The sequence below is a fragment of the Glycomyces sp. NPDC047010 genome (assembly GCF_040644205.1).
GTDB lineage: Bacteria > Actinomycetota > Actinomycetes > Mycobacteriales > Micromonosporaceae > Glycomyces.
The window spans coordinates 54,031-167,103 of record NZ_JBEYVY010000004.1 but is presented as its reverse complement, the minus strand read 5'-3'; the positions used below and the strand labels follow the sequence as shown (position 1 = coordinate 167,103).

Genomic DNA, 113,073 nt, shown 5'->3' with positions numbered 1-113,073 from the left:
CCGGGACTGGGCGGCGCGGACCGCGGGCGGCGCTGGCCTCCGACGCCGCCGCGATCAGCCTCGACGGCGACTGGCGGTTCCGGCTCGGCGCCGGACTGCACGACCTCGCCGAGGGGTTCGAGGACCCCGCGTTCGACGCGGGCGCGTGGGACGTGCTCGCGGTGCCGTCGATGTGGCAGATGCACGACCTCGACGGCGAGGCGCCCTACGGGAAGCCCGCGTACACCAACGTCATCTACCCGTTCCCCGTCGACCCGCCGCGGGTCCCGGACGCCAACCCCACCGGCGAGTACCGCCGCACCTTCACCCTCCCCGCCGGGTGGCCCGCCACCGGCCGCACCGTGCTCCGCTTCGAGGGCGTCGACTCCGCGTTCGCCGTATGGGTCAACGGGGTCCGCCTCGGCGACGGCAAGGGCTCGCGCCTGCCCACCGAGTTCGACGCCACCGATCACGTCCATGAGGGCGAGAACACCGTCGCCGTCCGCGTCCACCAGTGGTCGGCCGCCTCCTACCTGGAGGACCAGGACATGTGGTGGCTCTCGGGGATCTTCCGGCCCGTGTCGGTGATCCACCGGCCCGAGGGCGGGATCGAGGACGTGTTCGCGCACGCCGACTACGACCACCGCACCGGCAAGGGGACCCTCCGCGTCGAGGCCCCCGAAGGCGCCCGGGTCACCGTGCCCGAGCTGGGGATCGACATCGCCGCGGGCGAGTCCGTCTCGCTGGCGGTGGAGCCGTGGACGGCCGAGACGCCCCGCCTGTACGACGCCGAGGTCGCCACCGGGAGCGAGCGCGTCTCGCTGCGGATCGGCTTCCGCACCGTCGCTATCGAGGACGGCCTGCTCAAGGTCAACGGCAAGCGCATCCTCCTGCGCGGCGTCAACCGCCACGAGTGGGACCCCGACCACGGCCGCACCCTCTCCGTCGCCACCATGCGCCGCGACCTGGAGGTCATGAAGCGGCACAACGTGAACGCCGTGCGCACCAGCCACTACCCGCCGGACCGCCGCTTCCTCGACCTGTGCGACGAGATCGGCGTCTGGGTCGTGGACGAGTGCGACCTGGAGACCCACGGCTTCGTCTTCTACGAGTGGCGGAACAACCCCAGCGACGAGCCCATGTGGCGCGAGGCGTACCTCGACCGCATGGCCCGCATGGTGGAGCGCGACAAGAACCACGCGTCCGTCATCATGTGGTCCCTCGGCAACGAGTCCCACACCGGGCAGAACCTCGCCGCCATGTCCGCGTGGGCCAAGGACCGCGACCCGGGCCGCCCCATTCACTACGAGGGCGACTGGGACTCCGGGTACGTGGACGTCTACTCCCGCATGTACGCCGACCACGCCGAGACCGACCGCATCGGCCACAAGACCGAGGAGTCCACGAAGGACCCCGCGCTCGACGCGCACCGCCGGAACATCCCGTTCATCCTCTGCGAGTACGCCCACGCCATGGGCAACGGCCCCGGCGGCATGAGCGAGTACCAGCGCCTCTTCGAGCAGCACGAGCGCTGCCAGGGCGGGTTCATCTGGGAGTGGATCGACCACGGCGTGCGCCGCCGCACCGAGGACGGGCGCGAGTGGTTCGCGTACGGCGGGGACTTCGGCGAACCGCTCCACGACGGGAACTTCGTCGTGGACGGCCTCGTGTTCCCCGACCGCGAGCCCTCCCCCGGCCTCGTCGAGTTCAAGAAGGTCGTCGAGCCGCTCCGCATCACCGTCGACGCCGGGTCGCGGCGCATCACCGTCGAGAACCTCCGCGACTTCGCCGACACCGGCGACCTGGAGTTCACATGGGCCGTCGAGGACGGCGGGGAGCCCGAGCACCAGGGCCGCCTCGACCTGCCCGCGCTGGCCCCCGGGAACGCCGCGATCGTCCCGTTCCCGGCAGGGATCGGCGAACTCGCCGACCCGCGCGGGGAGCGGTGGCTGACCGTGCGGGCCGTCCTCGCGAAGGACGAGTCCTGGGCCGAGGCCGGGCACGAGATCGCCTGGGGCCAAGGGCAGTTGGCGAGTACTGCGGCTCCTTCGCCTGCGGCCTCGTCCGGTGCAGCCGGCGCCGCCGACGGCGGGTACCGGCTCGGGGACGCCGTGTTCGACGCGTACGGGCGCCTCACCGCGCTCGGCGGCCTGGAGCTCGAAGGGCCGCGCCTGGACCTGTGGCGCGCGCCCACCGACAACGACCTCCGCAGCTGGCACGCACCCCTCGCCGACAAGTGGCGCGACCGGGCCGCGGGCCTGTACCGCCTGGAGCACAAGGTCCTCGGGATCGACGCCGGGGACGACGGCCTCGCCGTCACCACCCGCGTCGCCGCCGCGGGCGCCGAGATCGCCATGGCGACCGTGTACCGGTGGCGGCACGAGGACGGCGTCCTGTGGCTCACCGTCGAGGTGAGTCCCGAGGGCGAGTGGGACTTCCCGCTGCCGCGCCTGGGCGTGCGCGCCTCCCTGCCGCGGGCGTTCGACGACGTCACGTGGTTCGGCGGCGGGCCCGGCGAGGCGTACGCCGACACGCGCGACGCCGCCAGGGTCGGCCGGTTCCGCTCCACTGTGGCCGGACTCCAGACGCCGTACGTGTTCCCGCAGGAGAACGGGTCCCGCATCGACGTGCGCTGGGCGCGCCTGGCCGCCCCGGAGGGCCCCGCGCTCACCGTCCACGGCGGACCGCTGTTCGCACTCACGGTGCGGCCGTGGACGAGCGAGGACCTGGAGGCGGCGCGGCACCGCACCGACCTGGTCGAACGCGACCGCGTCTACGTGAACCTGGACGCGGACCTCCAGGGCATGGGCTCGGCCGCGTGCGGCCCCGGGGTGCTCCCCGAGCACCGCCTGCTGCCGCGCGCCACCGCGTTCACGCTGGGCTTCCGAGTGAGCGAGTAATGCCATGCGGCGGGTCCGTCCCCAGTGTGAACTACCCTGAGTGCGGACCCGTCGCATCCCAACCGGTGAGAGAAGGACCCCTGTGCCCAAGAAGTCGAATGCCGACACCGCGAAGCGCCCCACCATCAGGGACGTGGCCGCGCGCGCGGGCGTGTCGGTGCCGACGGTCTCGCGGGTCCTCGCCGGGAACTACCCGGTGGCGCCCGCGACCCGCTCGAAGGTGCTGCGCGCCATGCGCGACCTCGACTACGTGGTGAACGCCCACGCCAGGGCGCTCGCGGGCGCGACCACCAAGACCGTCGCGTTCGTCGTGGACGACGTGACCGGGCCCTTCTACGCGTACATCGCGCGCGGCGTCGAGCAGCAGGCCGCCTCCGAAGGGCGCCTGTGCCTCCTGTGCACCACGCACGGCGACCCCGAGCGGGAGCTCGCGGTCGTGGAGCTCATGCGCGAGCAGCACGCCGAGGCCGTGATCGTCGTCGGCGGCGCCTGGGACAACGAGCACTACCAGGAGCGCATGCGCTACTTCGCGACCGCGCTCGACCGCTCCGGCTCGCGGCTGGTCCTGTGCGGGCGGCCCTCCCCCGGCGACGACGTCCCCGCCACGGTCGTCCACTACGACAACGAGGGCGGCGCGTACGCGATGGCCTCACACCTGTTGTCGGCCGGGCACCGCCGCATCAGCTACATGGGCTTCGGCGAGGGCCTGACCACCACCGACGAGCGCATCCGCGGGTTCAAGCGCGCCCACGCCGACCACGGCGTGGAAGTCGACGAGTCGCTGATCCTGCCCGGGTCGTTCTCCAAGGCCAGCGGCCACGAGCTGACGCGGAAGCTCATCGCCGAACGCGACGACGTCACCGCGGTCTTCGCCGCCACCGACATGGTCGCCGCCGGGGTCCTCAAGGCCCTGCGCGAAGCGGGCGTGAGCGTCCCCGACGACATGTCCGTGGTCGGCTTCGACGACATCCCCCTCGCCTCGGACCTCACCCCCGCGCTGACGACCGTGCACGTCCCGCACGAGCAGCTCGGCCGCGAGGCCGTGCGCCTCGCGCTCCACCGCGGCCCCGAAGTTGAGGACCGAGTCGTGCTCGGCACCCACATCGTGGTCCGCGAGACCGTGGCGCCGCCGCGCCGCAAGTAGACGGACGCGAGGGGCCGGGACGATCACGTCCCGGCCCCTTCCGCGTCTGGGTCAGCGCTCGTCCCGGTCCTTGCCGGTCATGCGCTCCTTGGCGTCGTGGAGCTTGTCGCCGGCCTTCTCCTTGAGGTCGTACCACTCCTCCTTCGCCTTGCCCTTGAGCTCGTCCGCGCGACCCTCGTTCGCGAGGCTCTCGTTGTCGGTGGCGTCACCGACCTTCTCCTTGGCGCGGCCCTTCATCTGCTCGGCCTGGTCCTTCGCTTTGTCGAAAGCGCCCATGGTCTCCGTACCCCCTTCGGTGCGGTCATACCTGGGGTTACCCGTCCGGGCGCCGATCATGCATCGCCGCTCTGACCTGGGGTCCTGTACGCGGCGTAGTCGAAATCGGCGAAGGCGCCCTCGGCGGCGCGGTCCTGCACCCACAGGCCCGCGAACGCGCCGGTGAACCCGAACGCGTGGAGGAGCCCGTCCGCGCTCCACGTCGCGTACTCGTCGGACAGGACCGTGGCGTCCCGTTCGAGGCCCGTGCCGGTCCACCCGCCGGTGCCGTAGCCGAACCGGACCGTGGGGCCGTCGAACTCGATGCGCAGGTCGAGGCGGGCGGGCGCGGGCGCGATGCGGACCAGTTCGCGGTGGCCGCGGTCGGAGGAGTCGAGGGACAGCCACGGCTCCCCGTCGTCAAGGGCCACTTGGAGGAAGTACCAGTTGTAGGCGTTGTAGTAGGCGCAGATCCCGGCCGCCTGATGGACCGAGGTGGGCGTGAACTCGATACCGGCCTCGAAGACGCCGCGCTTGTGGGTGAGCGGCTGCGCGACCAGGCTCGGGGTGCGCTTCCCGAACGGCGACTGGCCGCCGGTGATCCGCAGGTGGGAGGGCCGCTCGGCGGGGCGCAGCCACGACGGGTCGGCGTGGCGGCGCAAGGTGCTCCAGCGCGGGTCCAGGGCCGGGCCGTCGAAGTCGTCGCGGGGGTCCGCGGCGGGCCACGGATGCGCGGGGAGGTCCGGGGCCGGGACCTCCAGTGCCGGTGCGGCACCGTCGATCCGGGGCCAGCCGTCGACCCACTCGACCGGGGCGACCGCGGTCTCGCGGCCGAGGACGCACCGGCCCGTCGCGTCCCGCGCCCGCGGGTCGTCCGGGACCGACGCCTCGACCTCCGTATACGGGCGCGAGACCAGGTAGGTCATGAACCACTCCCCCGCCGGGGTCGCCACGAGGCAGCCGTGCCCGGCCTTCTGGAGCGGCGAGTGCGGCTTGTCCCGCGCCGTGATGAGCGGCCCGTTCGGGTCGATCTCATAGGGCCCCAGCAGGTCCCGCGAGCGCGCGACGATCGCGCCGTGGTTGAACCCGGTCCCGCCCTCCGCGCACAGCAGCACGTACCAGCCGTCCACTCTGTAGAGGTGCGGGCCCTCGGTGAGCCCGGCCGGGCTGCCCTCCAGGAGCAGGACCGGCTCACCCACGGCCTTCCCGTCCACGAGCCGCTGGATCTCCACACCCTGGAAGCCGGTGATCATGTTGAGCAGCCACGTCGAGCCGTCCTCGTCGTGGAACAGCGCCGCGTCGAACCCGCGGCCGGGCAGCCGCACCGGCTCGCTCCACGGTCCTTCGATCCTCTCGGCGGTGACCAGGTAGTTCGCGCAGTCCTTGTAGCCGTACGCGTAGTTGTCGACCACCGAGAACAGCAGGTGGAACCGGCCGTGCGCGTACGTGAGGTCCGGCGCCCACACCCCGCCCGAGTCCGGGGCGCCCGCGAGGTCGAGATGCTCCGGCCCGAGGACCCCGCCGAGGTCCCGCCAGTGCCGCAGGTCCTTCGACCGGTGCAGCCGCACGCCCGGCGCCCACTCGAACGTCGAGGTCGCCACGAAGTAGTCCTCCCCCACCCGCACGACCGACGGGTCGGGGTGGAAGCCGGGCAGGATCGGGTTGCGGATCACGTCAGTCATAGAAACCGATTCAACCTGGCAATCCTTTGCTTTGCAAGCGCTGTCCCACGCCTGCCGGGGCCCGACGAACCCCGTCGCTTTCCCGATGGCGGATACCGGCCCGGCGGGGCAGAATCTTGTGGTGACTTCTGACAGCGCGATCCAGATCCGCGAGGTGCTCCCGAGCGAGCACGCACTGCTCGGCGACCTCACCGTCGACTCGTACCTCAAGGGCGGCTTCCTCATCGGGGGCCTCGAAGACGGGTACACGCCGCACCTGCGCGACGTCGCGCACCGCGCCGCCCACGCCACCGTGCTCGTCGCGGTCGACGGGGAGCGGCTGCTCGGCGGCGTCACCATCGCGTTCCCCGGGAGCCCGCTCATGGAGCTGGGCGGGGACGGCGACGCCGAGATCCGGATGCTCGCGGTCGACCCGGCCGCGCACGGGCGCGGCGCCGGGTCGGCGCTCGCCGCGGCGTGCGTCGAGACGGCGAAGGCGGCGGGGACGAAGCGGATCGTGCTGTGCTCGCAGCAGGAGATGACCGCGGCGCACCGGATCTACCGGCGGCTCGGGTTCGAGCGCGAGCCCGCGCTCGACTGGGAGCCGCTGCCCGACGTCATGCTCTGGGCGTTCGCCCTGCGGCTCTAGAGGCCCTGCTGCTAGAGGAACGCGCCGTAGATGCGCTTGTAGTCCGCCAGCGCGTAGTCGACCTCCGCCTGCCCGAGGCCGTAGCGGGCGAGGTCGTAGCGGTGGCCGCGGGGGCGGGTGGCGAGGGCCGCGTCGAGGGCGGCCTGCTCGGCGAGCCCCCAGGGGAGTCCGAGGCGCTGGAAGAGCGCGGGGACCTCGCGGGGCGCCTCGGTGGTGAGGTGGCGGTAGGGCACGTCGTGGACGGCGTAGGCGGGGATGCGGGCGCGTTCGGTGCGGGCGCGGTCGGTGCCGGTGGCGATGAGGCCGAGCCACAGGCGGCCGATCTCGACGGGGTCGGCCTCGGTGGTGTTGACGGCCATGGCGGTCTCGGTCATGGAGCACAGTGACGCGAGGGCGTCGGCGGGTTCGCGGTGGGGCCAGACGATCTGGGCGTCGGGGAAGGTCTTCATGAGGGGCCCGAGGCTCCAGAGGTGGGCGGGGGCGCGCAGGACCCAGCGCTGGCGGGGGCTGCCGTGCTGGAGGACCTGGAGGGTCTGCTTGAGGTAGCGGTAGTCGGGGGCGGCGTCGCGGTCGAGCATCCACTGGACGTAGCCGGGCGGGTGGATGCGCACGAGGTGGCCGATGCCGTGCGGGAGGACCCAGACGCAGGAGTCGGGCTTGTCGGGGTGCATGTCGTAGAGGGCGCCGAAGGTGGGGACGGCCTTGTGCATGGCGTCGACGGTGCGTTCGGTGCGGCGGCGGTGGTCGGGGGCGCCCGGGAGGTCGGGGTGCATGAGCTGGTGGAGCAGGGGCGCGCGGTGGGCGGCGGGGGCGGCGAGGAGCCGCTGGAGCAGGGTGGTGCCGGTGCGGGGGACGCCGGTGACGACGATGGGGCGGTCGATGCGCTCGTCGGCGATCTCGGGGTTGAGGGCGTGGAGCTTGCGGATGCGCAGGCGGTTCTCCAGGCGGTCGGTGACCTCCTGGATCGCGCCGAGCCAGCCGACGGGGGTGAGTCCGGGGACTTCGGCGTAGGCGTGGAGGAGGGTGCGCATGTCGTCGGTGAACTCGTCGTCGCCGCGGGCGGTGGAGCCGGTGCGGTGCTCGGCGTCGCGGACGGCGCGTTCGATGAGGCGGTCGACCTTCTTGCGGCGTCCCGCGATGGCGGGGGTGAGGACCGTGTTGACGGCCCTGAGCCAGGGCGCGACGCGCTCCATCCGGGTTCACTCCTTTTGTGCCGCTTGTGAATTGAGGTGAGCCTACCGTCGGGTGGCGGTAGGCCCGCCCCGGGTCCTGCCTGTGCAGGTTGTCGCTGCGGTTCCTATTGCGACTCGGCCGGCTCCAGCGGGATCGCGGCGGCGAGCTGCGGCGCGAGCTCGGCGACGAAGCGGGCCGCGAGGTGGTTGGAGTCGCGGTAGACCAGGAGGTTGCCGACGACGACGGGGCAGGTGCCCTCGTCCACGTCGCACATCCACGGGATCGGGTCCACGACGCGGGCGCCCGTATCGGCTACGGCCGCTTCGGTGTCCTCGCGGCGGTCGGGTTCGATGACGGCGTCGTCCAGGTCGCCGACGCAGGTGCTGGCGTCCTGCGGGTTCTCGGCGAGGCAGTCGGGGACGTCCTCGCCGAGGTCGGGCGAGTCGGCGAGGTAGTAGACCTCGCCCGCGGACTCCTCCAGGCGCTCGACGCTGTCGACCCACCCGTCGGTCCACGCCTCGTCGGGGTCGTCGGCCATGACCTCCTTGTCGTCGTAGGTCGCGGCGACGACGGCGTCGGGCTTGACGTCGTCGAGGAGGTCGTAGACGCCGTCCTTCCACTCGGGGCACTCGGTGTACTCGCGTTCGAGCTTCGGGTCGTACTCGCGCACGTCGGGGACGGAGCAGTTGGCCTTGGTCATGGCGAGGAGCCGCCACCCGGCGGCCTCGGCGAGCTGGTTGACGGCCGGGAACCACTGGGCGGCATGGGAGTCGCCGAAGAGGACGAGGGTCTTGTCGCCGTCGGGGTCGCCGTACCAGCAGTCCTCGTCCACGTCCGGGTCGTCGCGCTCGACCACGCAGCCGTCGTCGTAGAGGGCGGGCTCGTCGAGCTTCGCGTCCTCCAGTGCGGGCGTGAGGTTCGCGGGGACGGTGTCCACGTCGGAGGACTCGTCCAGGAGGTCCCAGACGGTGGCGTCGTCGCCGGTGATCTCGGCGGCCTCCTCGTTGGAGGCCGCGGGCATCGGCTGGAGCGAGGCGAGGATCGACAGCGCGAGCGCGCCGGTGATGAGCCCGCCGCCCATGGCGAGGGCGCGCGAGGGCACCTGCACGAGGTTCTTGCGGGTGCGGATCGGGTGCTCCACGATGTGGAACGTGGCGACGGCGAGGAGGAACGCGGCGGCCATGAGCACCAGGTAGTGGCGCAGGCGCGGCTCCTCGACGCCGAGCATCGCGGGCCCGATCATGACCAGGGGCCAGTGCCACAGGTACAGGCCGTAGGAGATCTTCCCGACGTACTGCGCGGGCGCGATGCCCAGGATCATGGTGGCGCCGAAGCGGTGCGGGGCGCAGCCCGCGGCGATGACGAGGGCGGTGCCCGCGACGGGGAGGGCCGCGGCGGTGCCGGGGAACGTGGTGCGCTCGTCGATGAGGAACACGGAGGCGACGATGAGGCCCAGGCCCGCCCAGGAGCCGACGGCGGCGGCCCATGCGGGCAGGCGCTTCAGGTGCGCGGCCGCGACGGCGACTCCTCCGCCCGCGGCGAGTTCCCATGCGCGCGTGTGGATGCCGAAGTACGACCAGACCGGGTCGGGCCCGGACTGCGTGGCGCTCAGGTAGAGCGAGGCGGCGCCGATCGCGGTGAGCACCACGGCGATCGCGGCGGTGCGGCGGCGGCGCAGTTGGTCGCCGGGGGCGAAGCGCCCGCCCCAGACGCGGCGCGCGACGAGCGCGACGGCCAGGAGCAGCAGCGGCCAGAAGATGTAGAACTGCTCCTCGACGGCGAGGGACCAGAAGTGCTGCAACGGGGACGGCACCGCGTCGGCGTTGAGGTACTCGGTGCCCTCGCGGGCGAGGCGGATGTTGATGACGTTGAGCGCGGCGGCCGCGGCGTCCGTCGCGATGCCGGGGAGCCTGGTGCGCGGCAGCCAGATCCAGGCGGCCGCGAGGGTCGCGGCGAGCACGACGGCGGCGGCGGGCAGGAGGCGCACGGCGCGGCGGGCGTAGAACCCGGTGATGGAGACGCGGCCGGTGCGGTCGATCTCGCGCAGCAGCAGCGAGGTGATGAGGAAGCCGGAGATGACGAAGAAGACGTCGACGCCGACGAATCCGCCCTCCGAGTAGAAGAACCCGATGTGGGACGCGATCACCGCGCCCACGGCCAGGGCTCTCAGTCCTTCGATGTCGGGCCGCCAGTGGCTCGGCCGCGACGTGGTCGGTATGGGGGCGCCGCTTCGGGGCGTCGCCTGTTGTTCAGCGTTGGTCAGACGCATAGATCGGGTCTCCGCAATGGTTCACCGGGCAGGACGGGCCGGTCGGGCAGGACCGGCCGATGACGATGGGGGTCGGTACCGGGGACGAACGCCGACCATAGCATTCGGCCCTTACCGGTACCGACCCCCTCGAAATCGGTGAAATCAGCCTCAATCAGCTGCTCACCGTCCGTCAGATCGCTCCCGCACTGCGGGACCGCGCCTAGGGGACCCCGGGCGCTTCGGGGGTCTGCCGGAGCAGGCCCTCCTGCGTCGCGGAGGCGATGTGCAGCCCCGCGGCGTCGTAGAAGCGGCCCTGGGCCAGGCCGCGGCCGTCGGCCGCGGTCGGGGAGACCGCGTCGTACAGGGTCCACTCGTCGAAGCGGAACGGGTGGTGGAACCACAGGGCGTGGTCCAGGCTCGTCCCGAGGTACCCGCCGGGGCCCCAGACCGCGCCGTGGCGCGACAGGACCGAGTCCAGGAGCGTCAGGTCCGAGGCGTACGTCAGGACGCACACGTGGATGAGCGGGTCGTCGGGGAGCTTCCCGTCGGCCTTCATCCACACCCGCTGGTGCTCCAGGGCCGGGCGCTCTCCGGACGCGGAGAAGCCCGAGCCGCCGATGTACCGCACGTCGATCGGGCGCGGCTTGCGCGCCCAGATCCCGAGCCGCTCGGGGTGGGTCTTCAGCTGCTCGCTCAGCGGCGGGACCGAGTCCGGCCCCGGCACGTCCGCCGGGGCGTGCCCGGAGTGCTCCAGGCCCTGCTCGCCGGTGTGGAACGAGGCCGACATGAAGAAGATCGTCTGCCCGCCCTGGAGCGCCACCGTGCGGCGCACCGAGAACGAGCGGCCGTCGCGGATGTTCTCCACCTGGTAGATGATCGGCTTGGTCGAGTCGCCCGGCCGCACGAAGTACCCGTGCAGCGAGTGGACCCGCCGGTCGGCCGGGACGGTGCGCCCGGCGGCGACGAGCGCCTGCCCGGCGACCTGCCCGCCGAAGACGCGCTGGAGCCCGCCCTCGGTGCGGGGGCCGCGGAACAGGCCCGCGTCGATCGGCTCCAGGTCGAGGACGCCGAGGAGCGAGTCCACGGCGTCCTGTCCCACGAGGACTTCGACCATCTACGAGCCGATCTGGTGGACCCGGACCGTGTTGGTCGAGCCCGGCGTGCCCGCCGGGGTGCCCGCCACGATCACGACGAGGTCGCCGGGGGCGGCCAGGTGGTGCTCCTGCAGCGTCTTGTCGACGAGCTGGAACATCGCGTCGGTGTGGTCCACGTGCTCCACGAGGTACGAGTCGGTGCCCCACGAGAGCGCCATCTGGTTGCGGACCGACTCGATCGGCGTGAGGCCGTAGATCGGGCGGTTCGGCTTCAGGCGGGCGAGGCGCTTGACGGTGTCACCGGTCTGGGTGAACGCGACGAGGGCCTTCGCGCCGATCGCGTCGGCGATGTCGGCGGCGGCGTGCGTGACGGCGCCGGACTTGGTGCGCGGGTCGTGGAGCAGCTCGCGCAGGCCGATCGGGCCGCACTCGGTGGTCTCCACGATCTTCGCCATGGTGCGGACGGTGCCGATCGGGTACTTGCCGACCGAGGTCTCGCCGGAGAGCATCACGGCGTCGGTGCCGTCGAGGACGGCGTTGGCGACGTCGGAGACCTCGGCGCGGGTCGGGCGGGCGTTCTCGATCATCGAGTCGAGCATCTGCGTGGCGACGATGACCGGCTTCGCGTTCTCGCGGCAGAGGCGCACGATCTCCTTCTGCACGATCGGGACCTCGTCGAGGGGCATCTCGACGCCCAGGTCGCCGCGGGCGACCATGACGCCGTCGAAGGCCAGGACGATCTCTTCGAGGCGCGCGACGGCCTCGGGCTTCTCGACCTTCGCGATGATCGGGCGGCGCACGCCGACCTCGTCCATCACCTTGTGGCCCAGGCGGGCGTCGTCGGGCGTGCGCACGAACGACATGGCGATGAGGTCCACGCCCAGGTTCAACGCGAACTTCATGTCCGAGATGTCCTTCTCGGAGAGTGCCGGGACGCTGATGTTCACGTTCGGGAGCGACAGGCCCTTGTTGTTGGAGACCGGGCCGCCCTCGACGACCAGGCACTCGACGTCGGTGTCGTCGGCGCCGAGCACTTCGAGCGCCAGCTTGCCGTCGTCCACCAGGAGGCGGTCGCCCTTGGTGACCTCGGCCGGCAGCTTCTTGTAGGTGCAGGACACGCGGTCGTGGGTGCCGTCGACGTCGTCGGAGGTGATCTTGATGCGGTCGCCCGCGTTCCACTGCTCCGAGCCGTTGGCGAAGGTGCCCAGGCGGATCTTGGGGCCCTGCATGTCGGCGAGGATCGCGACGGGCTTCCCGGCGGCCGCGGCGGCGTCGCGGACCATCTGGTACACGGCCTCGTGGTCGGACTGGGCGCCGTGCGAGAAGTTCATGCGGGCGACGTTCATCCCCGCGTCGATCAGGCCGGCCATGCGCTCGGGCGTGGCGGTCGCAGGCCCGATGGTGCAGACGATTTTTGCTCTACGAGTCACCCTGCGATGTTATATCGGACGCTCACTCGCACTCAGGGGGTCACCGCAGTTGAGAGCTGTGATTCACCGTATGTGAATACGAAAAAAGCGTAGGCGGAATTGAGCGCAGTGCGTCAGGGGCGATTGTGCCCGAGCATATTTACTGCGCTCAATTCCGCCTATTGCACGTTATGCGGCGAGCGGTTGTGCGGAGGCCGCGACCGGCGCGGGGAGCGCCGTCTGGCCGCCGAGGTACCGGTGCGCGGCGGCGGCCGCGGCGCGGCCCTCCGCGATCGCCCACACGATGAGCGAGGCGCCGCGGTGGGCGTCCCCGGCGACGAACACGCCGGGCGCGTCCGTCTGCCAGTCCTCGCCGCAGTCGATCACGTTGCGGCGGGTGCGCTCGATGCCGAGCTGGCGCAGCAGCGGCTGCTCCTCGGTCCCGGCGAAGCCGATCGCGAGGAGCACCAGGTCCGCGGGGACGAGCCGCTCGGTGCCGGGCACCGGGACGACGTCGCGGCGGCCCTGGGACTTGTCGACGGTGACCTCCGAGAGGCGCATCTGCCGGACGTGCCCGTGCTCGTCGCCGACGAACTCGGCGGCCGCGGAGCCGTAGTTGCGCTCGCCGCCCTCCTCGTGCGCAGGGTAGTTGCGGACGATGACCGGCCAGGTCGGCCACGGGTCCTTGCCGTCGTCGCGGTCCGAGGGCGGCATCGGGTACAGGTCGAGCTGGCGGACCGAGGCCGCGCCCTGCCGGTGGGCCACGCCCAGGCAGTCCGCGCCGGTGTCGCCGCCGCCGATGATGACCACGTGCTTGCCCTTGGCGTCGATCGGCGCGAACGGGGCCTTGCCCGCCGCGACCTGGTTGGCGCCGACGAGGTGCTCCATCGCCTGGTGGATGCCCGCGAGCTCCCGGCCGGGCTGGTCGGTCTCGCGGCCTTCGAGTGCGCCGACGGCGAGCACGACCGCGTCGTGGCGCTCGCGCAGGTCCTCGGAGGTGATGTCGACGCCGACGTTCACGTCGCAGAGGAACTCCACGCCCTCCGCGCGCATCTGGGCGACGCGGCGGTCGATGTGGCGCTTCTCCAGCTTGAAGTCGGGGATGCCGTAGCGCAGGAGCCCGCCGGGGGCGTCGTCGCGCTCGTACACCGTGACCGAGTGGCCCGCGCGGGCGAGCTGCTGGGCGGCGGCCAGGCCCGCGGGGCCCGAGCCGACCACGGCCACCGACTTGCCGGTCGCGAACGCGGCCGGGCGGGGCTCGACGTTGCCGTCGTCGAAGGCCCGGTCGATGATCTCGACCTCGATGTTCTTGATGGTCACCGGGTCGTCGCCGATGCCGAGGACGCACGCGGCCTCGCACGGCGCCGGGCACAGCCGCCCGGTGAACTCCGGGAAGTTGTTCGTGGCGTGGAGCTGCTCGATCGCGGCGCCCCACCGGTCGGTGCGGGCCAGGTCGTTCCACTCGGGGATGCGGTTCCCGAGCGGGCAGCCGTTGTGGCAGAACGGGATGCCGCAGTCCATGCAGCGCGCGGCCTGGGCCGTCACGAGGTCGCCGGACGTGCGGGTGTACACCTCGCGGTTGTCGAGGATGCGCACCGGGATCGGGCGCTTCTTGGGGACCTCGCGCTGGTGCTGGAGGAATCCGCTGGGGTCAGGCATTGCCGGCCTCCGTCTGGGCTTGCTGGAGGGCGAGAACGGCCTTGTACTCGCGCGGGATGACCTTCGTAAAGCCGCTGGCGGCCTTGGGCCAGTTGCCGAGCAGCTCGGACGCGACCGCCGAGCCGGTGGCCCGGCCGTGGCGCAGCAGGAGCGAGTGGACCAGGTCGATGTCGGAGGCCGACAGCGGGTCGAGGTCCGCCAGCGCGGTGTTGGTGCGGGACTCGTCCAGGCGCCACACGTAGGCGGTGCCGCCGGACATGCCGGCCGCGAAGTTGCGGCCGGTGGGCCCGAGGACGAGGACGGTGCCGGCGGTCATGTACTCGCAGCCGTGGTCGCCCACGCCTTCGACGACGGCGACGGCGCCGGAGTTGCGGACGGCGAAGCGCTCGCCGACCTTCCCGCGGATGTACGCCTCGCCGGAGGTCGCCCCGTAGAGGAGCGTGTTCCCGGCGATGACGTTCTCCTCGGCGGCGAAGGGGGCCCCGGCGTCGGGGGTGAGCACGAGGCGCCCGCCCGAGAGGCCCTTGCCGACGTAGTCGTTGGCGTCGCCGACGAGCTTGAACGTGGCGCCGCGGGTGAGAAACGCGCCGAAGGACTGCCCGGCGGTGCCGCGGAAGGTGAGCTTCACGGTGTCGTCGGGGAGGCCCTCGCGGTGGGCGCGGGAGACGGCCGCGCCGAGGAGCGCGCCCACGGACCGGTCGGTGTTGCGGATCGGCAGGTCGGCCTCGACGCGCTCGCCCCGCTCGATCGCGGGGCGGGCGAGGTCCACGAGGGCCGCGCCGAGGGTGGCGTGGACGCCGTGGTCCTGGACGGTGGCCTGGACTCGGGGGCCCTCGACGGGCGCGGCGATGACCTTCGCGAGGTCCACGCGGGCGGCCTTGCGGCCGGGCGCGGGGAGCTGCTTGAGGCGCTCGACGTCGCCGATGGCCTCGTCCAGCGAGCGGTAGCCGAGGTCAGCGAGGATCTCGCGGACCTCTTCGGCGATGTAGCGGAAGAAGTTCTCCACGAACTCCGGCTCGCCGGTGTACCGCTTGCGCAGGACGGGGTCCTGGGTGGCGACGCCGACGGGACACGTGTCGAGGTGGCAGACGCGCATCATGACGCAGCCGGTGACGACGAGCGGGGCGGTGGCGAAGCCGAAGCCCTCGGCGCCGAGGAGCGCGGCGACGACGACGTCGCGGCCGGTCTTCATGGCGCCGTCGACTTCGAGGCGGATGCGGTCGCGCAGGCCGTTGCGGACGAGGGTCTGCTGGGCCTCGGCGAGGCCGATCTCCCACGGGGTGCCCGCGTGCTTGATCGAGTTCGCCGGGGACGCGCCGGTGCCGCCGTCGTAGCCGGAGATGAGGATGGTGTCGGCCTTGGCCTTGGAGACGCCCGCGGCGACGGTGCCGACGCCGACCTCGGACACGAGCTTCACGTGGACCTCGGCGTCGCCGCCTCCGGCGTGCTTGAGGTCGTGGATGAGCTGCGCGAGGTCCTCGATGGAGTAGATGTCGTGGTGCGGGGGCGGGCTGATGAGGCCCACGCCGGGGGTCGAGTTGCGGGTCTTGGCGATCCACGGGTGGACCTTGTTGCCCTGGAGCTGGCCGCCCTCGCCGGGCTTGGCGCCCTGGGCCATCTTGATCTGGATGGCGTCGGCGGTGGCGAGGTACTCGGAGGTGACGCCGAAGCGGCCGGAGGCGACCTGCTTGATCGCGGAGCGCCGCTCGGGGTCGTAGAGGCGGTCGACGTCCTCGCCGCCCTCGCCGGAGTTGGAGCGGCCGCCGAGGCGGTTCATGGCGATCGCGAGGGTCTCGTGCGACTCGATGGAGAGCGCGCCGTAGGACATCGCGCCGGTGTGGAACCGCTTGACGATGGTCTCGACGGGCTCGACCTCGTCGAGCGGGACGGCTTCTCGCGTGTCGTGGAAGCCGAGCATCCCGCGCAGGAGCCCGGAGTCGGCGGCGATGGCGTTGACCTTGTCGGTGTAGCGCTTGAACACCTCGTACTGGCCCGAGCGGGTGGCGTGCTGGAGCAGGAACACCGTCTCGGGGTTGAACAGGTGCACCTCGCCTTCGCGGCGCCACTGGTAGTCGCCGCCCGGGGGCAGCGGCTCGGAGATCTCGATCTTGCGCTCGTAGGCGGCGCGGTGGCGCTCGGCGACCTCTTTGGCGAGGGTCTGGAGGCCGATGCCGCCGATGGAGGAGTCGGTGCCGGTGAAGTAGCGGTCCACGAAGTCGGTGTCGAGGCCGACCGCCTCGAAGATCTGCGCGCCGGTGTAGGACGCGATCGTGGAGATGCCGATCTTGGACATCACCTTGAGCACGCCGTTGCACAGGCCGTTGATGTAGTTCTCGACGGCCTGGGCGGGTTCGACGTCGACGACGCCCTGGGCGGCCAGTTCCTGGACGGAGTCGAAGGCCAGGTACGGGTTGATCGCGGCGGCGCCGTAGCCGAGGAGGACCGCGGCGTGGTGGACCTCGCGGCAGTCGCCGGTCTCGACCAGGAGCGCGACCTTGGTGCGGGTCTGCTCGCGGACGAGGTGCTGGTGCACGGCGGCGGTGAGCAGGAGCGAGGGGATCGGGGCGAGGTCGGCGGTGGAGTCGCGGTCGGAGAGCACGAGGATGCGCACGCCGTCCTCGATGGCCTCGGAGACGTGGCGGCAGATCTCGACCAGGCGGTCCTTCATGCCGCGGGCGCCGTGGCGGGCCTTGTAGAGCCCGGAGACGCGCACGGCCTGGAAGCCGGGCATGTCGCCGTCCTCGTCGATGTGGAGGATCTTCGAGAGCTCCTCGTTGGAGAGGATCGGGCGCGCGAGCTCGATCTGGCGGCACGAGTGCGGGCCGGGTTCGAGCAGGTTCCCCTCGGGGCCGACCGTGGTGCCGAGCGCGGTGACGAGCTTTTCGCGGATGGCGTCGAGCGGCGGGTTGGTGACCTGCGCGAACAGCTGCGTGAAGTAGTCGAACAGGAGCTTGGAGCGCTTGGAGAGCCCGGCGATGGGCGTGTCGGAGCCCATCGACACCAGCGGCTCGGCGCCGGTGGCCGCCATGGGGGCGATGAGGAGGCGGAGCTCTTCGTCGGTGTAGCCGAAGGTCAACTGGCGGCGGCGCACGGTCTCGCGGTCGTAGGTGCGCGGCTTGCGCTCGGGCAGCTCTTCGAGGCGGATGAGCCCGGCGTGGAGCCAGTCCCCGTAGGGGTGCTCCTTCGCGAGCGAGTCCTTGACCTCTTCGTCGTCGACGATGCGGCCGGCCTCGGTGTCCACGAGGAACATGCGGCCCGGCTCCAGGCGGCCCTTGGCGGCGACCTTCGCGGGGTCGATGTCGACGACCCCGGACTCGGAGGCGAGGACGACGAGGTCGTCGGTGGTGCGCCACCAGCGGGCGGGGCGCAGGCCGTTGCGGTCGAGCACCGCGCCGATCTGCACGCCGTCGGTGAAGCAGACCGCGGCCGGGCCGTCCCACGGCTCCATGATGGACGCGTGGTAGCGGTAGAAGTCGCGGCGCTTGGGGTCCATGGTGGCGTTGTGCTCCCACGCCTCCGGGACCATCATGAGCATCGCGTGCGGCAGGCTGCGCCCGCCGAGGTGCAGCAGCTCCACGACCTCGTCGAAGTTGAGGGAGTCGGAGCCGCCGGGCGTGTTGATCGGGAACAGGCGGCGCAGGCGGCCGGGCAGCGCCGCGGTCGCGAGGTCGGCCTGGCGGGCGGTCATCCAGTTGCGGTTGCCGCGGATCGTGTTGATCTCGCCGTTGTGGGCGACCATCCGGAACGGGTGGGCGAGCGGCCACGACGGGAACGTGTTCGTGGAGAACCGGGAGTGGACGAGCACGATCGCGGAGGTCAGGCGCTCGTCGGCGAGCTCGGGGTAGAACTGCGGGACCTGCGCGGGGGTGAGCATCCCCTTGTACACGACGGTGCGGCCGGAGAGGCTGACGATCGCGGCGCCGTCGAGCTGGCGCTCGCGCATCTCGCGCTCGGCCTGCTTGCGGACGCAGAACGCGAGCCGGTCCAGCTCGATCCCGGAGGCGGCGGCGTCCTCGGCGGCGAGGAACACCTGGGAGACGCGGGGCTTGGAGGCGAGGGCGGCGGCGCCCAGGCCGGAGCCGTCGGTGGGCACGTCGCGCCAGCCGAGGACGCGGCAGCCCTCGGCCACGGCGTACTTCTCGACGATCGCGCGGGCGCGGAGGGTGGCGTCGTCGTCCTCGGGGGTGAAGACGAGCCCGGCGGCGTAGTGGCCGGCCTCGGGGAGGGGGAAGTCGACCGTGTCGCGGTAGAAGGCGTCCGGGATCTGGAGCATGATGCCCGCGCCGTCGCCCGAGTCCGGGTCGGGGGCGGTGGCACCGCGGTGCTCCATGCGCACGAGCGCGGAGAGCCCGCGCTCGATGACGTCGTGCGCGGCCCTGCCTTGCATGTCCGCGACGAAGGCGACGCCGCAGGCGTCGTGTTCCCAGGCGGGGCGGTAAAGACCGGGCTCAGAGTTCAGGGCAGAACGCAACCTTGGCCTCCTTCGTCGTCGAGCGCTCGCAGCAGGTGGGGGCGCTGGAGCACAGCGGTGTTTCATACGGGACGACGTCGGCCCGAGAGAATGCAAAGTGTCAGACGAGTGTAATGCATCGCTCATCTGTCAGACACCATCGTCCTACGATCCGAGCAGGTCGGGCCGTTTTTCTGAACGAACCCTCAGGCGGGCTCCCGAGTAGTGCGCAACCTTCGCGTAATGGGGGTGTAACAGCACCTCCACCCGAGGCCGGGCCGTGCGGACCGGTGGACGCGGGTGGTTAGAGTGATCCCATATCGCACGGTGCCCATCCCGTGCAGCCACCCCCTCGACCAGAGTACGTTCGCAAGGAGTCTTCTTCCAATGACCTATCCCCCGCCCCCTGGCTACGGACAGCAGCCGCAGCAGCCGGGCTACCCGCAGCAGCAGCCGGGCGGGTACGCCCCTCAGCCGCAGCAGCCCGGCTACGGGCAGCCGTCCCAGCCCCAGTACGGGCAGACCCAGCCTCCCGGCTTCGGCCAGCAGCCCGGCTACCCGCCGCCTCCCGGAACGCCCGGCGGCCCCTACGGCGCCCCGCCGCCCATGCCGCCGTCCGGCGGCGGCGGTGGCGGCGGCCTCGTGTGGAAGATCCTGGCGCCCATCGCGGTCGTCCTCATCATCGGCGTGATCTTCATCGTCCGGCTGGTCGCGAACGACGGCGACGCGGGCAACGCGCTCGACGACCTGACCGACTCCGACTCCTCGACGTCGGTCGCCGAAGGCGACTGCCTCATCGAGGACCTCAACGCGTCCACCACCTCCGAGGACCCGACCGCGGAGCTCACCGCCGAGTGCGACGCGGCCGAGTCGTACTGGACCGTCAACAAGGTCGTGGACGACCCCGACCTGCGCGCCGACTCCCTCGGCGAGCTGGAGGACTACGCGGGCGTCGAGGCCGAGTGCGGCGCCGTGGCGCTGCGCGGCGCCTTCGGCGAGGTCTGGCAGTCGTACTTCTACGTGTACGACTGGGACGGCGGCAAGGTCGACTACCTGCTGTGCCTGACCGCGATCGAGAAGGAGAACGCCGACGGCGCCCTCCCGGTCACCCCGAACACCGGCGACTGCACCGACGGCAGCGGACTGAAGATCGACTGCTCGGCGCCCGGCGCGCTGTACACCGTCGAAGAGGTCGAGGCGTACGACCCGCCGCTGGAGGAGTCCGCGTTCGACTCCACCACCGCGCTGGGCGGCTGTCCGAACTCGGGCTACTACGCCGCCGCCCTGTACGGCGGCGACGGGCTCATCTGGGGCGCCTACTGCTCCAGCGACAACCTGTAGCACCGCAACGACACCGAGGGCCGTCCCCGCACCGCGGGGGCGGCCCTCGCCGTTCCAGGACAGGGGCGCGCTCGCCGGGTCCGCCTATGATGGAGGGGAACCGCCCCGAGTACGGCCACCCGACGGAGAGCCGCCATGACCTACCCGCCCCCGAACCCCTACGACCCCTCGCAGCAGCAGCCGGGCTACGGCCAGCCCTCGGCGCCCCAGCACTACACGACCGACGCCGACCCGTACTCCCGCCCCGACGTGTACGGCCCCGGCACCGGCTACGGCAACCCGCCGCTCAACGTCCAGCCCGGCAGCGCCCCGCCCGGCCTCCCGTACTCCCCCGCCGCCCCCGGCTACGTCCCCGGCCAGCCCGCCGGGTACCAGCAGCCGCCCCCGCCGCCGCCCGGCCCGCCCGGCGGCGCGTTCATGGCCGGGCAGGCCGCGCCCCCGCCGCCCCGCACCGGCGGCAACACCAGGCTCATCGTCACCCTCGTCGTCGTGGTCCTCGCCGTCGCCGTCGGCGGCACCGTCCTCGCCATGAACCTCGGCAAGGACGACGGCGACCCCGTCGCCGAGGAGTCCACGAGCCAAGCGGCCGAGGAGACCACCGGCGCCGCCGTCGAGGAGACCAGCGAGGAGCCCACCGACGCCGCGACCAGCGCGGGCGAGTCCGACTACCGCGTGCCCGTCGAAGGCGAGTGCATCGAGAACGTCACCACCGGGTTCTACGTCGTCGACTGCGAGGGCGAGACCGCCTACTGGTACGTCGTGCACATCGTCCAGGCCCCCGCCGACGCCGACCCGAGCGACCCGACCCACGCCGTGGCCGCCGCCGACGCCTGCGAGGGCTACGAGTGGACCCAGTACTACTACACGGACACCGCGATCGCCGCGGGCCGCGACTGGGACCCCGACATCGACTCGATCACCGCGCTCTACTGCGTCCGCGAGGTCGGATAGCCCACGGCCCCAACGAGGCCGCCGCACCGCGCGGGCGGAGCTAGGATCGGGCCATGACCCTGACCCTGGACGACGTCGACCGCTTCGAGGCCGCCAGGCCGCGCCTGGCGGCCATCGCCTACCGGATGCTCGGCTCCGCCGCCGAGGCCGAGGACGCCGTCCAGGAGGCGTTCCTGCGCTGGCAGGGCGCCGAGGTCGCATCTATCGAGGTCCCCGAGGCGTGGCTGACGAAGGTCCTCACGAACCTGTGCCTGAACCAGCTCACCTCGGCGCGGGCGCGGCGCGAGACGTACGTCGGCGAGTGGCTGCCCGAGCCGGTCCTCGGCGGCGACCCGATACTGGGCCCGGCCGACACGGCCGAGCAGCGCGAGTCCGTCTCGTACGCGGTCATGACGCTCATGGAGCGCCTGTCCCCCAACGAGCGCGCCGTCTACGTGCTGCGCGAGGCGTTCGACTACCCGCACCGCGAGATCGCCGCGATCCTCGACATCACCGAGGCGGGCAGCCAGCAGATCTTCCACCGCGCCAAGAAGCACGTCGCCGACGGGCGCGCCCGCACCGAGATCGACCGGGCGGCCGCGCGCCGCATCGTGGAGGAGTTCCTCGCGGCGGCCACCGGCGGCTCGGTCGAGCCGCTGCTGGAGCTGCTCACCGACGACTCGATCGCGATCGGCGACGGCGGCGGGAAGGTCCCGGCCCGCGCGAAGGCGTTCGAGGGCGCGACCGCGGTCGCGAAGTTCCTGTGGGGCATGTTCCGGCCCGCCGCGGTCAAGCGCGACATGATCGGCGGCACCGCCGACCTGTACTCGTGGCCCGTCAACGGAGAACCGGGCCTCGTCGCGGTCGTCGGCGACAAGGTCGTCGGGATCATGGCGGTCGAGATCTCGGCGGACGGCGTCGCCGCGTGCCGCACCCAGGTCAACCCCGACAAGCTCGAACGCGCGACGGCGCTGTGGGCGACGCTCGACCACGGGGAGCCCCTGGTCGAGCAGGCGTTCTGACCTGCCCTCACGTCATGTGACGTGCTTCACTCCTCGTTCCTGTCAGCAATCGCGGGCCCGTCCGGTTCAGGTCGCGAACACGAAGCAGACAGGAGCAAGCCCATGCAGCACCGCATCATCGTCCTCGGCGCCGGATACACCGGCGCGTTCGCCGCCGGCCGCCTCGCGCGGCGGCTGCACGCCGACGACGTCGCCGTCACGCTCGTCAACGCCGAGCCCGACTTCGTCGAGCGCGTCCGCAACCACCAGCTGGCCGCGGGCCAGGACCTCAAGCCGCGCCCGTTCGCGGAGATGTTCGCCGGGACCGGCGTCGAACTCAAGCTCGCGAAGGTCACCGCGGTGGACGCCGACGCGAAGACCGTCGCGGTCACCGGCGCGGACGGCGCCGAGACCCTCGCCTACGACACGCTCGTCTACGCCCTCGGCAGCGGCTGGACCGACCACGGCGTCACCGGCGCCGCCGAGCACGCCCACGAGATCGCGAGCCGCCCCGGCGCGCTCAAGCTGCGGGACCGCCTGGCCCGCATGGACGCCGGGCAGACGGTCACGATCGTCGGCGGCGGCCTCACCGGGATCGAGGCGGCCACCGAGTTCGCCGAGGCGCGCCCCGACCTGGATGTCGCGATCATCGCCCGCCGCGATCTCGGCGACTGGGTCTCCCCCAAGGCCCAGGCGCACCTGCGGAAGGTCTTCGCGAAGCTCGGCATCCGCGTCCACGAGCACACCGACGTCGCCGAAGTGCGCGACGGCGAGATCGTCACCGCCGACGGGACGCGGATCGCCAGCGCGGCGACCGTGTGGACCACCGGGTTCGCGGTCCACCCGATCGCGGCCGCCACGACCATGGAGACCACCGACCGCGGCCAGATCGTCGTGGACGGCGACATGGCCTCCGTGTCGCACCCGGACGTGTTCGCCGTCGGCGACGCGGGCTACGCGATCGGCGACGCCGGGAAGCCGCTGCGCATGTCGTGCGCCTCGGGCATCCCGATGGCCCAGACCGCGGCCGACGCGATCACGACCCGCCTCACCGGCGCGAAGGCCGGGAAGGTGCCGCTGGGGTACTTCAACCAGTGCATCAGCCTGGGCCGCAGCGAGGGCCTGATCCAGTACGTGCACGCCGACGACCGCACCCGCACGGTCTCCCTCCGCGGCCGGTTCGCCGCCCGCTACAAGGAGATCATCTGCAAAGGCGCCGCCTGGGGCGTCGCCAACCCGACCTACGGGATGCCCGTGCGCCGCCGCCGCGTCGCGAAGGCCGCCGAGCACACCGGTACCGCCGTCAAAGCCCTCGCTTAAGTCCCTCCCCAAGGGCCCGGGCGACACCCCGTCCGGGCCCGCTCCCCCACGCGCACAATGCAAAGGAAGATCGTCATGAGCAAGGTCTGGTTCATCACCGGTTCGTCCCGCGGCCTCGGCCGGGAGTTCGCCGAAGCCGCCCTGGGCCGCGGGGACCGCGTCGCGGCCACCGCGCGGAGCACTGAGGGCTTCGGCGAGCTGGCCGAGAAGTACGGCGACGCGGTCCTGCCGCTCGCCGTGGACGTCACCGACAAGGCCGCGGTGGACGCGGCCGTCGAAGCGGCAGTCGCGCACTTCGGCCGCATCGACGTGGTCGTCAACAACGCCGGGTACGCGCAGGTCGGCGCCGTCGAGGAGCTGTCCGAGTCGGAGCTGCGCGGCGAGATGGAGACCAACTTCTACGGCGCCGTGTGGGTCGTCCAGGCGGTCCTCCCCCACCTGCGGGCGCAGGGCTCGGGCCACATCGTGCAGCTCTCTTCGGCGGCGGGCCTCATCGCGATGCCGCTCGGCGGCGCCTACCACGCGTCCAAGTGGGCATTGGAGGGTCTGAACGAGGCGCTCGCGGGCGAGGTCGCACCGTTCGGGATCAAGGTGACCATCGTCGAGCCCGGCGGGTTCGCCACCCGCAAGGGCAAGAACCCGGACCCGCTCGACAACGGCCACATGGCCGCCGCGCACCCCGCGTACGTGCCGCTGCGCGAGCGGCTCGCCGAGGCGGTCAAGGGCCAGCCCGCGGGCGACCCGGCCGCGTCGGCGCGGGCGATGCTGAAACTGGTCGACCTGGAGCGGCCGCCGCTGCGCGTCCTGTGGGGCCTGGGCTTCCACCCGATGCTCAAGCAGGCGTACGCGGCCCGGCTCCAGGGCTGGGAGGAGTGGCAGGAGTTGTCGCTGGAGGCACAGGGCGAGCTGTCGGTCTGAGGGCGTTGAAAAGCGGGCGCCCCGAGGGGCGCCCGCTTTCGCGTGCTTATTCGGCGGTGATCCGCGGGTGGAGGTCCTCCGCCGGGGGGTTCCAGGTGTCGAGGTCGACGGTGGCCTGGTCGCCGGAGCGGATGTCCTTGATCTGGGTGCCCTCGTCGTTGGTGAAGAGCACGAACGGGATGCCGCGCTTGTCGGCGAACTTGATCTGCTTGCCGAACTTCGCGGCCGAGGGCGAGACCTGCACGGGGATGCCGCGGGCGCGGAGGCGCTGGGCGATCGCGTTCGAGGCGGGCCGGTCGTCCTCGTGGTTGAGGGCGACGAGGACGCATGTGGGGACCTCGCGGGTCGCGTCGATCTTCCCGGCCTGGAGCAGGGGCACCAGGAGGCGGGAGACGCCGATCGACAGGCCCACGCCGGGGTACGTGTTCTTGCCGTCGGAGGCGAGCTTGTCGTAGCGGCCGCCGGAGCAGACCGAGCCGAGGTGCTCCTCCCCTTCGATGAAGACCTCGTAGACCGTGCCGGTGTAGTAGTCGAGGCCGCGGGCGATCTTCATGTCGGCGACGACGAAGCCGGGGGCCGCGGCCGCCGCGGCGTCGACCACCGCGGCCAGCTCGGTGAGGCCCTCCTCCAGGAGCGGGTCGGTGACGCCGAGCGCGCGGATCTCGTCCACGAACGAGGAGTCCTCGGCGCTGATCGAGGCGAGCTTCAGGCACGCCTCGGCCTGCTCGGGAGTCGCGTCGACGCCGTCGATGAGGAGCTTCGCGGTCGCGTCGCGCCCGATCTTGTCGAGCTTGTCGATGATCCGCAGCGCCTCCTCGGTGTCGGCGATGCCGAGGCCCTGGTAGAAGCCCTGCGAGAGCTTGCGGTTGTTGACGTGCATGCGGACCTTGGGCAGCGGGAGGCCCTTGAGGGCGTCGGCGACGACGAGCGCCACCTCCACCTCGTAGTGGGCCGGGAGCTCGCCGAGGTCCACGATGTCGATGTCGGCCTGCCAGAACTCGCGGTACCGGCCGCCCTGCGGGCGCTCGCCGCGCCAGACCGGCTGGATCTGGTAGCGGCGGAACGGGAAGTTCAGCTTCCCGGCGTTCTCCAGCACGTACCGAGCGAACGGCACGGTCAGGTCGAAGTGCAGGCCCAGCTCGGCGTCGGAGGCGTCGCGGTCGTCGGCCTGGAGGCGGCGCAGCACGTAGACCTCCTTCGAGGTCTCGCCCTTGCGGAGCAGCTGGTCCATGGGCTCGACGGCGCGGGTCTGGAGGTTCGCGAAGCCGTGCAGCTCGAAGGCGCGGCGGAGATGGTCCACGACCTGCTGCTCGACGATCCGCTGCCGGGGCAGCAGTTCGGGGAAGCCCGAGAGCGGCTGGGGTCGTGACATGGGAGTCTCCTAGCGCGTAGTTCGATCGGAAAAGGAAGCGGGCCGTCCCTAATGGGCGGTCAGGCGCTTCAGGTACGGGTTGCGGGCGCGCTCGGCCGCGATCGTGGTGGCCGGGCCGTGCCCGGGGAGGACGACGACGCCGTCGTCGAGCGGGAGGACCTTCGTCCGCAGCGTCTCCTGCATGGCCGCGTCGGAGCCGCCGGGCAGGTCGGTGCGGCCGATCGCGCCGCGGAACAGCACGTCGCCGGTCAGCGTGTACGCGGCCTCGTCGCCGGTGGTGTGGAACATGGCCGACCCGGCGGTGTGCCCGGGCGCGTGGTCCACGGAGAACCGCATCCCCGCGAGCTCGACGGCGCCGCCGTCGGCGAGGACCTGCACGTCGTCGGGCTCGGTCCAGTCGAGGCCGGTGCCCACGAGGGCCATCATGTTCGCGCTGAAGCCCTGGGCGGGGTCGGCGAGCAGGTGGGCGTCGTCGGTGTGGATGTACGCGGGGACGTCGTTCGCGCCGCACACGGGCGTCACGGAGAACGTGTGGTCCAAGTGCCCGTGCGAGATCAGGACTGCAACCGGCTTCAGATTATCTCGCTTGAACACATCGTCGAGCCTGGCTGCGACACCGATGCCGGGGTCGACCACAACGCACTCGGAGCCGCGGCCTGAGGAGAGCACATAACAGTTCGTACCGAACGCATCGGCTACGACTGTTTCGACGAGCACTTGGCTTCCCCTTTGATAACCCCGCGTCAGCGGGGAACACGTCGTTCTGACCCATGGCCAACTGGACCACACGGGCTCATCCCCGCGCGAGCGGGGAGCGCGGCTCTCCTAGCCGACCCCGGCAGGCACGATTTTACATGCGGCATCCTGCGGTGACGCGTCTGACTTGACCCGGTTAGACTGCGGAACTCGTAACCCCCAACACAAGCGAACGTCATGAGGAGTCCAGGTGCCCGCGAAGTCCAAGCACATGGAGCAGCGCAAGCAGCGCATCGCGAACGCGAAGAAGAACGCGCGACTCGCGGGCAAGCTGCGCAGGCGGCGCCAGCTCCAGGCGCTGGGAGGGCTCCTCGCCGTCGCCGCCGTGCTGACCCTGGTGTACCTCTGGCAGGACGGGTTCTTCAAGGACGAGGAGCCCGCGGCCGAGGAGCCGACGTCCGAGATCACCGAGGACCCGCTGGCGACCGAGGTGCCGACCGACGGCACCGAGGAGACGGCCACGGCCGACCCGACGGCGGAGTCCTCCGAGACCCCGACCGACACCGAGACCGAGTAAGACCCCTAACCGCGCGAAGGAGATCCGACGGTGGCGTCGAAACAGGCTCAGCGACTGGCGGCCCGCCAGCACTTGCAGCAGCGCATGGCCGTCAAGGCCGAGGAGGAGCGCCGCAGGCGCACCGTCGCGTGGAGCGTCGGCGGCGTGGGCGCGCTCGCGGCCCTCGTGCTCCTGGCCTGGGGCGCGTTCGCGTGGCTCGGCCCCGACGACGACAAGTCCGGCGGCGACCCCGACGTGCAGCAGCTCGTGAGCGACGCGCAGGCCGCGGCCGACCGCTGCGGCGACGTCGAGCCCAGCGGCGAGGGCGCCACGGGCACCGCCACCGAGGGCCTCACCGACGGCCGCCCCGTGCAGGACGTCTACCTCGAATGCCTCCAGATGACGGCCCCGGACGCCTCCGAGACCGCCTCGTGCATGTACACCTCGATGGACGGGACCAGCCCGGTCCCGCTCGCGACCCAGCCCGCCGCCGGGTCGCAGGAGATGACCATCGTGACCAACCTCGGCGTGATCACCGCCGACATTGAGACCGCCCAGGCCCCGTGCACCGCCGGGTCCTTCACGTTCCTCGCGAAGGACGGGTACTTCGACGGCCAGCAGTGCCACCGCCTGACCACCGACGGCATCTGGGTCCTCCAGTGCGGCGACCCCGACGCGCGCGCCGCGATCGAGGCCGGCACGCCCGAGATGGCCGGCGCGGGCTCCCCCGGCTACCAGTACGGCGAGGAGAACACCCCGGTCGAGGACGAGGCGAACTACCCGGCCGGGACCATCGCGATGGCCAACGCGGGCGCCGGGACCACCGGCAGCCAGTTCTTCATCGTCTACGAGGACACGACCCTGGGCGCGGACTACACGATCCTCGGCCAGATCACCTCGGGTCTGGACATCGTCGAGCAGGTCGCGGCCGCGGGCGTCATGTAAGGGCGTTCAGGACGCGACGGCGTCCTCGACGTGACAGCGTTTTCGATGTGATCCAGTCGCGGGCGCGGTCGGGGCAGCGCAAGCCGCCCGGGCTGCGCCCCGCGGCTAGGATTAATGCGTATCGGAGCCTTGTTGAGGCTTTGAGAAGCTGAAGTGCCGTGCGATACCGAGGAGGCGTGCGTGGTGACCGAGCGAGCCGCGTCCGGCAATCCCGCTGACGCCGCGCCCACCTCGGGCGGCCCCATGGGCCCGCCGACGGGGCGCCGCATGCGGGCCCGGCTGGCGCGCTTCAACGCGCCGTGGCAGTCCTCGACCCTCCCCGAAGTCCTGGAGCCGCTCGTGGCGGCCCACCGGGCCGCGCACCCCCGCGCCGACGTGCGGCTCCTCCAGCAGGCGTACACGCGCGCCGAGCAGCTGCACAACGGGCAGTTCCGCAAGTCCGGCGACCCGTACATCACGCACCCGCTCGCGGTCGCGTCGATCCTCGCCGAGCTCGGCATGGACACGAACACGCTGGTCGCGGCCCTCCTCCACGACACCGTCGAGGACACGGACTACCAGCTTGACGAGCTCGGCGACGAGTTCGGCGGCGAGGTCGCGCTCCTGGTCGACGGCGTCACGAAGCTCGACAAGGTGAAGCTCGGCGACGCCGCGAAGGCCGAGACGATCCGCAAGATGGTCGTCGCCATGGCGAAGGACCCTCGCGTCCTCGTCATCAAGCTCGCCGACCGGCTCCACAACATGCGCACGCTGACGTTCCTGCCGCCCGAGAAGCAGGAGCAGAAAGCCCGGGAGACGCTGGAGATCCTCGCTCCCCTGGCCCACCGGCTCGGCATGAACACGATCAAGTGGGAGCTCGAAGACCTCTCGTTCGCCACGCTCTACAAGAAGCGGTACGCCGAGATCGCGCGCCTGGTCTCCGAGCACTCCCCGCAGCGGGAGATGCTCCTCCAGCAGGTCGTGGCCCAGGTCAAGGACCACCTGAAGGGCTCGCGCATCAAGGCCGAGGTCTCCGGGCGGCCGAAGCACCTGTACTCGATCTACCAGAAGATGATCGTGCGCGGCCGCGACTTCAACGACATCTACGACCTGGTGGGCCTGCGCATCCTCGTCGAGGACGAGCGGGACTGCTACGCGGCGCTCGGGGTGATCCACGCGAACTGGCAGCCGGTGCCGGGGCGCTTCAAGGACTACATCGCGATGCCCAAGTTCAACATGTACCAGTCGCTGCACACCACGGTGATCGGCCCGAACGGCAAGCCCGTCGAGATGCAGATCCGCACGTGGGCGATGCACCGCACCGCCGAGTACGGCATCGCCGCGCACTGGAAGTACAAGGAGACCAAGAACTCCACGGTCGCCGGGCCCCCCGCGCACATCGACGACATGGCGTGGCTGCGCCAGCTCCTCGACTGGCAGCGCGAGGCCGCCGACCCCTCGGAGTTCCTCGACGCGCTCCGCTTCGACCTCGCCTCCTCCGAGGCGTACGTGTTCACGCCCAAGGGCGACGTCATCGCCCTCCCCGCGGGCTCGACGCCCGTGGACTTCGCGTACGCCGTCCACACCGAGGTTGGCAACCGCTGCATCGGCGCGCAGGTCAACGGCAAGATCGTGCCGCTGGAGTCGACGCTGTCGAACGGCGACGTGGTCGAGGTGTTCACCTCGAACTCCGAGAACGCGACCCCCAGCGAGGACTGGCTCGCGTTCGTCAAGAGCCCGCGCGCGCGCACCAAGATCAAGCAGCACTTCAAGCGCGAGCGGCGCGAAGAGGCCATCGAGCTGGGCAAGGACGAGCTGACCCGCGCGATGCGCAAGCGGCGCCTGCCGCTCCAGCGGATGCTCTCGCACGACAACCTGACGTCCCTCGCGAAGGACCTCAACCTCAAGGACGTCGAGGCCCTGTACGCGGCCCTCGGCGAGCACCACATCTCCGCTTCCGGCGTCGTCCAGAAGCTCCTGGAGGTCCAGGGCGGGGCCGAGGGCGCCGCCGAGGACATGGCCGAGGCCACCGCCCCCACGCAGCCCGCGCGCATCGTCCCCGAGGCGCACGGCGACATCCACGCCGCGGTGACCGTGGCGGGGATGGAGGAGGGCGAGATGCCGGTGCGCCTCGCCCACTGCTGCAACCCGATCCCGGGCGACTCGATCATCGGCTTCGCCACCCGCTACCACGTGATCTCCGTGCACCGCAGGGACTGCGAGAACGCCGAGGAGCGCATCGAGCTTCAGCCGGACCGGGTCCTGGAGGTCCACTGGTCCCACGAGGACGACCAGGCGACGTTCGTCGCCACGGTCCAGGTCGAGGCCCTCGACCGGCACCGCCTCCTCGCGGACGTCACGCAGGTCCTGTCCGGCGAGCGGGTCTCGATCCTCTCCGCCACGGTGACCACGACCCGCGACCGGGTCGCCCTGTCGCGCTTCACGTTCGAGATGGCGAACCCGGAGCACCTCGACCACATCATCAAGGTGATCCGCAAGGTCGACGGCGTCTACGACGCCTACCGCCTCACCGGGGCCGAACGCACCTAGTCCTCGCGATATATGGTGGGCCGGTCGCCAACCCGCCCACCAGAAAGCAAGGTCATGACGGAGCTGTCCCAGTTCGACGACGACGAGCGCGCCCTGATCCTGAACACGCCCGGGGTCGTCCTCAAGGGGACCGTGGTCTCCGACGGGTCCAAGAACGCCCTGGTGTTCCTCAAGGAGGTCACCGCTGGCGCGAAGGTCTTCAAAGAGGCCCGCAGGCACGAGAACCCCTTCGTGAAGTCCGTGGCCCAGACCCTCCGCGAACGCGACCCCGAGTCCTCCGAGGGCGAGCTCCCCGTGGACGACGTCGCCATGTCCGAGGCCCTCAAACTCGCCGCCGAGGTCGCCGACCTCCTCCGCCGCAAAGCGACCCCCGACGACACCGCGGCCTACACCGCCTGGCTCCTCCACCTCGCCACCGAGGTCGCAAGCGCCGTCAAGACCCGCAAGGGCGGCCTCTTCTCCAAGAAAGTCGCCGTCAACGACGGCGAGCAGATGTTCCTCGACGACCTGAAGCAGGCCCTCAACCCGTAGACCGACCCTGAAGGCCCGCACCTCGACAGGTGCGGGCCTTCGGCGTGTCACCACTCGATCGTGTGCGCATACTGCCAGGCGGTTTTCTCCGGGGTGGTGAAGCGGGACATGAAGAAGGGCATGAGGGCGTCTCGGAAGCGGGCGGCGAGGGGGCCCGCGGCCTTGGACTGGTTGGTGCGAGCGGCGGCGGCGATGACGCGTTCGACGCGGGCGCGGCGGCGGTGCTCGTACGCCTTGAACGCCTGGTCGACGGGGAGGTCGCGGAGGCAGCGGGCGAGTTCCACGGCGGACTCGGCGGCGAGGCTGGCGCCCTGGCCGGAGCTCGGGGAGGTGGCGTGGGCGGCGTCGCCGAGGAGGACGATGCGGCCCTTGGACCAGACGGGGACGTGCGGGAGGTCCTCCAGCGGCGAGGGCGGGATGAACCCGTCGGGCGTCACGTGGTCGAGGATGGTCATGGCGGGTCCGGCGTCGTCGGCGAAGGCGCCCCTCAGGCGGGCCATCCACTGGTTGAAGTCGGTGCCGCGGAGGTCGGCGTCGGCGAGGCGCTTGTAGGGCAGGTTCGCGAACCAGCCGGTGCTCTTGCCGTCCGAGAGGTACCCGAAGAAGGCGCGGCGGCCGAAGATCATGCGGAAGTCGCCGCCGGTGGGCTGGATGCCCGCGGGGCCGTCGATGTAGCCGCCGAGGCCGACCAGGCCGGTGTAGCGGGGCTTGACCGCGGGGTCGACGATGCCGCGGACGGCGGAGCGGATGCCGTCGGAGCCGATGAGGATGTCCGCTTCGGCGGTGGTGTGGTCGTCGAAGCGGGCGATGACGCTGTGACCGGTGTCCACGGCGCCCTCGAAGCGCTTGCCGTAGGTGATGGGGACGCCGTCCGCTTCGGCGCGGGCCTGGAGGATCTCGGAGAGGCGGCCGCGCGGGAGCGTCACGTGGCGGGGCAGGTCCGGGTCGGTGCCGATCTCGCCGAGCACCTTGCCCGAGCCTGAGGAGATGACCATGCGGGGGGTGGGGACGCCCGCGGCGGCGAGGTCGGCGTCCGCGCCGACGACGCTGAGGGCGTTCAGGCCGTTCGCGGCGAGGCCGAGGGGGCCGCCCCTGGAGCCGGTGCCGGGTCGGTACGCCTCGAAGACCTGGGCGTCGATCCCGGCCTTGCGCAGGGCCAGGGCGGCGACGGGGCCGCCGACGCCGCCGCCGATGACCAGTGCGGTCCGGGCCTTGCGGTGCTGTTCGTTCGTCATGCGGGGAGCGTAGGTCGCAATCGGCGCGGGCGGCGTCATCCTGGGGTAGCGTTCGGGATTCGACCGGGGTTGTATGGCGAATCCCCGCGGGACTCGGAATCCGCTCTTATAGTGAAACCGACTCACGTAGGGAGGGGTACTCGTGGACAAGTTCAACGAGATGAAGGACAAGGCCGGCGACATGGCCGACGACGCCAAGGACAAGGCCGAAGACCTGTACAACAAGGCCAAGGAGTCGCCGGTGGGCGACAAACTCGACGACGTCACGGACCAGGTCAAGGAGAAGGCCCAGGGCCTGATCTCGAAGTTCAAGGGCGACAAAGGCCCCGAGTGACTCCAGGCTCCCGTAGCGGGCCAGCCAGCTGCAAAGCGGCGGGCGGACCACCAGGTCCGCCCGCCGCTTTCGTGCTGTCTCTAACTAGCGCCGCTTGCGCTTCTTGTTGTTGCCCGGCCGGGACTGCGAGGTCCGGTTGGCACCGGACCTGGCCGCGCCCCCGGAGGCGCCGCTGCCGGACTTGACGGGCTCCTCCAGCAGCTCCAGCGGGAGGTCGTCGATCTTGGCGAGCTCCAGGCGGTCGTCGTCCTCGTCGTCGTCCGCGGCCTTGCGGGCGGGCTTCTCGGACTTCTCGGCGTCGTCCTCGCCGCGGCCGCGGGCCGAGGAGACCTTCTTGTTGTGGCGCTGGACGGCGGCGCTGCGCTCGGCCAGGTCCACCACCCACGGGGCGGCCAGGAAGATCGAGGAGTACGCGCCGACGATCATGCCGACGAACAGCACCAGCGCGAGGTCCTTCAGCGTGCCGACGCCGAGGATGCCCACGCCGACGAACAGCAGCGCCGCCACCGGCAGGACGCCGATGATGGAGGTGTTGATCGAGCGCATGAGCGTCTGGTTGACCGCGTCGTTGACGGCCTCGGCGAAGGTCTGGTTGCGCGACTTGAGCAGCTGCGCGGTGTTCTCCTGGACCTTGTCGAAGACGACGACGGTGTCGTAGATCGAGTACCCGAGGATCGTCAGGAGGCCGACGATCGTGGAGGGCGTGATCTCGAAGCCGACGAGCGAGTAGATGCCCACGGTGATGATGACGTCGTGCGCGAGCGCGCCCAGCGAGGCGATGGCCATGCGCCGCTCGTACCTGATCCAGATGAAGGCCGAGACCAGCACCAGGAACACGATGAGCGCGATGAGCGCCTGCTTGGACACGGCCGCGCCCCAGGTCGCGGAGACCTCGGAGACGGAGATCGAGTCGGCCCCGACGCCCGCCTCGGCGGCCATGGCGTCGCGGATGGCCGTCGACTGGCCGTCCTCCAGCTCGCCGACGCGGATGATGTAGGACCGGCCGTCGCCGCTGCCGGCGACCTGCCCGGTGCCGATGTCGGCGCCCGCGGACTCGGCCGCGCTCTCGACGTCCTCAAGGGACGCCGAGGTGGACGCGGCGGGGACGGCGTACTGAACGCCGCCCGCGAAGTCGATGCCGAGGACGAAGCCCTTGAAGACCATCACGACCGCGAGGGCGGCGATGACGATCGCTGAGGCGAGGTAGAACCGCTTGCGGTTGGCGATGAACTGGAAGTTCGTCTCGCCGCGGTAGAGCTGGCTGAGGACGTTCGGCCGCTTCTCGGTCTGCTTGGTGCTCATCGGTCCTTAGCCTTTCGCGGCCGCGTCGCCGGTGGCCGGGGCGGTCTTGGTGTGCAGGCCGGAGAGGGCCTGGCTGTTGAGGACCCTCCCGCGCGAGAGCCATTCGGCGATCGGGTGGGTGAAGAGGAAGACGATCATGACGTCGACGATCGTGGAGATGCCGAGCGAGAACGCGAACGCGCGGACCGGGCCGATGGCCAGGATGTACAGCACGACCGCGGAGATCATCGAGATGGCGTTCGCCGACATGATCGTGCGGCGGGCGCGGACCCACGCGCGCGGGATCGCCGAGCGGGCCGAGCGGCCCCCAGCCATCTCCTCCTTGATTCTCTCGAAGTACACGATGAAGGAGTCGGCGGTGATGCCGATCGAGACCACGAAGCCCGCGACGCCCGCGAGGGTGAGCGTCAGGCCCACCTGGGAGCCCAGGAGCGCGATCGCCGGGTAGAGCACCGCGGAGGCCACGAGGAGCGAGCCGAGGACCACGAAGCCCATGAGCCGGTAGTAGACCATCGAGTACAGGAACACCAGGATCAGGCCCAGGAGCATGGCGATCATGCCCGCTTCGAGCTGGTCCACACCGAGGGTCGCGGTGACCTCGTTGACGGTCTCGACGACGAACGTCGTCGGCAGCGAGCCGAAGTTGAGCTGGTCGGCCAGCTGGTTCGCCTCGTCGGCGGAGAAGTCGCCCGAGATCTGCGTGGAGTTGCTCGACGCCTCGTTGATCGTCGGCGCGGACACGACCTCGTTGTCGAGGACGATCGCGACCTGCGAGCCGACGTTCTCGGTGGTGAGCGTGCCCCACGCCTGCGCGCCGGTGGACGAGAACTGCACGTTGACGACGAACATGTTCGGGTTCGCCTGGTCGGTGCCGACGTCCGCCTGCGTGACGTCCGAGCCGAGCACGGTGGCCGGCTGGAGCAGGTACTTGTAGGCGACCTTCAGGTCCGGGTCGTCCTGCGAGTACGGCTCGGGGGCCGAGCACGCCACGACCTCGATGTCCGCCTGCTGGACGGCGCCCGGCGGGCGGTTGTCCAGCTGGGTGCAGGTGATCTGGGGGACGAAGAACTGGACGTTCGCCGGGAGCAGCGAGACCTCTTCGGGGGTGAGCTCACCGAACGGCTCCAGGAGCGCCATGGTCGCCTCGTCCGCGGGGGCCGCGGTGAGTGCCTGCGCGGTCGCGGCCGCATCGGCGCCGACCTTCTCCCACACGTCGTCGAGCGTCACGTCCGCGTCGTCCGTGGTCGGCGCCTGGCCCTGGCCGGACGCGTCATCGGAGGTGGTCTCCTCGGTGGGGGTCTCGGAGGCGTCGTCGGTCGGCGTCTCACTGGACTCGGCGGTGGGCGTCTCGGACGCGGTGTCGGACGGGTCCTCGCTCGGGGACTCCTCGGCGAGGGCCTCCTCAAGCGCGGAGGTGTCCATCGTCGAGTTGGTGACGATGCGGAACCGCAGCTCCGCGGGGGCGCCGACGTCGCGGAGCGCCTCCTCGTCGATGTCGTCGCCCGCGACGTTCACCACGATGTTCTCGTTGCCCTCGACGAACACCTCGGGCTCGGAGACGCCCGTGGAGTTGACGCGGCTCTCGATGATCTGGCGGGCCTGCTCCATGGTCTCGGCCGAGGGCGGCTCGTCCGTGCCCTGCTGGTACGCCGTGAGCGTCATGGAGAGCCCGCCCTGGAGGTCGAGCCCCAGTTTCGGAGTGGGGAACTTCCACCCGGAACCCGCCAGCGCGGACACCCACAGGATCGCGAGCACGGCGATCAGCGCCACGAAGTACGGGGCGACTGCCAGGCGCTTGCGCTGGATCTTCTTCCGTGGGCGGTCAGCGCCCGTTACTGAAGCCAATGGTCGGTCTCTTCCTCAGAACTCGGACAGGGGCGGGCGCGAAGCGACCGCGCAGACGGTGGCGGGCGCCGGTCCGCGGGGCGGACCGGAGGGAGTGGGCTCGCACACGCACCTTCGGCGGGGCTCATTCTAGGACGGGTGCCTCAAAGGGCATGCAGGGCCTAGTACTCCTTGCGGTCGGAGTTCCCGGTGTGCTTGTCGCCGTCGGTCTTCTCGTCGCCGTTGGCGAGCTTCTCCAGGTCCTCGTCGGAGAGGGTGGCCTCTTCTTCGGAGACGGTCTCCTCGGCGGTCTCGGCCTCGGTCTCGGCGGGGGTGACGACCTTGGCGACGGCCTGGCGGGCGAAGACGAGGAAGGTGTCGTCGCTGGCCTCGATGGTGATGGTCTCGTCGTCGGAGTCGACGACGGTGCCGTAGAGGCCGCCGATGGTCATGACGCGGGCACCGGGCTGGACGTTGGACTGCATGTCCTGCTGCTCGCGCTGGCGCTTGCGCTGGGGGCGGATCATCACGAAGTACATGAGCGCGATGAAGCCGACGATCATGATCAGGAACATGATGTTGGAGCCGCCGGCGCTTTCCTGAGCGAGGACGTCTGCGGTTGCGAGCACGGTGGTGCCTTTCGTCGTGGTGGTCACGGTCTGGGAGGGTGGCGTGCGCGGAGTCTATCCAATACGTGGTGTCGCCCCGTCTCCACGGCCCACCCTACGCGTCGCCGGTCCGGAACAGCCCGTCGGCGCTCGGTGGCTGGAGGCCGAGGTGCTGCCAGGCCGCGGCGGTGGCGACGCGGCCGCGTGGGGTGCGGGCGAGGAGTCCGGCGCGCACGAGGAACGGCTCGCAGACCTCTTCGACGGTGTCGGGCTGCTCCCCCACGGCGACGGCGAGGGTCTTGGGGCCGACGGGGCCGCCGTTGAAGGTCTGGACGAGGGCGCGGAGGACGGCGCGGTCGAGGCGGTCGAGGCCGAGGGAGTCGACGTCGTAGAGGTGGAGCGCGTCGACGGCGACGGTCTCGGTGATGGTGCCTGCGGCACGGACCTGCGCGAAGTCGCGGACGCGGCGCAGGAGGCGGTTGGCGATGCGGGGTGTGCCGCGGGAGCGCCCGGCGATCTGGACGGCGCCTTCGTCGGTGATGCCGACGTCGAGGATGGCGGCGGAGCGGTGGACGATCGCTTCGAGCTCGTCCTCGGAGTAGAACTCCAGCTGGCCGAGGAAGCCGAAGCGGTCGCGGAGCGGACCGGTGAGGAGTCCGGCGCGGGTGGTGGCGCCGACGAGCGTGAACGGTTCGAGTTCGAGGGGGATGGCGGTGGCGCCGGGGCCCTTGCCGACGACGACGTCGACGCGGTAGTCCTCCATGGCGGTGTAGAGGAGTTCTTCGGCGGGGCGGGCCATGCGGTGGATCTCGTCGATGAAGAGGACTTCGCGGGGTTCGAGGCTGGTGAGGATCGCGGCGAGGTCGCCGGAGCGTTCGAGGGCGGGCCCGGAGGTCTGGCGGAGGCTGACGCCGAGTTCGGCGGCGATGATCATGGAGAGGGTGGTCTTGCCGAGGCCGGGCGGGCCGGACAGGAGGATGTGGTCGGGCGGGGTGCCGCGGTGGCGGGCGCCTTCGAGGATGAGGCCGATCTGCTCGCGGACGCGGCCCTGGCCGATGATCTCGTCGAGCTTGCCGGGGCGGATGCCCGCTTCGGCCTTGCGTTCGAGCTCGGTGGCCTCGGCGGCGGTGAGGGCCCGGTCCCACTCTTCGGTGGTGACGTCGATGTCGAAGTCGTCTTCCATGCGCTACCGCTTCCCGAGGAGTCGGATGGCCTGCTTGAGGAGGGTGGGGACGTCCTGGCCGTCGGCGCCTTCGGCGTCGAGCTGCTCGATGGCGGTCTCCGCTTCCTTCGCGGTCCAGCCGAGGGCCTGGAGGCCCTGGCTGACCTGGGTGCGCCAGCCGCCGGGGCGGCCGCCGGTCTGCTTGGGGACGCCGTGGAGGTCGACGGGGCCGATCTTGTCGGCGAGGTCGAGGACGATCCGCTCGGCGCTCTTCTTGCCGACGCCGGGGATGCGGGAGAGCGTGGTGGTGTCGGCGGTGGCGATGGCGTGGCGGATGACGTCGGGGCGCAGGGCCTCGATGGCGTCGCGGGCGATGCGCGGGCCGATCTTCTGGGCGCCCTGGAGCAGCTCGAACAGGTCGCGTTCCTCGGCGGTGTTGAAGCCGTGCAGGGTGATCGAGTCCTCGCGGACGATCGTGGAGATCGCCAGGACCGCCTCGGAGCCGACCTTGAGGTTGGCGAGGGTGTGGGCGCCCGCGTGGACGGCGTAGCCGACGCCGTTGACGTCGACGACGGCGTAGGCTTCGCCGACGGCGGCGATGGTGCCGGTGAGCTGGGCGATCATCGGTTGCGCTCCTTCGCTGCGGCGACGGCGGCGGCCTGCGAGGCGGCGGCCTGGGCGATGCGGGCCTTGACGCCGCCCCTCCACAAGTGGCAGACGGCGATGGCGAGGGCGTCGGCCGCGTCGGCGGGCTTCGGCGCCTCTTTGAGGCGGAGGATGCGGGTGACCATGGTGGTGACCTGGCGCTTGTCGGCGGTGCCGTTGCCGCACACGGCGTTCTTGACCTCGGAGGGCGTGTACGTGGCGGTGGGGAGGCCGAGGCGGGCGGCGGCGAGGAGCGCGATGCCGGACGCCTGTGCGGTGCCGATGACGCTGGCGACGTTGTGCTGGCTGAAGACCCGCTCGACGGCGACGGCTTCAGGCTGGTGCTCGTCGAGGAGGGCGCGGAGGCCGTCGTCGAGGGCGAGGAGGCGGTCGGCAAGGCCCGCTTCGGGATCGGTGCGGACCACGTCGACGGCGATCATGGTGCCGGGCGCTCCCGGCCGCCCTTCGACGACCCCGACGCCGCAGCGGGTCAGGCCCGGGTCGATCCCCATGACGCGCACGCGCTCCTCCTGTCGCTCAGTTTGCGTCAGCTTATCCGGCCGGTCCGACGTCCGGGTGCAAGCGCCGCCGCGGGCGGTGTTCGAGGCGACCTGGAGCGACACCGGATGGTCGGGAATCGGACTGGTGGCCTTGCCCATAAACCACTTGCCGGTCGGCAGGTCACGTGATTTCGTTGTAGTCGGCCGGTAGCACCGCATCCGCCCCCCATCGGCGCAACGAGGCGACCGCGGGCCCGGCCGTCCTTCCTCCGCAATGACGAACCACTGGTTGGGAACAACTGTGTCTGCTGCCGCCTTCATGCCGCCCGTCGCCGCCGACGGCCACTCCCGACGCTTCATAGCCACGATGGTGTTCGTCCTCGGCGCCCTGTCCGCGACCGCGCCGATCGCCATCGACCTGTACCTCCCGGCCTTCCCCGCGATGGCCGACGCGCTCGGCACCCCCGAGAGCCGCATCCAGCTCACCCTGACCGCCATGATGATCGGCATGGGCGTGGGCCAGGCCGTCGTCGGCCCGCTCTCCGACCGGTTCGGGCGCCGCAAGCCGCTCCTCATCGGCATGTCGGTGTTCACGCTCGTGTCGCTGCTGTGCGCGGTCGCCACGAGCGCCGACCTGCTCATCGCGCTGCGCTTCGTGCAGGGCCTGTCCGGCGCCGCCGGGGTCGTGGTGGCCCGCGCGGTCATCCGGGACCACTTCGCCGGGGACGACATGACCCGGTTCACGGCCAAGATGATGTTCGTCACGATGCTCGCGCCGATGCTCGGCCCGATCGTCGGCGCCCAGCTCATCCGCTTCGGCCCGTGGCCGCTCATCTTCTACTTCATGGCCGCGCTGTCGGCCCTGTCGACGTTCCTGGTGTGGAAGTACCTGCCCGAGAGCCTCCCCGCGGAGGACCGGCGCTCGATGACGGCGCGCGAGTTCGGGTCGACCGTGGTGACGCTGGTGCGCGACGCGCACTTCATCGCGCCCACGATCGCGGTGCTCATGAACTTCTCGATGCTGTTCACGTACGTGTCGACGTTCAGCTTCATCTCGCAGAACGAGCTCGGGGCCTCCCCCGGGTTCTACTCCCTGCTGTTCGCAGTCGGCACGCTCGCGCTCCTGGCGGGCAACCAGGCGAACATGCTCATGATCGACCGCTCCAAGTCGTCCAGCCGCATGATCACCGGCATGGCGATCTCGCTGGCGGGCGTCACGTTCCTGTCCGTGGTGCAGCTGGCGGGCGCGGCGAACCTGTGGACCGTCCCGGCCGGGATCGTCCTGATGATGCTCGGCTGCGGCGTGGTGTTCCCGAACGCGGGCGCCGCGGCGATGTCCTCGCAGCCGCCGCAGATCGCCGGGACCGCCTCGGCGTTCATGGGCGCGACCCAGATGGCCGCGGGCGGCGTCCTCCCGGCTCTCGTCACCGTCGGCGGCGTGACGCTCGCGAGCATGACGTTCGGCGTCGCGGTGTACGCGATCGCGACGGCGGCCGCGGTGGCGTGGACGATCGTCGTCTACCGTCGCGACCCGGTCCCCGGGATCGTCTAGGAGACATGCGGAAGGGGCCCGGAGCGTTCGCTCCGGGCCCCTTCTCGTGCTGCTGCTAGTCCTCGTCGAGCTTCGCGAGGATGTCGTCGGAGATGTCGGCGTTGGTCCACACGTTCTGGACCTCGTCGGAGTCCTCCAGCGCGTCCACGACGCGGATGACCTTGCGCGCGCCCTCGACGTCGACCTCGATGTTCACGGAGGGCTGGAACCCGGCCTCGGCCGAGTCGTAGTCGATCCCGGCGTCCTGGAGGGCGGTGCGGACCGCGACCAGGTCGGTGGGCTCGCAGAGGATCTCGAAGCCGTCCTCGCCGAGGCCGTTGACCTCGTCGGCGCCCGCGTCGAGGACCGCCATGAGGAGGTCGTCCTCGGTGAGGCCGTCGGCGGCGGGGACCAGGATGACCCCGCGGCGGGAGAACATGTAGGCGACCGAGCCGGCCTCGCCAAGGGAGCCGCCGTTGCGGGTCAGGGCCACGCGGACCTCGGCCGCGGCGCGGTTGCGGTTGTCGGTGAGGCACTCGATGAGGACCGCGACGCCGCCGGGGGCGTACCCCTCGTACATGAGGGTCTCGTAGTCGACGCCGGCGCCGTCGAGCCCGCCGCCGCGCTTGACGGCGCGGTCGATGTTGTCGTTGGGGACCGAGCTCTTCTTGGCCTTCTGGATCGCGTCGTAGAGCGTCGGGTTACCGGTGGGGTCGGCACCGCCGGTACGCGCCGCGACCTCGATGTTCTTGATCAGCTTCGCGAAGATCTTGCCCCGCTTGGCGTCGATCGCGGCCTTCTTGTGCTTGGTCGTCGCCCACTTGGAGTGACCACTCATCCCGGCGTTCCTCGTTCCTCTTGCTCGTCCGGTCCGGCGCTCAGCCTCGGACCATGTCCACGAAGTACTGGTGCACCCGCGCGTCGGGGGTCACCTCCGGGTGGAAGGAGGTGGCCAGGCAGGCGCCCGCACGTACCGCGACGATCCTACCGCCCGGCCCGTCGCCTTCTGTTCGACCGCTGTCCACCCGGGCCAGCACCTCGACCCCGTCGCCGACCCGCTCGACCCACGGCGCGCGGATGAACACGGCCCTGAACGGGCCGCCGTCCACGCCGTCGATCCCGATCTCCGTCTCGAACGAGTCGACCTGGCGTCCGAAGGCGTTGCGGCGCACCGTCATCGGGATGACCCCGAAGGAGCGCTGGTCGGGGCGGCCGTCGAGGACCTCCTCGGCGAGCATGATCATGCCCGCGCACGACCCGAACACCGGGAGCCCGGAGTCGAGGCGCTTCTTCACGGGGTCGAACATGTCGAAGATGTCGAGGAGCTTGCTCATGGTGGTGGACTCCCCGCCGGGGATCACCAGGCCGTCGACCGCGTCGAGCTCGGCGGGCCGCCGCACCGGCGCGGCCTCGGCCCCCGCGGCCTCCAGGGCGCGCATGTGGTCCACCACGTCGCCCTGCAGGGCGAGCACGCCGATCCGGGGCACGGTCATCAGAGAACTCCAAAACTAGGCGGCGTCGGGCCGTTCCAGCGTAATCGCGGCCGGGCGGGGCGCCTACCTGGCGGATCGGCGCTGTGACCGAAACCGGCCTGACCACGGTCAGGGGGTAACGATCCGTTAAAGTCACCGATCGAACGTGACGCACCCCTTCATGCCCGGGAGTAAGCAAATGGCGAAGACCTCGAAGCGCAACCCGATGCCCCGCTCGGTGCGGGCCGCGCGGAACACGATGTGGCTGGAGGCGGCGCTCGCCCTCGTCGCCGGCGGCCTCATCGTGCTCCTGCACCACACCGCGAAGGAGTTCGTGCCGCCCGCCGCCGAGCACGACGTCTACCGCGGCGCGGTCGGCCTCGGCGCCCTCGCGGTGTTCCTGCTGCTCTCGACGCTGCTGCTGCGCTTCCAGTGGCGCATCCTGTGGATCCTGAACCTGCTCGTCCAGGTCGCCGCGCTCGCCGGGCTCGGCTGGCTGCTGTTCACCAGCGGACTGTACTGGGCGCTGTGCATCGGGCTCGCCATCGTGCCGATTACGATTCTGGGAACGCTTACCGAGCGCTTCGCCCGCCGGTGGTTCAACCACTAGGGCGCCGTCCGATCCCCGTCTGAGAGGCACGAGATGCTCCCCCAACCGAACTTCGGCCGCGACCGCGATCCAGGCAAGGGCGCGCCCGAGCCAGAGGGGGACGACCCGAACGCGAAGCCCAGGAAGCTGCTGCGCCTCCAGATCGCGCTGTGGGTCGAGGTCGTCAGCGCCGTGATCGCGGGGAACATCCTCGCGTTCTACACGTTCTCGCTGCGCTCGGCCTCGGTCGCGGAGCTGACGGACGTGTACGAGAACTCCGGCATGGACCTCGACCAGACCCCGGCCGAGACCGCCCAGGCCGCGCACGATTTCTACCAGTCGACGAACTTCCTCGCCTCGAACCTGGTCATCGCGGGCTTCGCGCTCGTGGCCGCGATCGTCGCCGCGATGTGCGCGATCCGCCTCAAGTCCCGCCAGAAGGCCGTCCGCTGGTGGGCCGTGGGCGCCACCGCGGTCCTGTTCATCGTCGGCATGTTCATGTCCACGATCTTCGGCCTCTACGTGGCGCCGTGGGTGTTCGCCGCGATCCTGGCCCTGTGGTGGCTGTTCTCCGCCGACATCCGCTACTGGATGGACGGCAGCGCGGCCCCGGTGGAGCCGCGCCGCAGGAAGAGGGCCGAAGCGGACGAGACCGCGGACGAGGACTAGTTCGCGGCGTCGTCGCCGTTCCCGTGCTTCGAGATGTAGTCGATGAAGGCGGCCCGGGCCAGCGGCTCGGCGCCGCCCCAGTCGCCCTTCGTGGCCTCGCGCCAGATCCCCACCAGGTCGTCGATGGCCACGCCGATCTCCGCCACGTCGGGGTCGAGGTCCTCGGATTCGAGGGCGGTCGGGGTGTGCCGGAACAGGTCGATGAAGAACCGCCAGTCGTGGCGGTCGCGGGCCAGCGCGAAGGCGCGGCGCTGGAGGTCGGGAGTGTCGTACTGGTCCAGCTCGGTTGCGTTCATGGCACAAGGGTAGGCGTGTCGGAGCCGGATCGGAGGCGGTCCGGTTCTTAGGATCTGCGGATGCGCAAACTCGCGGTCGGCGCCCTCGGCGCCGCAGCCTTCGCGGTGATGAGTCCCGCTCCCGCACATGCCGAACCGATCCCCGTGGACCCGGGCATCGGCAGCGGCGTCGACACCGGCTTCCTGTACCTGGAGATCGCCCCCGAGGACGGTGCGACCGAGCGCGGGGTGCTGTCGTGCCCCGGCGGGCAGGGGCACTCGCGCGGCGAGGAGGCGTGCATCCAGCTCACCGCGGTGGACGGCGAGATCGAGGCGCTCGAAGCGGCCGACGGCATGTGCAACAAGGTGTACGCGCCGGTGACGCTCAAGGGCTTCGGGCTGTGGGACGGCCGGTTCACGTACTACGAGGAGACGTTCGCGAACCAGTGCGAGGGGGTCCTCGCCACGGGCGGGACGGTCTTCGACATCGTCGAGTACTAAAGCGGCGCAAAGGGCCCGGAGCGGAATGCTCCGGGCCCTTTCGCTTGCGGGCTACCAGCCGCGCTTGGCGAGCTTCTGCTCCTCGGAGAGCGTGTCGACGTTGATGCCGACCATGGCCTCGCCGAGGCCGCGGGAGACCTCGGCGATGATCTTCGGGTCGTCGTGGAAGGCGGTGGCCTTGACGATGGCGGCGGCGCGCTTGGCCGGGTCGCCGGACTTGAAGATGCCGGAGCCGACGAAGACGCCTTCGGCGCCGAGCTGCATCATCATGGCCGCGTCGGCGGGGGTGGCGATGCCGCCGGCGGTGAAGAGCACGACCGGGAGCTTCCCGAGCTTCGCGACCTCGGCGACGAGCTCGTAGGGGGCGCGGAGCTCCTTCGCGGCGGCGTACAGCTCGGTGGAGTCGAGGTTGGTGAGCCTGCCGATGTCCTGGCGGATCTGGCGCATGTGGCGGGTCGCCTCGACCACGTTGCCGGTGCCGGCCTCGCCCTTGGAGCGGATCATGGCCGCGCCTTCGGCGATGCGGCGCAGGGCCTCGCCGAGGTTGGTCGCGCCGCACACGAACGGCACGTTGTACTTCCACTTGTCGATGTGGTTGGCCTCGTCGGCGGGGGTGAGGACCTCGGACTCGTCGACGTAGTCGACGCCGAGGGACTCCAGGACGGCGGCTTCGGTGAAGTGGCCGATGCGGGCCTTCGCCATGACCGGGATCGAGACGGCCTCGATGATGCCGTCGATCATGTCGGGGTCGGACATGCGGGAGACGCCGCCCTCGGCGCGGATGTCCGCGGGGACGCGTTCGAGCGCCATGACCGCGACGGCCCCGGCGTCCTCGGCGATCCTGGCCTGCTCGGGGGTGACGACGTCCATGATGACGCCGCCTTTCAGCATGTCGGCCATGCCGCGCTTGACGCGGGCGGTCCCGACCTCGGCCTCGGTCTTCTGGGTCTCTGACACGGTCACCGGCTCCATCTGTACGTCCACGGGCTTCAGGGGTGCTGACCTGCCCGATTCTACGCCGCGACCCGTCTCACAGGCCCCTTGATACAAACCGGCCGCGGAGACGGGGGTCATTTCACGGGGTCGTCGATGTCCCAGTACTGGGGCCGCGGGAGGCGGAGGTGGAGGCGCAGCACGACCGCGACGGGCAGGGACCGGGAGGCGACGGCGTCGCGCACGAAGTCGGTGTGGATCTGGCGGGCGAGGGCCACGCGGCGGTTGGCGGATTCGAGGTCGTCGGTCCAGACGGGGTCCGCGGCGAGGTCGCGCAGGGCCCGGGTGAGGTCGTTCTCGGCGTACTCGCGCAGTTCGCGCTGGCGCTGGGTGTCGGCGGGGACGGCGACGACGGAGAGGGCGAGGGCCACGACCTCCTCGAAGCCGGGGTTGCCGACGAAGCGGAGGACGGTCTCGGCGCGGTCGTCGAGCTTGGTGAGGAGCGCGGTCTCGGCGGCGCGGGCGCGGCGGTGGAGACGCTCGACCCGCGCGACCGTCCAGGTCGCGTACGCTCCTGCGACGGCCGCGATCGTCACGAGCACGGCCAACCACCACATCGGGATCATCGTACGGGCATACGGCTTGGCGGGCGGGCCGGGATCACCTGCGGCGTTCCACGCCCGCTTCGATGGCGGCGCGGTAGACCTCCAGGAGCCGGGCGGCGACCTCGGGCCAGTCGTACCGCTTGACCCACTCGTTCGCACGCTCCACATAGGCGCTGCGGCGGTCGGGTTCGTCGAGGAGGCGGGCGGCCTTGGCGGCGAGGTCGGCGGCGTCGCCGACGGCGAACAGCTCCCCCGCGCGGCCGTCGTCCAGGACCGAGGAGAACGCCTCGATGTCGCTGGCGAGGACGCAGGTGCCCGCGGCCATGGCCTCGGTGAGGATCATGCCGAAGGACTCGCCGCCGGTGTTGGGGGCGACGTACAGGTCGACGCCGGCGAGCATCGACGCCTTCTCCTCGTCGGAGACGGCGCCGAGGAAGCGGATGCGGGAGGCGATCTCGGGGTCGAGCCCGGCGACGGCCGCTTCGGGGTCGCCGCGGCCGACGACGAGGAGGTGGAGGTCGGGGCGGTCGGCGGCGAGGCGGGCGAAGGCGTCGCGGAGGATCGGGAAGCCCTTGCGGGGCTCGGTGAAGCGGCCCATGAACCCGATGGTGGGGCCGTCGGGCTTGTCGGCGAGGGGCGCGGCCTTGCGGTAGAAGGCGACGGGGACGCCGTTGGGGATCTCGACGGCGCCGCCGCCGAGGTGCTCGACCTGGACCTTCCTGGCGTAGGGGCTGACGGCGATGCGCGCGGAGAGGTTCTCCAGGACCAGCTGGGCCATGTGCTTCCCGGCGGCGAGGATGCGCGAGCGGGTCATCGCGGTGTGGAACGTGGCGACCACGGGGCAGCGGGCGTTGAGGACCGCGAGGCACGCGAGGCTCGGGGTGAGCGGCTCGTGGACGTGGATGACGTCGAAGCCGCCCTCGTTGCACCACTTGCGGACCCGGGCCGCCGAGCGGGGGCCGAAGGCGAGGCGCGCGATGGACCCGTTGTAGGGGACGGCGACGGCCTTCCCGCCGGGGACGACGAAGTCGGGGAGGCCCGCGGTCTCGGTGGCGGGCGCGAGGACGGACACGTCGTGCCCGGCGTCGATGAGGGTCTCGGCGAGGTCGCGGATGTGGAACTGGACGCCGCCGGGGACGTCGAAGGAGTACGGGCTGACGATCCCGATCCTCAGGGGCCCCATCAGGGCCTCGGCGCGAAGTCGGCGGTCCAGAACCGCTGGAGCATGTGCCAGTCGGCGGGGTGGGCGCGGATGCCCTCCTCGAACGCGTCGGCCAGCCGCTGGGTGGTGGACGCCAGGCGCTCCCGGAGGGGCCCGGTGCCGGTGTCGACGGGGCCGGAGATGTGGCAGACGGCCCGGTCGTCCTCGTAGTGGATGGCGGCGGTGAACAGCTCGACGCGGTTGCGGATCGCCAGGAGCGCCGGACCGGACGGGAACGTGGTCGCCTCGCCGAAGAACTTCACCTCGGTGCCCGAGCGGCCCAGGTCGCGGTCGGCGACGAGGGCCACCACGTGCCCGGCGTCCAGTGCCTCCCCAAGGGCCGCTTGGGGGTTGCGGTCGCCGCCGGCGGTCGGGATGATGCGCATCCCGAGGGACTCGCGGTATTCGAGGAACTTCCGGTAGACCCCTTCGGGCTTGAGGCGCTCGGCGACGGTGGTGAGCGGGTCGCCGGAGATGCGCGGCACCCAGGCCCCGGCGAGGTCCCAGTTCCCGCAGTGCGGCAGGGCCACGATCGAGCCGAGGCCCTGCTCGGAGCGTTCGTGGACGCGCTCGAAGCCGTTCATCTCGAACCGGCGCAGCAGGTGCTCGTCGCTCATCGACGGGAGGCGGAACGCCTCGATCCAGTAGCGGGCGTACGAGCGCATCGCGTCCCGGATCAGGTCGTCGCCCGGTTCGCCGCCGACGACGCGGGCGAGGTTCCTGCGCAGCTGCTGCACGCCGCGGCCGTTCTTGCGCGCGGCGCGGTCGGCGAAGCGGCGGCTCAGGCCGTACGCCGCGGACTCGGGCATGAGCCGCACCCCGCGCCAGGCCGCCAGGTAGGCCAGCTCGGTGAGGCGCTCAGGCATCGACGCGCTCCTCGCTCGCGGCGAGGAGCGCGTGCGCCTGGACGAACCGCTGCACCACCGTGACCGTGGAGAGCACGGCGAGCAGGCCCAGGCCCGCTTCGAGCGCGAACGGCACGCCGATCACCTCGACGAGGACGGCGAGACCGGCGATGATGAGCCGCTCGGGGCGCTCGGCGATGCCGACGTCGACGCGCGCGCCGAGGTTCCCCGCGGCGGCCTTGACGTAGGACACGAGCTGCCCGGCGACCAGCGCCGTCAGCGCCAGCGCGGCCCCGAGGAAGCGGCCCTCGGCGAGCAGGAAGTAGGCGAGGCCCGCGAAGATCGCGCCGTCCGCGAGGCGGTCGCACGTCGAGTCGAGGAGCGCGCCGAAGCGGCTGGTGGTGCCCTTGACGCGGGCGATGGCGCCGTCGAGCATGTCGGTGAACACGGACAGGCCGACGACGATCAGGCCCGCGAGCAGGTGCCCCTGGGACAGGAGCAGGACGGCGGCGGCGACCACGATCGCGGTCCCGGTGACGGTGACGGCGTTGGCGGACACGCCGACGCGGATGAGGAGCCTCGCGGCGGCGTCGACGTAGCGGCGCACGCCCGCTCGGCCGGAGGTCCGAAGGAACTTCGCCATGGTCTCCTGTGTTTCTCGGCAGCGCCCAAGTGGGTGTTCGGGCAAGTGGGTGCGGCGCCCGCTCCGGCCGGCCGGAGCGGGGCTGTGCCTTTGACTCTAACCGTGCCCGGCCGGTCACACCCGCTCCCATGCGGCCGCCAGTTGCGCCCGGGTGTCGGAGAGGTACTGCGGGAGGGTCTTGGTGCGGCCGATGATCGGCATGAAGTTCGCGTCCCCGCCCCAGCGCGGGACGACGTGCTGGTGGAGGTGCCCGGCGATCCCGGCGCCCGCGACCTGGCCCTGGTTCATGCCGATGTTGAAGCCGTGCGCGCCGAGCGCCGACCTCAGGACCGTCATGACCCGCTGGGTGAGCGCGCCCATCTCGGCGACCTCGTCGGCGTCGAGGTCGGTGTAGTCGGGGACGTGCCGGAACGGGACGACCATGACGTGCCCGGAGTTGTACGGGTACTTGTTGAGCACCACGAACATCGTCCGGCCGCGGGCCACGATGTTCCCCTCGGCGTCGTCGAGCTTGGCGATCTCGCAGAACGGGCAGCCCTCGATGTCCGCGTCCTCGCCGGTGGGCTTGCCCTCCCCCTGGATGTAGGCCATCCGGTGCGGCGTCCACAGCCGCTCGTACCCGTCGGGGACGCCTGGTCCTTCGCGCTGTTCCACGGGACGATCCTAGGCCACTCCGGTGGAAAGCGGTAACGCGACGAAACGCCCGGGACACTCCACCTCGGATAAGCTCCGATCGTGACGTTGCCCCAGCTGTACCTAGTCGTGCTCATCGGCTGCGTCACCGTGCTCGTGTCCATCGCGGCCATCCGCGCGACCCACCGGCTGGGCCTCCCGGCGCTCCTGGTGTTCCTCGGGGCGGGGATGGTCCTCGGCGAGGACGGGGTGGGCATCCCGTTCGAGGACTTCGAGCTCGCGCAGGTGCTCGGGACGTTCGCGCTGGCGCTCATCCTCATCGAGGGCGGCCTGTCGACCAGGTGGCGGGCGATCTCCGGGCAGCTCGCGCCCGCGTCGATGCTCGCGACGGTGGGCGTGGGCGTCTCGGTCACGGTGACCGCGCTGGGGGCGCACTACCTGCTGGGGTTCGCGTGGCAGACCGCGCTGGTGATGGGCGCGGTCGTCGCGTCCACCGATGCGGCGGCGGTGTTCTCGGAGCTGCGCGGCATCGGACTCCCCAAGCGGCTCAGCGGGACCCTGGAGGCGGAGTCGGGGTTCAACGACGCGCCCGCGGTGATCCTGGTCCTCGCGTTCTCGGCGGCGGAGGGGCTGCCGAGCACGTTCGAGCTGTTCGGGCTGCTGGTGTGGGAGCTGGCCGCGGGGTCGGTGATCGGCCTGGCGGTGGGCGCGGGCGGGGCGTGGCTGCTGCGGCGCCTCGCGCTCCCGGTGTCGGGCCTGTACCCGCTGGCCGTGTTCAGCCTCGGCATGGCGGCGTTCGCCGCCGCGGGATCGCTCCACGCGTCGGGGTTCATCGCCGCGTACCTGGCGGCGCTGGTCCTGGGGAACTCGCGGCTGCCGCACCGGGCCGCCACGCAGTCGTTCGCGAGCGGCCTCGGCTGGGTCGCGCAGCTCGGCATGTTCGTCATGCTCGGGCTCCTCGCGTCCCCGGAGAACCTGCTGCACATGCTCGTCCCGGCGCTGCTCCTCGGCGCGGTCCTGACGTTCGTCGCGCGGCCGGTGTCGGTGTGGCTCTCGCTCATCCCGTTCCGCTTCTCCGGCAGGGAGAAGGCGCTCCTGTCGTGGGCGGGCCTGCGCGGGGCCGTGCCCATCATCTTCGCCACGATCCCCCGCTCCGAGCACCTGCCCGGGTCGCAGTCGCTGTGGGACCTCGTGTTCATCCTGGTGGTCGTGTTCACGCTGTTCCAGGGCCCGACCCTGCCGTGGGTCGCGAAGCGCCTCGGCCTCGCCCAGTCCGGGGTCGTCCAGGAGGTGGACATCGAGACCGCGCCCCTCGACGCCGTGGACGGCGAGGTCCTCACCATCACCGTCCCCAAAGGATCGGGGCTCGCGGGCATCCGCATCTTCGAGCTGCGCCTCCCCGACGGCTCCGCCATCGCCGGGGTCGTGCGCGTCGACCGCCTCTTCGTCCCCGCCAAGGCCGACCGCCTCCGCTCCGGCGACCAGCTCATCGTCGTCACCACCCCGAAGCTCCGCGAGGCCACCGAGCAGCGCCTCACCGCCCTCGCCCGTGCGGGCCGCCTCGCCCGCTGGCTCGGCGAGACCGGCCGCGACTGATCACGCGCCGCACTCGCAGCGGCCGTCGCAGTGGTCGCGCAGGCTGTGAGCGTCGTGCCAGAGGTGGTTGAAGCGGTCGCGCAGCGGCCCGGCGGCGAGGTTGCGGGAGTTGACGTGCAGCGCCCAGAACTCGTCCTCCGCGCCCGACAGGACGAAGTAGAACTCCTCGTCGTCGATGAGGATCATGCTGTAGGAGTCCGTGTTGTGCATCGGCATCCAGGTCAGGACCTTCGCGAGGTAGTTGAAGCCGCCCGCCTCGGCGGCCTCGACGTACTCCAGCTGCTGCTCGCCGAAGCGGCGCCCGGTGGTCATCGGCTCGGCGGCCGTGCCGTTGGACATGATGCGGCGGAACACGTGCCGCGAGTCGCCGCGCGCCCACTCGAAGCAGGCTTCCAGGTGCCGCTCGAACTCCGCGCGCGGCGCCTTCTCCCGGAACTGGCGGATGTAGCTGACCCACACCGACTCCCGGGCGCGGGCCACCGAGCCGCGCACGTCGGCGTAGAAGTCGGTGTCGTTGCGGTAGATGCGGGCGTTGTTGGAGCCGAAGTGGCGGATCTCGTCGCGGAGCCGGTCGACGTCGTCGAAGCGGCGGCGCATCTGGTCGACCGCGGCCAGCGCGAACGCGTTCGCGGCCAGCAGCAGCGGCACCGCGACCGCGAGGCTGAAGAACAGCTGGTTGAGGAGCGCGGCCACCGCGACGACCGGGATGCCCGCGATCAGGCCGAAGTAGAGGACCCTCCGGGTCCACCGCGACATCAGCCTCCCGAAGTCGACGTTCATCGCACTCCCCTTCCGGCAGTAGAGGACGGGACGCCGCGGACCGGTCGGGTACGGGACGTCATCACTCAGCGTGCCAGAGTCCGCGCCGCAGAGTGAGCGGGCGAGGACACGGGCCGGAAGGGGGTCGTGATGGCGGAATGCCAAGGGGCGCAACCGATCAGAATCGGTTGCGCCCCTGTAAGGCTGCGGAGGCCCTGGTGTCGCATTGGCGACACCGGGCGTTCCCGGTCTACTCCGCGGCGTCCTCGGAGGCGGTTTCGGCTGCGGCCGAAGGGCCTTCGTTGACGCGCGAGCGCACGACCTCGGCGACGTGGGCCACGGCCTCGTCGGCGGGGACGCCGTTGCGCTGGGACCCGTCGCGGTAGCGGAAGGAGACCGTGCCCGCGTTCTGGTCGTCGTCCCCGGCGATGATCATGAACGGGATCTTCTGGAGCTGCGCGTTGCGGACCTTCTTCTGCATCCGGTCGTCCGAGTGGTCGACCTCGGCGCGCAGGCCCTCGGCGCGCAGTCGCGACACGAACGCCTCCAGGTAGTCGGCGTTCTCGTCGCGGACGGGGATGCCGACGGCCTGGACCGGCGCGAGCCAGGCCGGGAACGCGCCCGCGTAGTGCTCGGTGAGCACCCCGAAGAACCGCTCGATCGAGCCGAAGAGCGCGCGGTGGATCATGACGGGCTGCTTGCGGGTGCCGTCGTCCGCCGAGTACTCCAGGTGGAAGCGCGCGGGCTGGTTGAAGTCGAGCTGGATGGTCGACATCTGCCAGGTGCGGCCGATCGCGTCCTTCGCCTGGACGGAGATCTTCGGCCCGTAGAAGGCCGCGCCGCCCGGGTCGGGGACCAGGTCGAGGCCCGACTCCTCGGCGACCTGCCGGAGGACCGCGGTGGCCTCCTCCCACTGGGCGTCGTCGCCGATGAACTTGTCGGAGTCGCCCTTGGTCGACAGCTCCAGGTAGAAGTCGTTCAGGCCGTAGTCGCGCAGCAGCTGGAGCACGAACTCCAGGAGGCTCCGGATCTCGCCGGGGGCCTGCTCCTGGGTGCAGTAGATGTGCGCGTCGTCCTGGGTCAGGCCGCGGACGCGGGTGAGGCCCTGGACCACGCCGGACTTCTCGTACCGGTACACGGTCCCGAACTCCGACAGGCGCAGCGGCAGCTCGCGGTAGGAGCGCCCGCGGGAGCGGAAGATCAAGTTGTGCATCGGGCAGTTCATGGCCTTGAGGTAGTAGTTCGCGCCTTCGAGCTCGATCGGCGGGAACATGCCCTCGTCGTAGTGCGGCAGGTGCCCGGAGGTGTGGAACAGCTGCTCTTTGGTGATGTGCGGGGTGTTCACGAGCTCGTACCCGGCCTCGCGCTGGCGTTCGCGCAGGTAGGACTCCATCTCGTAGCGGATGATCCCGCCCTTGGGGTGGAACACCGGCAGGCCGGGGCCGATCTCGTCGGGGAACGAGAACAGGTCGAGTTGCTGGCCGAGCTTGCGGTGGTCGCGCTTCTCGGCCTCGGCGAGGCGCGCGAGGTAGTCCTTCTGCTCCTGGACGGTGGGCCACGCGGTGCCGTAGATGCGCTGGAGCTGCGGGTTCTTCTCGGAGCCCATCCAGTACGCGGCGGCCGAGCGCATGAGCTTGACGGCGCCGATGAGCTTGGTGGAGGGCAGGTGCGGGCCGCGGCACAGGTCGGACCAGACGGTCGCGCCGGTGCGGTCGCGGTTGTCGTACGCGGTGAGCTCGCCGCCGCCGACCTCCATGACCTCGTCGGCGTCGGTGCCCTCGCCCTTGGTCTCGATGAGTTCGAGCTTGTAGGGCTCGCCCGCGAGTTCGGCGCGGGCCTCGTCGAGGGAGGCGTACTTGCGGCGGTGGAAGGTCTGCCCCTGCTTGATGATCTGGAGCATGCGCTTCTCGACGGCCTTGAGGTCGTCGGGGTTGAACGGCTCGGCGACGTCGAAGTCGTAGTAGAAGCCGTCGGTGATCGGCGGGCCGATGCCGAGCTTGGCCTCGCGGAGCTCCTGGACGGCCTGGGCCATGACGTGCGCGGCCGAGTGGCGCAGCACGTTGAGCCCGTCGGGGCTGTTCAGCGGGACGGGTTCGACCTTGGCGTCGGCCTCGGGCGCCCAGGAGAGGTCGCGGAGCTGGCCTTCGGCGTCGCGGAGGACGACGATGGCGTGCGGGCCCGCGACGGGGAGGCCGGCCTCGGCCACCGCGTCGGCACCGGTCGTGCCGGCCGTCACCCAGAGGGGTTCGAGGACGGCTGGACTCTGGTTCGGTGCTGCGGAAGCCACGGTTCTCCTCATGGAATGGGCCGGTCGAGCGGCCGGCGCTTGACGTTCGGGTCCATGGTAGTCGCCGTCCGGGGGCGCTTTCGAGCCCATTACCGGCGGGTGAGGAGTGTCGGTGGGGGGTGTCCGGGAAAACTCCGGGATCGGACTTGACCTTGGTCCCGGCACCGGGGTTTACGGTCGTTCCATGACCACCGCGACAGCACCGTTGACCGTGGGCCGGCTCGCCGAGGCGGCGGGCGTGACCACCGACGCCATCCGCCACTGGGAGCACGAGGGCCTGTTCCCCGCGCCCGAGCGCAGCGCCGCCGGGTACCGGCGGTACGGGCCCGCCGAGCTGGACCGGGCCCGGTTCATCCGGGCCTGCCAGCGCGCGGGGCTGCGCCTGGCCGACATCGGCGACCTGCTGGCTGTGCGCGACACGGGCGCGTGCCCGTGCGAGCCCGCCGGGTCGCACCTGGAGCGGCGGATCGCGGAGGTGGCCGCGGAGATCTCGCGCCTGGAGTCGCTGCGCTCGCAGCTGACGGCGATGCTGGGCGCGGTGGAGGCAGGGACCTGCGAGCATCCGCTGCCCGACAACTGGTGTCCCCCGAGAGCCGCTGATGGAGGTGAGTGCGAATGATGAGCGACGAGTGCTGCAACTGCTGCAACGACGACGCGTGCCAGTGTGCGGGCGAGGACTGCTGCCACGGCTGCTGCGAGAAGTAGCGCGCATACGAGCCGAGGCCGGACCCGTTGGGGTCCGGCCTCTGGCGTGTCTCGGCGGTTCTACGCAAATCGGGCATTCGCGGCCGCCCCCGGCTTCAAGGGTGCCGCGGGGGTCCGACAGCCTACTTCGCGGTGAGGACGATCTTGCCGAAGTGGCCGCCCGCGTTCATGAGGCGGTGGGCTTCGGCGGCCTCGCCGAGGGGGAGGCGGGTGGTGACGACGGGCTTGATGTCGCCGGTGTCGAGGGCGGGCCAGACGCGTTCGAAGACCTCGGCGAGGATCTGGCGGCGCTGCTCCAGGGGGCGGGCGCGGAGGGTGGTGCCGGTGATGGTGGCGCGCTTGGCGAGGAGGCCGCCGAGGTGGATCTGGGCGGCGTTGCCCTGCTGGAGGCCGATGATGGCGAGGCGGCCGTCCTGGGCGAGGGCCTTGAGGTTGGGCTCGAAGTAGGCCGCGCCGATGACGTCGAGGATCGCGTCGGCGCCCCCGGCCTCCTGGGCGAGGGCCGCGAAGTCCTCGTTGCGGTAGTCCACGACGCGGTCGGCGCCGAGCGCTTCGAGCTTCTTGGTCCAGTCGCCGCGGGCGGTGGTCCAGGTCTCGGCGTCGGCGAGTTTGCGGGCGAACTGGACGGCGAAGGTGCCGACGCCGCCCGCGCCGCCGTGGACGAGGACGCGGCGCTTGCCGGTCGCGTCCTCCCCGAGCAGGTAGCCGAGGTTGGAGTAGACGGTGGCGGCGGCCTCGGGCAGGCCGGCGGCGTCGACGAGGTCGACGTTCTCGGGCGTGGGCAGGACGAGCCCGGCGTCCACGGTGACGTACTGGGCGTAGCCGCCTCCGGGGAGCAGGGCGCAGACCTCGGCGCCGAGGAGGGTGGCGTTGTCGGCGCTGCCGACGTCGATGATGGTCCCGGAGACCTCCAGGCCGGGCCAGGCCGGGGCGCCCTGCGGGGGCGGGTAGTGGCCGGAGACCTGGAGGAGGTCGGCGCGGTTGACTCCGGCGGCGGCGACCTCGATGAGCACTTCGTCGGGGCCGGGCGCGGGTTCGGGCACCTGGGCGGCGGCGAGGCTCCCGCCGGACACGGTCATGGCAAGCATTCCCGCATAGTATGACTGCCGCTGGAGCCCAAAGCGACATACCCGTCAGTAAGTCATATCAGGACCGCGGAAAGTGCCGGATCTCATTGCGCTGCAACGGTTTACGGGTTCTCGCTGGAGTGGCCGGGGAAGAGGTGCGCGGCGGGGTCGATCGCGACGGCGGCGTTGTTGACGGCCGTTGCGGCCTCGCCGAAGCCCGTCGCGATGAGCTTGACCTTCCCCGGATAGGCCGCGATGTCGCCCGCGGCGTACACGCGCGGGAGGCTCGCGGCCATCGTGGAGTCGACGCTGATCGTGCGGTGGTCGAGGTCCAGGCCCCACTCCCCCAGCGGTCCGAGGTCGGCGGTGAAGCCGAGCGCGGCGACGACGGCGCCGGCGGGGAGCTCGCGCGGGCCCTCGTCCTTGACGTCGATCGCGACGCCCTCGACGTGCGTGGTGCCGTGGATGGCGGTGACCTGGGCGTTCACGATGATCGGGACGCCGAGGCCGCGCACGCGGTCGATCGTGGCGGCGTGGGCGCGGAAGCGCTCGCGGCGGTGGACGATCACGGTGGAGCGGGCGACGCCGTGGAGGGCCAGCGCCCAGTCGAACGCGGAGTCGCCGCCGCCGACGATGACCACGTCCTGCCCTGCGTGGGCGGCGAGTTCGGGGACGAAGTAGACGATCCCGGCGCCGTGGAAGCCTTCGGCCGCAGGGAGGGGCCGGGGCGCGAAGCTGCCGAGGCCGCCAGTGATGAGCAGGGCCTTCGCCTCGATGCGGAGGTCGCCGGTGAGGTCGAGGACGGGCAGGCCGTCCACGTGCTGGAGCTTCTGGGCCTGGTGGCCGAGGTGGTAGACCGGCTCGAAGGGGGCGGCCTGGCGCAGGAGGTTGTCGACGAGGTCGCGGCCCTTGATCTCGGGGAAGCCGCCGACGTCGAAGATCTGCTTCTCGGGGTACATGGCCGTGATCTGGCCGCCCGCTTCAGGGAGCGTGTCGATGACGGCGGTGCGCAGGCCCCGGAAGCCCGCGTAGTACGCGGCGAAGAGGCCGGTCGGCCCGGCGCCGATGATCGCGAGGTCCACTGTGGTGAGGGGCATGGCAGGTACCGGCTTCCCTTGGCGGCAGTTCCACCGATCCTAGCGGCGGAAGCGCCCCGGCGGGGCCGCACAAAGGCGCTCCTGTGCGGCCCCGGTCCGGATCAGAGGCCGCGGAAGGGCCCGGTGACCTCGTAGGTGAGGCCGCCGCTGGAGGAGCCGCTGGTGCCGCGCTGCGACGAGAAGTAGAGGCGGTTTCCCGCCGGGTTGAACGCGGGCCCGGTGATCTCGGAGGCGCTCTGGCCGGTGATGCGCAGGAACGGCGCGACCACGTCGTCGGGGGTGATGATGCAGATCTCCATGTTGCCGCCGTCCTCGGCGACGAACAGGTCGCCGGAGCCGGAGGCGCCGGTGATGTTGTCGACGCCGGTGAGGGGCGCGCCGGAGACGTTGTCGTCGTAGACCGTGGCGAGGGTGTTCGCGTCGGCGTCGTAGGCCCAGACCTTGTTGTCGCCCTTGGTGGTGAAGAAGCAGACGCCGTCGGTGTAGTAGCAGCCCTCGCCGCCGTTGAAGCGCTTGGCGTTCGCGACCTGGTTGCGGGTGGCGGTCGGGGAGCCGTCGGGGTCGGGGACGGTGGCCCAGGCGAGGGCCCCGCCGGTCTCGGTGAGGACCTGGAGGGTACCGGTGGCGAGATTGCCCCAGGTCGTGGGGCGGAAGCGGTAGAAGGCGCCGTCGGTGACGTCCTCGGTGAGGTAGACGACGCCGTGGTCGGCGTCGGCCGCGGCGGCCTCGTGCTTGAAGCGGCCCATGGCGTCGCGGCGCACGGCGGCGTCGTCGCCGAAGGGGTCGGTCTCGTAGACGTAGCCGCGGTCGACCTCCTCGCAGGAGAGCCACGTGTGCCAGGGGGTGGCCCCGCCCGCGCAGTTGGTGCGGGTGCCGTTGAGGGTGCGGTAGGCGTCGACGACGTTCCCGGCGGCGTCGAAGCGCAGCGCGCCGACCCCGCCGCCCGAGGAGACCTCGGAGTTGGAGACGTAGATCCAGCCGTCCCCGTCGGCGAAGCACGCGCCGCCGTCGGGGGCGGCGTGCCAGGTGTAGGAGGTGCCGGTGACGACCTGCGAGGAGCGGGCCACGATCCGGGACGTGAAGCCCGCAGGCAGCTGGATGCCGCGGGCGTCGGCGGCCTGGAGGGCGCCGTAGGGGCTGGTGCCGGGGACGGCGGGGTAGGCGAAGGAGGGGCGGGTCATGGTGAAGCCGAGGGCGACCGATCCGGCGCCGGCCACCGCGGCGCGCATGACGTTCCGTCGTTGCATGGTTGGCAGTCCTTTGGGGGAGGAAGGGACGCAGCGGAACCGCTGCCGCAGGCCAGCGTAGGGACTTTGCGGCTTTTGCGAGTTGACCTCGGAGGGCGATCCGGTGACGTGCGGCCGTCCGTCCGCTGAACGGGCGGGGGCCTCCCGGGCACGGATTAGAATCGGGGCCGTGAAGACAGCGCTGATCACCGGCATCACCGGGCAGGACGGCTCGTACCTGGCCGAACTGCTGCTCGCGAAGGGCTACACGGTGCACGGCGTGGTGCGGCACGCGTCCTCCCTCATCGCCAACACCTCCCGCCTGGAGGCGGTGTACCAGGACCCGCACGAGTCGGGGCGGCGCCTGTTCCTCCACAAGGGCGACGTCACGGACGCGGGGCTGCTGGTCAACCTCATCAGGGACATCGAGCCCGACGAGATCTACAACCTGGCCGCGCAGTCCCATGTGCGCGTGAGCTTCGACCTGCCCGACTACACGGCGAACGTGACCGCGCTGGGGGCGATCCGGCTCCTGGAGGCCGTGCGCGCCAGCCGGATCGACGCGCGGATCTATCAGGCGTCCACTTCGGAGATGTTCGGGACGACGGCGCCGCCGCAGGACGAGACCGCGCCGTTCCACCCGCGGAGCCCGTACGGGGTCGCGAAGCTGTTCGCGCACTGGGCGACGGTGAACTACCGGGAGTCGTACGGGATGTTCGCGGTCAACGGGATCGCGTTCAACCACGAGAGCCCGCGGCGCGGCGAGACGTTCGTGACCCGCAAGATCACGCGCGCGGTCGCGCGGATCGCCGCGGGCCTGGAGAAGAAGGTCTACCTGGGGAACCTCGACGCGGTCCGCGACTGGGGCTACGCGCCCGAGTACGCCGAGGCCATGTGGCGGATGCTCCAGCACACCGAGCCCGTCGACTACGTGATCGCCACCGGGCGGGCCGCGACGGTGCGCGAGTTCGCCGAGGCCGCGTTCGCGCACGCCGGGCTCGACTGGCGCGACCACATCGAGCACGACGACCGCTACGAGCGGCCCGCCGAAGTCCCTAAGCTCGTCGGCGACCCCGCGAAGATCGCCCGCGAGATCGGCTGGGAGGCCCGCGTCCACTGGGACGAGCTGGCCCGGATCATGGTCGACGCCGACCGCAAGGCCCTGCGCGACGGCAACTGACGCGGCTACCATCGCGGGCATGACCCATCTCAGCGACACGGTGAAGCTCAACGACAGCACGGACATGCCGCGCCTCGGCTACGGGACCTACAAGGTCGGCGACGACGAGGCGCAGGAGGCCGTCGAGGCGGCCCTCGCGACCGGGTACCGGCTCGTGGACACCGCCGAGATGTACGGCAACGAGGTGGGCGTGGGCCGCGCGGTCAACGGCTCCGGCGTCCCGCGCTCGGAGGTGTTCCTGACCACGAAGGTGTGGAACGACCACCACGGCGCGAAGGCCGCCCGCGAGGCGCTCGAAGCGTCCCTGGAGCGCCTCGGCACCGACTACCTCGACCTGTACCTGATCCACTGGCCCTCCCCCAAGCAGGGCCTGTACGTCGAGACCTACGAGGCGCTGCTCCAGGCGAAGGCCGAGGGGCTGATCCGCTCGGCGGGCGTCTCGAACTTCCTGCCCGAGCACCTGGAGAAGGTCCACGAGGGCACCGGCGTGTGGCCCACGGTCAACCAGGTCGAGCTGCACCCGTACTTCAACCAGCCCGAGCTGCGGGCCTGGCAGGCCGAGCGCGGCATCATGACCGAGTCGTGGGGGCCGCTCGGCCAGCGCACCGGCTCGGTCCTCGCCGAGCCCGCGGTGACCGCGGCGGCCGAGGCGCACGGGAAGAGCCCGGGGCAGGTCGTGATCCGGTGGCACCTCCAGAACGGGTGCATCGTGATCCCCAAGTCCTCCAAGGCGAGCCGCATCGCCGAGAACTTCGACGTGTCCGGCTTCGAGCTGACCGCGCAGGAGGTGGCCGCGATCAGCGCCCTGGAGACGGGTCAGCGGCAGGGCATCGACCCGGCCAGCGGCGAGCGGTAGACGCAGTCGAGGGCGGCCGGGGTTCCGGCCGCCCTTCGTCATGCTGGTTACGCGATGCCTTCGGCGAGGCGCTTGAGCTCGGCGACGTGCCCGGCGAAGGCGGCGCGGCCGGTGTCGGTGAGCGCGGCCCAGGTGCGGGTGCGGCCTTCGAGGGGCGACTTGCGGACCGTCAGGTACCCGGCGTCCTCAAGGGCCTTGAGCTGCTTGCTGAGGACCGAGTCGCTGACGCCCAGGCCCTCGCGGATCGCGGCGAACTCGACCTCGGTCATGCGGGAGAGCATCGAGCAGATCCGCAGGCGGTTGGGCGCGTGGACGACCTCGTCGAAGCGGGGGGCGGCGCTCATGCGGCCTCGCGGAGGTCGGCGCGCAGGAGCTTGTCGAAGTGGCGGCCCCACACGGTGGTGAGGACCGCGAGGACGAGGCCCGCGGCGACCGAGGGCCACCACAGCTCGAAGCCGAGGCCGAACACGGCGCCGAGGGCGGCGATGGCGACGCCGATGAACGCGGCGTTCACGGCGCTGCGGCGCGAGCGGGGGCCGCCGGAGTAGCCGTCGACCCAGACACCGGTGATGCGGCGGTAGGCACCGGCGAGGAGGTACGCGCCGATCGCGAAGGCGCCCACGGCGCCCCACACGATCGCGAGGCGGGCGCCGCTGCCCGCGACGGCGGCCAGGCCGCCGATGAGGACGCCGAGGATCGGGTGGTACCACCAGGGGGTGTAGAGGCGGTCGGCGATGTCGGAGCGGGTGCGGTCCACGTCGGCGAGGGCGGCCCGGGCCTCTTCGGGGTTCATGCGACTTTCCATGACGGAAACTCTAGCGGAGGACTTTCCATAGCGTCAAGTCGGGGTTTTCCGTCGCGGAAAGTCCGCTGGGCAATCGGTCGCCGGGTGAGTAGCTTTGCGCGCATGAGCGAACTGAGCACGGCAATCACCCTGACCGGCGGCGCGAGCATCCCGCGGTTCGGCTACGGCACCTTCAGGATCGAGGACGGCGACACGCAGGCGGCCGTCGAGACCGCCCTGGAGACCGGCTACCGGCTCCTCGACACCGCGGTCGGCTACGGCAACGAGGAGGGCGTGGGCCGCGCCCTCGCCGCGTCCGGCCTCAAACGCGAGGAGGTGTTCCTGACCAGCAAGGTCTGGGACCACGGCTACGACGACGTCCGCCGCAACCTCGACGAGTCCCTGGCCCGGCTCGGCACCGACCACCTCGACCTGTACCTGCTCCACTGGCCGCGCCCGAGCGTCGACAAGTACGTCGAGTCCTGGCAGGCGCTCCTCGACGCCCGCGACGAGGGCCTCATCCGCGCGGCCGGCGTCTCGAACTTCACGATCGAGCACCTCGACCGCATCGAGACCGAGACCGGCTCGGCCGCCGAGGTCAACCAGGTCGAGCTGCACCCGTACTTCGCCCAGCCCGAACTGCGCGCCTACCACGCCGAGCACCTCATCGCGACCGAGTCCTGGGGCCCCCTCGCCCTCCGCGGCGGCGCCCTCTTCGACGAACCCGCCCTCAAGGCCGTCGCCGACGCCCACGGCCGCACCCCCGCCCAGGTCGCCCTCCGCTGGAACCTCCAGCGCGGCAACATCGTCATCCCCAAGTCCGTCACCCCCGCCCGCATCCGCGAGAACTGGGAGGTCCTCGACTTCACCCTCACCGACACCGACCTGGCGGCAATCGACGCCCTCGACACCGGCACCCGCCAAGGCGGCGACCCCGCAGTCGTCGGCAACTAGCCACGTGAAAGGGCCCCGCGCGATCCGCTCGGGGCCCTTTGCACTGCGGTTTTAGAAGACGAGCTCGCGCTCGGTCGCGGCGGGCGTGTCGACGAAGGCGTAGCCGTCGCCGCCGTCGAGGTTCTCCAGGTCGCCGACCGGCGTGAACACCAGGGTCGCGCCCGCGGCGTCCTCGGGGACGGCGAAGACCGCGGTGTAGCGGAGGTTCCCGGTGTCCGGCACCTCTTCGCTGCTCCAGGCCAGCGCGGCGACCGGGTCGCCGCCCGCCTGGACCGTGAGCGCGGACTCGTCGAGGTTCCAGCGCAGGGCCGCGTCCTCGTAGCTGCACCAGTTGAACCTGACGTCGAGGAACACCGTGCCGGGCTCGGCCCAGCCCTCTTCGGGCCGCCACGCCGAGCGGTCGCTCTCCACGAAGGCGCTGCCGCAGGTCAGGTACCAGGCGTCCGCGCCGTTCGCGACGCCGATCTCCTCGTAGCCGAACTCGTCGCCCATGACCGGGCCGAGCGTGCGGCCGTCGTAGTAGGCGGCGACGGGCTCGACCCGCTCGCCGCTGCGGAGGTTCAGGCCCTGGGCGCGGCCGTCCTCCTCGACCCACAGGACCGCGTCCTCGCCTTTGGGGACCGAGACGGCGAGGTGGCCGCCGGGGGCCGGGACGGCGTCGAGCTCGATCCGCTCCTCCCCCGCCTCGATCCACGCGGCGAGGCCGACGGCCTCGGATTCGAGCGCGGCAGGGTCGTCGGGGTCGATCTGCGACTCTGCGACCAGCTCGGGCGAGAGCGCGAACTGGTTGACGAGCCATTCCACGTCGCCCGCGGCCTCGGGCAGGTCCCCGAGCCCTTCAGCTGCGGCCAGCGCCGCGGGGATCTCGGCGCCCGCGCTGTGGCACAGCAGCGAGAGCGAGAAGTGCGGGCCGACGATCGCCGCGTCCTGGTCGAAGAACCACAGGTCGTCGCCGTTGGTGCAGCGCGCGGAGGCGCCTTCGCCCGTGACGAGCTCGTACGCCTCGGTCTGCTCGCCGAGGAGCGAGCAGCCCGAGGCGGCCAGCGTGAGGAGGGTGAGGGGGATGAGGGGCTTGATGAATTTGTCTTGTGTCCTTTGCACACGGTGAAGATAGTCGAGCACCGTATGTCATGACTCAGTAGACGGTCACGGTTCGCGGTCGCACGGCCCCGGCGTCAGAACAGGGCTTCCCACTCGGTGGTCGCGGGGTCCTCGCGGAAGTCCCATTCGCGGTCCTGGTCGTCGAGGACCCGGCCGTAGGGGGCGAAGGCGATCGTGAACTCGGCGTCGTAGTCGGGGACCTCGAAGACCGCGTAGATCTCGACTCCCATGCCGTCCAGGTCGTTCTCGTGCCAGGCGACCGGTTCGGCGGCCTCGCCGCTGGCGAGGACGATGGCGCGCCGGTCGAGGCTCCAGGTGAACTCGTCGAAGTCGCGGCACCAGGTGGTGCCGACGGTGAGGAACACGGTGCCGTCGTCGGCCCAGCCCAGCTCCTCGTCCCAGGGGTTGCGCCAGGCGCTGCCGCCGTCGTACTCGCAGGAGAGCCAGGTGTACTCGGCGCCGCGGTCGAAGTAGACCTCCTCGTACCGGTAGCCGCTGAACAGGTCGGTGGTGGAGGGGACGCCGTTGTAGAAGGCGAACACCGGGTCGACGCGCTCGCCGGTGCGCATGTCGACGCCCTGGGCGCGGCCGGCGTCCTCGACCCAGAGGACGGCCTGCTCGTCGGCGGGGGCGGTGAGGACGACCCAGTCGCCGGGGTCGGGGGCCTCGCGCAGTTCGAACTCGTAGTCGCCGATGGTCACCCAGGCGCGGGTCGGCGCGTAGCCGTACTGGGCGTCCATGGGTGTCATCGACACCTGGTTGACGACGAACTCGCTGCCGTCCTCGGCCTTGGGGAGGTCGGCGAGGGCGCTGGAGCGGGCGGCGACCTGGGCGGGCAGCTCCTCGCTCACGAAGCGGCAGGCGACGTCGACGGTGAAGTGGGGGCCGAGGATGTGGCGGGCCTCGTCGGTCCAGTAGTCGTCGCCCCTTTCGCACCAGGGGTCGGAGTCGGCGCCGAAGAAGAACTCGTGCGGCGCGGTCCGTTCGAGGACGTCAGGAATCGGTACATATCCGCATGCACTGCTTGCGAGCAGGAGTATCGCCAGTGGGGCGAATATGAGTTTGTGTGTTCTCAGGGGCACCAGCAGACCGTAGGGAATCACTGAGAGTGACAGCACAAGAGACTGTCGTGGATCGAGGTCAGCCGATGCCGTGGCGAACCGCCCAGAGGGCGGCCTGGGTTCGGTCGGCGGCGCCTATTCGGCGGAGGAGGTTGGTGACGTGGGTCTTGACGGTCTTCTCGGAGACGCCGAGGGCGCGGGCGATCTGGCGGTTGGTCTGGCCCTTGGCGATGAGGCCGAGGACCTGGCTCTCGCGGGGGGTGAGGTTGGGGGCGGCGGGGCCGGTGGAGCCGTTCATCAGGCCGCGCATGGCGACCGGGGCCAGGAGGAGCTGGCCGGAGTGGACGGTGCGGATGGCGCTGGCGAGGGCGTCGGGGTCGATGTCCTTGTAGACGAACCCGGCGGCGCCGGCGGTGATGGCCGCGGGGACGCGTTCGGCGTCGGTGGCCGAGGTGAGCACGAGGACCCTGGCGCGGGTGTCGCCGAGGCGGTCGAGGACGCCCTGGCCGTCGAGGCCGGGCATCTTGAGGTCGAGGAGGACCACGTCGGGGTCGAGGGCGGCGATGGCGGCGAGGGCCTCTTCGCCGTCGCCCGCTTCGCCGACGACGGCGAGGTCGGGTTCGAGTTCGAGGTAGCCGCGCAGGCCGCGGCGGACGACGGGGTGGTCGTCGACGAGGAGGAGGCGGATCGGGTCAGTCACGGCCGTCCCTTTCGGTGTCCAGGATGAGGGTGACGACGGTGCCCTCGCCGGGGGCGGTGGCGAGGCGCAGGTCGCCGCCGAGGGCCTTGGCGCGCTCGCGCATCGAGAGGAGGCCGAGACCGCGGGTGGCGGCCTCGTCGGCGTCGAAGCCGAGGCCGTCGTCGGCGACCGTGATGCGCTCGGACTCGATCGTGAGGGTCACGTTGCGGGCCCTGGCGTGCCGGAACGCGTTGCCGAGGGCCTCCTGGACGAGCCGGAGCACTTCGACCTCGCCGTCGCGGGAGAGGTCCACCGGGGAGCGGACCGCGAAGTGGACGTTGGTGTCGTGGAGGCGGTCGAGGAGCGTGGTGTGGCGCCGGAGGGTCTCGACCAGGCCGTGGGCGTCGAGGTCGGCGGGCCGCAGTTCCACGATGACACCGCGGAGCTCGGCGACGGCCTCGGCGGCGAGCTGCTCGACCTCGTCGAGGCGCTCGCGGGCGGCGGCGGGGTCCTCGGGGAGGAGTTTCCCTGCGGCGCGGGCGGAGAGGCGCAGGGAGAACAGGCGCTGCATGACGGCGTCGTGGAGTTCGCGGGCGAGGCGGTTGCGCTCCTCGACCACGGTGAGCTCGCGGCTGCGCTCGTACAGGCGGGCGTTGGTGATCGCGATGGCCGCGTGGGAGGCGAGGAGTTCGATGAGGTCGGTGTCGGCCGCGGTGAACCCGGGCCGCCCGAGGTCGTTGGTGAGGACGACGATGCCGAGGATCTGCTCCCCGTCGCGGATCGGGACGCCGAGGAGCGCACTCATCGCCGGGTGGGCCTTGGGCCACCAGCGGAAGCGCGGGTCGCGGCGCAGGTCGTCGAGGCGGATCGGCTCGGTCTCGGTGAGGATCGCGGCGAGCATCCCGTGCTGGCGCGGCAGCGGGCCGATCTCCAGGCGCTGCTCCTCGCCGATGCCGTCGGTGATGAACTCGGCGAACCCGCCGTCGTCGTCGGGGATGCCGATCGCGGCGTAGTCGGCGCCGACGAGGCGCCGGGCCGAGGAGACGATCACTTCGAGGACCTGGTGGACGGACAGGTGCCGGGTGATCGCGCCGACGGCCGCCGACACCTCGTGCAGCAGGGCGGCGGGATCAGAGTGGGAGGCGGTCACGGCACGAATCTAACCCAGGATCGGGCGCCCGCGGCTCGGTCGCTGGTCTTAAGACCACCGGACCGGGACCGACCGCGACCTCGGGCCGATGTGCGCGGCCCCGGGCGGCAATAGCGTCGGCGGCATGACCGATGAAACCCGAACCGCAGTCGTCACCGGGGCGTCCGCCGGACTCGGCCTGGCCCTCGCCGAGCGGCTCGCCGCCGACGGCTGGAACCTGGTCCTCACCGCCCGCGGCGAGGCCCGCCTCAAAGCGGCCGCCGACCGCCTCGGCGCCGAGTACATCGCCGGCGACCTGGCGTACGACGCCGAGCACCGCGAGCGCCTGATCGCCTTGGCGGACGGCCGGATCGACCTGCTCGTCAACAACGCGTCCACGCTCGGCGAGGTGCCGCTGCCGACGCTCGCCGACGCCGACCTGTCCCGGCTCCCCGAGGTGTTCGAGCTGAACATGCGCGTCCCGCTCCACCTGGTGCAGCTCGCCCTCCCGTCGCTGCGCGAGCGCGGCGGCGCCGTCGTGAACATCTCGTCGGACGCCGCGACCGGCCCGTACGCGACCTGGGGCGTCTACGGGGCGTCGAAGGCCGCACTGGACCAGCTGTCGAACGTGCTCGCCGCGGAGGAGCCCGCCGTGCGCGTGTGGGCCGTCGACCCCGGCGAGATGCGCACGCAGATGCTCGCCGACGCCGTGGGCGAGGCCGACGCAGCCGAGGCCGGGGACCCCGCCGACGCGGCGGCCGCGATCGTGCGGCTCGTGGAGGCGCGACCCGAGAGCGGCCGCTACGAGGCGAATCAGTTCAAAGAGGACAGCCGAGAGGGGACAGGGGAATGAGCACCACGTTGACCGAGCCGTTCGCATTCGCGCTCGACGCCGCCCTGGAGGCGCGCCGGCCCGCCGAAGCCCGCGGCACCGGCCGCTCCGACGTGCGGATGCTGGTGACCGACAAGGCCACCGGCGCGATCACCCACCGCCACTTCGAGGACCTCCCGGCGCTCGTGCGCCCCGGGGACCTCCTCGTCGTCAACAACTCCGGGACGCTCCCGGCCGCGGTCGTCACCCGCCAGGGCCTGCGCGTCCACTTCTCCTCGGTGCGGCCCGACGGGTCGTGGCTCGTGGAGCTGCGCGACCGCGACAAGCCGTACCTCGGGGACGTCCTGGGCCGGATCGTCGACCTCCCCGGCGGCTACCAGCTGTACCTGGAGCGGCGCTTCGGCAAGCGGCTCTGGGTGGTTCGCCCGCCGTTCGCGTCCGTGCCGGACTACCTCGCGCGGTACGGCAGGCCCATCCGCTACTCGTACGTCGAGGAGCAGTGGCCCGTCAGCGCCTACCAGACCGCGTTCGCGACCGTGCCGGGATCGGCCGAGATGCCCAGCGCCGCAAGGCCGTTCACGCCGGAGATCGTCACGCGCCTGGTGTCGGCCGGGGTCGGGATCGCGCCCATCACGCTCCACACGGGGGTCGCGTCGCTGGAGAGCGACGAGGACCCGTACCCGGAGTGGTTCGAGGTCGGCGAGTACACGGCGCGGGCCGTGAACGGCGCGAAGGCCGCGGGCGGGCGCGTCATCGCCGTCGGCACGACCGTGGTGCGGGCCCTGGAGAGCGCCGTGGAGGACGGCCGCGTCGTCGGCACCTCGGGCCACACCGAGCGGATCGTCTCCACCGCCGACCCGGTCGCCGTCGTGGACGGCCTGCTCACGGGCTTCCACGAGCCGCGCTCGACCCACCTGTCGATGCTGGAGGCGATCTGCCCGACCGGCCTGCTGCGCGACTCGTACGCGGCCGCGATCGAGGCGAAGTACCTGTGGCACGAGTTCGGCGACGTCCACCTCATCGCCTGAGCGACCCGTGACCGGGCCCGGGTGAGGGCCCGGTCACGGGGGACCGTGCAGGTCGGCGCCGCGCAGTAGCATCAGGGCATGCCCCGCCGATTCGAATTCGAGAACGACGGCCCGCTGGTCTCGGGCAGCGCGCCCGTGCGGCGGCGCCTGTCGCTCATCGGCGACACGCCCGGCGTCGCCCTCTTCTGCTCGCTGCTCGCACTGGCGATCGCCGTGCTCGTCTTCATCCCGGCGGTGCCCGGCGACGAGCAGGTGCTCATGTACCGGGGCGAGCAGGTCCAGCCGACCGAAGTGTGCGAGACGACCGACGGCGCCGGGGTCGTCAAGGCCGCCTGCATCGAGGTCGGCGAGTTCGAGACGGTGCCCACCGGCTGGAGCGTCCCCGGCGTGATCGTCGCGGCGGTCCTCGCCGCGCTCGCCCTGGTGGTCCTCGCCAGGGTCCCCGCGCAGTTCCGGGCGCATCGGCGCCAGCAGCACAGCGCGCAGGAGACCCTGACCGAATCGGACCGGCGGCAGGCCCGCTAGCCCGCCGCCGCCCCGGTCGGCCCCGCCTCTAGTCGACGTAGATGTCCGGCTGGAAGTCCGTCGTCCCGGGCACGACCGAGTAGCCGTCCAGGTCGGTGATCCCCTCGTCCGCGAGCAGGTCCTCGACCATGACCGCGTTGCCGGTGTAGGCGTTCGGGTCCTTCGCGAGGATCGCCAGCGCCGCGTCGGCGACGATCTCGGGCTTGCGGGAGCGGTCGAGCATCGGCTGCCCGCCGAGGGCGAACTCGACGGCGGCGGTGGCGATGGTCGTCCTGGGCCACAGGCAGTTCGCGCCGATTCCGGGTTCGGTCTCGGAGGCGCCGAGGGTCATGATCGTCATGCCGTACTTGGTGGCCGTGTAGGGGCCGCCGGAGAACCAGCGCGGGTCGGTGTTCAGCGGCGGGCTGACGGTGAGCAGGTGGGCGTGGCCGGATTCGCGCAGGTGCGGGAGGGCGGCGCTGACGGTCGCGAAGGTGCCGCGGAGGTTGACGCCCGCGATGAGGTCGAACTTCTTGAGCGAGAGCTCGCCGATGCCGGTGAGGTCGAGCGCGGAGGCGTTGTTGACGCAGGCGTCGAGCCCCCCGAACTCGGCGGCGGCCCGGTCGACCGCGGCGGCCACGGACTCGGCGTCGCGCAGGTCGCCGACGATCGGGAGGGCCTGGCCGCCCGCGGCCTCGACGGCCTTGGCGGTCTCGTAGAGGGTGCCGGGGAGTTTCGGGTGCGGCTCGCCGGTCTTGGCGAACAGCGCGACCTTCGCCCCGGCGGCGCCGAGCGCGACGGCGATGGCCGCGCCGATGCCGCGGCTGGCGCCCGTGACGAATGCCGCGCGCCCGTTGAGGGGGTGGTCCTTGACCAGGGCGGCCCTGACGTCTAGCTCCATTGCTATGCCTCCATACGTTCGACTCCCCCGAATATTACTGGAAAGTAACTTCAGGGGGAAGCTGGGCGGCGACGACACTCCGGCGGTTTCCTGAACGTCTGCTGTGAGCGGGTGCGGAAGTCCCCTGGAAACGGTCGCTAACCCTGTCACCGCCGGAAACGGTGAAATAGGCTGGGCAACCACAAAGGGTCTTGCACGAGTACTGAGGAGCGGTGGATGACTTCGACCAGCGGGCCAGCCGGTGCCGTACCGCCTGCGGTGCCGCTCCGGGGCGACGGGTCCCCGGCGCGTCTCCTGGTCGTCGACGACGAGGAGAGCCTGGCAGACCTGCTGGTCGAAGCCCTCTCGTTCCAGGGGTACACCGTGAGCGCGGCGCGCAGCGGCACCGAGGCGCTGACCTCGGTCGAGGCCGTGCGGCCCGACCTGGTGATCCTCGACGTGAACATGCCGGGCCTCGACGGCTTCGGCGTCGCCGACCGCCTGCGCGCCTCCGGCGACGCGACCCCGATCATCTTCCTCACCGCCCGCACCGCCCCCGACGACCTGCGCGACGGCTTCGGCTCCGGCGGCGACGACTACCTCATGAAGCCGTTCCGGCTGGAGGAGCTGTCGCTGCGCGTCTCGGCCGTGCTGCGCCGCACCCTGGGCCGCGAGGCCGCGTCGAGCCAACCCGCCGACACCGTCGCGGTCGCCGACCTGATCCTCGACCTCGCCGCGCACCAGGTGACCCGCGACGGCAAGACGATCGACCTGTCCCCCACCGAGTTCCGCCTCCTGCGCTACCTCGCGGCGAACGCCGGGCGCGTGGTGTCCAAGTCCGAGCTGCTCAAGCAGGTGTGGGGCTACGACTTCGAGACCGAGTCGAGCCTCGCCGAGACGTACGTGTTCTACCTGCGCCGCAAGCTCGACAAGCTCGGCCCGCGCCTCATCCACACGGTCCGCGGCGTCGGCTACATGCTCCGCCCGCCCCAGGAGTAGCCCGTGGCCATCAGAACGAAGATCGCCGCAGCGATGGCGGTCCTGCTCATCGTGGCCGTCGCGATCATCGGCTTCGTGACCGTGCAGACGCTGTCCACCAAGCTCACGAACCAGGTCGACCAGAAGCTCCACGGCCTCATCGAGCAGGGCGGCATCCGCACCGACCCGGGCTACGGGGACGCCGACGAGATCCCCTACAACGAGTTCGCGGTCCTGATCTTCAGCGAGTCCGGTGAGCTCCTCGGCAGCCGGTCGGCCGGGTACCGCGATGCACCGTACTCGCTTCCCGACATCGATTCGCCGCCGACCGAGAGCAGCTACTTCACCGTCGACAGCACCGACAAGGACATCACCTACCGCGCGGTGACCCTGGTCGGCGTCGAAGGCTCCTTCAACGGCGTTCCCGGGACTTACACGATCGTGGTCGCCACCTCCATCAACGACGTGCAGGCGTCGATCTCGACCATGACCCGCACCGTCGTCATCACCGGCCTGCTCGTCGCGGTCCTCGGCATCCTCGCCGCATGGGTCATCACACGCCGCGGCCTGCGCGTCGTGGACCGCATGGTGGACGACGCCGAGACCGTGGCCTCCGGGCGGCTCGACCACCGGATCACCGTCGCCGACCCGCGGACCGAGATGGGGCGCCTCTCGTTGGCGCTCAACCGGATGGTGTCGCGGCTGACCGATGCGATCACGCAGCGGGACCGGCAGCACGAGCGGTTGCGGCAGTTCGTGGCCGACGCCGGGCACGAGCTGCGGACGCCGCTGACCGCGATCGGCGGGTACGTGCAGCTGTACCAGAACGGGGCGGCCGCGCAGGGCGAGAAGCTCGACCGGGCGATGGACCGGATCGGGTCCGAGAACGCGCGGCTCGCGAAGCTAGTGGACGACCTCATGGTGCTCTCGCGCCTCGACGAGGAAGTGGGCGGCGACCGGGAGCTGGTCGAGCTGGCGCAGCTCGCGCAGGACGCCGTTGACGACGCCGAGGTGGCCGACGCGACGCACCCGGTGGCGCTGACCGCGGCCGAGCCGGTCACTGTGGTGGCCAACGAGGGCCAGCTGCGGCAGGTGCTCGTGAACCTGCTGACCAACGCCCGCGTCCACACCCCGGCCGGGACCGCGATCGACGTGTCCGTGAAGGCCGACGACGGCTGGGCGGTCGTGCGGATCGCCGACCACGGGCCGGGCATCCCCGCCGAGCACCGGCAGAAGGTCTTCGACCGGTTCTACCGGGCCGACCCGTCGCGCTCGCGCGCGACCGGCGGCTCCGGGCTGGGTCTGTCCATCGTGTCCTCGATCGTCGCCGCGCACGGCGGGGTCATCCAGCTCGACAGCGAAGAGGGCGACGGCACCGTGATCGAGGTCAGACTGCCGGTCGCGCGGCTCGAATAGCCGTCCCGCCGTTCGGACTCCCCAGTGGCCCAAGGGGCGCCAGAGGTCTACGCTGAGACCCGCGGACCCGCCCACCGCTCCCCCTCGAAACGGAGTCCCCCATGGCCGCTGCACGCGTGCTCATCTCCGGTGCCGGCATCGCCGGCACCACCCTCGCCTACTGGCTCGCCGCCGAGGGCTTCGCGCCCGTCGTGGTCGAGCGCGCCCCCGCACTGCGGCCCGGCGGCTACAAGATCGACGTGCGCGGCGCCGCCCTCGCGGTGGTCGAGCGCATGGGCGTCCTCGACGCGATCCGCGAGGCGCGCACCGACATGCAGGAGGCGTTCATCGTGGACGCCAAGGGCCGCAAGGCCGCCGCGATGGACGCCGACACGTTCGGCGGGCGCGTCCACGGCGACGCCGAGATCCACCGCGGCGCACTCGCCCGGCTCATCCACGGCCTGACCGCCGACACCGTGGAGTACCGCTTCGGCGACTCGATCGCCTCCCTGGAGCAGGACGCCGACGGCATCGACGTCGTGTTCGAGAGCGGCCGCAGCGAGCGGTTCGACCTCGTCGCGGGCGCCGACGGGCTCCACTCCAAGACCCGCCGCGCCGCGTTCGAGGGCGACCACCTCGTGGACCTCGGCTACGGCGTCGCCTCGTGCACCGTCCCCAACACGCTCGGCCTCGACCGCTGCGAGATGACCTATGTGGGCGCCGGGCGCACCGCCCTCGTCTACAACACCGCCGGGAGCGACGACGCGACCGCGCTGTTCCTGTGGACCGCAAGCGGACTCGGCGACGAGCGGCGCGACCGCGAGGGCCAGGTGAAGGTCCTGCAAGACGCGTACGCCGGGGAGGGCTGGGAGGTCCCCAAGCTCCTCGAAGCGGCCGCCGACGCCGAGGACCTGTACCTCGACCCGCTCGCGCAGGTCCGCATGGACAAGTGGTCGCAGGGCCGCGTCGTGCTCCTCGGGGACGCCGCGCACGCCGCCTCCGCGGCCTCCGGGCAGGGCACGAGCCTCGCGCTCGTCGGCGCCTACGTCCTCGCCGGGGAACTCGGCCGCGACGGCGGCCACGAGCGGGCCTTCGGGGCGTACGAGGAGCGGATGCGGCCGTTCGCCGAGGCCAACCAGGCGCTCGGCCCGAAGAACGTCAAGAGCATGGTCATGGCGAGCGAAGCCCAGGTGCGCTTCGGCATCGGGTTCCTCAGGCTCGCCTCGCGCCTGCCCGGCAAGGACCGGCTCATGGCGCCCGTCGTCAAGGCCATCCACCGCGCGGCCACCGCGATCGACCTGCCCGACTACACCGTGCACGACCGCGAGAAATGATCGCGAGCCGGGTCACGGCCCCGTGCTAATGTCGGCGACCGTGACCCGACTCCTCCCCCGCTGGTTCGTCGAACACGTCGACCCCGTGCCCGACCAGGACGAACTCCCGGTCTCCACCCTCGAACTGTTCTTCGACCTCATCTTCGTCTTCACCGTCGCGCAGTTCACCGCGATCATCGCCCACGACCCCCTCACCGGCCTGCTCCAGACCGTGCTCATGTTCGGGTTCCTGTGGTGGATGTACGCCGGGTACTCGTGGCTCACCAACGTCATCCCGCCCGTGCGGCCCGCCCGCCGCATCCTCCTGCTGTGCGCCATGGCCGGATGGCTCGTCGTGGCCCTCACCATCCCCGCCGCGTTCGAGGGCGGCAGCGTCTGGATCGCCGTCGGGATGCTCGTCGTCGTGCTCGTCCACGGCCTCATGTACCTCCAGGCCGCCCGCGCGTTCGGTCCGGTGTTCATCGCGAACCTCGCCGCGGTCGCCGCCGTGTTCGCGGCCGAGCTCGGACCCGAAGGGGCGTGGCGCTACTCGTTCTGGGCGCTCGCCGCCGCCATCGTGTGGTCCGTCCCGATCTGGCACGGCCAGCGCGGCCTCAACCTCCACCCCGCGCACATCACCGAGCGGCACGGCCTCGTCGTGCTCGTGGCCCTCGGCGAGTCGGTCGTCGCGATCGGGATCGGCGCCCGCGGGCTGCCCGTGGACGCGGACCTGCTGGTCGCGGCGGTGCTGGGCCTCGCGATCGGGGCGTGCATGTGGTGGTCGCTGTTCGTGCGGGACCTGCCCGCGACCGAGCACGCGCTCAAGGCCACGAAGGACCAGGTCAAGCGGGTCCGGAAGGTCCTCGCGGGCCTGTCGTACGCGTTCATCCCCGTGCTCGTCGGCATCCTCGTGTTCGCCGCGGGCCTGAAGCACTCCGTGGGGCACGCCTTGTCGCCCTTGGACCTTGAGTCGACGCTGCTGCTGTCGGGCGGCGTCGCGGCGTTCCTACTCGGGACGGCCGGACTGCGCTGGGCGATGCGCCTGCCCCGGCCGTGGGAGCGGGTGGCGCTCGCCGCGGCCGTGCTCGCGGTCGCGCCGGTCGGCCTCGCGAACACCGCGCTCCAACTGGCCGCGGTCGTGGTCGTCCTGGTCGGCGCGCTCGCGCTGGAGGGCCGGTCTAGCGCGGCGCCGAGGCCAGCGCCCGCGGGATGACCAGGGGCGTCCCGGACTCGGGGTCGTCGATGATCCGGCAGGGCAGGTCGAAGACCTCCTGGACGGTCTCGGCGGTGACGATGTCGGCGGGGGCGCCCTCGGCGACGACCGCGCCCTCGCGCATCGCGATGAGGTGCGTGGCGTAGCGCGCGGCCTGGTTGAGGTCGTGGAGGACCGCGACGAGGGTGCGGCCCTCGCGGTGGAGTTTCGCGCACAGGTCGAGGACCTCGATCTGGTGCGTGATGTCCAGGTAGGTGGTGGGCTCGTCGAGCAGGAGCAGCGGCGTCTGCTGGGCGAGGACCATCGCGATCCACACGCGCTGGCGCTGGCCGCCGGAGAGCTCGTCGACGCCGCGGGACGCGAGGTCGGCGATGTCGGTGGCGTCCATGGCCTCGGCGACGACGCGCTCGTCCTCGGCGGACCACTGGCGCAGGATGCCCTGGTGGGGGTAGCGGCCGCGGGCGACGAGGTCGGCGACGGTGATGCCGTCGGGCGCGATCGGCGACTGCGGGAGCAGGCCGAGGCGGCGGGCGACGGCGCGGGTGGGCTGGTGGTGGATGTCCTTGCCGTCGAGGAGGACGGTGCCGTGGGAGGGCTTGAGCATCCGCGCGAGGGCCTTGAGGAGCGTGGACTTGCCGCAGGCGTTGGGGCCCATGATGACCGTGAACTCCCCTTCGGGGATGTCCACGGTGAGGTCCGCGCTGATGACGTGGCGGCCGTAGCCGAGGGTGGCCTCGCGGGCGGCGAGCGGGCTAGCGGTCACGACAGGATCCCCTTCTTGCGGTTGGCGATGAGCAGCCAGATGAGATAGGCGCCGCCGACGACGCCGGTGACGACGCCGGTGGGCAGCTGGCGGTCGCCGACGCCGGCGACGGCGATCATGTCGGCGGCCGTCACGATGAGGGCGCCGACGAGCGCGGAGCACAGGAAGCTGCGCGTGGAGCCGGTGAGGCGGGCGGCGATGTGGGGCGCGGCGAGGGCGACGAACGCGAGCGGTCCGGCGACGGCGACGGCCCCGGCGGTGAGCACGGAGGCGGTGACGAGCGCGGTGACGCGGGTGGCGCCGACGTGGACGCCGAGGCCGGTGGCGGCGGCTTCGCCGAGGCGCAGGGAGTCGAGGCCGCGGTGCAGGAACGCGACGACGATGAGCCCGGCGGCGAGGACGATGCCGACGGCGGCGGCCTGGCCGAAGTCGCGGCCGGAGAGGTCGCCGGTGAGCCAGTAGACGGCGCGGAACGCGTCGATGATCGTGGTGCGGGTGAGCAGGTACCCGTTGATCCCGGCGAGGATCGCGGAGACGCCGATGCCGACGAGGACGAGGCGGTACCCGGAGGGGTCGCCGCCGCGCGTCAGGGACCAGATGAGGAGGCCGGTGGCGAGCGCGCCGACCGCGGCGAGGACGGCAGTGGTCTGGAGGGACGCGCCGGTGACGATGATGGCGATGAGCGCGCCGGTGGTGGCGCCCTGGGTGAGGCCGAGGAGGTCGGGGCTGCCGAGGGGGTTGCGGGTGAGGGTCTGGAACAGGGCCCCGGCGAGGCCCATGCAGGCGCCCACGGCGAGGCCGGTGGTCAGGCGCGGGAGGCGGAGGGTCCAGAGGATGAACTCGTCGCCTTTGGTGCCCTGGTCGATGAGGGCGTACCAGACGCGTTCGAGGCCGAGGGACGTGGAACCCGTTGCGGCCGACCACATCGCGACGGCGACGAGCGCGGCGAGGGAGCCGAGGACCGCGGCGAGCAGGCGGTGGCGCAGGCGGATCGAGATGCCGCCCAAGCGAATGACGGTCACAGCCGGGCCACCTTCCTGCGGCTGACGAGGTAGATGAAGAACGGGCCGCCGACGACAGCGCAGACGATGCCGACCTGGACCTCAGCGGGACGGGCGGCGAGGCGGCCGATGACGTCCATGAGGACGAGGAACGCGGCGCCCGTGAGCATCGAGTAGGGCAGGACCCAGTTCTGGTCGGGCCCGGTGAAGGCCCGCACGACGTGCGGGACGACCAGGCCGACGAACACGATCGGGCCGCACACGGCCGTCGCGGTCCCGGCGAGCACGGTGATCGCGGCGATTCCGGCGACGCGCAGGACCCGCGGGTCGACGCCGAGGCCCGTGGCGGTGGCGTCCCCGAGCGCGAGGGCGTTGAGCGGCCGGGCGAGGAGGATGCCGACGACGCCCGCGACGCCGATGAGGATCACGACGGGGAGGATCGGGGCGGTGTGGGCGTTGACGAGCGAGCCGACCGACCAGAACCGCATGGTCTCCAGGGAAGCGGCGTCCATGAGCTGGATCGCGGAGACGTACGCGTACCCGGCGGCGGTGACGGCGGCGCCCGCGAGCGCGAGCCGCGCGGGGGTCGCGGTGGCGGCCCCGGCGATGAGGTAGGTGGCGACCGTGGCGACCGCGGCGCCCAGGAACGCGAACCCGATGGTCTGCGTGAAGCTGGAGAAGCCGAGGAAGTACGCGGCGGTGACGACCGCGGCGGCGGCGCCGGTGTTGACGCCGAGGAGGCCGGGGTCGGCGAGGGGGTTGCGGGTCATGGCCTGCATGAGGGCCCCGGCGAGGCCGAGCGCGGCACCGGCGGCGAGGCCGAGGGCGGTGCGGGGCAGGCGCAGCTCGGTGACGACGGGGTAGGCGTCCGAGCCGGGGTCGGTGAGCCCGGCCCACACCTGGCCGAGGTCCATGGCGCGGGCGCCGAGGGCGACGCTCGCGACGGCGAGGACCGCGATCACGGCGACGAGGACCACCAGGCCGGTGATGCGGCGCGCGTTGCGCGGGCGGGGCGCGGGTTCGCTTGCGTCCCTAGGGCCTTCGACCGCCGGTGAGGGCGGTGCGGAGGGGGCGCGGTGCGCGGTTGACAAGTGCGGTCTCCGGCGGGATAGTGGCTGCGGTTTTGTTTAGGCTAACCTAACCACCGCTCACCCCGCCATGACCGCTCACCCTCTGAAGGAGTTCGACGTGCCACTCCCCGCCTTCGACCGCCGCCGCCTGCTCGCCGCTTCGGGCGGCCTCGGCGCCGCGTCCCTCCTGGCCGCGTGCAGCGGCGGCGGGGACGACCCCGCGCAGACCGCGCCCGACGGCAAGCCGTTCTCCTTCCTCGACGAGCGCAGCGGCGAGGACGTCAAGCTCGCGCTGGTGCCGACCAAGGTCGTCGCGTTCACCGGTCTCGCTGCGGCCCTGTACGACTACGGCGTCGAGGTCGCGGCGGTCTTCGGGCCGACCACGCTCTCCGACGGGCAGCCGGACCTCCAGGCCGGGCGCCTGCCCGTCGAGGAGCTGACGGTGCTCGGCAACGCCTGGGGCGAGTTCGACGTCGAGAAGTACGCCGAGCTCGGGCCCGAGCTCATCGTGTCCCACTACTACGAGGGCTTCGACCTGTGGTTCGTGCCCGAGGACCGGCTCGAAGAGGTCGAGTCGCTCGCGCCGGGCATCGGCATCGAGGTCTCGAAGCCCACGATCGACCAGATCATCGACCGCCATGCGGCCCTTGCCGAAGCACTCGGCGCGGACCTCGGCTCCGAGGAGAACGCCGCGGCCGTGGAGCGGTTCGGGAACGCCGCCGGCTCGGTGGCCGCCGCCGTCGCCGAGAAGCCGCTCAAGGTGCTTGCCGTGGGCGCGTGGCCCGACGGGCTGTACATCGCCAACCCGCCGACGTTCAACGTGCTCGCCAAGAGCGTCGAGCTCGGCGTGGACGTCGTGGTCCCCGAGAACCCCGACCAGAACAACTACTGGGAGCTCCTGTCCTGGGAGAACGTCGACAAGTACGCGGCCGACGTGATCTTCCTCGACGTCCGCACCGGCAACATCACCGCCGAGCAGCTGGAGTCGGACTACCCGACCTGGGCCGCGCTCCCCGCGGTCGCGGCCGGGCAGGTCTACGGGTGGAACGCCGAACCGGTGTACTCGCACGTCGGCGGCGCGATCGAACTGGAGCGGATCGCCGAGGGGCTGACGTCCGGTCAGGCGCTCTAGTGGCTGACGCCACGTGAGCACCCCAGGTCAGGACCCCGCAATCTGGTTAGGCTAGCCTAACCTCGGTTCGGCTGGGCCAGTCCCGCAATCCGACCGCCTGTTCCGGCCCCCCGCCCTTCACGAAGGAGACATCCACATGGCTTTCGATGCCGACAAGGTCACGCTCGCCCGCCGCGGGCTGCTCGCCGGGGGCGGCGCCCTCGGCCTCACCGGCGCCCTCGCCGCCTGCGGCTCCGGCGACGACGACGCCGACTCCGGCGAGGAGTCGACCGGCCCCTGGTCGTTCACCGACGACCAGCCCGTCACCTCCGAGCTCGACCACGTCCCCACCAAGCTCGTCGCGTTCACCGGCATGGCCGCCGCGCTGTACGACTTCGGCATCGAGGTCCCCGCCGTCTTCGGCCCCACCACCAACGAGGACGGCACCGCCACCAGCCAGGCCGGGAACCTCCCCGTCGCCGACCTCGAAGTCTTCGGGAACACCTACGGCGAGTTCGACGTCGAGGCGTACGCCAGCTGGGGCCCCGAGGTCCTGCTCACCCACTTCTACTACGACCCCGCGACCCTCTGGTACGTCCCCGAGGAGTCCAAGGCCAACATCACCGAGCTCGCCGACGTCGTGGCCCTGAGCGCCGACGACGGCGCGAACACCCTCGACGCCGTCATCGGCCGCCACGCCGAGCTCGCCGAGAGCCTCGGCGCCGACCTCGCCTCCGACGAGAACACCGCCAACAAGGAGCGGTACGACGCCGCCGTCGCGGCCCTCACCGAGGCCGCCGCCGCCAACCCCGTCACCGTGCTCGCGTGCTCCGCGGCCGCCGAGGTCTTCTACGCCTCGAACCCGGCCATGGGCAACGACATGCGCTTCTTCACCGAGCTGGGCGTCAACTTCGTGCAGCCCGACAACCTCGACGAGGGCGGCTACTTCGAGAGCCTCTCGTGGGAGAACGCCGACAAGTACCCCGCCGACGTCCTCTTCCTCGACTCCCGCATCCAGGCCCTCCAGCCCGACGCGCTCACCGAGTTCCCGACCTGGACCGCCCTCCCGGCCGTCCAGGAGGGACAGGTCGTCGGCTGGGAGGCCGAGCCCATGTACTCGTACGGGCTCGCCGCCGTCTCGATCGAGGCGCTGGCGGAGGCCATCAAGAACGCGAAGAAGCTGGTCTAAGGCAGACCGGTTCTTCATCTCCCACAACTGAATGCAAAGTGAGAAGGGGCGGGGATCTGCGTGGACCCCGCCCCTTCGCCTTGCTCTCAGCCGTTACTTGATGTCGAAGACGACGACCGAAGGATCGTGGTCCGAGACGCCGTAGCGCCCGTATGCGGGCTCCTCGCCGAAGTCCCACGCGTCGGCCGGGTAGTCGGCGTTGATGTGCGCCGAACCCGTCCACTCGACCTCGCGCAGCAGCGCCGGGGACGCGAACATCTGGTCGAGCGTCTGCGTCTGCCCCACATAGGTGTAGGAGTACGCGGCCGCCGGGTGGTCCTCCACCTGCACGTCGTACAGGGAGCACAGCCCCGAGTCCTCGTACATCCCGGCGAGCTGGTCGGACGGGCCGGTCCAGTCCCCCGCGATGACCTGGCCCTCGGCGAACGGGTCGTCGGGGCGCGGGAAGACGTTGAAGTCGCCGCCCGCGAGGACCTTCGCCCGGCGCTGGTGGTCCAGGATCGTCGCGCTGATCGCCGCCACGTAGTTCGCCTGCTCGGTGCGGTGCAGCACGCGCGTGTTCGGGCTCGACGAGAAGTGGTTGTTGATCAGGTAGATCTCACCGATGTTCCGGCCGTGCTTGTCCTTGAAGTAGAATTTCGCGGCCTGCGCGGCGCGGCTGAACACGTCGTAGCCGTTGCACGCGAACACGCCCGAGGACGTGCATTGGTCGATGACCTCCTGCGGGAGCGAGGCGTTCAGGGCCTTCGGGTTCTGCACGTCCGCGTTGATCGCGTCGGCCTCGGTCGGGTAGTCGATCTCCGGGGAGTCGCCGAAGACCGGGTCCCAGGACTTGACGTTCGACAGGCCGACCAGCTTGGGCTGGAACAGGAAGCCGGTCATGATGCCGCGGGTGTCGGCCGCGTCGAGGTCGCCCACGGCCTGGTAGGTCGGGCCGCCGTACTCGGCGATGACGAGCGCGAGCTCCTGGATCGAGTCGGGCGCGCCGTCGCCGCCGGTGTTCGCGTCGCCGGTGTTTACGAGGTCGCACACGAGCCGGTCCTCGCCGAGGTCCGAGCGCTTCGTCCACGCCGGGTTGACCGAGCAGACGTCCTGGGCCTCGCCCTCCTGCGTCATGAGGATCGCGGGGCTGTGGAGGTCCTCGACGATCTGCGCGGCCTGGCGCTGGAGCTGGGCCTCGTACTCGGCGTAGGTCGCCGGCACGTAGTCGAACGGCGGGCTGACGTTCCCCTCGGGGTCCTCGGGGTCGGTGCAGCCGGTGTTGCCCGCGAAGTCGCAGCCCGAGTTCGGGTTGTCGCGGGTGTCGTAGAGGTTCTCGATGTTGTACGAGGCGATCGACGCCTCGTGCTTGCCCGCGGCCTCCACGGGCTCGTTGTCCGCGGGCTCCAGGCCGCCTTCGAGGACCAGGTCCTCGGCGACCTCGACCGCGTACTTCGCGAACGAGAGGTAGACGCCGCCGGTGGCGGCCTCGGTGATCACGTCGTAGGTCTTCGCGGGGGCGATGATCGACTCGGTGGTGCCCTCGGTGGCGCGGATGCCCAGGTCGCCGATGACGAACAGGTAGCCGTTGCCGTCGTCGAAGTTCCCTTCGACGGTGTCGAGCGGGTGCGCGTCGCGGTAGGCGCGGGCGGCGTAGCCGTCCTGCTGCGCCGCTTCGGAATCGCCGCGCATGGCCCAGACCTCGCCGCCGGAGGAGAACACGTCGCGGCCCGCGGTCACCACGGACTCGGCCGGGACGGTCATCTGCATGCCGAGGTGGCGGCGCATGTACTCCAGGGACGCCTTCGCGTCGTCCGGCGGGTCGACCTCCACGGACTCGACCTCGGCGAGCGGGTCGAGGCCGGTCTCCACGACGTCGTAGACGTACGCGGAGCCGCCGGAGAACTGGATGTTCCCGAAGTAGGAGCCGACGACGCCGCGCAGGACGATCTCGTCGCCCACGTTCACGGTCCAGTTGGCGCCCAGCTCCTCGCGCGCGGGAGACCCGGCGAGGGTCCGCAGCGTCGAGTACTGGTTGTTGAACACGAAGATGCCGTCCGAGGAGTTCGCGTCGCCGTCGGTCGCGTCGGCGCGCTCCTGGAGGAAGAAGCCCTTGTTCCCGGACGGGTCCAGGGTCTCCTGGGTGACGACGCCCTGGACGTACACGGTCTGGCCTGCGAGGGGCGAGGAGAAGTCGGTGTCGCCGTCCGCGATCGAGCCTTGCACGGCGCCGATGTGGACGATGTCGGCCTGGGCCTGCGCCGAGGACGCGAAGAGGAACCCGGAGGCGCCGATGATGACCGCGCCCGCGGCCGCCGCCGCGAGTCGGGCACGCCGTCTGAGGGACTGCACGGGGAAGCTCCAATGCTCTTGTCGCCCGGCGCGCACGGCGCCGAAAGCTGGTGATGGGGCGGTACTCACTCAACCGCAACACCTGGGCCTGCGCAAGACCTCCAGGTGAATTCCTCGTATCATCCCACGTCTCGATTCGGCAACGCCGCAGCTCGGCGGGACCGCGCACGCCACCGTACGAAATGGAGGCGGGGCCCGCGCAGGCCCCGCCTCCGTTCCTCATCTCATCTGTCGCCGTCTAGCTCACGGCGTGTAGTAGTCGGGCACCCGCACGTCGCCGAAGTCCATGTCCGAGGCCAGGTAGAAGCTCGTGTACTGCGGCTGGTTGTAGGTGGTCTGCTGGTTCGCGACCCCCACGCGGTACTGCGGGTCGTGCATCAGCGTGAACAGCTTGTGGTCGGTGACCTCCGTGGACGTGAAGATCCGGATGGCGCTGGAGTCGCTGGTGCGGACCAGGAGCTCCTCGCGCCAGTCGCCGAGCACGTCGGCCACGAGGCCCGGGTTGCCCTTGGTGTAGTTGTTCGTCAGGGTCCCGGCGGCGTCGAGGACCACGCCGTCCTGGTAGTCGCGGATCGTCGTCTCCTCGACGGTGGCGGCGTCTGCGCCGTGGACGAGCTGGGTCGTCAGGTCGGCGTCCCAGCGGATGCTCATGTTCGTGCCCGGCGCGGCGCCCTCGATCTGCTCGCCGGTGACGGTGAACAGGCCCTCGGGGTTCCCGGCCTGGTCCGGCGGGAGGCCCGCCCAGGCTTCGATCCCGGGGATCGACGGGTCGATGTCGCCGACCATCCCGCGCCCCGTGTCGCGGCCGGTGTAGCCGCCCCACAGGACCTCGCCGGTCGCCGCGTCGCGCATCGCGTAGCCGTACGGCGCCCACGTGCCGCCCTCGAAGACCGAGAAGATCTCCAGGCCCGGCCGGTCGGGGTCGAAGTCGCCGACGTGCAGCGCGTCCCCGTGCCCGAGCTTCGCCCAGGCGCCCGGGTTCGCCGAGCCCTCCGGCATGGTGTCGTAGGAGGAGTACAGGAGCGAGCCGTCGTCGTCCAGTGTGGCGGCGCCGTAGATGATCTCCTGCTTGCCGTCGCCGTCCACGTCGGCGACCTGCATGAAGTGGTCGCCCTGGGTGGTGAGGGTCCCCCACTCGGGGTCGGGGCCCTCGACGCCGTGCGGGCCGTCGTTGAACGGGTTCGACATCGGGGCGTGCCCGGAGTCGGCCTGCCAGCGCTGCGTCAGGTGCCTTCCGTCCCAGTCGATCGCGGTGACGGTGGAGCGGGTGTAGTAGCCGCGCGCGAAGATCGCGCTCGGGTGCTCGCCGTCGAGGTAGGCGACGCCGGAGAGGAACCGGTCGACCCGGTTGCCCGGCTCGATGCGGGCCATCGCGTAGTCCCCCCACAGGAGGCCGTCGTCGCCGCGTTCGACCGGGAAGTCGACCGTGTCCATCTCAAGGCCGGTGCGGCCGTTGAAGACCGTGAGGTACTCCGGTCCGTCCACGATGAAGCCCTGGAAGTTGCGGAGCTGATTCCTCGCGGAGCGGGACGGCGCGTAGACGTCGATGAAGTAGTCGGCGAGGGTCTCCGCGTCCGCCTGCGAGAGCGGGTAGGAGAAGTCGAACTGGGCGTCGGCGCCGAGCGCGGCCTCGATGGTGGCGGGCCAGTCGCCGTTCAGCACCTCGGGGTGCTGGTCCCAGCCGCGGAACATGTCCACGAGGTGGTCGTAGTAGCCGTCCGCGGAGAGTCGGTAGTCGTCCTGGTGGGTGACCCCAGCGCGGCGGTCGTCGCGGGGCAGGGTGATGTACTGCTCGCGGTCCTTGACGTACGAGGTGGTCTTGGTGCCCGGCGCGGTCTTCATCATGACCTCGGCCTTGCCGTCGCCGTCGAAGTCGTAGACGTCGAACTGCGTGTAGTGCGCGCCGGCGCGGATGTTGACGCCCATGTCGATGCGCCAGAGGAGTTCGCCCTCCTGCGTGTACGCGTCGAGGTAGACGTTGCCGGTGTAGCCGACCTGGGAGACGTCCTTGGAGTTCGAGGGGTCCCACTTGACGACGTACTCGTAGTCGCCGTCGCCGTCGAGGTCGCCGGGGCTGATGTCGTTGGCCTTGTAGGTGTACGCCTCGCCCGCGGGGGTGACCCCGTCGGCGGGCTTCTGGAGCGGGACGTCCAGGTAGCCGTCGGCCCAGGGGGAGACGGTGTCGGAGACGTCGTCGCGGCCGCGCTTGACGGCGACGACCTTGTACTCGGCGTCCGCGTCGCCCGCGGTGTCGAGGTAGTTGGTGGAGTCAGTGACGGTGGCGATCTTCCGGCCGTCTCGGTAGACCTTGAACACCGCTCCTTCCAGTCCTGAATCGTTATAACCGGTGACCTCATCCGCGAGCAGGCGCCAGCTCAGGAACACGCCGTCGCCGGTGACCGCGGCGACCAGGCCGCGGTCCAGGTCCTCCAGTTGGATCTCGTCGTGGCGGCCGCCATTGTGGCCCTGCGCAGAGGCGGTGAAACCGGCGCCGGCCAGCACGCCGACCAGCGCCACGGCCACGGCCCTGCGAAATCTTGTGGGGGGATGCATCGAAGGGGCTCCTCGATTCCTACGAGGCCGCTGCGTCGAGGGGGACGCCCGCACCTCAATTGAAACGATTTAACGCATCGAAACCTATCAACCTTGGCAAGCCCTGTCAAGAACCCCCCGGTGAGCCCCGACACCGCCCCCACCCCACCGCATCCCACCCCGCCGCACTCCGGTACAGTTACCCCTCGTCGCGCTCGATTAGCTCAGCGGGAGAGCACTCGCTTCACACGCGAGGGGTCACTGGTTCGATCCCAGTATCGAGCACCATGGAAATGCCACCAGCGAAAGCCGGTGGCATTTTTTGTGCCTAGGGGTGGTGGGGTTCGGCGGGGACCTCGCAGCGGCCGGGTTCGTCGCATTGGGCGTGGGATGCGGGTTCTACCTGGACGGTGGGGTGGGCGATGGCGAAGTCTTCGCGGAGGAGGTTCTGGGCGCGGTCGAGGACGGTGTGGTCGTCGGTGCCGGGGGCGGTGACGAGGTGGGCGGTGGCGACGTGCATGCCGGAGGTGAGGGTCCAGACGTGGACGTCGTGGACCTCGCGGACGCCGTCGATGGCGGCGAGGGCGTCGGCGACCTTGGCGGGTTCGGCCCCGGGCGGGGCGTGCTGGGCGAGGATCGCGAGGACCTGGCGGCCCAGGGGAAGCGCGCGGGCCACTACGAAGACGCCGATCGCGAGGGCCACTCCGGTGTCCCAGAAGGCGTTTCCGGTGGTCGCAACGAGGATGCCGGCGATGATGACGCCGACCGAGCCTGCGGTGTCCGCCATGACCTCCAGGTAGGCGCCCTTGACGTTGAGGCTGTCCCCCGCGCCCTCGCGCAGGAGGGCCATCGCGGCGATGTTCACGGCGAGGCCGAGGGCGCCGACGACGAGCATCGGGCCGACTTCGATCTCCGGGGAGGCGCCGATGCGGCCGATGGCCTCGACCACGATGTAGACGGCGACGCCGAGCATGACGAGGACCGCGAAGGCGGAGGCGAACATCTCGGCGCGGTAGGAGCCGTAGGAGCGGCGGCCGGTGGTGTCGGGGCGGACGGCGAGGCGGGTGGCGACCAGGGCGGCGGTGAGGGTGGTGACGTCGGCGGCCATGTGGCCGGCGTCGGAGAGCAGGGACAGCGAGCCCGAGATCAGGCCGAAGACGAGTTCGACCACGAAGAAGACGCCGATCAGCGCGAGCGCGGCCCGCAGTCTCCAGGCGTGGCGCCCGCCCGCGTGGGCGGTGGCGCCGTGGTCGTGTCCGTGGCCCATTGAAACTCACTTTCAAAATCAATGTCATATTGCAATGCTTGCATGTATATGGCCGACGCTACGCGACCCCCGGCGGGAAGTCAAGCGGTACGGGATTTTCAGTGACCGGCCGCGCGGCGGACCGCGCGGCCGGTCGGGGATCACGCGCTGGCGGCGTCCTGCACTTCGCCGATGAGCTCCTCGATGATGTCCTCAAGGAAGAGCACGCCGGTGACGGTGCCGGAGGCGCCGGTCACGCGGGCGACGTGGGCGTTCTGGGAGCGGATCTGCGCGAGCGCGTCCTCCAGTTCGGCCGCGGCGTCGACCGCCGGGAGGTCGCGGAAGCGGTCCGCGGGGATGGGCGCGTCGAGGTCGGCCGGGCCGGTGAGGTCCAGGACGTCCTTGAGGTGCAGGTAGGAGTGCGGTGTGCCGCCGTTCTCCAGGACGTAGCGGGAGTACCCGCTCTCGGAGACCGCCTCCTGGACCTGGCGCGGGGTCGCCCCCGCGGGCAGGAGCACCAGGTCGGCGAGCGGGACCTCCACGTCGGCCACCGTCTTCTCGGTGAACTCGAACGCGGCGGTGAGCGTGCCCGAGTCGTCGACGAGGGTGCCCTCGCGCTGCGACTCCTCGACGATGGTGGCGACCTCGTCGATGGTGTAGGCGCTCTGGGCCTCGTCCTTCGGCTCGATCCGGAACAGCCGCAGGACGCCGTTCGCGATGGCGTTGAGCGACCAGATGAGCGGGCGCACCACCTTCGAGACGAACACCAGCGGCGGCGCCAGGATGAGCGCGGCGCGGTCCGGGACGGAGAACGCGAGGTTCTTCGGGATCATCTCGCCGAAGACCACGTGCAGGAACGTGACGACCAGCAGCGCCACCGCGAACGCGATGCCCGTGACCATCGCGGGCGTGAGCCCGGTCCAGCCGAGCGGGTATTCGAGCAGGTGGTGGATGGCGGGCTCGGAGACGTTCAGGATCACCAGGGAGCACACGGTGATGCCGAGCTGGCTGGTCGCCAGCATGAGCGTCGCGTGCTCCATGGCCCACAGGGTGGTCTTGGCCGCGCGGCTGCCGGCGGCGGCGCGCGGTTCGATCTGGGAGCGGCGGGCCGAGATGACGGCGAACTCCGCGCCCACGAAGAAGGCGTTGGCGACCAGCAGGACCACCAGCCAGACCAGTCCGGGAAGGTACTCGCTCATCGGTCGGCCTCCTGCTCGAACGTCTCCAGGATGCGCTCGCGCGTCCCGCCGAAGGCCGGGTCGGTGGCCGGGTCGTCGGGCAGGTAGCGGAGGCGGTCGATGCGGGAACCGGTGAGGCGGTCCACGCGGAGGAGGCCGCGTTCGAGGCGGATCTCCTCGCCGAGCGCGGGGATGCGCTCCAGCGCGTCGAGGACGTAGCCCGCGACGGTCTCGTAGTCCTCCCCTTCGGGGATGCGGACGCCCGCGCGCTCCCAGAGCTCGTCGGGGCGCAGGGCCCCGGAGACCACTATGGAGTCGGCGTTCTTGACGATGTCGGCGCGGCGCCGGTCGTGCTCGTCGTGGACCTCGCCGAGGATCTCCTCCACGAGGTCTTCGAGGGTCACGATCCCGGCGGTGCCGCCGTACTCGTCGACGACCACGGCGATCTGGAAGCCGCGGCCGCGCAGGGTGCCAAGGAGCGAGCCGACGCCCGCGGTCTCGGGGACCTTGAGCGGCTCGGACATGAGGTCGGTGACCGGGACGGCGCCGCGGCGGTCGAACTCGACGCCGTACGCGGTCTTGACGTGCGCGACGCCGATGACGTCGTCCACGTCCTCCCCCAGGACGGGGAAGCGGGAGTGCCCGGTGCGGGCCGCCTCGGCGATGACGTCGGCGGCGGTCGCCGTGCGCTCCAAGGTGACCGCGTTGACGCGCGGGGTCATGACCTCTCCGGCGGTGTGGCTGGAGAACGTGAGCGTGCGGTGGAGCATCGCCGCCTCGTCGCGGTCGAGGGCGCCCTCGGTGGCCGAGCGCCGGATGAGGAAGCTGAGCTCCTCGGCGCTGCGGGCCCCCGACAGCTCCTCTTTGGGCTCGATGCCCATCGCGCGGATCGTGCGGTTCGCGGTGCCGTTGAACAGGACCACGAGCGGCTTGAACACGGCGGTGAACGCGATCTGGAACGGGACCACGAGCTTCGCGGTCGCCAGCGGGACCGCCAGCGCGAAGTTCTTGGGGACCAGTTCGCCGAGGATCATCGAGAAGAGGGTGGCGACGACGATCGAGACGACCGCGCCGATCCCGTTGACCGCGCTGTCGGTGACGCCGAGGTCCAGGAGCGGTGCGCGCAGGAGCGAGGAGATCGCGGGCTCGAAGGTGTACCCGGCGAGGAGCGTGGTGAGGGTGATGCCGAGCTGCGCGGCGGAGAGGTGGGTGGAGGTGATCTTGAGGGCCTTGATGGTGGGGGCGAGGCCCTTCTTGCCTTGGCCGCGGCGGCGCTCCAGCTCCGCGCGGTCGAGGTTGACGAGGGCGAATTCGGAGGCCACGAACAGGCCCGTGCCGACGGTCAGGATGACACCCGCGAGGATGCCCCAGACTTCCGTGCTCAACGCTCACCTCGCTGCGACATGGCGGGGACCGGCAGTGGCCGCCCCGAGGTGAGCCAGGGTTTATGACTGGGTGAATCGTCCATGCGGACGAGGATAGCGGTTGTCCGGCGCTGTTCGCAGGGTGCGGGCGCCCGGATCACACTCCGTGTCGGCGGGTGGTCAGAGGCCGGTCTTGCCCTTGGGGCCGGGGCCGGAGAGCGGGCCCGTGGCGGGGGTGTCGGGGTCGGCGGCGCGGGTCTCGCGGATGCGGCGGAGGGTCCAGCCGATGTGGCGTTCGACGGCCGCGGCGGCGGCCGCGGGGTCGCCGGTGGCGAGGACGTCGCGGAGTTCGGCGTGCTCGCTCCAGGCGGAGGCGCGGAAGTGGTCGCGGTCGAGGCGGGCGTTGAGGAACATGGAGACCTGGCTGCGCAGGAGGTTCCAGGTGCGCTGGAGGCGGGTGTGGTCGGCGGCCTCGTAGACGAGGTCGTGGAATTCGAGGTCGAGGGCGACGTGGTCGTCGTCGGGGGCGAGGGCCTTCATGCGGGCGATGACGTCGTCCATCTTGGCGAGGGTCTCGGGGGCGGCGCGGGCGGCGCAGCGCTCCATGGCGAGGCGTTCGATGGCGAGGCGGAGGGAGTAGACCTCTTCGATGTCGTCGAAGGTGAGGGTGATGACGCGGGCGCCGCGGTGGCGGAGGGTCTCGATGAGGCCGTCGCGTTCGAGGATGGAGATGGCCTCGCGGACGGGGCCGCGGCTGACGGCCATGGAGTCGGCGAGCTCGGCTTCTTTGAGGCGTTCGCCGGGGGCGAGGAGGCCGCGGGTGATCATCTCGCGCAGGCGGTCGGCGACGAGGGTGGAGAGGGCGGGGGGCATCGCGGGCGCGCCCATGAGATCCGGTGCCGCCACGTCCGTCCCCTCTCGTGTGCCGGGCCGCCTCGCGGCCCGGTGGTCCAGTGTAAGCCGGTGGGGCGCTTCAGGCCCCGAGCACCCGGTCGAGGAAGGGGCCGCGGAACTTGCCGGAGGGGTCGGCGTGGTCGGCGAGTTCGCGGAAGGCGCGGCCGCGGGGGAAGCGGGCGAGGCGGTCGGGGGCCAGGGCGAGCTTGCCCCAGTGGGGGCGGGGGTCGTAGGGGGCGAGGGCGTGCTCGACGGCGGCGAGGGCGGTGCGGACGGCGTCGGCGTGGGGCTTCCAGGTGAAGTGGACGGCGGCGGTCTCGCGCTTGTAGGCGCCGGAGAGCCACAGGTCGTCGGCGGCGAGGGTGCGGATCTCGGAGACGAGGAGCGCGGGGTTGATCGCGTCGGCGTGTCCGCGGAGGGCGTCGAGGGCGGCGGGGGCGTGGGCGCGGTCGATGAAGTACTCGGACTGGAGTTCGTCCCCGGCGTTGCTGGGGGCGGCGTCGTGGCGGAAGTGCGGGAGGCGCTCGTGCCAGGGGCCCGGGACGCCGCCTTGGAGGGTGACGGTGTCGTCGTCGGCTCCGGCGACGGGCGAGACGGCGCGGGCGGTGGAGTAGCGGGCGGGGACCGGGAGCGCGGGGCGGTCGGGGCCGGCGGTCTTGAGGAGGATCTGGCTGAGGGCGGGGGCGGCCCAGTCCTGGATGAAGAGGCTCGCGGAGTAGGCGCCGGCGGTGATGGCGTGGAAGCCGTCGAGGACGGGTTCCCATGGGGCGTCGAGGAAGAGGTCCTGGCGCAGGTCGAACGCGGGGCGCACGTCGAGGTGGAGGCGCACGGCGACGCCGAGGGCGCCGAGGGCCACGACGGAGCCGTCGAAGGCGTCGTCGCCGCGGGCGAGGGTGAGCAGTTCGCCGTCGGCGCGCACGTATTCGACGGCGGCGACGTACCCGGAGAGGGCGGGGTTCTGGTCGCCTGAGCCGTGGGTGCCGGTGGCGACGGCGCCGCCGACGGAGATGTGCGGGAGCGAGCCGGTGTTGCCGAGGGCGAGGCCCTCGGCGTGGAGGGCGCGGGCGACGTGCGCGAAGGGGGCTCCGGCGGGGACGGAGGCGGTGCGGCGGTCGGGAGCGATGCGCACGTCGTCGGGGAGGTCTGCGACCGAGACCATGAGGCCGTCGGTGTCGGCGATGTCGTTGAAGGAGTGGCCGGTGCCGACGGCGCGCACGCGACTAGCGGCCGCGACGGTGTCCTGGAGCTCGGGCACGGTGCGCGGGCGGGCGGTCTGGTCGGTGGAGAAGCGGATGTTCCCGGCCCAGTTGGTGTTCATGCGGTTCCTTCGTCGATGTGGGAGGGGGCGAGGCGCAGGAGCACCCAGCCGATGTGGTCGTCGATGGCGGCGGTCGCGGCGGCGGGGTCGCCGGAGGCGAGGGCGTCGCGCAGCCGGGCGTGCTTGGCGTGGCTGGTGGACCGGAAGTAGTCGCCGTCGGTGCGGGCGTTGAGGAAGACGGCGACCTGGCTGCGGATGGGCGCCCAGGTGCGGTCGAGGCGGGCGTGGGCGGCGGCCTCGTAGACGAGGTCGTGGAATTCGAGGTCGAGGGCGGCCACGTCCCCGGCGGCGGCGCTCGCGGGGAGGCCCTCCATGCGGGCGAGGACGTCGTCCAGGGCCGCGAGGTGGTCGGCGTCCATGCGGGTCGCGGCGCGGGCCATCGCGAGGCGCTCGATGGCGAGGCGCAGCGAGTAGACCTCCTCGATGTCGCGGGCGGTGAGGCTGATGACGCGGGCGCCGCGGTACCGCTGGGTCTCGACGAGCCCTTCGGCGGTGAGCAGAGCGATGGCTTCGCGGACGGGGCCGCGGCTGACGTGCAGCGCGTCGGCGAGCTCGGTCTCCTTGAGGCGTTCGCCGGGGGCGAGCCTGCCGCGGGTGATCATGTCCCGCAACCGGTCCGCGACCAGGGCGGCCAGCGCGGGGGTGGTCCCGGGGACGTCGAACGGGGTGAGTTGCACGGGTCCTCCTTCGCCGGGAAGCGTACCACCGACTTGCAGATTATTTATTGTTGACAATCTCCAATCGCTGGGTTAGCGTTCCCGGGGTCGGCACCGGTGCCCTCGAAAACCCGAGCCGACAGGCCCTTCCCTGGGACGGGGCCGACCCCTGACAGCGGCACCGGATCGCGCAAGGAGGCGCGCCGAATGGTCCAGATTTCCCGAAGAGCACTCCTCGGAGCGGGTGCGGCGCTCAGCGCCGGGCCGCTCCTCACCAGCTGCGGCTCCCCGTTCGACGACACCACCGCCACCGGCGGGAACGTCCTCGAATTCGTCACGTTCTACACGGGACCCGACGGCGTCGTCATGCAGGGCATCGTCGACCGGTACAACGAGCAGTCCACCGGCGCGCAGATCCGCATGTCGGCGCCCGCGTACGGCGGCGACTACCTCACCAAGCTCGTCACCTCGTCCATCGCGGGCAACCCGCCCGCGATCATGGCCCTGCACAACAACGAGGTCGCGCCCCTGCGGCGGTTCCTCCACGAACTCGACCTCGCGTCGTTCGGCTTCGCCGACACCGACTTCGTGGAGGGCACGCAGGACCTCGCCGTGGTCGAGGGCAGGCGCCTCGGCATCACCATGAGCACCGGCCCGCAGGCGATGGTCTACAACAAGCGGCTGTTCGCCGAAGCAGGGCTCGACCCCGAGCGCCCGCCCGCCGACGCCGCCGAGTTCGTGGCCGCGGGCAAGGCGCTCAAGGAGAGCGGCGTGTGGGGGTTCATCCGCGAACCCGCCGCGTGGATGCCGTGGCTGACCATGAACTGGCAGAACGGCGGCACGCTCGTCGCCGAGGACGGCACCGCCGTGTTCGACTCCGACGCCTCGCTGGAGGCGATCGACATGGAGCGGCGCTGGGTCCACGAGGACCGGATCGCGCCGACGCAGCTCCTCGACGGCGTCCAGATGGGGCAGCAGTTCCAGGACGAGCAGGTCGGCATGATCTTCATCGGCCCGTGGGGCCTCGCCGACATGGTCAAGGCCAACGAGGAGGACGGCAAGGAGTTCGGGGTCGCCCCGCTCCCGGCGTTCTTCGACGCCGCGCCCGCCGTCGCCGCCACCTCCCACGTGTACTGCATCCCCCAGCAGCGCAGCAACGACGAGTGGGTGAGCGCCGAGGCCGCGAAGTTCATCGAGTGGGTCGTGCGCGAAGGGTCGGTCACCTGGGCCGGGTCGCAGGCGCCCTCCTTCAACGGGGTGGACGCCGCGATCGCCGCCAGCGACGATCCGGTCGTCACCGAGATGACCACGTTCGTCCAGGAGCAGCCGCGCGCGAGGTTCCTGCCGTACGTGCCGCGCTGGAACCAGGCGTTCACGTACCTGACCAGCGCCACCCAGTCCATCGTGTACCGCAACGAGGACCTGTCCCTCATGTCCGAGGCCGCCGGGCAGGCGACCGCCGCGATCCAGGGGGCCACCCGATGACCGCAACGATGGAGACCGAGACCGAGACCCCCGCAGCGGCCCCGAAGCGGCGCAAGCGGTTCACGCGCGTCGGCATCCTGTTCGCCGCGCCGTTCCTGGCGCTCCTGGTGTTCCTGTGGGTCGTGCCGGTCGTCAACGGCTTCTACACGAGCCTCACCGACACCAACATGGCCGAGGGCACCGGCGGGTTCGTCGGCCTCGACAACTACGCGAGCCTCGTCACGGACCCGGACTTCCACGCGGCCCTGGGGAACACGGCGCTGTTCGTGGTCCTCAACGTGCCCGTGCTGGTGGCCGTGGGCCTGCTGCTGGCGATGCTGCTCAACCAGCGGCTCGGCGGCCGCGGCGCCATCCGCGCCGCGTTCATCTCCCCCTACCTGCTCACCGGCGCCGCCGTCGCCATCATCTGGCAGACCGCGCTCAACCCCCTGGGCGGCAACGTCAACCAGATCCTCGGCGCGATCGGCATGCCCGAGCAGGCGTGGCTGTCCACGCCCGGCGACGCCATGGGCGCGGTCGTCCTCATCACCCTGTGGTGGCGCGTCGGCTTCCCGCTGCTGGTGCTCCTCGCGGCGCTCCAGGACATCCCCGCGCAGCTCTACGAGGCCGCGAAGATCGACGGCGCGAACCTCTGGCAGCGCTTCCGGTACATCACGCTCCCCGCGATCGCGCCGGTGCTCATGCTCGTGGTCCTGCTGCGGCTCATCGACTCGTTCAAGGTCTTCGAGCAGGTGTACCTCGTGACGCAGGGCGGGCCCGCCGGGTCCACCCGCGTGGTCATCCAGATGCTCTACGAGTCCGGGTTCCGCGACTTCCAGACCGGGTACGCCGCCGCGATCGGCTGGACCCTCGCCCTCATCATCCTCGTCGTCACCGTCGTCCAGCTCGCGCTCACCCGAAGGAGGGCCTCATGACCGCCGCCGTCCTGCGCCCGCGATCCAAGAGCCCCGACCGGCGCGCCCGCCGCATCGGCACCATCATCGCGGCGGTCCTCGCCCTCGCGTGGACCCTCCCGATCATCTGGGTCCTCGTGGGCTCGTTCAACGCCGAGCGGATCACCTCCGGCTCCGGGTTCCTCCCGTCCGACCCCACGGCCGAGAACTGGTCGAAGCTCGTGCAGCCCGACGGGCGGGCCGTGAACGTCTTCGTGGCGTTCTTCAACAGCACCGTCGTCGCCGTCGTGGCGACCGTGCTCGCGCTCGTCGTGTGCTCGATGATGGCGTACGCGCTGGCCCGGCTGCCGTTCCGCGGCTCCGCGGTCGTGCTCGCCGCGATCGTCCTCATGATGCTCGTCCCCACGGAGGTCATCCTCGTGCCGCTGTTCAAGCAGTTCGCCGCGCTCGGCCTGCTGAACACCTACGGCGCCCTGATCATCCCGCACGTGGTGTCCCTGTTCGGGGTGGTGCTGCTGCGGCAGTTCATCGCGAACCTGCCCGCGGAGCTCACCGAGGCCGCGAAGATCGACGGCGCGAACGCGTGGCAGAACTACCGCTACATCGTGCTGCCGCTCATCCGGCCCGGCCTCGCCACGCTCGGCATCCTCGTGTTCCTCGCGGCCTGGAACGACTTCCTGTGGCCGCTCATCGCCACCTCCACCCCCTCCATGCAGACGCTCCCGCTCGCGCTCATCACGTTCCGGTCCGCGTACGGGGACGGCGAATACGGGGTGGTCATGGCGTCCACGATCCTCGCCATCACCCCGCCGCTGCTCATCTTCCTCATCGCCCAGCGATTCATCGTCGAGGGCATCAGCAACACCGGTCTGAAAGGTTGACAATGGCTGACACCGTCCGCTCCTCCGAGCACGCAGGACACAACCGCGCCCACCCGAGGGCGGCCCTGTCCGACCCGCACCCGCGGCACGTGCGCGAAGCGGAGGTCCGCATCGACGCCGCGTCCCCCACCGGGGACCTCGCCCCGATCTGGGCGAGCATGGGCTACGACGAGATCAACTACACGTACCGGCCCGACGGGAAGAAGCTGCTCGGCAGCATCGGCGAGTTCTCGCCCCGCGCCTACCACGTGCGGCCGCACTACATGTTCTGCTCCGGCAGCGGCTGGGGCCAGCCGCACTGGGGCAACGGGAACGTCTACCACGAGGACGCCGACGGCAACCCGTTCTACGACTTCACGCTCCTGGACGAGACCTACGACGCCATCACCGGCGCCGGCCACCACGTGCTCGTCGAACTCGGGTTCACCCCCAAGGACCTCGTGCCCGAGAAGGCCCACGACGTGTTCCCGGTGATCTCCAGCCCCACCGTCTACAGCGCCTACGAGCACGGCCTGTGGTCGTTCCCGCCCAAGGACTACGGCAAGTGGGCCGGGCTGTGCGCCGCCACCGCCGCGCACGTCCTCGAACGGTACGGCGCCGAAGAGGTCTCCACCTGGGTGTGGGAGCTGTGGAACGAGCCCGACATCTTCTACTGGCGCGGCACCCCGCAGCAGTACTACGACCTGTACACCGTCACCGCCGAGGCGATCCGGGGCGTGCTCCCGGACGCGCGGGTCGGCGGGCCCTCGGTCACCGGCGGGGACGCGGGCGTGGAGTTCCTCCGCGGGTTCCTGGAGCACTGCAAGCGGACCGGGACGCCCCTGGACTACGTCTCGTTCCACACCAAGGGGTCGGCGTTCACGCCGTGGCGCACCTACGGGCCCATCGGGGCGCCCGCGCCCGTGCAGGAGTCGCCCTCGGCGATGAAGATGCTGTTCGAGGTGGACCGGCTGCTCGCCGTCATGGACGAGTTCCCCGAGTACGCGGCCCTGCCCGCGCTCATCGACGAGTGCGACGCGGGCGTGCCCGCGCACCACTCCGCCTACGACAACCCGAACTTCCGGTTCCAGAACACCGAGTACTACCCGGTGTTCCAGGCGAAGCTCATGAAGAAGCTCCTCGACCTCGCCGCCGCCCACAACGACAACATCGAGCAGGCGACCACCTGGTCGTTCTACTTCGAGGGCGAGCGATACTTCGAGGGCACCCGGTCCTGGACCACCCAGGGCGGCATCGAGAAGCCGTTCATGAACGCCTACCGGCTGTTCGCGAAGCTCGGCGACAGGCGGCTCCCGGCCGTCTCCGACAAGGCGTTCCCCATCGACGACCTCTCCGGCCGCGAGTACGGGATGCCCGAGGAGGTCGACGCGCTCGCGTCCATCGCCGACGACGGCACCGTGACCGCGCTCGTGTGGCGCCACGGCGACGACCAGTACGCGCAGGACGCCGAACGGACCGCCGCGGTCCTCGCCTTCAGCGGCCTCGACGCCGGGTCGTACACGGCGACCGAGTACCGGATCGACGCCGACCACTCCAACGCGCACACCGTGTGGGAGGCCCTCGGGTCCCCGCAGGAGCCGGACGCGGACGCGCTCAAGGCGATCCACGCGAGGCAGGGCCTGGAGACCGTGGGCGACGCCCGCACCGTCCAGGCCGAGGGCGGGGCGCTGCGGTACGAGACCGCGCTCCCGCTGCCGTCGGTGTCCCTCGTGGTCCTGGAACCGCGATGACCGAGGCACTCCTGTACGTCGGCGGCCGCCTCCGCGCGGCCGCCGACGGCGGGGCCGTCCCGCTGCACGACCCCGCCACGGGCGAGGCCACCGGCAGCGCGGCCCTTGCCACCGAATCCGATGTGGACGACGCGCTCGCCGCGGTCGCGCGGGGCTTCGAAGCTTGGCGGGCATCCGCCCACTCAGAACGGGCACGCGTCCTCTCAAGGGCCGCAACGCTGCTGCGCGAGCGCGCCGAGGACGTCGCCAGGGCGATCACCGCCGAGCAGGGCAAGCCCCTCGGCGAGGCCCGCGCCGAGATCGAGCAGTCCGCCGGGTACTTCGACTGGTTCGCGCGCGAAGCCGTGCGCGACCTCGGCCGGACCTGGGCCGAGGGCGACCGCGAGTTCACCGTGCAGCGGCGCCCGATCGGGCCCGTCGCCGCGTTCACCGCGTGGAACTTCCCCGCCTCCCTCCCGGCCCGCAAGATGGCCCCCGCGGTCGCGGCCGGGTGCTCGATCCTCATCAAGCCCGCCGAAGAGGCGCCGAGCGCCGCGATCGCGATGGCGCAGTGCCTCGTGGAGGCGGGCCTGCCCGGGGACGCGGTCGCCGTCGTCACCGGCGACGCGCCCGCCATCGCGGCGCAGGTCATCGGGTCGCGGGTGATCCGCAAGATCACGCTCACCGGGTCGATCCCGGTCGGCCGGGAGCTCGTGCGGCTCTCCGCCGAACACCTCCAGCCGCTCAGCCTCGAACTCGGCGGCCACGCGCCCGTGATCGTGCTCCCCGGCGCCGACATCGTCTCGGCCGCAAAGACGCTCGCGGGCGCGAAGTTCCGCAACGCGGGGCAGGTGTGCATCTCCCCCACCAGGTTCTTCGTGCCGCGGGCCGACGCTGAGGCGTTCGCGGCGGTGTTCGCCGAGACCGCCGCGAATCTCGTGGTCGGGCCCGGGGACGCCGAGGGCGTCGACGTGGGGCCGCTCGCGAACGCACGGCGCCTCGCCGCCGTCGAGTCGCTGGTGGCGGACCTGCGCGAGCACGGGGCCCGCATCCTCACCGGCGGGCACCGCGTCGAGGGGCCGGGCTGGTTCTACGCGCCCACCGTGGTCGCCGACGTGCCCGAGGACGCGCGGATCCTCACCGAGGAGCCGTTCGGGCCCGTCGCGCCCGTCCTGCCGTACGAGGGCGTCGACGAGGCCGTGGCGAAGGCGAACGCCGTGGAGCAGGGCCTCGCGGCCTACGTCTTCGGGCCCGAGGACGCGGCGCGGGACGTGGCCGCGCGCCTCGACGTCGGCATGATCGGCGTCAACAGCACCGCGCTCGCGGTCGCCGAAGCGCCGTTCGGCGGCGTCAAATCCTCCGGGTACGGCCGCGAGGGCGGCACCGAAGGCATCGGCGAGTACACCGTCGCCGTCTACACCCAGGTCCGCAAGGAGGGCTCATGAGCGCGCGCGTGCTCGTCACCACCGCCTACCTGGAGCCGGGCGGCGAGGTCGACCGGCTCCTCCGGGACGCCGGGCACGAGGTGGTGTTCGCCCGCGCCGCCGACCGTCGCGAGAGCGGGCAGTCCCTTGCGGACGCCATAGCCGACGCGGACGCGGTCGTCGCGGGCACCGACAAGTTCACCGCCGAGGTCATCGGCGCAGCAACGCGACTGCGGGTGTTCGGGCGCTGCGGGGTCGGGTTCGACAACATCGACGTCGCCGCCGCGACCGGGGCGGGCGTGGCCGTCACGTACACGCCCGGCGTCAACCGCGAGTCCGTGGCGGAGCTGGTCCTGGGCCAGCTCGTCAACGGCGCCCGCCTGCTGCCGCAGAACATCGCGGCGGTGCGCGAGGGCCGCTGGGACCAGCCCAGCGGCACCGAGCTCGCCGGATCGGTGCTCGGGATCGTGGGCCTCGGCTCGATCGGCAAGGCCGTCGCGCGGGTCGCGCGGGCGCTCGGGATGACCGTGATCGCGTACGACCCGTACTTCGACGCGGACTTCGCCGGGGACCACGGCGTCGAGCGGGGGACGCTGGACGCGGTGCTCGCGGCCGCCGACTTCCTGACGCTGCACCTGTTCCTGGACGAGTCGACCCGGAACCTCATCGACGGCGACCGGATCGCCGCGATGAAGCCCGGCGCGTTCATCGTGAACACCGCCCGCGGCGGGGTCCTGGACGAGGCGGCGCTCGCCGCCGCCGTGCGCTCGGGGCACCTGCGCGGCGCCGCGCTCGACGTCCTGGAGGCCGAGCCGCTCGCCGCCGACAGCCCGCTGCGCGGCCTCGACCGGGTGTTCGTGACCGCCCACATCGGCGCGGCCACGCACCAGGCGCGGGCCAGGTCGAGCCTCATGGCCGCGGGGCAGGTCGCGGACTTCCTCGCGGGGAACCCGCGGCCGGGTAACCTCGTCAACCCCGACTACCTGAAGGGGGCCGGATGAGTGCGCTGCGGTTCGACGCGAACCTGAAGTGGCTCTTCACCGAGCACGAGTTCCTCGACCGGTTCGCGGCCGCCGCCGCGGCCGGGTTCACCGGGGTCGAGTTCCCCGACCCGTACCCGTACGAGGCCGGCGAGCTGCGCAAGCGCCTGGACGACAACGGGCTGCACCAGGTGCTCGTGAACACGCCGATGGGCGCGAAGGGCACCCCGGAGCAGCAGGGCATCACCTGCTTCCCGGACCTGGTGCCGCGCTTCAGGGACGAGTTCCTGAGCGCCCTCGACTACGCGATCGCGCTCGGCGCGGACTTCGTGCACCTCGTGGGCGGGATGGTCCCGCCCGGGACGAGCCGCGACCGGGCGTTCGCGCGGTACGTCGCGAACGTCGCGTGGGCTTCCGAGCAGGCCGCGGGCACCGGCGTGCGGCTCCTGCTGGAGGCGCAGAACAAGCGCGACGCGCCCGGGTTCGTATTGGAGACGCAGGCGCAGGCCCGCGCGGTCGCCGAGGTCTGCGACGCGGGGAACGTCGGGGTCCTGCTCGACGTGTACCACGCGCAGATCGACGAAGGCGACCTGTTGACGCTCATCGGCACCGAGCTGCCCGGCGCGTTCCACGTGCAGATCGCCGACCCGCCCTCGCGCCACGAGCCCGGCACCGGCGAGGTCAACTTCAAGTCCGTGTTCGCGGCCGTCGCCGCGAGCGGGTACGACGGGTGGATCGGGTGCGAGTACGCGCCCGCCGCGGGCACCGTCGAAGGGCTCGGCTGGCGAGAGGAGCTGGCGCCGTGAGGATCGCGCTGATCCACGGGACGACCGCGGCCGTCGCGCCCGCGGTCGACGGGCTCGCCGCGGGCTTCCCCGAGGCCGAGCCGTGGAACCTCCTGGACGACCGGCTCCTGCCCGACGCAGATGCGGCGGGCGGGCTCACTCCCGCACTCGCCGAGCGGATGTCGCGGCTGATCGCGTTCGCGAAGGACGGCGGGGCGGCCGGGGTGCTGCTCACGTGCTCGATGTACGGGCCGGTCGCCGAGACCACCGACATCGGTGTCCCGGTCCTCGCGCCCGACGAGGCCGCGTTCGCGCGGGTCGCCCGCGAGCAGTGGGCGGACGTGCTCGTCGTGGCGTCCTTCGCGACCGCCGCCCTCGACGCCGTGCAGCGGCTCCGGGCGGTGGTCGAGGGCACCGAGGTCGAGTCCGCGACCTCAACGGCCGCAATGGGACCGAGCCGCACCGGCGACACCGCCGGGCTCGCCGACGCACTGTACGCCACGGTCCGGGCAGGCCGGGGGTACGACGCGGTGGTCCTCGCCCAGTACTCGCTGGCGCCCGCCGCCGACCTGCTCCAAGACCGCCTCGGCGTCCCCGTGGTCTCCGGGCCGCTCGCCGCCGCCGCGCTCCTGAAAACCCAGCTCACCGAAAGGCCCAGCGCATGATCCGCCTGTTCAGCACCCTGGCCGTCCGACTCGCCCTCGATGCGGGTCTTTTGGACGACTTCACCGCCGCCACCGGGCACGAGGTCGAGACGGTCTACGACCCCACGAACGTCCTGTTGCAGCGCATCGAGGACCGGGACCTGCCCGACGTCATGATCGGGGTGGGCCGCCAGCTCGCGGAGCTGGTCGTGGCGGGCGTCCTGGACGAGGCCGCCGAGATCGCCCGCGTCGGGGTCGGCGTGGCCGCGCCGCCCGGCGACACGGACCTGCCCGACATCTCCACTGTGGATGCATTGAAGGCCGCGCTCATCGGGGCCCGCTCCGTCGCGTACTCGCAGACCGGCGCCTCCGGCGTCTACTTCGCGTCGCTCCTGCGCGACCTCGGGATCGCCGACCGCGTCAACGCCCGCGCCACCGTCGTGGAGAAGGGCTTCGTCGCGGAGACGCTCCTCGACGGGCGCGCCGACCTCGCCGTGCAGCAGCTGAGCGAACTCCGGTTCGTCCCGGAGGCCCGGCTCGTCGGCCCGCTTCCCGAAGCGGCCCAGCATTACACGGTGTTCGCCGCGGCCACCGGCGCCGGGACCGGCGAGGCCGCGCGGGCGCTCGTGGCGCACCTCGCGTCCCCCGCCGCGGTCGCGCGGTACCGGGACGCGGGACTCGAAGCGGTCTAGGGGGCGCGCGTGAAGACCATCGTCCTCGACGACGACCCCACCGGCACCCAGGCCGCCACCGGAGTCACGGTCCTGTTCGACACCTCCGCGGACCTGCTCGTCGCGGCGCTGCGCCGCGACGACGCGGTGTACGTGCAGACCAACAGCCGCGCCCTGCCCGAACCGGAGGCCGTCGCGCTCGCCAGGCGCATCCGCGCCGACGGGCTCGCCGCGGGCGAGCGGCTCGGCGAGGCCGTCAGGTTCGTGCTCCGCGGCGACTCGACGCTCCGCGGGCACGTGTTCGCCGAGACCGAGGTGTTCCTCAGCGGCGGCGGGGTCATGGTCTTCGCGCCCGCGTTCCCCGACGGCGGCCGGACCACCCGCGGCGGCGTCCACTACGTGCGCGTCGGCGACGAGGAGCTGCCCGCGGACCGCAGCGAGTACGCGCAGGACCCGGTCTTCGGGTACACCGAAGGGACGCTTGCGGACTTCGCGGCCGCGCGGTCCGGGCGCAAGCCCGTCCCGGTGCCACTGGACGCGGTGCGCGGCGGCGGGCTCGACAAGGCGATCGCCTCGGCGCCGTCCGGCTCCGTGGTGCTCCCCGACGCCGTCGGGGCGGCGGACATCGACGCGATCGCCGCCGCGATCGAGGTGGCCGAGGCCCGCGGCGTGCAGGTCGTCGTGCGCTCGGCCGCACCGCTGGCCGCGGCCCTCGCGGGCGTCGCCAGCGACGGACTCCTGCCGCTCCCGCTGACGAGCGACCCGGGGAAGGTGCTCCTGGTGTGCGGCTCGCACACCGGCGGGGCCACTTCGCAGCTCGCGCCGGTCGTGGCCGCCTGGGGCGCACCGGTGGTGGTCGACACGCGGGCGGCGCTCGCCGATCCGGAGGCCGAGGGGCGGGCGGCCGCGGCCGCAGTGCTCGCGGCGCTGGAAGCACAACCGGTCGCGGTGCTCACGAGCGAGCGGGACCGGTCCGCGGGCCACGGGACGCTCGCGCACGGCGAGCGCGTGATGGCGGCGCTGACGGCCGCCGTGCGGGAGGTGCTGCCGCGCGTGGACACGGTGGTCGCGAAGGGCGGCATCACGTCCGCGGAGGTGGCCCGGACCGGGATCGGGGCGTCGTCGGCGCTGGTGCTCGGGCAGGTCCTGCCCGGGGTGTCGGCGTGGTCGCTGCGGGGCCGCGACGGCCGGGAGCGGCGGTACGCGGTCGTCCCGGGGAACGTCGGCGGACCGGAGACGCTCACCGAGGTCCTGGCCGCGTTCGGGATCGCTTGAGCGACACGGGGAGCGAACGGTCCGCTTCCGCCCGTTCCGCGAGCCCCGGGAAAAGGCTTACACTCGCATCGGCCGCGGGCGCACGCCGTCCGGGGGCCGACCCGGCACGTCGAATGCTCACGACCCTCCCCCATTGAGGAGATTCAATTGCATCAGCAGCAGCACGCCGTCAAGGTCCGCCTCGACCGCTTCGTGAAGGAGCGCCTGGAACCGGCGAGGGAGCGGGCGAGCGCGCCGGTCCGGGTGGCGGCCTGGGCGGTGCCCGGGGAGCCGGTGCCGTTCAGTGAAGCCGTCGGGCAGGCGTACGAGCCGGTCGAGGAGGGCCACGCCTGGGGCCGGGCCTGGGGCACGGTGTGGTTCAAGGTGTCCGGGACGGTCCCGTCCGAGTGGTCGGCCGAGCCCGGTGAAGTCGAGCTCGTGGTGGACCCCGGGTTCATCGGCGAAGGCGCGGGCTTCCAAGTGGAGGCGCTGGTCTTCGACGGCTCGGGCCGCACGCTGAAGGCGATCGAGCCGAAGAACGACTACGTGCGGCTGGGGCTCCGGCCCGGCGAGTCGTTCGAGCTGTACGTGGAGGCGGCGGCGAACCCGGACGTGTTCACCAGCGGCGTGCGGTTCGCGCCGACCCCGCTGGGGCGCTACGAGACCGCGTCCGACGCGCCGATCTACCGGCTGGGCCGCGTCGCGGTCGTGCAGCGGGACGCGACGGTGTGGGAGCTGGTGCAGGACGTGGCGACCGCGCGCGGCCTGGCACTGGAGCTGCCGGAGGGCTCGCCGCGGCGGGCCGAGCTGTTCACGGCGCTCGACGCGATGGTCGACGCGGTCCACCCGCACGACGTGCACGGGACCGCCGTCGCGGGCCGCAAGGCCCTGCGGAGCGTCCTGTCGGCGCCGGCGGCTCGCAGCGCGCACCAGGTGTTCGCGGTGGGCCACGCGCACATCGACTCGGCGTGGCTGTGGCCGGTGCGCGAGACGGTGCGCAAGTGCGCACGCACGTTCTCGAACGTTCTGGAGCTGATGGACGCCGACCCGGACCTGGTGTTCGCGTGCTCGTCGGCGCAGCAGTTCGCGTGGATCAAGGACTTCTACCCGGAGCTGTTCGAGCGCATCCGCGCCCGCGTCGCCGAGGGCCGGTTCGTTCCCGTCGGCGGGATGTGGGTCGAGTCGGACACGAACATGCCAGGGTCCGAGGCGATGGCGCGGCAGTTCACCGAAGGGAAGCGGTTCTTCCTGGAGGAGTTCGGGGTCGACACCCGCGAGGTGTGGCTGCCCGACTCGTTCGGGTACACGGGGGCGCTGCCGCAGATCGCGCGCGCGGCTGGCGCGGGGTACTTCCTGACGCAGAAGCTGTCGTGGAACGAGGTCAACAAGTACCCGCACCACACGTTCGACTGGGAGGGCATCGACGGGACGCGGATCTTCGCGCACTTCCCGCCGGTCGACACCTACAACTCGCAGCTCACGCCGAAGGAGCTGGCGCACACCGAGCGGAACTTCGCCGACAAGGGCCGCGCGAACATGTCGCTGGTGCCCTTCGGGTTCGGCGACGGCGGCGGCGGGCCGACCCGCGAGATGATGGCGGCCGCTCGGCGCGCGATGGACCTGGAGGGGTCGCCGACGGTGCGGATCGCGCCGCCGATCGTGTTCTTCGAGGCCGCCGAGGAGGAGCTGCCGTCGCGTCCGGTGTGGTCCGGGGAGCTGTACCTGGAGAACCACCGCGGCACGTACGCGTCGCAGGCGCGCACGAAGCGCGGCAACCGCCGCAGCGAGGCGCTGCTCCACGAGGCGGAGCTGTGGGCGGCGACCGCGGCGGTCCGCACGGGCGCCGAGTACCCGCACGAGCTGCTGCGGAAGTCATGGCGGACGGTGCTGCTCAACCAGTTCCACGACATCCTGCCGGGTTCCTCGATCGGCTGGGTCTACGACCAGGTCGCAAAGGAGTACGCGCAGATCGAGGCCGACCTCGAACCGGTGATCGCGGAAGCGGTGGCCGCCCTCGGAACCGGTGACGAGGGGTTCGTCAACTCCGGGCCCTACGAGCTCGACGGCGTGCCCGCGTTCGCCGTGGGGGCCAAGCGGGTCGAGGGCGCGGTGACGGTGGAACTCGTGGACGGGTCCACGGTGGTCGACAACGGCGAGATCCGCGTGGTCTTCGACGCCGACGGGCTCATCACCTCGCTCACGGACGGGGCGACCGGCCGCGAGACCGTGCCGCCCGGCCAGCGCGCGGGGCTGCTCCAGGCGTTCACGGACACGCCGCGGCAGTACGACGCGTGGGACGTGGACATCGAGTACCGGCGCTCGGGCCGGGACCTCATTGCCGCCGACGAGGTGAAGGTGGTCGAGGACGGCGCCGGGCGGGCCGCGGTGCGCACGGTGCGGACCCTCGGCGAGTCGACTATCACGCAGGTGTTCACGGTGGAGGCGGGCCGCGCCGCGGTCGACGTCGAGACGACCGTGGACTGGCATGAACGGCAGACGATGCTGAAGTTCGCGTTCCCGGTGGACGTGCACACGGCGTCAGCGCGTTCGGAGATCCAGTTCGGCCACATCGACCGGCCCACGCACACGAACACGAGCTGGGACGAGGCCCGGTTCGAGACGTGCGCGCACCGCTGGGTCCACGTGGGCGAGGCGGGCCGGGGCCTGGGCGTCGCGAACGACGCGACCTACGGGCACGACGTGACCCGCCATGCGCGCCAAGGCGGCGGCACCTATTCGGTGGTGCGCCAGACGCTCCTGAAGTCCCCGCTGTTCCCGGACCCGGAGGCCGACCAGGGCGAGCACGTCTTCCGCACGTCGCTCGTCCCGGGCGGCGTCGCGGAGGCGGTGCGGGCGGGGTACCGGCTCAACCTGCCGCTGCGCGCCGCGTCTGTGGGATCGGTTGATCCGCTTGTGGCCGTGGACAATCCGGCGGTCGTGGTGGAGACGGTGAAGCTCGCCGACGACGGCTCGGGTGATGTCGTGGTGCGCCTCTACGAGGCCCACGGCGCGCGCACGGAGGCGGTGCTCGACCTCGGTTTCACGGCGGGCGGGGTCCTCGAAACGGACCTGCTGGAACGCGAGACCGGGACGGCCGCGGTCACCGCGACCGACGCCGGTTCGGTGTCGCTCGCGTTGCGGCCCTTCCAGCTCGTGACGCTGCGGCTCGCGCGGGCATAGGACAGGACTAAGGGCCGGGCGCGACCGCGCCCGGCCCTTTTTCATGCAGCTGCTACGCCTCGCAGCGGACGTCGTCCTCGGGCAGTTCGCCGTCGAGGAGGAACGCCGTGGTGGTGTTCAGCGCGCAGGCGTTATCGCCGTACACGTAGACGCCGTGGCCGAAGCCCTCGACGCTGACCAGGCGGGCCCGGTCGCCGAACGCCTCGCGGTTGAGCTCCGCGCCCGGGTACGGGGTGGCGACGTCGAGCTCGTTCTGGACGATGAGGACGTTCGCCGGGCCCTCGTCGGTGATCTCGACCTGCGGTTCCAGGGGCTCGTTGGCCCAGAACGCGCACGCATTGATGTTCGCCCCGGCGCCGCCGTACATCGGGTGCGCCTCGCGGTCGGCGGCGGCGTTCTCCTGGTAGGTCGCGACATCCTCCGGCCAGTCGGTGTCGTTGCAGCTCACGGCCAGGTACGCGGACCAGGCGTTGTCGTACGGCGAGGGCGTGCCGGCCTCGCCGTCGGCGACGGGCACCTCCAGGTCGTCCAGGGCGCGGTCGGCGGCCGTCGCGTCGCCCGCGTCCACGGCCTGCCAGAGGCGGGCGACGCCGGCGAAGGAGTCCTCCCCGTAGAGCGAGAAGAAGACGATGAACCGGAACAGCGGGCCGTCGTACTCCGCGACCGGTTCGGCGTCGAGCCGCTCGGCGATCTCGAAGTACTTGTCCTGCACGGCGTCGGGAGTGTCACCGAGGCCGTAGCTGGCGTCGCGGTCGGCGGCCCACTCGGCGAAGTACTGGAAGTTCTCCTCGAAGCCGCTGCCCCAGCGGCGCTGCGCGTCGTAGTCGAGCGCGGTGCCGCCGATGTTGGAGTCGATGACGACGCGGTCGCTCGTGTCGGGGAACAGCGAGGCGTACGCGGCGCCGAGGGCCGAGCCGTAGGAGGCGCCGTAGAAGCTGAGCTTCTCCTCGCCGAGTGCGGCGCGGATGGCGTCCATGTCGCGGGCGGTGTTCGCCGTGGTCATGTGCGGCATGAGGCCCTCGGTGTCGTTGGCCGCGCACTGCTCGGCGACGGCCTCGGCGAGGTCGGCCTGCGCGGCGACGGCGGCGTCGTCCACCGCGTAAGGCGGGACGTTCCCGCGGTACTCCTGCTCGTCGGTGAAGCCGCAGGAGACCGGCGTGGAGTGGCCGACGCCGCGGGGGTCCATGCCGATGAGGTCGTAGGCGTCGGTGACGCCGCCGGGGAGGCCGAGGTCGGCCATCTCGACGGGCTGGCTCAGGCCGGCGCCGCCGGGGCCGCCGGGGTTGAGGAGGAGGGCGCCGCGGCGCTCCTCGGGGTTCGGGCTGGCGAGGCGGGAGACCATGACGGCGACGGTCTTGCCGTCGGGCTCGTCGTAGTCGAGCGGGACGTCGACGGCGGCGCATTCGAGGCGCTCACCGCTGGTCACGTCCTCGGGGCAGGCGCCCCAGTCGAGCGTGTCCGCTTCCCGGACCGGCTCCTGGGCGGTGGCCGGGAGGACCGCGAGCGTGCCGAGCCCGCCCGCGGCGGCGAGCGCGAGGGCGATCGCGAGGCGCCGTCTTCTGGTGTGTCGTCTCATGTTGCACCCTTCCTGGTCCTGTTCCCCCATTTGCGGGGATACGGGACAGTTCAAGGTATGCCGCTGCGGCACAGTCAAGCGCTTCGCGGGTTTTCATGAACGAGGTCACATGAGGTCGTGGATGCGGAGCATGACGTCGAGCTGCGCGGGGTTGTAGAGGTCGCGGAGCGTGGTGCCGATGGAGCGGCGGGCGAAGCCCTCGCCGCCGGGCGCGTCGCTGAGGTCGTTGACGGCGGGGAAGCGGGCCGCGACCTCCCGGGCGAACGGGACCATGCGCGCGGCGAGGGCGGCGCGGGTGGCCTCGTCGGCGTCGGGCGGGAGCGTCTCGAACTCGCGGTCCTGCGGGGAGGAGGGCGTGTTGCGGAACAGGTCGGCGTACGCCTCGACCGCGCGGGGGCCGAGGATGCGGGACATGGCGACCATGAAGTTCCGGTCCGTGGAGGAGATCCCGTCCTGGGCCGCGGCGGGCGCAAGCTCGGGCGGGAGGTCGGTGGGGGCGGACTCGCGGAGGATCGCGGCGAGTTCGAGCCGGATGCGCTGGAGCTCCTCGATCCGGGCGGCCAGCTCGGTGTCGAGGGAGCGCAGGGCCTCCTCCGGGTGGCCGTCGTCGTCGCCCATCGCGGCGATCTGCGGGAGCGAGAACCCGAGGTCGGCGAGGCGCTTGATGCGCAGCACCTTGACGAGGTGCGCGACGCCGTACTGCTTGTAGCCGTTGCGTTTGCGCTCGGGCTCGGGGAGGAGCCCGATGTCGTGGTAGTGCCGGACCGCGCGCAGGCTGGTCCCGGCCAGCTCGGCGAGTTCGCGGGTGCTCCATGCCATGGCCTGCTCCTCGGTAGCGGATGAAACCAGTAGAAACCATGACGGAGCGGCGCGTACAGGCGTACCGAGTCCGGATGTGCCGGGTCTCACCGCTCCCAGCGGTTGACCATGCCGCTGCGGCACGGTTTCTACTGGGGGCATGGACCCCGACGCCCCCGCCGCGAGCCGGCGGCTCCGCCCGATGAGGCGCCTCGACGTGCTGCACCGCGCGCTCTACGAGATCGACCTCCCGGCCGGCGACGGCCCGGTGCGGTACACCGTGGAGGTGGACGTCAACCGGGACTGGACGGCGGTGCTGTACGCCGACGGCGCGCTCGTGACCGAGGCCGACCTGCCCGCGCGCCTCCCGGTGCCCGGCGGGGTGATCGAAGCCGACCAGGGCATGTACGGGGTCTCCAGGATGCACTTCGTGGCCGCGGACGGCAGGGAACGGCGCCTCACCGCGGCACGGGGCACGCTGGAGGACCTGCGGGGCCGGTTCGGCCGCCGGCATCCGCGCGCGAGCCGCGCGATCGGGGCGGCGGCGGTCGCGGTCCTGCTAGTGAACCTCGCGCTGGCCGCGCCGCAGGCGCTGGAGCTGGTGTCGGAGGTCCCGCGGATCGCGGAGCAGTTCGGGACGTTCGAGTCCCCGGTGGACCTGCCGTGGTGGCTCAACGCCTCCCTCTTCGCCGCGGGGGCCGCGGCGGCGACCGAGCGCGTGCTCACGTTCCGGCGCAACCGGATCGTCGACTTCGAGACGATCTGGACGGAGGGCTGAGCCGCTAGTCCAGGGGCCAGTCGCCCGTGGCGGCGAGGCCGAGGACGAGGGCGGCGATGTTCCAGGCGTCGTCGGCGCCGCTGTGGTGGCGGCCGTCGAGGGGCAGGCCCGCGATTTCGAGGGCGGTCGCCATGCCGGGGCGGCGCTTGAGGCCGTTGGCCTCGGTGAACACGAGTTTGGCGTTGGTGTGGCGGCTGCCGAAGGGGTAGCGGGTGCCGGTGGCTTTGCATTGGCGCTGGAACTGGTTGCGGTCGTAATCGCCCCAGCTGGCCCAGGGGCGGGAGTCGGCGCGGTGCTCCTTCACCAGGAGCGCGCAGGCGTCGGCGTACTCGATGCCGGTGTCCACTTCGGCCTGGGTGAGGCCGGTGAGCTCGGTGCAGAACTCGCTGACGCGGGAGCGCTTGGGGCGCACGAGGATGCGGTGCTTGGCGAGGCGTTCACCGGCGGCGAGGTCCACGACGGTGAGGCCGATCTCGATGATCTCGCTGACCGCTCCCGCGGGCGGCTGCCCCTCCCAGCAGGTGGCCTCGACGTCGATCACGTTCAGCAGGGTGTCCATGCCTTGCAGCGTAAAGGGCCCGTCCACCGGATTGCGGCGGACAGGCCCCTCGGGTCTGGTCAGGCGCGGATCAGACTCTGGTCCAGCGGCTCTCGTCGGCGGCGCTCGCCTCGACGGCGGCCAGGACCTTCTGGACCTGGAGCGAGTCGGCGAACGACGGCGTGGGCTGCTCGCCCGCGCCGATCGCGTTCACCAGGTCCACGACCTGGTGGGTGAAGCCGTGCTCGTAGCCGAGGCCGTGGCCCACGGGCCACCAGTTCCCGGTGTACGGGTGCTCGGGCTCGGTCGCCTGGATCTTGCGGAAGCCCGCGTTCGGCTCGTCGGCGGCGTCGTAGAACCACAGCGAGTTCATGTCCTCGAAGTCGAACGCCAGGGACGCCTTGGAGCCGTTGAGTTCCAGGCGCATCGCGTTCTTGCGGCCGAGCGCGAAGCGCGTGGCCTCGAAGACGCCGACCGCGTTGTTCGCGAACCGCGCGGTGAACACCGCCGCGTCGTCCACGGTGACCGGGCCCTTGGGCCCGTCGGTGCCGCCGTGGCCGCCCAGTCCCACGAAGTCGCCGCCCACGGGCCGCTCCTTCACGAAGGTCTCCAGGATCGCGGAGACGCCCGTGACGTCGGACCCGGCGATCCACTGCGCCGCGTCGATGATGTGCGCGCCGATGTCCCCCAGGGACCCCGAACCGGACTTGGACTTGTCGAGGCGCCAGGTCAGCGGCGCGTTCTCGTCGGTGAGCCAGTCCTGGAGGTACTGGGCCCGCACGTGCCGGATCTCCCCCAGCGCGCCGGAGTCGACCAGGCGCTTCGCGAGCGACAGCGCCGGGGTGCGCCGGTACGAGAACCCGCACATGGCAAGTGCGCCATGGGCTTTCGCGGCCTCAGCCGCGGCGGTCATCGCCTCAGCCTCCTCCACGGAGTTCGCGAGGGGCTTCTCGCACAGGACGTGCTTGCCCGCTTCGAGCGCGGCGATGGCGATCTCGGCGTGCAGGTTCCCGGGGACGCAGATGTCGACCAGGTCGATGTCGTCGCGCTCGACGAGGCGGCGCCAGTCGGTCTCGGTGGAGTCCCAGCCGAGCTTGGCCGCGGCGGCGGTGAGCCGGTCGGCGTCGCGTCCGGCGAGGGCGGTCATCTGCGGTGCGAGCGGCAGGTCGAAGAAGCGCGGCGCGGTGCGCCACGCGTGGGAGTGGGCCGCGCCCATGAAGGCGTAGCCGACCATGCCGATGCGGAGTGGTTCAGTCACTGCGGCTCCCTCGGTTCAGGCCGTCGCGGACCGACGGCCACCCTTGCAACACAGCGAGGATATCCGCGTCCGCGGTGTCCGCGAGCGCGGACTCGTAAGCGCCGTCGAGGATCTCGTCCATCGGGACGCGGCGTCCCTCGGCGGCACTGCGGATCGCGGCCTCGACCATCGCGAGGCTGAGGACGTTCGCGTGGACGCGGCCCATCGGCTCGCGGCCGTGGAGCAGCGCCGCGGTGAACTCGCGCAGGGACCCGGCGATGCCGTCGCCGGGGTCCTCGGCGGCGGCCGCCTTCGACTCCGGGCCGGACAGCGCTTCCGATTTCGGCTCGCCCTCGCCGTCCCAGACGGCGCTGCCGTGCTCGGCGGAGACCCGCCAGGCGCCGTTCCAGGAGGTCTCCAGGCCGGGGCTGCACCAGGAGCCGTTGAACGTGAACCGGGCGCCGCCCTCCATCTCGAACGCGGCGGTGGCGGCCGCGTTCCCGGCGTACCAGGACCACGGCGGGTTGTACTCCTCGCAGACGACCGCGACCGGGTCGGCGTCGAGGAGGAAGCGCGCCATGTCGAACTGGTGGATCGCCATGTCGAGCAGGAGCGGCGAGTCCATCTCGTCGCGGAAGCCCCCGAAGTGCGGGGCCTTGAAGAAGTCCACAGCGACGATGCCGATGCGGCCCAGGGACTCCAGCTGCGCCTTGGCCTGGAACAGGCCGCGGTTGTAGCGCCGGGACTGGCTGACCATGAACAGGTGCCCGTGGAGCTCGGCGGCCGCGGCGAGCGCGAGGCCCTCGGCGACGGTGGCGGCCACGGGCTTCTCCCCCAGGACCGGGAGTCCGGCGCGGAGGGCGGCGATCGTGACCGGGTGGTGCGCTTCGGGGATGGTGGCGTTCACGATGGCGTGGGCGCCGGTGCGCTGCGCGAGTTCCACGGCGTCGGTCCCGGTGGCAAGGTCGCGGCCGAGGTCGGCCGCCGCCGCCTCGGTGGCGGCCGGGTAGAGGTCGGCGATGCCGACGAGTTCGGTGGCGGGGTCGGCCTCGATGGTGTGCATCCAGGCGCGGCCCATGCCGCCGGCGCCGACGACGACGAGTCGAAGGGGCCCTTCGATATCGAGGCTGTGCTTTCCAAAAACGTTGAAGCTCATCGCTCGAACGCCCCGCGGTAGCCCTGGCCGTTGAAGAAGTCGTCGGTGTCGTAGCGCAGGAGGGTGGGGGTCTCGCGCTCGCGGTCGGGGCGGGCCCATTCGATGCCGTTGGCGATGACGTGGTTGACGTCGGGGTGGTGGTAGACCGGGAAGTCCTGGTCGCCGGGGCTGAAGTAGAAGATCCGGCCGAAGCCGCGGCGGTAGGTCATGCCGGAGCGGAAGACCTCGCCGCCGGTGAACCCGGAGATGAAGACCAGCTCGTCGGGGGTGGGCACGTCGAAGTACTCGCCGTACATCTCCTGCTCGGGGATGACGATCGGGTTGGGGATGCCGCGGGCGATCGGGTGCTGCGGGTTGACGGTCCACACCAGTTCGCGGTCGTGCTCGGAGCGCCAGCGCAGCGTGCAGGTGGTGCCCATGAGCTTCGTGAAGATCTTCGACCAGTGCCCGGAGTGGAGCACGATGAGGCCCATGCCCGCGAGGACGTGGCGGTGGACGCGCTCCACGACCTCGTCGGCGACGTCGCCGTGGGCGGCGTGGCCCCACCAGACGAGCACGTCGGTGGCGTCGAGGACGTCGGAGGTGAGCCCGTGCTCGGGCTCGTCCAGGGTGCGGGTGGTGATGACGGCCTTGTCGCCGAGCCATTCGCCGGTGCCCTTGGCGATGGCGCCGTGCATGCCGTCGGGGTAGCGCTCGGCGACCGAGGGCTCGACCTGCTCGTGGCGGTTCTCGCCCCAGACGACGACGCGGATGGGTGCCTGTGACATGTGGTGGTGCTCCTTTTGCGTGCTATGCGAGTTGTGAGCTTATAAATCGTTGGGCCGCTTGCGGTCCGGTGTTCAGGCGGCGGGGTCGGTGCTGGACCTGACGGTGAGCGAGGGCGGCAGGAGGACGCGTTCGGGGGTCTCGGGCTGGTCGACGACGAGGCGCACGAGGTTCGCGGCGATGGCCGCGGACGCCTGGCGGACCGAGGTGATCCCGACCGTGCCGAACTCGGTGAGCGGGGTGTCGTCGTACCCGGTGACGGCCACGTCCCGGCCGGGCACGAGGCCGCGGGCCTGGAGGGTGATGACGGCGCCCGCGGCGAGCGTGTCGGCCTTGCAGACGATCGCGGTCGGCGGCGCGTCGGCGTCGAGCAGCGCGGCGGCGGCGCGGACTCCGGCGGCGAGGTCGCTGCGGCAGTGGACGATCCGCGCGTCGGCGGCGGAGGCGGCGAGGCCGTGCCGGGCGCAGGCGTCGCGGTAGCCGATCTCGCGCTGGACCATGGTCTCGCTGGCCCGGTTGGCGCCGACGAACGCGATCTCGCGGTGCCCGCGCTCCACGAGGTGGTCCACGGCCATCGAGACGCCCAGGGCCGCATCGCCTTCGGCCCAGGACCAGGGCGCGTCGAAGGCCGCGCCGGTGCGGCCGTAGGCGGCGAAGGGGATGCCGCGGCGGTGGAGTTCGAGGAGCCGGTCGTCCTCGGAGCCGACGTTGGAGACGACGAACCCGGCGACGGACTGCCCGAAGTACAGGTCCTCGCACGCGGTCATGAGCGTTTCGAGGTCCTGCTGGGTGATGAGCGTGAGGTTGCGGTCGGCGGCCTGGCAGGCGGTGGCGAGGTCGTGGAGGAACACGTCCATGTAGGGGTTGCCCACGGCATCGGGCGCGGGCAGGACGTAGCCGATCTGGCGGGGCCGCGCGAGGCGCAGGCTGCGGGCCACCAGGTTGTTCCGGTAGCGCAGCTCCCGCATGGCCGCGTGGACCTTCTCGCGAGTGGCCTCGGCGACGACCTCGGGCCGGTTGATGACGTTCGAGACGGTCATGACCGAGACTCCGGCGCGGTCGGCGACGTCGGCCATGCTGGCCTTCCGCTCACCCATGCCCGCGCCTCTCACCTCGTCCGTTACCGCGGGCGATTTTAAGCATAAATACGCGAGGGGGTCAAGCGTTTTCCTCCCGCGGACATGGCGCAGAACACCTTGAAAAGGTGGAATTGCGGCAGTTGTGTTCTCGTTACCCACTGGTATGAGCACAATCGGATTGATCGGCAGCGGCAACATCGGCGGGGCCATCGCGCGCCTCGCCGTCAAGGCGGGGCACCACGTGGTGCTGAGCAACAGCCGCGGGCCGGAGACCCTCGCGGACCTCGTCGCGGAGCTGGGCCCGAACGCCCGCGCCGCCACGCCCGCCGAGGCCGCGGCCGCGGGCGACCTGGTCGTCGTGACCATCCCGCTGAAGGCGTACGAGACCGTCCCGGTCGAGGAGCTGCGCGGCAAGGTCGTCTTCGACACGAACAACTACTACCCCGAGCGCGACGGCCACATCGCCGAGCTGGACGACGAGTCCACCACCGTGAGCGAGCTGCTCCAGGCGCACCTGCCGGAGTCGTCCGTCGTCAAGGGCTTCAACAACATCTACTTCGGCCACGTGCTGTCCCTCGCCCGCCCGGCCGGGGACCCCGAGCGCTCCGTCCTCGCCATCGCGGGCGACGACGCCGCCGCGAAGCAGAAGGTCACCGAGTTCCTCGACTCGCTCGGCTTCGGCGCCTACGACGCCGGCCCGCTCGCCGAGGGCTGGCGCTTCCAGCGCGACACCCCCGCGTACGGGGTGTTCTTCACCGAGAAGTTCGACTACAACGCGGCCCCGGCCTCGCGCCAGGTCACGCCCGAGATCATCGAGCCGCTCCTGAAGGCCGCCAAGCGCTACCGCGACATGTAGGACGCATCCACCCGCAGCCCGGGACGGTCGAACCGTCCCGGGCTTTCCGCTGTCGCGCGTCAGTCCTCTATGGACTCATGGCGATCGGGTGGACGGCGAGGTCGGCGGCCGTCCGCGGGACCGGTGTTGCGCAGCTCTCATCCATGTAGTTATATTCGTTTGGTCATACCATTAAACAACGGCCCAGTGCCCGCATAATCCCGGCGAATCCTGTATCCCCCGACGAAAGGCATCGCCATGGGCGACAACGAGAACGGCACACCCCGACTGCACCGGCGCAGCCTCTTCCAGGCCGGCGCCGCCGCGGCCGCCGCCGCATCACTGGCAGGATGCGCGGCCCTCGACGAAGGCCCCGAAGGGACCGCCGCGGGCTCCGACGAGCTCGCCGACCTGCTCCCCACGTACACCCCGTACGAGGGCGGCGTCGAGCCAGACCTCCCCGGCCAGCCGGACGGCACCGTCTCCCCCGGGTTCCTCTCCCGCCCCGAGCAGCCGCTCCAGGCCGTCGCCGAGGCGCCGATGACCACCGGCGAGGAGATCACCGCGATCACCCCGCTGTGGAACCCGGCCCCGCCCGGCCTGCCCGGGAACTCGTACTTCACCGCCGTCAACGAGGCGCTCGGCGGCACCGTCACGTTCAACATCGCCGACGGCAACAACTACGTCGACAAGATCACCACCACGCTCGCCAGCGGCGACGTCCCCGACATGTTCCAGATCCCCGGCTGGGAGATCATCAAGCTCTCCGACTTCACCGAGGCCGCCAACGAGCTGTTCGCCGACCTCTCCCCGTACCTCGCCGGGGACAAGGCCGCCGACTACCCGCTGCTCGCCACC

Annotated in this window: 101 protein-coding genes and 1 tRNA gene (2 of these 102 cut by a window edge); 46 read left to right on the top strand and 56 right to left on the bottom strand. The window is 71.5% G+C overall.

Annotated features, from left to right (window positions below):
• Positions 1–2,879 carry the 3' portion of a glycoside hydrolase family 2 TIM barrel-domain containing protein gene (locus AB0A65_RS09885; RefSeq protein ID WP_359949181.1) on the top strand. 40 nt of this gene lie to the left of the window's left edge, so 2,879 of the gene's 2,919 nt are visible here — the last part of the coding sequence; its start codon lies off the left edge, out of view; it ends in the stop codon at positions 2,877–2,879.
• An 82-nt stretch (positions 2,880–2,961) separates the two neighbouring features.
• The gene (locus tag AB0A65_RS09880) at positions 2,962–4,023 is read left to right on the top strand and encodes a LacI family DNA-binding transcriptional regulator (protein WP_359949178.1); all 1,062 of its coding nucleotides are present in this window, start codon (positions 2,962–2,964) and stop codon (positions 4,021–4,023) included.
• A gap of 51 nt (positions 4,024–4,074) precedes the next feature.
• On the opposite strand, the gene AB0A65_RS09875 is transcribed toward AB0A65_RS09880, so the two are convergent.
• Positions 4,075–4,299 (bottom strand): CsbD family protein, encoded by a 225-nt coding sequence (locus AB0A65_RS09875; protein ID WP_359949175.1) that lies wholly within the window; start codon positions 4,297–4,299, stop codon positions 4,075–4,077.
• 56 nt (positions 4,300–4,355) lie between these two features.
• On the bottom strand, positions 4,356–5,960 hold the full coding sequence (locus AB0A65_RS09870; RefSeq protein WP_359949172.1) for a family 43 glycosylhydrolase: 1,605 nt from the start codon (positions 5,958–5,960) through the stop codon (positions 4,356–4,358).
• A 121-nt stretch (positions 5,961–6,081) separates the two neighbouring features.
• Here AB0A65_RS09870 and AB0A65_RS09865 point away from each other — a divergent pair, with 121 nt between their 5' ends.
• Positions 6,082–6,588, top strand: a complete 507-nt coding sequence (locus AB0A65_RS09865; RefSeq protein ID WP_359949169.1) for a GNAT family N-acetyltransferase — start codon at positions 6,082–6,084, stop codon at positions 6,586–6,588.
• Between the two features lie 11 nt (positions 6,589–6,599).
• On the opposite strand, the gene AB0A65_RS09860 is transcribed toward AB0A65_RS09865, so the two are convergent.
• The 6 genes from AB0A65_RS09860 to gltB all read right to left on the bottom strand — a co-directional run bounded on the left by AB0A65_RS09860 (position 6,600) and on the right by gltB (position 18,645).
• Positions 6,600–7,781, bottom strand: coding sequence for a sulfotransferase (locus AB0A65_RS09860; protein ID WP_359949166.1), 1,182 nt, complete (start codon positions 7,779–7,781; stop codon positions 6,600–6,602).
• 104 nt (positions 7,782–7,885) lie between these two features.
• Entirely contained in the window at positions 7,886–10,030 is a 2,145-nt protein-coding gene (locus AB0A65_RS09855; RefSeq protein ID WP_359949163.1) for an acyltransferase family protein, read from the bottom strand.
• A gap of 202 nt (positions 10,031–10,232) precedes the next feature.
• On the bottom strand, positions 10,233–11,126 hold the full coding sequence (locus AB0A65_RS09850; protein WP_359949160.1) for an acyl-CoA thioesterase II: 894 nt from the start codon (positions 11,124–11,126) through the stop codon (positions 10,233–10,235).
• Positions 11,127–12,536: a pyruvate kinase gene (gene pyk / locus AB0A65_RS09845; RefSeq protein WP_359949157.1), complete on the bottom strand. Its 1,410-nt coding sequence runs from the start codon at positions 12,534–12,536 to the stop codon at positions 11,127–11,129.
• 168 nt (positions 12,537–12,704) lie between these two features.
• Complete coding sequence (locus tag AB0A65_RS09840) at positions 12,705–14,174, bottom strand: glutamate synthase subunit beta (RefSeq protein WP_359949154.1); 1,470 nt, start codon at positions 14,172–14,174, stop codon at positions 12,705–12,707.
• The gene (gene gltB / locus AB0A65_RS09835; protein ID WP_359949151.1) at positions 14,167–18,645 is read right to left on the bottom strand and encodes a glutamate synthase large subunit; all 4,479 of its coding nucleotides are present in this window, start codon (positions 18,643–18,645) and stop codon (positions 14,167–14,169) included. Before gltB ends, AB0A65_RS09840 begins: the two co-directional genes overlap by 8 nt.
• Before the next feature lie 366 nt (positions 18,646–19,011).
• Here gltB and AB0A65_RS09830 point away from each other — a divergent pair, with 366 nt between their 5' ends.
• From AB0A65_RS09830 to AB0A65_RS09810, 5 genes are all read left to right on the top strand, one after another.
• Complete coding sequence (locus tag AB0A65_RS09830; protein ID WP_359949148.1) at positions 19,012–19,965, top strand: DUF1720 domain-containing protein; 954 nt, start codon at positions 19,012–19,014, stop codon at positions 19,963–19,965.
• A 135-nt stretch (positions 19,966–20,100) separates the two neighbouring features.
• The gene (locus tag AB0A65_RS09825) at positions 20,101–20,916 is read left to right on the top strand and encodes a hypothetical protein (protein ID WP_359949145.1); all 816 of its coding nucleotides are present in this window, start codon (positions 20,101–20,103) and stop codon (positions 20,914–20,916) included.
• A 53-nt stretch (positions 20,917–20,969) separates the two neighbouring features.
• Positions 20,970–21,917 (top strand): RNA polymerase sigma factor SigJ, encoded by a 948-nt coding sequence (sigJ, locus tag AB0A65_RS09820; protein WP_359949142.1) that lies wholly within the window; start codon positions 20,970–20,972, stop codon positions 21,915–21,917.
• 102 nt (positions 21,918–22,019) lie between these two features.
• The gene (locus AB0A65_RS09815) at positions 22,020–23,216 is read left to right on the top strand and encodes an FAD-dependent oxidoreductase (protein ID WP_359949139.1); all 1,197 of its coding nucleotides are present in this window, start codon (positions 22,020–22,022) and stop codon (positions 23,214–23,216) included.
• Between the two features lie 75 nt (positions 23,217–23,291).
• Positions 23,292–24,134, top strand: a complete 843-nt coding sequence (locus tag AB0A65_RS09810; RefSeq protein ID WP_359949137.1) for an SDR family NAD(P)-dependent oxidoreductase — start codon at positions 23,292–23,294, stop codon at positions 24,132–24,134.
• Between the two features lie 46 nt (positions 24,135–24,180).
• Here the strand turns inward: AB0A65_RS09810 and hisS are convergent, their stop codons facing one another.
• A complete protein-coding gene (gene hisS / locus AB0A65_RS09805; RefSeq protein ID WP_359949134.1) occupies positions 24,181–25,506 on the bottom strand; it encodes a histidine--tRNA ligase in 1,326 nt (441 codons plus the stop codon).
• Positions 25,507–25,554: 48 nt separating this feature from the next.
• The gene (locus tag AB0A65_RS09800; protein ID WP_359949131.1) at positions 25,555–26,223 is read right to left on the bottom strand and encodes an MBL fold metallo-hydrolase; all 669 of its coding nucleotides are present in this window, start codon (positions 26,221–26,223) and stop codon (positions 25,555–25,557) included.
• A 229-nt stretch (positions 26,224–26,452) separates the two neighbouring features.
• Between AB0A65_RS09800 and AB0A65_RS09795 the strand changes: the two genes are divergently transcribed.
• The 4 genes from AB0A65_RS09795 (at position 26,453) to AB0A65_RS09780 (ending at position 30,763) form a co-directional block, all read left to right on the top strand.
• The gene (locus AB0A65_RS09795; protein WP_359949128.1) at positions 26,453–26,779 is read left to right on the top strand and encodes a hypothetical protein; all 327 of its coding nucleotides are present in this window, start codon (positions 26,453–26,455) and stop codon (positions 26,777–26,779) included.
• Positions 26,780–26,809: 30 nt separating this feature from the next.
• The gene (locus AB0A65_RS09790; protein WP_359949125.1) at positions 26,810–27,703 is read left to right on the top strand and encodes a peptidylprolyl isomerase; all 894 of its coding nucleotides are present in this window, start codon (positions 26,810–26,812) and stop codon (positions 27,701–27,703) included.
• Between the two features lie 180 nt (positions 27,704–27,883).
• Positions 27,884–30,232: a bifunctional (p)ppGpp synthetase/guanosine-3',5'-bis(diphosphate) 3'-pyrophosphohydrolase gene (locus tag AB0A65_RS09785; RefSeq protein ID WP_359949122.1), complete on the top strand. Its 2,349-nt coding sequence runs from the start codon at positions 27,884–27,886 to the stop codon at positions 30,230–30,232.
• A gap of 54 nt (positions 30,233–30,286) precedes the next feature.
• Complete coding sequence (locus tag AB0A65_RS09780; protein WP_359949119.1) at positions 30,287–30,763, top strand: hypothetical protein; 477 nt, start codon at positions 30,287–30,289, stop codon at positions 30,761–30,763.
• A 47-nt stretch (positions 30,764–30,810) separates the two neighbouring features.
• On the opposite strand, the gene AB0A65_RS09775 is transcribed toward AB0A65_RS09780, so the two are convergent.
• Complete coding sequence (locus AB0A65_RS09775) at positions 30,811–31,998, bottom strand: FAD-dependent monooxygenase (protein WP_359949117.1); 1,188 nt, start codon at positions 31,996–31,998, stop codon at positions 30,811–30,813.
• 142 nt (positions 31,999–32,140) lie between these two features.
• Between AB0A65_RS09775 and AB0A65_RS09770 the strand changes: the two genes are divergently transcribed.
• Entirely contained in the window at positions 32,141–32,332 is a 192-nt protein-coding gene (locus AB0A65_RS09770) for a YtxH domain-containing protein (RefSeq protein ID WP_106365423.1), read from the top strand.
• An 84-nt stretch (positions 32,333–32,416) separates the two neighbouring features.
• Here the strand turns inward: AB0A65_RS09770 and secF are convergent, their stop codons facing one another.
• The 6 genes from secF to ruvC all read right to left on the bottom strand — a co-directional run bounded on the left by secF (position 32,417) and on the right by ruvC (position 38,394).
• Positions 32,417–33,634 (bottom strand): protein translocase subunit SecF, encoded by a 1,218-nt coding sequence (gene secF, locus AB0A65_RS09765; protein WP_359949113.1) that lies wholly within the window; start codon positions 33,632–33,634, stop codon positions 32,417–32,419.
• Between the two features lie 6 nt (positions 33,635–33,640).
• A complete protein-coding gene (gene secD / locus AB0A65_RS09760; RefSeq protein ID WP_359949110.1) occupies positions 33,641–35,479 on the bottom strand; it encodes a protein translocase subunit SecD in 1,839 nt (612 codons plus the stop codon).
• 161 nt (positions 35,480–35,640) lie between these two features.
• On the bottom strand, positions 35,641–36,114 hold the full coding sequence (yajC, locus tag AB0A65_RS09755) for a preprotein translocase subunit YajC (protein ID WP_359949107.1): 474 nt from the start codon (positions 36,112–36,114) through the stop codon (positions 35,641–35,643).
• 67 nt (positions 36,115–36,181) lie between these two features.
• Positions 36,182–37,249: a Holliday junction branch migration DNA helicase RuvB gene (gene ruvB / locus AB0A65_RS09750; RefSeq protein ID WP_359949104.1), complete on the bottom strand. Its 1,068-nt coding sequence runs from the start codon at positions 37,247–37,249 to the stop codon at positions 36,182–36,184.
• A gap of 3 nt (positions 37,250–37,252) precedes the next feature.
• Positions 37,253–37,852, bottom strand: coding sequence for a Holliday junction branch migration protein RuvA (gene ruvA, locus AB0A65_RS09745; protein ID WP_359949101.1), 600 nt, complete (start codon positions 37,850–37,852; stop codon positions 37,253–37,255).
• Positions 37,849–38,394 carry a crossover junction endodeoxyribonuclease RuvC gene (ruvC, locus tag AB0A65_RS09740; protein ID WP_359949098.1) on the bottom strand — a complete coding sequence of 182 codons (546 nt, stop codon included), beginning with the start codon at positions 38,392–38,394 and terminating at the stop codon, positions 37,849–37,851. Before ruvC ends, ruvA begins: the two co-directional genes overlap by 4 nt.
• Positions 38,395–38,674: 280 nt before the next feature.
• Between ruvC and AB0A65_RS09735 the strand changes: the two genes are divergently transcribed.
• Positions 38,675–39,925 (top strand): multidrug effflux MFS transporter, encoded by a 1,251-nt coding sequence (locus AB0A65_RS09735; RefSeq protein ID WP_359949095.1) that lies wholly within the window; start codon positions 38,675–38,677, stop codon positions 39,923–39,925.
• A gap of 55 nt (positions 39,926–39,980) precedes the next feature.
• On the opposite strand, the gene AB0A65_RS09730 is transcribed toward AB0A65_RS09735, so the two are convergent.
• On the bottom strand, positions 39,981–40,742 hold the full coding sequence (locus tag AB0A65_RS09730; RefSeq protein WP_359949092.1) for a YebC/PmpR family DNA-binding transcriptional regulator: 762 nt from the start codon (positions 40,740–40,742) through the stop codon (positions 39,981–39,983).
• A 40-nt stretch (positions 40,743–40,782) separates the two neighbouring features.
• Positions 40,783–41,397, bottom strand: a complete 615-nt coding sequence (pdxT, locus tag AB0A65_RS09725) for a pyridoxal 5'-phosphate synthase glutaminase subunit PdxT (RefSeq protein WP_359949090.1) — start codon at positions 41,395–41,397, stop codon at positions 40,783–40,785.
• Between the two features lie 178 nt (positions 41,398–41,575).
• Here pdxT and AB0A65_RS09720 point away from each other — a divergent pair, with 178 nt between their 5' ends.
• Entirely contained in the window at positions 41,576–41,986 is a 411-nt protein-coding gene (locus AB0A65_RS09720; protein WP_359949087.1) for a hypothetical protein, read from the top strand.
• 33 nt (positions 41,987–42,019) lie between these two features.
• Positions 42,020–42,634 (top strand): hypothetical protein, encoded by a 615-nt coding sequence (locus AB0A65_RS09715; RefSeq protein ID WP_359949084.1) that lies wholly within the window; start codon positions 42,020–42,022, stop codon positions 42,632–42,634.
• Here the strand turns inward: AB0A65_RS09715 and AB0A65_RS09710 are convergent.
• A complete protein-coding gene (locus AB0A65_RS09710) occupies positions 42,631–42,930 on the bottom strand; it encodes a hypothetical protein (RefSeq protein WP_359949081.1) in 300 nt (99 codons plus the stop codon). The two genes, AB0A65_RS09715 and AB0A65_RS09710, sit on opposite strands and share 4 nt — an antisense overlap.
• Positions 42,931–42,990: 60 nt before the next feature.
• Here AB0A65_RS09710 and AB0A65_RS09705 point away from each other — a divergent pair, with 60 nt between their 5' ends.
• Positions 42,991–43,410 carry an SSI family serine proteinase inhibitor gene (locus AB0A65_RS09705; protein ID WP_359949078.1) on the top strand — a complete coding sequence of 140 codons (420 nt, stop codon included), beginning with the start codon at positions 42,991–42,993 and terminating at the stop codon, positions 43,408–43,410.
• Positions 43,411–43,461: 51 nt separating this feature from the next.
• Here the strand turns inward: AB0A65_RS09705 and pdxS are convergent, their stop codons facing one another.
• The 6 genes from pdxS to AB0A65_RS09675 all read right to left on the bottom strand — a co-directional run bounded on the left by pdxS (position 43,462) and on the right by AB0A65_RS09675 (position 48,291).
• Positions 43,462–44,382 (bottom strand): pyridoxal 5'-phosphate synthase lyase subunit PdxS, encoded by a 921-nt coding sequence (gene pdxS / locus AB0A65_RS09700; protein WP_359950063.1) that lies wholly within the window; start codon positions 44,380–44,382, stop codon positions 43,462–43,464.
• Between the two features lie 98 nt (positions 44,383–44,480).
• Positions 44,481–44,960, bottom strand: a complete 480-nt coding sequence (locus AB0A65_RS09695) for a hypothetical protein (protein WP_359949075.1) — start codon at positions 44,958–44,960, stop codon at positions 44,481–44,483.
• A gap of 43 nt (positions 44,961–45,003) precedes the next feature.
• Positions 45,004–46,122, bottom strand: coding sequence for a glycosyltransferase family 4 protein (locus AB0A65_RS09690; RefSeq protein ID WP_359950060.1), 1,119 nt, complete (start codon positions 46,120–46,122; stop codon positions 45,004–45,006).
• Positions 46,123–46,130: 8 nt separating this feature from the next.
• A complete protein-coding gene (locus AB0A65_RS09685) occupies positions 46,131–47,015 on the bottom strand; it encodes a phosphatidylinositol mannoside acyltransferase (RefSeq protein ID WP_359949073.1) in 885 nt (294 codons plus the stop codon).
• Entirely contained in the window at positions 47,008–47,637 is a 630-nt protein-coding gene (pgsA, locus tag AB0A65_RS09680; RefSeq protein ID WP_359949070.1) for a phosphatidylinositol phosphate synthase, read from the bottom strand. The genes AB0A65_RS09685 and pgsA overlap by 8 nt, the downstream gene beginning before the upstream one ends.
• 114 nt (positions 47,638–47,751) lie before the next feature.
• Positions 47,752–48,291 (bottom strand): HIT domain-containing protein, encoded by a 540-nt coding sequence (locus AB0A65_RS09675; RefSeq protein ID WP_359949068.1) that lies wholly within the window; start codon positions 48,289–48,291, stop codon positions 47,752–47,754.
• 81 nt (positions 48,292–48,372) lie between these two features.
• On the opposite strand from AB0A65_RS09675, the gene AB0A65_RS09670 reads away from it, so the two are divergent.
• The gene (locus AB0A65_RS09670; RefSeq protein WP_359949065.1) at positions 48,373–49,866 is read left to right on the top strand and encodes a potassium/proton antiporter; all 1,494 of its coding nucleotides are present in this window, start codon (positions 48,373–48,375) and stop codon (positions 49,864–49,866) included.
• On the opposite strand, the gene AB0A65_RS09665 is transcribed toward AB0A65_RS09670, so the two are convergent.
• Positions 49,867–50,646: a hypothetical protein gene (locus AB0A65_RS09665; protein WP_359949062.1), complete on the bottom strand. Its 780-nt coding sequence runs from the start codon at positions 50,644–50,646 to the stop codon at positions 49,867–49,869.
• A gap of 229 nt (positions 50,647–50,875) precedes the next feature.
• Positions 50,876–52,912 (bottom strand): threonine--tRNA ligase, encoded by a 2,037-nt coding sequence (gene thrS, locus AB0A65_RS09660; RefSeq protein WP_359949059.1) that lies wholly within the window; start codon positions 52,910–52,912, stop codon positions 50,876–50,878.
• A gap of 184 nt (positions 52,913–53,096) precedes the next feature.
• On the opposite strand from thrS, the gene AB0A65_RS09655 reads away from it, so the two are divergent.
• Positions 53,097–53,531 (top strand): MerR family transcriptional regulator, encoded by a 435-nt coding sequence (locus AB0A65_RS09655; RefSeq protein ID WP_359949056.1) that lies wholly within the window; start codon positions 53,097–53,099, stop codon positions 53,529–53,531.
• Between the two features lie 208 nt (positions 53,532–53,739).
• Here the strand turns inward: AB0A65_RS09655 and AB0A65_RS09650 are convergent, their stop codons facing one another.
• The 3 genes from AB0A65_RS09650 to AB0A65_RS09640 all read right to left on the bottom strand — a co-directional run bounded on the left by AB0A65_RS09650 (position 53,740) and on the right by AB0A65_RS09640 (position 57,028).
• The gene (locus AB0A65_RS09650; protein WP_359949053.1) at positions 53,740–54,705 is read right to left on the bottom strand and encodes an NAD(P)H-quinone oxidoreductase; all 966 of its coding nucleotides are present in this window, start codon (positions 54,703–54,705) and stop codon (positions 53,740–53,742) included.
• A 101-nt stretch (positions 54,706–54,806) separates the two neighbouring features.
• A complete protein-coding gene (locus AB0A65_RS09645) occupies positions 54,807–55,781 on the bottom strand; it encodes an NAD(P)/FAD-dependent oxidoreductase (protein WP_359949050.1) in 975 nt (324 codons plus the stop codon).
• A gap of 101 nt (positions 55,782–55,882) precedes the next feature.
• Complete coding sequence (locus tag AB0A65_RS09640; protein ID WP_359949047.1) at positions 55,883–57,028, bottom strand: alkaline phosphatase PhoX; 1,146 nt, start codon at positions 57,026–57,028, stop codon at positions 55,883–55,885.
• A 169-nt stretch (positions 57,029–57,197) separates the two neighbouring features.
• Between AB0A65_RS09640 and gmd the strand changes: the two genes are divergently transcribed.
• Both gmd and AB0A65_RS09630 read left to right on the top strand, forming a co-directional pair.
• The gene (gene gmd, locus AB0A65_RS09635; protein WP_359949044.1) at positions 57,198–58,187 is read left to right on the top strand and encodes a GDP-mannose 4,6-dehydratase; all 990 of its coding nucleotides are present in this window, start codon (positions 57,198–57,200) and stop codon (positions 58,185–58,187) included.
• Between the two features lie 19 nt (positions 58,188–58,206).
• On the top strand, positions 58,207–59,043 hold the full coding sequence (locus tag AB0A65_RS09630) for an aldo/keto reductase (RefSeq protein ID WP_359949041.1): 837 nt from the start codon (positions 58,207–58,209) through the stop codon (positions 59,041–59,043).
• Between the two features lie 47 nt (positions 59,044–59,090).
• On the opposite strand, the gene AB0A65_RS09625 is transcribed toward AB0A65_RS09630, so the two are convergent.
• Positions 59,091–59,387: a transcriptional regulator gene (locus tag AB0A65_RS09625; RefSeq protein ID WP_359949038.1), complete on the bottom strand. Its 297-nt coding sequence runs from the start codon at positions 59,385–59,387 to the stop codon at positions 59,091–59,093.
• Entirely contained in the window at positions 59,384–59,848 is a 465-nt protein-coding gene (locus AB0A65_RS09620; protein ID WP_359949035.1) for a hypothetical protein, read from the bottom strand. Before AB0A65_RS09620 ends, AB0A65_RS09625 begins: the two co-directional genes overlap by 4 nt.
• A 102-nt stretch (positions 59,849–59,950) precedes the next feature.
• Between AB0A65_RS09620 and AB0A65_RS09615 the strand changes: the two genes are divergently transcribed.
• A complete protein-coding gene (locus AB0A65_RS09615; protein ID WP_359949032.1) occupies positions 59,951–60,781 on the top strand; it encodes an aldo/keto reductase in 831 nt (276 codons plus the stop codon).
• Positions 60,782–60,832: 51 nt separating this feature from the next.
• Here AB0A65_RS09615 and AB0A65_RS09610 read toward each other — a convergent pair whose 3' ends face one another.
• From AB0A65_RS09610 to AB0A65_RS09595, 4 genes are all read right to left on the bottom strand, one after another.
• Entirely contained in the window at positions 60,833–61,882 is a 1,050-nt protein-coding gene (locus AB0A65_RS09610; protein WP_359949029.1) for a hypothetical protein, read from the bottom strand.
• A gap of 74 nt (positions 61,883–61,956) precedes the next feature.
• Complete coding sequence (locus AB0A65_RS09605) at positions 61,957–62,964, bottom strand: hypothetical protein (protein WP_359949026.1); 1,008 nt, start codon at positions 62,962–62,964, stop codon at positions 61,957–61,959.
• A gap of 58 nt (positions 62,965–63,022) precedes the next feature.
• Positions 63,023–63,643 (bottom strand): response regulator transcription factor, encoded by a 621-nt coding sequence (locus AB0A65_RS09600; RefSeq protein ID WP_359949023.1) that lies wholly within the window; start codon positions 63,641–63,643, stop codon positions 63,023–63,025.
• Complete coding sequence (locus AB0A65_RS09595) at positions 63,636–64,772, bottom strand: GAF domain-containing sensor histidine kinase (RefSeq protein ID WP_359949020.1); 1,137 nt, start codon at positions 64,770–64,772, stop codon at positions 63,636–63,638. Before AB0A65_RS09595 ends, AB0A65_RS09600 begins: the two co-directional genes overlap by 8 nt.
• Before the next feature lie 124 nt (positions 64,773–64,896).
• On the opposite strand from AB0A65_RS09595, the gene AB0A65_RS09590 reads away from it, so the two are divergent.
• The 3 genes from AB0A65_RS09590 to AB0A65_RS09580 all read left to right on the top strand — a co-directional run bounded on the left by AB0A65_RS09590 (position 64,897) and on the right by AB0A65_RS09580 (position 67,136).
• Positions 64,897–65,604 (top strand): SDR family oxidoreductase, encoded by a 708-nt coding sequence (locus AB0A65_RS09590; RefSeq protein ID WP_359949017.1) that lies wholly within the window; start codon positions 64,897–64,899, stop codon positions 65,602–65,604.
• On the top strand, positions 65,601–66,611 hold the full coding sequence (locus AB0A65_RS09585; protein WP_359949014.1) for an S-adenosylmethionine:tRNA ribosyltransferase-isomerase: 1,011 nt from the start codon (positions 65,601–65,603) through the stop codon (positions 66,609–66,611). Before AB0A65_RS09590 ends, AB0A65_RS09585 begins: the two co-directional genes overlap by 4 nt.
• Positions 66,612–66,689: 78 nt before the next feature.
• Positions 66,690–67,136, top strand: a complete 447-nt coding sequence (locus AB0A65_RS09580; protein ID WP_359949011.1) for a hypothetical protein — start codon at positions 66,690–66,692, stop codon at positions 67,134–67,136.
• 28 nt (positions 67,137–67,164) lie between these two features.
• Here AB0A65_RS09580 and AB0A65_RS09575 read toward each other — a convergent pair whose 3' ends face one another.
• Positions 67,165–68,016, bottom strand: coding sequence for an SDR family oxidoreductase (locus AB0A65_RS09575; protein WP_359949008.1), 852 nt, complete (start codon positions 68,014–68,016; stop codon positions 67,165–67,167).
• A gap of 216 nt (positions 68,017–68,232) precedes the next feature.
• Here AB0A65_RS09575 and AB0A65_RS09570 point away from each other — a divergent pair, with 216 nt between their 5' ends.
• The 4 genes from AB0A65_RS09570 (at position 68,233) to AB0A65_RS09555 (ending at position 72,894) form a co-directional block, all read left to right on the top strand.
• Complete coding sequence (locus AB0A65_RS09570) at positions 68,233–68,994, top strand: response regulator transcription factor (RefSeq protein WP_359949005.1); 762 nt, start codon at positions 68,233–68,235, stop codon at positions 68,992–68,994.
• 3 nt (positions 68,995–68,997) lie between these two features.
• The gene (locus AB0A65_RS09565; RefSeq protein ID WP_359949002.1) at positions 68,998–70,389 is read left to right on the top strand and encodes an ATP-binding protein; all 1,392 of its coding nucleotides are present in this window, start codon (positions 68,998–69,000) and stop codon (positions 70,387–70,389) included.
• A gap of 101 nt (positions 70,390–70,490) precedes the next feature.
• On the top strand, positions 70,491–71,702 hold the full coding sequence (locus AB0A65_RS09560; RefSeq protein WP_359948999.1) for an FAD-dependent monooxygenase: 1,212 nt from the start codon (positions 70,491–70,493) through the stop codon (positions 71,700–71,702).
• Between the two features lie 40 nt (positions 71,703–71,742).
• Positions 71,743–72,894, top strand: coding sequence for a low temperature requirement protein A (locus tag AB0A65_RS09555; RefSeq protein ID WP_359948996.1), 1,152 nt, complete (start codon positions 71,743–71,745; stop codon positions 72,892–72,894).
• Here AB0A65_RS09555 and AB0A65_RS09550 read toward each other — a convergent pair.
• Genes AB0A65_RS09550 through AB0A65_RS09540 form a run of 3 tightly spaced genes read right to left on the bottom strand, consistent with a single transcriptional unit; the run spans position 72,860 to position 75,749 of the window.
• Positions 72,860–73,657 carry an ABC transporter ATP-binding protein gene (locus AB0A65_RS09550; RefSeq protein ID WP_359948994.1) on the bottom strand — a complete coding sequence of 266 codons (798 nt, stop codon included), beginning with the start codon at positions 73,655–73,657 and terminating at the stop codon, positions 72,860–72,862. The genes AB0A65_RS09555 and AB0A65_RS09550 overlap by 35 nt on opposite strands.
• The gene (locus tag AB0A65_RS09545; protein WP_359948991.1) at positions 73,654–74,679 is read right to left on the bottom strand and encodes an iron chelate uptake ABC transporter family permease subunit; all 1,026 of its coding nucleotides are present in this window, start codon (positions 74,677–74,679) and stop codon (positions 73,654–73,656) included. The genes AB0A65_RS09550 and AB0A65_RS09545 overlap by 4 nt, the downstream gene beginning before the upstream one ends.
• Positions 74,676–75,749: an iron ABC transporter permease gene (locus AB0A65_RS09540; protein ID WP_359948988.1), complete on the bottom strand. Its 1,074-nt coding sequence runs from the start codon at positions 75,747–75,749 to the stop codon at positions 74,676–74,678. Before AB0A65_RS09540 ends, AB0A65_RS09545 begins: the two co-directional genes overlap by 4 nt.
• Before the next feature lie 97 nt (positions 75,750–75,846).
• On the opposite strand from AB0A65_RS09540, the gene AB0A65_RS09535 reads away from it, so the two are divergent.
• Both AB0A65_RS09535 and AB0A65_RS09530 read left to right on the top strand, forming a co-directional pair.
• A complete protein-coding gene (locus AB0A65_RS09535; RefSeq protein WP_359948985.1) occupies positions 75,847–76,860 on the top strand; it encodes an ABC transporter substrate-binding protein in 1,014 nt (337 codons plus the stop codon).
• 136 nt (positions 76,861–76,996) lie between these two features.
• Positions 76,997–78,028 carry an ABC transporter substrate-binding protein gene (locus AB0A65_RS09530; protein WP_359948982.1) on the top strand — a complete coding sequence of 344 codons (1,032 nt, stop codon included), beginning with the start codon at positions 76,997–76,999 and terminating at the stop codon, positions 78,026–78,028.
• A gap of 93 nt (positions 78,029–78,121) precedes the next feature.
• Here AB0A65_RS09530 and AB0A65_RS09525 read toward each other — a convergent pair whose 3' ends face one another.
• Together AB0A65_RS09525 and AB0A65_RS09520 are read right to left on the bottom strand one after the other, a co-directional pair.
• Positions 78,122–80,359 (bottom strand): hypothetical protein, encoded by a 2,238-nt coding sequence (locus tag AB0A65_RS09525; protein WP_359948979.1) that lies wholly within the window; start codon positions 80,357–80,359, stop codon positions 78,122–78,124.
• A 243-nt stretch (positions 80,360–80,602) separates the two neighbouring features.
• Complete coding sequence (locus tag AB0A65_RS09520; protein ID WP_359948977.1) at positions 80,603–82,912, bottom strand: rhamnogalacturonan lyase; 2,310 nt, start codon at positions 82,910–82,912, stop codon at positions 80,603–80,605.
• A 192-nt stretch (positions 82,913–83,104) separates the two neighbouring features.
• On the opposite strand from AB0A65_RS09520, the gene AB0A65_RS09515 reads away from it, so the two are divergent.
• A tRNA-Val gene (locus AB0A65_RS09515) sits at positions 83,105–83,179 on the top strand.
• Positions 83,180–83,219: 40 nt separating this feature from the next.
• On the opposite strand, the gene AB0A65_RS09510 is transcribed toward AB0A65_RS09515, so the two are convergent.
• From AB0A65_RS09510 to AB0A65_RS09485, 6 genes are all read right to left on the bottom strand, one after another.
• On the bottom strand, positions 83,220–84,158 hold the full coding sequence (locus tag AB0A65_RS09510; RefSeq protein ID WP_359948974.1) for a cation diffusion facilitator family transporter: 939 nt from the start codon (positions 84,156–84,158) through the stop codon (positions 83,220–83,222).
• Between the two features lie 140 nt (positions 84,159–84,298).
• Positions 84,299–85,336 carry a hemolysin family protein gene (locus tag AB0A65_RS09505; RefSeq protein ID WP_359948971.1) on the bottom strand — a complete coding sequence of 346 codons (1,038 nt, stop codon included), beginning with the start codon at positions 85,334–85,336 and terminating at the stop codon, positions 84,299–84,301.
• Positions 85,333–86,700, bottom strand: coding sequence for a hemolysin family protein (locus AB0A65_RS09500; protein WP_359948968.1), 1,368 nt, complete (start codon positions 86,698–86,700; stop codon positions 85,333–85,335). The genes AB0A65_RS09505 and AB0A65_RS09500 overlap by 4 nt, the downstream gene beginning before the upstream one ends.
• Positions 86,701–86,859: 159 nt before the next feature.
• Positions 86,860–87,585 carry a GntR family transcriptional regulator gene (locus AB0A65_RS09495; RefSeq protein WP_359948965.1) on the bottom strand — a complete coding sequence of 242 codons (726 nt, stop codon included), beginning with the start codon at positions 87,583–87,585 and terminating at the stop codon, positions 86,860–86,862.
• 67 nt (positions 87,586–87,652) lie between these two features.
• On the bottom strand, positions 87,653–88,891 hold the full coding sequence (locus tag AB0A65_RS09490; RefSeq protein ID WP_359948962.1) for an FAD-binding protein: 1,239 nt from the start codon (positions 88,889–88,891) through the stop codon (positions 87,653–87,655).
• Complete coding sequence (locus tag AB0A65_RS09485) at positions 88,888–89,568, bottom strand: GntR family transcriptional regulator (protein WP_359948959.1); 681 nt, start codon at positions 89,566–89,568, stop codon at positions 88,888–88,890. The genes AB0A65_RS09490 and AB0A65_RS09485 overlap by 4 nt, the downstream gene beginning before the upstream one ends.
• A 186-nt stretch (positions 89,569–89,754) precedes the next feature.
• Here AB0A65_RS09485 and AB0A65_RS09480 point away from each other — a divergent pair, with 186 nt between their 5' ends.
• The 11 genes from AB0A65_RS09480 (at position 89,755) to AB0A65_RS09430 (ending at position 103,453) form a co-directional block, all read left to right on the top strand.
• On the top strand, positions 89,755–91,032 hold the full coding sequence (locus AB0A65_RS09480) for an extracellular solute-binding protein (protein ID WP_359948956.1): 1,278 nt from the start codon (positions 89,755–89,757) through the stop codon (positions 91,030–91,032).
• Positions 91,029–91,946 (top strand): sugar ABC transporter permease, encoded by a 918-nt coding sequence (locus AB0A65_RS09475; protein ID WP_359948953.1) that lies wholly within the window; start codon positions 91,029–91,031, stop codon positions 91,944–91,946. Before AB0A65_RS09480 ends, AB0A65_RS09475 begins: the two co-directional genes overlap by 4 nt.
• Entirely contained in the window at positions 91,943–92,806 is an 864-nt protein-coding gene (locus AB0A65_RS09470; protein ID WP_359948950.1) for a carbohydrate ABC transporter permease, read from the top strand. Before AB0A65_RS09475 ends, AB0A65_RS09470 begins: the two co-directional genes overlap by 4 nt.
• Positions 92,807–92,808: 2 nt before the next feature.
• Positions 92,809–94,536 (top strand): glycoside hydrolase, encoded by a 1,728-nt coding sequence (locus AB0A65_RS09465; protein ID WP_359948947.1) that lies wholly within the window; start codon positions 92,809–92,811, stop codon positions 94,534–94,536.
• Complete coding sequence (locus tag AB0A65_RS09460; protein WP_359948944.1) at positions 94,533–95,960, top strand: NAD-dependent succinate-semialdehyde dehydrogenase; 1,428 nt, start codon at positions 94,533–94,535, stop codon at positions 95,958–95,960. The genes AB0A65_RS09465 and AB0A65_RS09460 overlap by 4 nt, the downstream gene beginning before the upstream one ends.
• Entirely contained in the window at positions 95,957–96,940 is a 984-nt protein-coding gene (locus tag AB0A65_RS09455; protein ID WP_359948941.1) for a phosphoglycerate dehydrogenase, read from the top strand. Before AB0A65_RS09460 ends, AB0A65_RS09455 begins: the two co-directional genes overlap by 4 nt.
• On the top strand, positions 96,937–97,725 hold the full coding sequence (locus AB0A65_RS09450) for a TIM barrel protein (RefSeq protein WP_359948938.1): 789 nt from the start codon (positions 96,937–96,939) through the stop codon (positions 97,723–97,725). Before AB0A65_RS09455 ends, AB0A65_RS09450 begins: the two co-directional genes overlap by 4 nt.
• A complete protein-coding gene (locus AB0A65_RS09445; protein WP_359948935.1) occupies positions 97,722–98,369 on the top strand; it encodes a hypothetical protein in 648 nt (215 codons plus the stop codon). Before AB0A65_RS09450 ends, AB0A65_RS09445 begins: the two co-directional genes overlap by 4 nt.
• Complete coding sequence (locus AB0A65_RS09440) at positions 98,366–99,040, top strand: substrate-binding domain-containing protein (RefSeq protein ID WP_359948932.1); 675 nt, start codon at positions 98,366–98,368, stop codon at positions 99,038–99,040. Before AB0A65_RS09445 ends, AB0A65_RS09440 begins: the two co-directional genes overlap by 4 nt.
• A 9-nt stretch (positions 99,041–99,049) precedes the next feature.
• On the top strand, positions 99,050–100,294 hold the full coding sequence (locus tag AB0A65_RS09435; RefSeq protein WP_359948929.1) for a four-carbon acid sugar kinase family protein: 1,245 nt from the start codon (positions 99,050–99,052) through the stop codon (positions 100,292–100,294).
• 147 nt (positions 100,295–100,441) lie between these two features.
• Positions 100,442–103,453 carry a glycoside hydrolase family 38 C-terminal domain-containing protein gene (locus AB0A65_RS09430; protein WP_359948926.1) on the top strand — a complete coding sequence of 1,004 codons (3,012 nt, stop codon included), beginning with the start codon at positions 100,442–100,444 and terminating at the stop codon, positions 103,451–103,453.
• A gap of 52 nt (positions 103,454–103,505) precedes the next feature.
• Here AB0A65_RS09430 and AB0A65_RS09425 read toward each other — a convergent pair whose 3' ends face one another.
• Both AB0A65_RS09425 and AB0A65_RS09420 read right to left on the bottom strand, forming a co-directional pair.
• Complete coding sequence (locus tag AB0A65_RS09425; RefSeq protein ID WP_359948923.1) at positions 103,506–105,029, bottom strand: alpha/beta hydrolase; 1,524 nt, start codon at positions 105,027–105,029, stop codon at positions 103,506–103,508.
• Between the two features lie 105 nt (positions 105,030–105,134).
• Positions 105,135–105,848: a MerR family transcriptional regulator gene (locus AB0A65_RS09420; protein WP_359948920.1), complete on the bottom strand. Its 714-nt coding sequence runs from the start codon at positions 105,846–105,848 to the stop codon at positions 105,135–105,137.
• 139 nt (positions 105,849–105,987) lie between these two features.
• Between AB0A65_RS09420 and AB0A65_RS09415 the strand changes: the two genes are divergently transcribed.
• Positions 105,988–106,605, top strand: a complete 618-nt coding sequence (locus AB0A65_RS09415) for a hypothetical protein (protein WP_359948918.1) — start codon at positions 105,988–105,990, stop codon at positions 106,603–106,605.
• Positions 106,606–106,609: 4 nt separating this feature from the next.
• Here the strand turns inward: AB0A65_RS09415 and AB0A65_RS09410 are convergent, their stop codons facing one another.
• The 5 genes from AB0A65_RS09410 to AB0A65_RS09390 all read right to left on the bottom strand — a co-directional run bounded on the left by AB0A65_RS09410 (position 106,610) and on the right by AB0A65_RS09390 (position 111,398).
• Positions 106,610–107,164, bottom strand: a complete 555-nt coding sequence (locus AB0A65_RS09410) for a 3'-5' exonuclease (protein ID WP_359948915.1) — start codon at positions 107,162–107,164, stop codon at positions 106,610–106,612.
• Between the two features lie 70 nt (positions 107,165–107,234).
• Positions 107,235–108,377, bottom strand: a complete 1,143-nt coding sequence (locus AB0A65_RS09405) for a Gfo/Idh/MocA family oxidoreductase (RefSeq protein ID WP_359950057.1) — start codon at positions 108,375–108,377, stop codon at positions 107,235–107,237.
• A 16-nt stretch (positions 108,378–108,393) separates the two neighbouring features.
• Positions 108,394–109,536 (bottom strand): Gfo/Idh/MocA family oxidoreductase, encoded by a 1,143-nt coding sequence (locus tag AB0A65_RS09400; RefSeq protein WP_359948912.1) that lies wholly within the window; start codon positions 109,534–109,536, stop codon positions 108,394–108,396.
• Positions 109,533–110,303 (bottom strand): ThuA domain-containing protein, encoded by a 771-nt coding sequence (locus AB0A65_RS09395; protein ID WP_359948909.1) that lies wholly within the window; start codon positions 110,301–110,303, stop codon positions 109,533–109,535. The genes AB0A65_RS09400 and AB0A65_RS09395 overlap by 4 nt, the downstream gene beginning before the upstream one ends.
• Positions 110,304–110,375: 72 nt before the next feature.
• Positions 110,376–111,398 carry a LacI family DNA-binding transcriptional regulator gene (locus AB0A65_RS09390; RefSeq protein ID WP_359948906.1) on the bottom strand — a complete coding sequence of 341 codons (1,023 nt, stop codon included), beginning with the start codon at positions 111,396–111,398 and terminating at the stop codon, positions 110,376–110,378.
• Between the two features lie 145 nt (positions 111,399–111,543).
• On the opposite strand from AB0A65_RS09390, the gene AB0A65_RS09385 reads away from it, so the two are divergent.
• A complete protein-coding gene (locus tag AB0A65_RS09385; RefSeq protein ID WP_359948903.1) occupies positions 111,544–112,236 on the top strand; it encodes an NADPH-dependent F420 reductase in 693 nt (230 codons plus the stop codon).
• A 237-nt stretch (positions 112,237–112,473) separates the two neighbouring features.
• Positions 112,474–113,073: the 5' portion of an extracellular solute-binding protein gene (locus tag AB0A65_RS09380; protein ID WP_359948900.1), read on the top strand. Its footprint extends 1,065 nt past the window's final position; the window shows 600 of its 1,665 coding nt (coding positions 1–600); its start codon is at positions 112,474–112,476; the stop codon falls past the right edge of the window.

What these genes read in the sequence shown, in the direction of transcription:
- AB0A65_RS09575 (WP_359949008.1), bottom strand. Translation starts at nt 68,016, where the DNA reads ATGGAGCTAGACGTCAGGGCCGCCCTGGTCAAGGACCACCCCCTCAAC.
- AB0A65_RS09650 (WP_359949053.1), bottom strand. Translation starts at nt 54,705, where the DNA reads ATGCTTGCCATGACCGTGTCCGGCGGGAGCCTCGCCGCCGCCCAGGTG.
- AB0A65_RS09475 (WP_359948953.1), top strand. Translation starts at nt 91,029, where the DNA reads ATGACCGCAACGATGGAGACCGAGACCGAGACCCCCGCAGCGGCCCCG.
- AB0A65_RS09480 (WP_359948956.1), top strand. Translation starts at nt 89,755, where the DNA reads ATGGTCCAGATTTCCCGAAGAGCACTCCTCGGAGCGGGTGCGGCGCTC.
- AB0A65_RS09710 (WP_359949081.1), bottom strand. Translation starts at nt 42,930, where the DNA reads ATGAACGCAACCGAGCTGGACCAGTACGACACTCCCGACCTCCAGCGC.
- AB0A65_RS09870 (WP_359949172.1), bottom strand. Translation starts at nt 5,960, where the DNA reads ATGACTGACGTGATCCGCAACCCGATCCTGCCCGGCTTCCACCCCGAC.
- AB0A65_RS09625 (WP_359949038.1), bottom strand. Translation starts at nt 59,387, where the DNA reads ATGAGCGCCGCCCCCCGCTTCGACGAGGTCGTCCACGCGCCCAACCGC.
- AB0A65_RS09810 (WP_359949137.1), top strand. Translation starts at nt 23,292, where the DNA reads ATGAGCAAGGTCTGGTTCATCACCGGTTCGTCCCGCGGCCTCGGCCGG.
- AB0A65_RS09505 (WP_359948971.1), bottom strand. Translation starts at nt 85,336, where the DNA reads ATGAGCGAGTACCTTCCCGGACTGGTCTGGCTGGTGGTCCTGCTGGTC.
- AB0A65_RS09825 (WP_359949145.1), top strand. Translation starts at nt 20,101, where the DNA reads ATGACCTACCCGCCCCCGAACCCCTACGACCCCTCGCAGCAGCAGCCG.
- AB0A65_RS09385 (WP_359948903.1), top strand. Translation starts at nt 111,544, where the DNA reads ATGAGCACAATCGGATTGATCGGCAGCGGCAACATCGGCGGGGCCATC.
- AB0A65_RS09570 (WP_359949005.1), top strand. Translation starts at nt 68,233, where the DNA reads ATGACTTCGACCAGCGGGCCAGCCGGTGCCGTACCGCCTGCGGTGCCG.
- AB0A65_RS09780 (WP_359949119.1), top strand. Translation starts at nt 30,287, where the DNA reads ATGACGGAGCTGTCCCAGTTCGACGACGACGAGCGCGCCCTGATCCTG.
- AB0A65_RS09715 (WP_359949084.1), top strand. Translation starts at nt 42,020, where the DNA reads ATGCTCCCCCAACCGAACTTCGGCCGCGACCGCGATCCAGGCAAGGGC.
- AB0A65_RS09720 (WP_359949087.1), top strand. Translation starts at nt 41,576, where the DNA reads ATGGCGAAGACCTCGAAGCGCAACCCGATGCCCCGCTCGGTGCGGGCC.
- AB0A65_RS09775 (WP_359949117.1), bottom strand. Translation starts at nt 31,998, where the DNA reads ATGACGAACGAACAGCACCGCAAGGCCCGGACCGCACTGGTCATCGGC.
- AB0A65_RS09585 (WP_359949014.1), top strand. Translation starts at nt 65,601, where the DNA reads ATGAGCACCACGTTGACCGAGCCGTTCGCATTCGCGCTCGACGCCGCC.
- ruvA (WP_359949101.1), bottom strand. Translation starts at nt 37,852, where the DNA reads ATGATCGCCCAGCTCACCGGCACCATCGCCGCCGTCGGCGAAGCCTAC.
- AB0A65_RS09580 (WP_359949011.1), top strand. Translation starts at nt 66,690, where the DNA reads ATGCCCCGCCGATTCGAATTCGAGAACGACGGCCCGCTGGTCTCGGGC.
- AB0A65_RS09640 (WP_359949047.1), bottom strand. Translation starts at nt 57,028, where the DNA reads ATGCAACGACGGAACGTCATGCGCGCCGCGGTGGCCGGCGCCGGATCG.
- AB0A65_RS09530 (WP_359948982.1), top strand. Translation starts at nt 76,997, where the DNA reads ATGGCTTTCGATGCCGACAAGGTCACGCTCGCCCGCCGCGGGCTGCTC.
- AB0A65_RS09520 (WP_359948977.1), bottom strand. Translation starts at nt 82,912, where the DNA reads ATGCATCCCCCCACAAGATTTCGCAGGGCCGTGGCCGTGGCGCTGGTC.
- ruvB (WP_359949104.1), bottom strand. Translation starts at nt 37,249, where the DNA reads ATGGAAGACGACTTCGACATCGACGTCACCACCGAAGAGTGGGACCGG.
- AB0A65_RS09440 (WP_359948932.1), top strand. Translation starts at nt 98,366, where the DNA reads ATGATCCGCCTGTTCAGCACCCTGGCCGTCCGACTCGCCCTCGATGCG.
- hisS (WP_359949134.1), bottom strand. Translation starts at nt 25,506, where the DNA reads ATGTCACGACCCCAGCCGCTCTCGGGCTTCCCCGAACTGCTGCCCCGG.
- AB0A65_RS09620 (WP_359949035.1), bottom strand. Translation starts at nt 59,848, where the DNA reads ATGGAAAGTCGCATGAACCCCGAAGAGGCCCGGGCCGCCCTCGCCGAC.
- AB0A65_RS09490 (WP_359948962.1), bottom strand. Translation starts at nt 88,891, where the DNA reads ATGAACACCAACTGGGCCGGGAACATCCGCTTCTCCACCGACCAGACC.
- pdxT (WP_359949090.1), bottom strand. Translation starts at nt 41,397, where the DNA reads ATGACCGTGCCCCGGATCGGCGTGCTCGCCCTGCAGGGCGACGTGGTG.
- AB0A65_RS09405 (WP_359950057.1), bottom strand. Translation starts at nt 108,377, where the DNA reads ATGGTCGGCTACGCCTTCATGGGCGCGGCCCACTCCCACGCGTGGCGC.
- AB0A65_RS09400 (WP_359948912.1), bottom strand. Translation starts at nt 109,536, where the DNA reads ATGAGCTTCAACGTTTTTGGAAAGCACAGCCTCGATATCGAAGGGCCC.
- AB0A65_RS09705 (WP_359949078.1), top strand. Translation starts at nt 42,991, where the DNA reads ATGCGCAAACTCGCGGTCGGCGCCCTCGGCGCCGCAGCCTTCGCGGTG.
- AB0A65_RS09560 (WP_359948999.1), top strand. Translation starts at nt 70,491, where the DNA reads ATGGCCGCTGCACGCGTGCTCATCTCCGGTGCCGGCATCGCCGGCACC.
- AB0A65_RS09465 (WP_359948947.1), top strand. Translation starts at nt 92,809, where the DNA reads ATGGCTGACACCGTCCGCTCCTCCGAGCACGCAGGACACAACCGCGCC.
- AB0A65_RS09615 (WP_359949032.1), top strand. Translation starts at nt 59,951, where the DNA reads ATGAGCGAACTGAGCACGGCAATCACCCTGACCGGCGGCGCGAGCATC.
- AB0A65_RS09685 (WP_359949073.1), bottom strand. Translation starts at nt 47,015, where the DNA reads ATGCCTGAGCGCCTCACCGAGCTGGCCTACCTGGCGGCCTGGCGCGGG.
- secF (WP_359949113.1), bottom strand. Translation starts at nt 33,634, where the DNA reads ATGAGCACCAAGCAGACCGAGAAGCGGCCGAACGTCCTCAGCCAGCTC.
- AB0A65_RS09655 (WP_359949056.1), top strand. Translation starts at nt 53,097, where the DNA reads ATGACCACCGCGACAGCACCGTTGACCGTGGGCCGGCTCGCCGAGGCG.
- AB0A65_RS09470 (WP_359948950.1), top strand. Translation starts at nt 91,943, where the DNA reads ATGACCGCCGCCGTCCTGCGCCCGCGATCCAAGAGCCCCGACCGGCGC.
- AB0A65_RS09390 (WP_359948906.1), bottom strand. Translation starts at nt 111,398, where the DNA reads ATGGGTGAGCGGAAGGCCAGCATGGCCGACGTCGCCGACCGCGCCGGA.
- pdxS (WP_359950063.1), bottom strand. Translation starts at nt 44,382, where the DNA reads ATGGAGCCGGTGACCGTGTCAGAGACCCAGAAGACCGAGGCCGAGGTC.
- AB0A65_RS09630 (WP_359949041.1), top strand. Translation starts at nt 58,207, where the DNA reads ATGACCCATCTCAGCGACACGGTGAAGCTCAACGACAGCACGGACATG.
- AB0A65_RS09425 (WP_359948923.1), bottom strand. Translation starts at nt 105,029, where the DNA reads ATGAGACGACACACCAGAAGACGGCGCCTCGCGATCGCCCTCGCGCTC.
- AB0A65_RS09410 (WP_359948915.1), bottom strand. Translation starts at nt 107,164, where the DNA reads ATGGACACCCTGCTGAACGTGATCGACGTCGAGGCCACCTGCTGGGAG.
- AB0A65_RS09415 (WP_359948918.1), top strand. Translation starts at nt 105,988, where the DNA reads ATGGACCCCGACGCCCCCGCCGCGAGCCGGCGGCTCCGCCCGATGAGG.
- AB0A65_RS09860 (WP_359949166.1), bottom strand. Translation starts at nt 7,781, where the DNA reads ATGGAGCGCGTCGCGCCCTGGCTCAGGGCCGTCAACACGGTCCTCACC.
- AB0A65_RS09460 (WP_359948944.1), top strand. Translation starts at nt 94,533, where the DNA reads ATGACCGAGGCACTCCTGTACGTCGGCGGCCGCCTCCGCGCGGCCGCC.
- AB0A65_RS09590 (WP_359949017.1), top strand. Translation starts at nt 64,897, where the DNA reads ATGACCGATGAAACCCGAACCGCAGTCGTCACCGGGGCGTCCGCCGGA.
- AB0A65_RS09830 (WP_359949148.1), top strand. Translation starts at nt 19,012, where the DNA reads ATGACCTATCCCCCGCCCCCTGGCTACGGACAGCAGCCGCAGCAGCCG.
- AB0A65_RS09840 (WP_359949154.1), bottom strand. Translation starts at nt 14,174, where the DNA reads ATGCCTGACCCCAGCGGATTCCTCCAGCACCAGCGCGAGGTCCCCAAG.
- AB0A65_RS09395 (WP_359948909.1), bottom strand. Translation starts at nt 110,303, where the DNA reads ATGTCACAGGCACCCATCCGCGTCGTCGTCTGGGGCGAGAACCGCCAC.
- pgsA (WP_359949070.1), bottom strand. Translation starts at nt 47,637, where the DNA reads ATGGCGAAGTTCCTTCGGACCTCCGGCCGAGCGGGCGTGCGCCGCTAC.
- AB0A65_RS09850 (WP_359949160.1), bottom strand. Translation starts at nt 11,126, where the DNA reads ATGGTCGAAGTCCTCGTGGGACAGGACGCCGTGGACTCGCTCCTCGGC.
- AB0A65_RS09730 (WP_359949092.1), bottom strand. Translation starts at nt 40,742, where the DNA reads ATGAGTGGTCACTCCAAGTGGGCGACGACCAAGCACAAGAAGGCCGCG.
- AB0A65_RS09855 (WP_359949163.1), bottom strand. Translation starts at nt 10,030, where the DNA reads ATGCGTCTGACCAACGCTGAACAACAGGCGACGCCCCGAAGCGGCGCC.
- AB0A65_RS09875 (WP_359949175.1), bottom strand. Translation starts at nt 4,299, where the DNA reads ATGGGCGCTTTCGACAAAGCGAAGGACCAGGCCGAGCAGATGAAGGGC.
- sigJ (WP_359949142.1), top strand. Translation starts at nt 20,970, where the DNA reads ATGACCCTGACCCTGGACGACGTCGACCGCTTCGAGGCCGCCAGGCCG.
- AB0A65_RS09420 (WP_359948920.1), bottom strand. Translation starts at nt 105,848, where the DNA reads ATGGCATGGAGCACCCGCGAACTCGCCGAGCTGGCCGGGACCAGCCTG.
- AB0A65_RS09510 (WP_359948974.1), bottom strand. Translation starts at nt 84,158, where the DNA reads ATGGGCCACGGACACGACCACGGCGCCACCGCCCACGCGGGCGGGCGC.
- AB0A65_RS09450 (WP_359948938.1), top strand. Translation starts at nt 96,937, where the DNA reads ATGAGTGCGCTGCGGTTCGACGCGAACCTGAAGTGGCTCTTCACCGAG.
- AB0A65_RS09665 (WP_359949062.1), bottom strand. Translation starts at nt 50,646, where the DNA reads ATGAACGTCGACTTCGGGAGGCTGATGTCGCGGTGGACCCGGAGGGTC.
- AB0A65_RS09645 (WP_359949050.1), bottom strand. Translation starts at nt 55,781, where the DNA reads ATGCCCCTCACCACAGTGGACCTCGCGATCATCGGCGCCGGGCCGACC.
- AB0A65_RS09455 (WP_359948941.1), top strand. Translation starts at nt 95,957, where the DNA reads ATGAGCGCGCGCGTGCTCGTCACCACCGCCTACCTGGAGCCGGGCGGC.
- AB0A65_RS09695 (WP_359949075.1), bottom strand. Translation starts at nt 44,960, where the DNA reads ATGTGGTGGTTGGCCGTGCTCGTGACGATCGCGGCCGTCGCAGGAGCG.
- AB0A65_RS09815 (WP_359949139.1), top strand. Translation starts at nt 22,020, where the DNA reads ATGCAGCACCGCATCATCGTCCTCGGCGCCGGATACACCGGCGCGTTC.